General features: G+C 61.1%; 101 protein-coding genes, 1 tRNA gene and 1 riboswitch (1 of these 103 running past the window's edge). Of the genes, 56 read left to right on the forward strand and 46 right to left on the reverse strand.

The genetic code is table 11. The features are described 5' to 3' along the window. Nucleotides 1–219 (forward strand): hypothetical protein (locus tag LOM8899_RS23595; RefSeq protein ID WP_211096222.1); only part of this gene is annotated, 219 nt, incomplete at its 5' end. 76 nt (nucleotides 220–295) lie between these two features. Here the strand turns inward: LOM8899_RS23595 and LOM8899_RS17325 are convergent. From LOM8899_RS17325 to LOM8899_RS17345, 5 genes are read right to left on the reverse strand one after another with little or no spacing between them, the layout of a single operon-like run. Beyond that, complete coding sequence (locus tag LOM8899_RS17325) at nucleotides 296–820, reverse strand: TRAP transporter small permease (protein ID WP_245820588.1); 525 nt, start codon at nucleotides 818–820, stop codon at nucleotides 296–298. Between the two features lie 10 nt (nucleotides 821–830). After that, on the reverse strand, nucleotides 831–1,805 hold the full coding sequence (locus LOM8899_RS17330) for a TRAP transporter substrate-binding protein (RefSeq protein ID WP_093993517.1): 975 nt from the start codon (nucleotides 1,803–1,805) through the stop codon (nucleotides 831–833). A 26-nt stretch (nucleotides 1,806–1,831) separates the two neighbouring features. After that, nucleotides 1,832–3,112, reverse strand: a complete 1,281-nt coding sequence (locus LOM8899_RS17335) for a TRAP transporter large permease (protein WP_093993518.1) — start codon at nucleotides 3,110–3,112, stop codon at nucleotides 1,832–1,834. A 4-nt stretch (nucleotides 3,113–3,116) separates the two neighbouring features. After that, a complete protein-coding gene (locus tag LOM8899_RS17340) occupies nucleotides 3,117–4,046 on the reverse strand; it encodes an MBL fold metallo-hydrolase (protein ID WP_093993519.1) in 930 nt (309 codons plus the stop codon). Next, nucleotides 4,043–5,530, reverse strand: a complete 1,488-nt coding sequence (locus LOM8899_RS17345; protein WP_093993520.1) for an FAD-binding oxidoreductase — start codon at nucleotides 5,528–5,530, stop codon at nucleotides 4,043–4,045. Before LOM8899_RS17345 ends, LOM8899_RS17340 begins: the two co-directional genes overlap by 4 nt. Nucleotides 5,531–5,662: 132 nt before the next feature. Between LOM8899_RS17345 and LOM8899_RS17350 the strand changes: the two genes are divergently transcribed. After that, entirely contained in the window at nucleotides 5,663–6,346 is a 684-nt protein-coding gene (locus tag LOM8899_RS17350; RefSeq protein WP_093993521.1) for a GntR family transcriptional regulator, read from the forward strand. Between the two features lie 44 nt (nucleotides 6,347–6,390). Here LOM8899_RS17350 and hpaR read toward each other — a convergent pair whose 3' ends face one another. Continuing rightward, entirely contained in the window at nucleotides 6,391–6,834 is a 444-nt protein-coding gene (gene hpaR, locus LOM8899_RS17355; RefSeq protein WP_093993522.1) for a homoprotocatechuate degradation operon regulator HpaR, read from the reverse strand. 120 nt (nucleotides 6,835–6,954) lie between these two features. On the opposite strand from hpaR, the gene LOM8899_RS17360 reads away from it, so the two are divergent. From LOM8899_RS17360 to LOM8899_RS17405, 10 genes are all read left to right on the forward strand, one after another. Then, nucleotides 6,955–7,335 carry a 5-carboxymethyl-2-hydroxymuconate Delta-isomerase gene (locus LOM8899_RS17360; RefSeq protein ID WP_093993523.1) on the forward strand — a complete coding sequence of 127 codons (381 nt, stop codon included), beginning with the start codon at nucleotides 6,955–6,957 and terminating at the stop codon, nucleotides 7,333–7,335. Nucleotides 7,336–7,339: 4 nt separating this feature from the next. Continuing rightward, nucleotides 7,340–8,848: a 5-carboxymethyl-2-hydroxymuconate semialdehyde dehydrogenase gene (gene hpaE / locus LOM8899_RS17365; protein ID WP_093993524.1), complete on the forward strand. Its 1,509-nt coding sequence runs from the start codon at nucleotides 7,340–7,342 to the stop codon at nucleotides 8,846–8,848. A 41-nt stretch (nucleotides 8,849–8,889) separates the two neighbouring features. After that, on the forward strand, nucleotides 8,890–9,744 hold the full coding sequence (gene hpaD / locus LOM8899_RS17370) for a 3,4-dihydroxyphenylacetate 2,3-dioxygenase (protein ID WP_093993525.1): 855 nt from the start codon (nucleotides 8,890–8,892) through the stop codon (nucleotides 9,742–9,744). A gap of 9 nt (nucleotides 9,745–9,753) precedes the next feature. Then, nucleotides 9,754–10,737: a 3,4-dihydroxyphenylacetate 2,3-dioxygenase gene (gene hpaD, locus LOM8899_RS17375; protein WP_093993526.1), complete on the forward strand. Its 984-nt coding sequence runs from the start codon at nucleotides 9,754–9,756 to the stop codon at nucleotides 10,735–10,737. Between the two features lie 13 nt (nucleotides 10,738–10,750). Further along, entirely contained in the window at nucleotides 10,751–12,223 is a 1,473-nt protein-coding gene (locus LOM8899_RS17380; protein WP_093993527.1) for an NAD-dependent succinate-semialdehyde dehydrogenase, read from the forward strand. A 3-nt stretch (nucleotides 12,224–12,226) separates the two neighbouring features. Beyond that, nucleotides 12,227–13,081, forward strand: coding sequence for a fumarylacetoacetate hydrolase family protein (locus LOM8899_RS17385; protein ID WP_093993528.1), 855 nt, complete (start codon nucleotides 12,227–12,229; stop codon nucleotides 13,079–13,081). Further along, nucleotides 13,078–13,878, forward strand: a complete 801-nt coding sequence (hpaH, locus tag LOM8899_RS17390) for a 2-oxo-hept-4-ene-1,7-dioate hydratase (RefSeq protein ID WP_093993529.1) — start codon at nucleotides 13,078–13,080, stop codon at nucleotides 13,876–13,878. Before LOM8899_RS17385 ends, hpaH begins: the two co-directional genes overlap by 4 nt. Nucleotides 13,879–13,889: 11 nt before the next feature. After that, nucleotides 13,890–14,948 (forward strand): aldolase/citrate lyase family protein, encoded by a 1,059-nt coding sequence (locus LOM8899_RS17395; RefSeq protein ID WP_093993530.1) that lies wholly within the window; start codon nucleotides 13,890–13,892, stop codon nucleotides 14,946–14,948. A gap of 95 nt (nucleotides 14,949–15,043) precedes the next feature. Continuing rightward, complete coding sequence (locus tag LOM8899_RS17400; RefSeq protein WP_093993531.1) at nucleotides 15,044–16,459, forward strand: aldehyde dehydrogenase family protein; 1,416 nt, start codon at nucleotides 15,044–15,046, stop codon at nucleotides 16,457–16,459. A gap of 22 nt (nucleotides 16,460–16,481) precedes the next feature. Then, complete coding sequence (locus LOM8899_RS17405) at nucleotides 16,482–18,110, forward strand: thiamine pyrophosphate-dependent enzyme (RefSeq protein WP_093993532.1); 1,629 nt, start codon at nucleotides 16,482–16,484, stop codon at nucleotides 18,108–18,110. 201 nt (nucleotides 18,111–18,311) lie between these two features. Here LOM8899_RS17405 and LOM8899_RS17410 read toward each other — a convergent pair whose 3' ends face one another. The 6 genes from LOM8899_RS17410 to LOM8899_RS17435 form a co-directional block, all read right to left on the reverse strand. Continuing rightward, nucleotides 18,312–19,277, reverse strand: coding sequence for a fumarylacetoacetate hydrolase family protein (locus LOM8899_RS17410; protein ID WP_093993533.1), 966 nt, complete (start codon nucleotides 19,275–19,277; stop codon nucleotides 18,312–18,314). After that, nucleotides 19,274–20,173 carry an NAD-dependent epimerase/dehydratase family protein gene (locus LOM8899_RS17415; protein WP_093993534.1) on the reverse strand — a complete coding sequence of 300 codons (900 nt, stop codon included), beginning with the start codon at nucleotides 20,171–20,173 and terminating at the stop codon, nucleotides 19,274–19,276. Before LOM8899_RS17415 ends, LOM8899_RS17410 begins: the two co-directional genes overlap by 4 nt. Next, entirely contained in the window at nucleotides 20,170–20,766 is a 597-nt protein-coding gene (locus LOM8899_RS17420) for a cupin domain-containing protein (RefSeq protein ID WP_093993535.1), read from the reverse strand. Before LOM8899_RS17420 ends, LOM8899_RS17415 begins: the two co-directional genes overlap by 4 nt. Beyond that, a complete protein-coding gene (locus LOM8899_RS17425; RefSeq protein ID WP_093993536.1) occupies nucleotides 20,766–21,926 on the reverse strand; it encodes an alpha/beta hydrolase family protein in 1,161 nt (386 codons plus the stop codon). Before LOM8899_RS17425 ends, LOM8899_RS17420 begins: the two co-directional genes overlap by 1 nt. 34 nt (nucleotides 21,927–21,960) lie before the next feature. Continuing rightward, nucleotides 21,961–23,082: an FAD-dependent oxidoreductase gene (locus LOM8899_RS17430; RefSeq protein ID WP_093993627.1), complete on the reverse strand. Its 1,122-nt coding sequence runs from the start codon at nucleotides 23,080–23,082 to the stop codon at nucleotides 21,961–21,963. Between the two features lie 91 nt (nucleotides 23,083–23,173). Further along, a complete protein-coding gene (locus LOM8899_RS17435) occupies nucleotides 23,174–24,079 on the reverse strand; it encodes a LysR family transcriptional regulator (RefSeq protein ID WP_093993537.1) in 906 nt (301 codons plus the stop codon). 146 nt (nucleotides 24,080–24,225) lie between these two features. Here LOM8899_RS17435 and LOM8899_RS17440 point away from each other — a divergent pair, with 146 nt between their 5' ends. From LOM8899_RS17440 to LOM8899_RS17455, 4 genes are read left to right on the forward strand one after another with little or no spacing between them, the layout of a single operon-like run. Further along, the gene (locus tag LOM8899_RS17440) at nucleotides 24,226–25,155 is read left to right on the forward strand and encodes a VOC family protein (RefSeq protein ID WP_093993628.1); all 930 of its coding nucleotides are present in this window, start codon (nucleotides 24,226–24,228) and stop codon (nucleotides 25,153–25,155) included. A gap of 11 nt (nucleotides 25,156–25,166) precedes the next feature. Beyond that, entirely contained in the window at nucleotides 25,167–25,523 is a 357-nt protein-coding gene (locus LOM8899_RS17445) for a Rieske (2Fe-2S) protein (RefSeq protein WP_093993629.1), read from the forward strand. A gap of 30 nt (nucleotides 25,524–25,553) precedes the next feature. Next, on the forward strand, nucleotides 25,554–26,327 hold the full coding sequence (locus LOM8899_RS17450) for a cyclase family protein (RefSeq protein ID WP_093993538.1): 774 nt from the start codon (nucleotides 25,554–25,556) through the stop codon (nucleotides 26,325–26,327). Between the two features lie 28 nt (nucleotides 26,328–26,355). Next, complete coding sequence (locus tag LOM8899_RS17455; protein ID WP_093993539.1) at nucleotides 26,356–28,281, forward strand: TRAP transporter large permease; 1,926 nt, start codon at nucleotides 26,356–26,358, stop codon at nucleotides 28,279–28,281. A 78-nt stretch (nucleotides 28,282–28,359) separates the two neighbouring features. On the opposite strand, the gene LOM8899_RS17460 is transcribed toward LOM8899_RS17455, so the two are convergent. Beyond that, nucleotides 28,360–29,382, reverse strand: coding sequence for a TRAP transporter substrate-binding protein (locus LOM8899_RS17460; protein ID WP_093993540.1), 1,023 nt, complete (start codon nucleotides 29,380–29,382; stop codon nucleotides 28,360–28,362). A gap of 301 nt (nucleotides 29,383–29,683) precedes the next feature. Here LOM8899_RS17460 and LOM8899_RS17465 point away from each other — a divergent pair, with 301 nt between their 5' ends. After that, a complete protein-coding gene (locus tag LOM8899_RS17465; RefSeq protein WP_133065063.1) occupies nucleotides 29,684–30,208 on the forward strand; it encodes a hypothetical protein in 525 nt (174 codons plus the stop codon). 92 nt (nucleotides 30,209–30,300) lie between these two features. Here LOM8899_RS17465 and LOM8899_RS17470 read toward each other — a convergent pair whose 3' ends face one another. From LOM8899_RS17470 to iolG, 11 genes are all read right to left on the reverse strand, one after another. After that, complete coding sequence (locus tag LOM8899_RS17470) at nucleotides 30,301–31,293, reverse strand: MBL fold metallo-hydrolase (protein WP_245820589.1); 993 nt, start codon at nucleotides 31,291–31,293, stop codon at nucleotides 30,301–30,303. Nucleotides 31,294–31,446: 153 nt separating this feature from the next. Further along, a complete protein-coding gene (locus LOM8899_RS17475) occupies nucleotides 31,447–32,226 on the reverse strand; it encodes a TIM barrel protein (protein WP_093993542.1) in 780 nt (259 codons plus the stop codon). Nucleotides 32,227–32,266: 40 nt separating this feature from the next. Next, a complete protein-coding gene (locus LOM8899_RS17480; RefSeq protein ID WP_211096224.1) occupies nucleotides 32,267–33,022 on the reverse strand; it encodes an SDR family NAD(P)-dependent oxidoreductase in 756 nt (251 codons plus the stop codon). Then, the gene (gene iolB / locus LOM8899_RS17485) at nucleotides 33,019–33,828 is read right to left on the reverse strand and encodes a 5-deoxy-glucuronate isomerase (RefSeq protein WP_093993544.1); all 810 of its coding nucleotides are present in this window, start codon (nucleotides 33,826–33,828) and stop codon (nucleotides 33,019–33,021) included. The genes LOM8899_RS17480 and iolB overlap by 4 nt, the downstream gene beginning before the upstream one ends. 11 nt (nucleotides 33,829–33,839) lie before the next feature. Further along, complete coding sequence (gene iolE / locus LOM8899_RS17490) at nucleotides 33,840–34,742, reverse strand: myo-inosose-2 dehydratase (RefSeq protein WP_093993545.1); 903 nt, start codon at nucleotides 34,740–34,742, stop codon at nucleotides 33,840–33,842. Next, nucleotides 34,742–36,574 carry a 3D-(3,5/4)-trihydroxycyclohexane-1,2-dione acylhydrolase (decyclizing) gene (gene iolD / locus LOM8899_RS17495; RefSeq protein WP_093993546.1) on the reverse strand — a complete coding sequence of 611 codons (1,833 nt, stop codon included), beginning with the start codon at nucleotides 36,572–36,574 and terminating at the stop codon, nucleotides 34,742–34,744. Before iolD ends, iolE begins: the two co-directional genes overlap by 1 nt. Next, nucleotides 36,571–38,490 carry a bifunctional 5-dehydro-2-deoxygluconokinase/5-dehydro-2-deoxyphosphogluconate aldolase gene (locus tag LOM8899_RS17500; protein ID WP_093993547.1) on the reverse strand — a complete coding sequence of 640 codons (1,920 nt, stop codon included), beginning with the start codon at nucleotides 38,488–38,490 and terminating at the stop codon, nucleotides 36,571–36,573. Before LOM8899_RS17500 ends, iolD begins: the two co-directional genes overlap by 4 nt. A 115-nt stretch (nucleotides 38,491–38,605) precedes the next feature. After that, a complete protein-coding gene (locus tag LOM8899_RS17505; protein ID WP_093993548.1) occupies nucleotides 38,606–39,427 on the reverse strand; it encodes an ATP-binding cassette domain-containing protein in 822 nt (273 codons plus the stop codon). 1 nt (nucleotide 39,428) lies between these two features. Further along, the gene (locus tag LOM8899_RS17510) at nucleotides 39,429–40,538 is read right to left on the reverse strand and encodes an ABC transporter permease (RefSeq protein ID WP_093993549.1); all 1,110 of its coding nucleotides are present in this window, start codon (nucleotides 40,536–40,538) and stop codon (nucleotides 39,429–39,431) included. 68 nt (nucleotides 40,539–40,606) lie between these two features. Beyond that, entirely contained in the window at nucleotides 40,607–41,527 is a 921-nt protein-coding gene (locus tag LOM8899_RS17515) for a sugar ABC transporter substrate-binding protein (RefSeq protein WP_093993550.1), read from the reverse strand. A gap of 107 nt (nucleotides 41,528–41,634) precedes the next feature. Then, complete coding sequence (gene iolG / locus LOM8899_RS17520) at nucleotides 41,635–42,657, reverse strand: inositol 2-dehydrogenase (RefSeq protein WP_093993551.1); 1,023 nt, start codon at nucleotides 42,655–42,657, stop codon at nucleotides 41,635–41,637. Nucleotides 42,658–42,843: 186 nt separating this feature from the next. On the opposite strand from iolG, the gene LOM8899_RS17525 reads away from it, so the two are divergent. Further along, nucleotides 42,844–43,851, forward strand: a complete 1,008-nt coding sequence (locus LOM8899_RS17525; protein ID WP_093993552.1) for a LacI family DNA-binding transcriptional regulator — start codon at nucleotides 42,844–42,846, stop codon at nucleotides 43,849–43,851. A 254-nt stretch (nucleotides 43,852–44,105) separates the two neighbouring features. Here the strand turns inward: LOM8899_RS17525 and LOM8899_RS17530 are convergent. Then, a tRNA-Leu gene (locus LOM8899_RS17530) sits at nucleotides 44,106–44,192 on the reverse strand. A gap of 211 nt (nucleotides 44,193–44,403) precedes the next feature. Here LOM8899_RS17530 and LOM8899_RS17535 point away from each other — a divergent pair. After that, complete coding sequence (locus LOM8899_RS17535; RefSeq protein ID WP_093993553.1) at nucleotides 44,404–45,384, forward strand: complex I NDUFA9 subunit family protein; 981 nt, start codon at nucleotides 44,404–44,406, stop codon at nucleotides 45,382–45,384. Here the strand turns inward: LOM8899_RS17535 and LOM8899_RS17540 are convergent. Beyond that, nucleotides 45,381–46,184: an undecaprenyl-diphosphate phosphatase gene (locus tag LOM8899_RS17540; RefSeq protein WP_093993554.1), complete on the reverse strand. Its 804-nt coding sequence runs from the start codon at nucleotides 46,182–46,184 to the stop codon at nucleotides 45,381–45,383. The two genes, LOM8899_RS17535 and LOM8899_RS17540, sit on opposite strands and share 4 nt — an antisense overlap. A 218-nt stretch (nucleotides 46,185–46,402) precedes the next feature. Between LOM8899_RS17540 and LOM8899_RS17545 the strand changes: the two genes are divergently transcribed. From LOM8899_RS17545 to LOM8899_RS17595, 12 genes are all read left to right on the forward strand, one after another. Further along, nucleotides 46,403–47,836, forward strand: coding sequence for an NAD(P)-dependent oxidoreductase (locus LOM8899_RS17545; RefSeq protein ID WP_093993555.1), 1,434 nt, complete (start codon nucleotides 46,403–46,405; stop codon nucleotides 47,834–47,836). A gap of 81 nt (nucleotides 47,837–47,917) precedes the next feature. Then, complete coding sequence (locus LOM8899_RS17550) at nucleotides 47,918–48,622, forward strand: hypothetical protein (protein WP_245820590.1); 705 nt, start codon at nucleotides 47,918–47,920, stop codon at nucleotides 48,620–48,622. Next, complete coding sequence (locus LOM8899_RS17555; protein WP_093993556.1) at nucleotides 48,619–49,296, forward strand: hypothetical protein; 678 nt, start codon at nucleotides 48,619–48,621, stop codon at nucleotides 49,294–49,296. The genes LOM8899_RS17550 and LOM8899_RS17555 overlap by 4 nt, the downstream gene beginning before the upstream one ends. Continuing rightward, nucleotides 49,293–49,979 (forward strand): hypothetical protein, encoded by a 687-nt coding sequence (locus LOM8899_RS17560; protein WP_093993557.1) that lies wholly within the window; start codon nucleotides 49,293–49,295, stop codon nucleotides 49,977–49,979. Before LOM8899_RS17555 ends, LOM8899_RS17560 begins: the two co-directional genes overlap by 4 nt. Further along, nucleotides 49,976–50,848 carry an alpha/beta hydrolase family protein gene (locus LOM8899_RS17565; protein ID WP_133065064.1) on the forward strand — a complete coding sequence of 291 codons (873 nt, stop codon included), beginning with the start codon at nucleotides 49,976–49,978 and terminating at the stop codon, nucleotides 50,846–50,848. The genes LOM8899_RS17560 and LOM8899_RS17565 overlap by 4 nt, the downstream gene beginning before the upstream one ends. A gap of 11 nt (nucleotides 50,849–50,859) precedes the next feature. Next, nucleotides 50,860–55,401, forward strand: coding sequence for a glutamate synthase large subunit (gltB, locus tag LOM8899_RS17570; RefSeq protein ID WP_093993559.1), 4,542 nt, complete (start codon nucleotides 50,860–50,862; stop codon nucleotides 55,399–55,401). 268 nt (nucleotides 55,402–55,669) lie between these two features. Continuing rightward, entirely contained in the window at nucleotides 55,670–56,395 is a 726-nt protein-coding gene (mtgA, locus tag LOM8899_RS17575; RefSeq protein WP_093993560.1) for a monofunctional biosynthetic peptidoglycan transglycosylase, read from the forward strand. Nucleotides 56,396–56,436: 41 nt separating this feature from the next. Beyond that, nucleotides 56,437–57,129: an FtsZ-binding protein FzlA gene (gene fzlA, locus LOM8899_RS17580; RefSeq protein ID WP_093993561.1), complete on the forward strand. Its 693-nt coding sequence runs from the start codon at nucleotides 56,437–56,439 to the stop codon at nucleotides 57,127–57,129. A gap of 75 nt (nucleotides 57,130–57,204) precedes the next feature. Then, nucleotides 57,205–58,242: a tRNA epoxyqueuosine(34) reductase QueG gene (queG, locus tag LOM8899_RS17585; RefSeq protein ID WP_093993562.1), complete on the forward strand. Its 1,038-nt coding sequence runs from the start codon at nucleotides 57,205–57,207 to the stop codon at nucleotides 58,240–58,242. Between the two features lie 3 nt (nucleotides 58,243–58,245). Continuing rightward, nucleotides 58,246–59,415 carry a PQQ-dependent sugar dehydrogenase gene (locus tag LOM8899_RS17590; protein WP_093993563.1) on the forward strand — a complete coding sequence of 390 codons (1,170 nt, stop codon included), beginning with the start codon at nucleotides 58,246–58,248 and terminating at the stop codon, nucleotides 59,413–59,415. A gap of 54 nt (nucleotides 59,416–59,469) precedes the next feature. Further along, nucleotides 59,470–59,640, forward strand: a complete 171-nt coding sequence (locus tag LOM8899_RS23470) for a hypothetical protein (RefSeq protein ID WP_168770591.1) — start codon at nucleotides 59,470–59,472, stop codon at nucleotides 59,638–59,640. Between the two features lie 63 nt (nucleotides 59,641–59,703). Continuing rightward, nucleotides 59,704–60,633 (forward strand): DMT family transporter, encoded by a 930-nt coding sequence (locus LOM8899_RS17595; RefSeq protein WP_093993632.1) that lies wholly within the window; start codon nucleotides 59,704–59,706, stop codon nucleotides 60,631–60,633. Nucleotides 60,634–60,687: 54 nt separating this feature from the next. On the opposite strand, the gene aroC is transcribed toward LOM8899_RS17595, so the two are convergent. Beyond that, on the reverse strand, nucleotides 60,688–61,800 hold the full coding sequence (gene aroC / locus LOM8899_RS17600; RefSeq protein ID WP_093993564.1) for a chorismate synthase: 1,113 nt from the start codon (nucleotides 61,798–61,800) through the stop codon (nucleotides 60,688–60,690). A gap of 113 nt (nucleotides 61,801–61,913) precedes the next feature. Beyond that, nucleotides 61,914–62,017, forward strand: a riboswitch (TPP riboswitch). A gap of 44 nt (nucleotides 62,018–62,061) precedes the next feature. Here aroC and thiB point away from each other — a divergent pair. The 3 genes from thiB to LOM8899_RS17615 are packed head-to-tail and all read left to right on the forward strand — an operon-like array spanning nucleotide 62,062 to nucleotide 65,271. Beyond that, nucleotides 62,062–63,054, forward strand: coding sequence for a thiamine ABC transporter substrate binding subunit (gene thiB, locus LOM8899_RS17605; protein ID WP_093993565.1), 993 nt, complete (start codon nucleotides 62,062–62,064; stop codon nucleotides 63,052–63,054). Between the two features lie 8 nt (nucleotides 63,055–63,062). After that, on the forward strand, nucleotides 63,063–64,571 hold the full coding sequence (locus LOM8899_RS17610; protein ID WP_168770592.1) for an ABC transporter permease family protein: 1,509 nt from the start codon (nucleotides 63,063–63,065) through the stop codon (nucleotides 64,569–64,571). Then, nucleotides 64,564–65,271, forward strand: coding sequence for a thiamine ABC transporter ATP-binding protein (locus tag LOM8899_RS17615; protein ID WP_093993633.1), 708 nt, complete (start codon nucleotides 64,564–64,566; stop codon nucleotides 65,269–65,271). The genes LOM8899_RS17610 and LOM8899_RS17615 overlap by 8 nt, the downstream gene beginning before the upstream one ends. A gap of 64 nt (nucleotides 65,272–65,335) precedes the next feature. Here the strand turns inward: LOM8899_RS17615 and LOM8899_RS17620 are convergent, their stop codons facing one another. The 9 genes from LOM8899_RS17620 to arsH form a co-directional block, all read right to left on the reverse strand. Next, nucleotides 65,336–66,208, reverse strand: coding sequence for a cytochrome c1 (locus tag LOM8899_RS17620; RefSeq protein ID WP_093993567.1), 873 nt, complete (start codon nucleotides 66,206–66,208; stop codon nucleotides 65,336–65,338). A 14-nt stretch (nucleotides 66,209–66,222) separates the two neighbouring features. Beyond that, nucleotides 66,223–67,572, reverse strand: coding sequence for a cytochrome b (locus LOM8899_RS17625; RefSeq protein WP_093993568.1), 1,350 nt, complete (start codon nucleotides 67,570–67,572; stop codon nucleotides 66,223–66,225). A gap of 12 nt (nucleotides 67,573–67,584) precedes the next feature. Then, complete coding sequence (gene petA / locus LOM8899_RS17630; RefSeq protein ID WP_093993634.1) at nucleotides 67,585–68,145, reverse strand: ubiquinol-cytochrome c reductase iron-sulfur subunit; 561 nt, start codon at nucleotides 68,143–68,145, stop codon at nucleotides 67,585–67,587. Between the two features lie 236 nt (nucleotides 68,146–68,381). After that, nucleotides 68,382–69,584 (reverse strand): MFS transporter, encoded by a 1,203-nt coding sequence (locus tag LOM8899_RS17635; protein WP_093993569.1) that lies wholly within the window; start codon nucleotides 69,582–69,584, stop codon nucleotides 68,382–68,384. A gap of 132 nt (nucleotides 69,585–69,716) precedes the next feature. Continuing rightward, nucleotides 69,717–70,739, reverse strand: a complete 1,023-nt coding sequence (locus LOM8899_RS17640) for an ABC transporter ATP-binding protein (RefSeq protein ID WP_245820591.1) — start codon at nucleotides 70,737–70,739, stop codon at nucleotides 69,717–69,719. 11 nt (nucleotides 70,740–70,750) lie between these two features. Further along, a complete protein-coding gene (locus LOM8899_RS17645; protein WP_093993571.1) occupies nucleotides 70,751–71,575 on the reverse strand; it encodes an ABC transporter permease in 825 nt (274 codons plus the stop codon). Continuing rightward, nucleotides 71,572–72,429: an ABC transporter permease gene (locus LOM8899_RS17650; protein ID WP_093993572.1), complete on the reverse strand. Its 858-nt coding sequence runs from the start codon at nucleotides 72,427–72,429 to the stop codon at nucleotides 71,572–71,574. The genes LOM8899_RS17645 and LOM8899_RS17650 overlap by 4 nt, the downstream gene beginning before the upstream one ends. 44 nt (nucleotides 72,430–72,473) lie before the next feature. Beyond that, on the reverse strand, nucleotides 72,474–73,706 hold the full coding sequence (locus tag LOM8899_RS17655) for an ABC transporter substrate-binding protein (protein WP_093993573.1): 1,233 nt from the start codon (nucleotides 73,704–73,706) through the stop codon (nucleotides 72,474–72,476). Nucleotides 73,707–73,857: 151 nt separating this feature from the next. Beyond that, nucleotides 73,858–74,514, reverse strand: a complete 657-nt coding sequence (arsH, locus tag LOM8899_RS17660) for an arsenical resistance protein ArsH (protein ID WP_245820597.1) — start codon at nucleotides 74,512–74,514, stop codon at nucleotides 73,858–73,860. Here arsH and LOM8899_RS23860 point away from each other — a divergent pair. The 9 genes from LOM8899_RS23860 to maiA all read left to right on the forward strand — a co-directional run bounded on the left by LOM8899_RS23860 (nucleotide 74,488) and on the right by maiA (nucleotide 82,057). Then, a complete protein-coding gene (locus tag LOM8899_RS23860; RefSeq protein ID WP_281253246.1) occupies nucleotides 74,488–74,613 on the forward strand; it encodes a hypothetical protein in 126 nt (41 codons plus the stop codon). The genes arsH and LOM8899_RS23860 overlap by 27 nt on opposite strands. Before the next feature lie 146 nt (nucleotides 74,614–74,759). Next, on the forward strand, nucleotides 74,760–75,701 hold the full coding sequence (locus LOM8899_RS17665) for a 2-hydroxyacid dehydrogenase (RefSeq protein ID WP_093993574.1): 942 nt from the start codon (nucleotides 74,760–74,762) through the stop codon (nucleotides 75,699–75,701). 118 nt (nucleotides 75,702–75,819) lie between these two features. Further along, a complete protein-coding gene (gnd, locus tag LOM8899_RS17670; RefSeq protein ID WP_093993575.1) occupies nucleotides 75,820–77,226 on the forward strand; it encodes an NADP-dependent phosphogluconate dehydrogenase in 1,407 nt (468 codons plus the stop codon). Then, the gene (locus tag LOM8899_RS17675; protein WP_211096225.1) at nucleotides 77,189–78,121 is read left to right on the forward strand and encodes a TolB family protein; all 933 of its coding nucleotides are present in this window, start codon (nucleotides 77,189–77,191) and stop codon (nucleotides 78,119–78,121) included. The genes gnd and LOM8899_RS17675 overlap by 38 nt, the downstream gene beginning before the upstream one ends. Before the next feature lie 41 nt (nucleotides 78,122–78,162). Beyond that, a complete protein-coding gene (locus tag LOM8899_RS17680; RefSeq protein WP_093993576.1) occupies nucleotides 78,163–78,519 on the forward strand; it encodes an iron chaperone in 357 nt (118 codons plus the stop codon). Nucleotides 78,520–78,681: 162 nt separating this feature from the next. Continuing rightward, nucleotides 78,682–79,632: an MBL fold metallo-hydrolase gene (locus LOM8899_RS17685; RefSeq protein ID WP_093993577.1), complete on the forward strand. Its 951-nt coding sequence runs from the start codon at nucleotides 78,682–78,684 to the stop codon at nucleotides 79,630–79,632. A 3-nt stretch (nucleotides 79,633–79,635) separates the two neighbouring features. Then, on the forward strand, nucleotides 79,636–81,249 hold the full coding sequence (locus LOM8899_RS17690; RefSeq protein ID WP_093993578.1) for an FAD-dependent oxidoreductase: 1,614 nt from the start codon (nucleotides 79,636–79,638) through the stop codon (nucleotides 81,247–81,249). Continuing rightward, entirely contained in the window at nucleotides 81,246–81,437 is a 192-nt protein-coding gene (locus LOM8899_RS17695; RefSeq protein WP_093993579.1) for a DUF2783 domain-containing protein, read from the forward strand. Before LOM8899_RS17690 ends, LOM8899_RS17695 begins: the two co-directional genes overlap by 4 nt. Further along, on the forward strand, nucleotides 81,434–82,057 hold the full coding sequence (gene maiA, locus LOM8899_RS17700; RefSeq protein WP_093993580.1) for a maleylacetoacetate isomerase: 624 nt from the start codon (nucleotides 81,434–81,436) through the stop codon (nucleotides 82,055–82,057). The genes LOM8899_RS17695 and maiA overlap by 4 nt, the downstream gene beginning before the upstream one ends. Here the strand turns inward: maiA and urtE are convergent. The 5 genes from urtE to urtA form a co-directional block, all read right to left on the reverse strand. Beyond that, nucleotides 82,054–82,749, reverse strand: a complete 696-nt coding sequence (urtE, locus tag LOM8899_RS17705) for an urea ABC transporter ATP-binding subunit UrtE (protein ID WP_093993581.1) — start codon at nucleotides 82,747–82,749, stop codon at nucleotides 82,054–82,056. The two genes, maiA and urtE, sit on opposite strands and share 4 nt — an antisense overlap. A 3-nt stretch (nucleotides 82,750–82,752) precedes the next feature. After that, complete coding sequence (urtD, locus tag LOM8899_RS17710; RefSeq protein ID WP_093993582.1) at nucleotides 82,753–83,493, reverse strand: urea ABC transporter ATP-binding protein UrtD; 741 nt, start codon at nucleotides 83,491–83,493, stop codon at nucleotides 82,753–82,755. Beyond that, entirely contained in the window at nucleotides 83,490–84,719 is a 1,230-nt protein-coding gene (gene urtC / locus LOM8899_RS17715) for an urea ABC transporter permease subunit UrtC (RefSeq protein ID WP_093993637.1), read from the reverse strand. The genes urtD and urtC overlap by 4 nt, the downstream gene beginning before the upstream one ends. A 135-nt stretch (nucleotides 84,720–84,854) precedes the next feature. Further along, nucleotides 84,855–86,795, reverse strand: coding sequence for an urea ABC transporter permease subunit UrtB (urtB, locus tag LOM8899_RS17720; RefSeq protein WP_093993583.1), 1,941 nt, complete (start codon nucleotides 86,793–86,795; stop codon nucleotides 84,855–84,857). A gap of 79 nt (nucleotides 86,796–86,874) precedes the next feature. Next, nucleotides 86,875–88,155 carry an urea ABC transporter substrate-binding protein gene (urtA, locus tag LOM8899_RS17725; RefSeq protein ID WP_370739385.1) on the reverse strand — a complete coding sequence of 427 codons (1,281 nt, stop codon included), beginning with the start codon at nucleotides 88,153–88,155 and terminating at the stop codon, nucleotides 86,875–86,877. A gap of 464 nt (nucleotides 88,156–88,619) precedes the next feature. On the opposite strand from urtA, the gene LOM8899_RS17730 reads away from it, so the two are divergent. The 3 genes from LOM8899_RS17730 (at nucleotide 88,620) to LOM8899_RS17740 (ending at nucleotide 92,812) form a co-directional block, all read left to right on the forward strand. Continuing rightward, nucleotides 88,620–89,285, forward strand: a complete 666-nt coding sequence (locus LOM8899_RS17730; RefSeq protein WP_093993585.1) for an outer membrane protein — start codon at nucleotides 88,620–88,622, stop codon at nucleotides 89,283–89,285. A 110-nt stretch (nucleotides 89,286–89,395) separates the two neighbouring features. Further along, nucleotides 89,396–91,360 (forward strand): putative bifunctional diguanylate cyclase/phosphodiesterase, encoded by a 1,965-nt coding sequence (locus LOM8899_RS17735; RefSeq protein ID WP_168770593.1) that lies wholly within the window; start codon nucleotides 89,396–89,398, stop codon nucleotides 91,358–91,360. A 57-nt stretch (nucleotides 91,361–91,417) separates the two neighbouring features. Then, a complete protein-coding gene (locus LOM8899_RS17740) occupies nucleotides 91,418–92,812 on the forward strand; it encodes an MATE family efflux transporter (RefSeq protein ID WP_245820592.1) in 1,395 nt (464 codons plus the stop codon). Here the strand turns inward: LOM8899_RS17740 and LOM8899_RS17745 are convergent. Further along, complete coding sequence (locus tag LOM8899_RS17745; RefSeq protein ID WP_093993587.1) at nucleotides 92,809–94,716, reverse strand: cation:proton antiporter domain-containing protein; 1,908 nt, start codon at nucleotides 94,714–94,716, stop codon at nucleotides 92,809–92,811. The two genes, LOM8899_RS17740 and LOM8899_RS17745, sit on opposite strands and share 4 nt — an antisense overlap. Nucleotides 94,717–94,891: 175 nt before the next feature. On the opposite strand from LOM8899_RS17745, the gene LOM8899_RS17750 reads away from it, so the two are divergent. Further along, a complete protein-coding gene (locus LOM8899_RS17750) occupies nucleotides 94,892–95,986 on the forward strand; it encodes a fatty acid desaturase family protein (protein ID WP_093993588.1) in 1,095 nt (364 codons plus the stop codon). 3 nt (nucleotides 95,987–95,989) lie between these two features. Here the strand turns inward: LOM8899_RS17750 and LOM8899_RS17755 are convergent, their stop codons facing one another. Further along, nucleotides 95,990–96,718, reverse strand: a complete 729-nt coding sequence (locus LOM8899_RS17755; RefSeq protein ID WP_093993589.1) for an SDR family oxidoreductase — start codon at nucleotides 96,716–96,718, stop codon at nucleotides 95,990–95,992. A gap of 174 nt (nucleotides 96,719–96,892) precedes the next feature. Between LOM8899_RS17755 and xylB the strand changes: the two genes are divergently transcribed. From xylB to LOM8899_RS17780, 5 genes are all read left to right on the forward strand, one after another. Beyond that, nucleotides 96,893–98,344, forward strand: a complete 1,452-nt coding sequence (xylB, locus tag LOM8899_RS17760; protein WP_093993590.1) for a xylulokinase — start codon at nucleotides 96,893–96,895, stop codon at nucleotides 98,342–98,344. 61 nt (nucleotides 98,345–98,405) lie between these two features. Next, nucleotides 98,406–99,368 (forward strand): zinc transporter ZntB, encoded by a 963-nt coding sequence (locus tag LOM8899_RS17765; protein WP_093993591.1) that lies wholly within the window; start codon nucleotides 98,406–98,408, stop codon nucleotides 99,366–99,368. A gap of 158 nt (nucleotides 99,369–99,526) precedes the next feature. Continuing rightward, nucleotides 99,527–102,856 (forward strand): transglutaminase family protein, encoded by a 3,330-nt coding sequence (locus LOM8899_RS17770; protein ID WP_093993592.1) that lies wholly within the window; start codon nucleotides 99,527–99,529, stop codon nucleotides 102,854–102,856. 3 nt (nucleotides 102,857–102,859) lie between these two features. Further along, on the forward strand, nucleotides 102,860–105,268 hold the full coding sequence (locus LOM8899_RS17775) for a circularly permuted type 2 ATP-grasp protein (protein ID WP_093993593.1): 2,409 nt from the start codon (nucleotides 102,860–102,862) through the stop codon (nucleotides 105,266–105,268). A gap of 3 nt (nucleotides 105,269–105,271) precedes the next feature. Continuing rightward, a complete protein-coding gene (locus LOM8899_RS17780) occupies nucleotides 105,272–106,150 on the forward strand; it encodes a transglutaminase family protein (protein ID WP_093993594.1) in 879 nt (292 codons plus the stop codon). A gap of 502 nt (nucleotides 106,151–106,652) precedes the next feature. On the opposite strand, the gene LOM8899_RS17785 is transcribed toward LOM8899_RS17780, so the two are convergent. Beyond that, nucleotides 106,653–109,694, reverse strand: coding sequence for an efflux RND transporter permease subunit (locus LOM8899_RS17785; RefSeq protein WP_093993595.1), 3,042 nt, complete (start codon nucleotides 109,692–109,694; stop codon nucleotides 106,653–106,655). Further along, nucleotides 109,691–110,908, reverse strand: a complete 1,218-nt coding sequence (locus LOM8899_RS17790; RefSeq protein ID WP_245820593.1) for an efflux RND transporter periplasmic adaptor subunit — start codon at nucleotides 110,906–110,908, stop codon at nucleotides 109,691–109,693. Before LOM8899_RS17790 ends, LOM8899_RS17785 begins: the two co-directional genes overlap by 4 nt. A 223-nt stretch (nucleotides 110,909–111,131) precedes the next feature. On the opposite strand from LOM8899_RS17790, the gene LOM8899_RS17795 reads away from it, so the two are divergent. From LOM8899_RS17795 to LOM8899_RS17805, 3 genes are read left to right on the forward strand one after another with little or no spacing between them, the layout of a single operon-like run. Continuing rightward, complete coding sequence (locus tag LOM8899_RS17795; protein ID WP_093993597.1) at nucleotides 111,132–112,226, forward strand: Gfo/Idh/MocA family protein; 1,095 nt, start codon at nucleotides 111,132–111,134, stop codon at nucleotides 112,224–112,226. Nucleotides 112,227–112,265: 39 nt separating this feature from the next. Beyond that, entirely contained in the window at nucleotides 112,266–113,402 is a 1,137-nt protein-coding gene (locus LOM8899_RS17800; protein WP_093993598.1) for an amidohydrolase/deacetylase family metallohydrolase, read from the forward strand. After that, entirely contained in the window at nucleotides 113,399–114,565 is a 1,167-nt protein-coding gene (locus LOM8899_RS17805) for a hypothetical protein (protein WP_093993599.1), read from the forward strand. The genes LOM8899_RS17800 and LOM8899_RS17805 overlap by 4 nt, the downstream gene beginning before the upstream one ends. A gap of 20 nt (nucleotides 114,566–114,585) precedes the next feature. Here LOM8899_RS17805 and LOM8899_RS17810 read toward each other — a convergent pair whose 3' ends face one another. After that, nucleotides 114,586–114,861, reverse strand: coding sequence for a DUF6522 family protein (locus tag LOM8899_RS17810; RefSeq protein WP_245820594.1), 276 nt, complete (start codon nucleotides 114,859–114,861; stop codon nucleotides 114,586–114,588). Between the two features lie 322 nt (nucleotides 114,862–115,183). Here LOM8899_RS17810 and LOM8899_RS17815 point away from each other — a divergent pair, with 322 nt between their 5' ends. Next, nucleotides 115,184–115,343, forward strand: the beginning of a protein-coding gene (locus LOM8899_RS17815) for a metallophosphoesterase family protein (protein WP_093993600.1). The gene runs 1,019 nt beyond the window's last position; 160 of the gene's 1,179 nt are visible here — the first part of the coding sequence; the start codon lies at nucleotides 115,184–115,186; the stop codon falls past the right edge of the window.

Consider the following 115,343-nt stretch of genomic DNA (forward strand, 5'->3'; position numbering starts at 1 on the left):
CCGAGCGACAATGGCGAATGTCGCCCACTCAGCTCCTTCGTCACCGCCAGACGGGTCAGCGACGACATCCGCGCGACGGCCAAGTTGAGCAGCCGGCAAAGGGTCGACTGGCGGCTCGGGGATCGCGACAGGCTAGATCAGACCCACCAAAAGACAAAAACAGACATCGAAGCGCAGCGACCCGCACTGTCGAGCCAATTGCGGGTGAACCCTCTGTGAATGCGGAAGAGCCGGACAGGAGCTCGCTCAATTGCGGAACGACTTTTGCCGCCGACAAAGCGTCGGAGCAGCCGACCTAGCCGTCCTTCTCTTGATCGGTAGCGGCCGCCCGCCCGGCAATGTCCGCAATGGAATGGATCAGGATCAGCACAAATGCCGTGGGAATGGCTATTGCGAACCAGATCATCGGCACGCCGGTCATTTCTGCCGTTCGCGCGATCGACCGCGAGATGAAGCCGCGCGTGAAGCCTCCGTTTGGCCCGATGAAGCTGAACCAAATGACCGGCGCCGCGAAGATCAGAACGCCAATACCGCGCAAGACCGCGAACTCGAGGCCGCGACGGCCGGTTATGCTGCGCGCGCCGGGGAAGAGGTTCGGATCGGAATGTTCGTAGAAGGCGCAGGAGGCCCCCAACATGCCCGCCCAGACCATGGCGTAGCGTGCGAGCTCCTCTGTCCAGATAGGGGGTGACGCGAACACGTATCGCGCCACCACTTGCCACATGATCGAAAAGACCATGACGCCAACTGCGCCCACGGCCCCCCAAAGCGCCACAGCGTTCAGGCGACTGGACAACACCATGAGGGACCGTGCGAGCATTGGCATGGCCTTAGTTGACGCCGGCGGCTTCGAGCCAGACAGCGATGTCTTCGGGACTGGCGAGTCCGCCCTCATAAAGCGGGCGGGACGCCTCGGCGAAGCGGTCACGTTCTTCGTCGCTGAGGTGAACCACGGCGATCCCTGCGGCTTCGAGTTGCTCCAGAACCTTGTCCTGACCGGTGACCCATTCGCGGTTGGCCGCTGTCGATACGGCGACGCCTTCGGCCACGATCGCCCGCTCTTCGTCGCTCAGGCTCTGATACCAGTCCTCTGACGCGAGGGCGACCCGGACGGGCGCAGAGAACCTCACGTCCGTGAAGTGTTTCAGGAACCCGTCATGGCCGAACATCAGCGGCACGACCGGTGCGTTCAGATAGCCATCGGCCACCCCGGTCTGCAGGGCGCTCGGCACTTCGGGCCATGCGACGATGGTGCCGGTGCTGCCCCACGCCTCGTACATACGGATCTGGGTTTCATCGAGTGCCCGCATCCGCAGGTCAGCCAGATCGTCGATGGTGTTCACGGCGGTCTTGGTATTGAAGATGCCGGCAGGCGACCCGTTGGCCACAAGCGCCAGAACCCGCACACCATTCGGGGTCAGACCCTCGTTGATGCTTTCCATGAGGTTTCCCCGCTCGACAGCTTCATCGAGTTCGGCGTGCGAGGCGAACAGGAACGGGAGGTTCATGCCGTAGATGAACGGTGCGAGGGAGCCCGCAGAGCGCAAATCGGACATGGAGACCTCAAGAAGCCCCGAGGAGACCTGATCCAGAAGCTCTGCTTCGTCGCCAAGGGCGCCGCGCTCGAATTCTTCGGTCTCGATGCCGTTTTCTGCGAGGTATTCGGCAAAGGTGTGCGCCCAGACATAGGTGCCGCATGTTTCGGGGTCGGGCGGGCAATCCTGAGCGATCTTGACCTGGGCACTTGCGTTGCCTGCCATTATCGCCAGCGCGGCGACCGCGGACAGTAGTTTGAGATGGGTCATGTTTGGTTCCTCCTCTGTAAACCGTGTTAATTCACCAGCCCCATCGCGCGAGGGATGGCGAGCGTGATTTCAGGCACGAGGATCAGCAATCCAAGCACGAGAATCTCGACGATGACGAAGGGCAGAACGGCCCTCGCCAGTTTCCAGTAATTGGTGCCTGTCACCGTGGAGACGACCAAAAGGCATCCCCCGAGCGGTGGCGTCACCAGACCGATGCTGAGGTTGAAACAGATGATGATCCCGAGATGGGTCGGATCGGCTCCCTGCGCGATGGCCACTGGCGCAAGAAGCGGCACCAGGAGGGCCAAGGCCACCGGAATATCCATCAACATGCCAACCAGGATCAGCAGGACGTTCAGCACTAAGAGGTATTGCAGCGGCCCAAGGCCGAGGTCCGTGACCAGCGTCGCAATCGCTTGGGGCAGGCGTTCCAGCGAGGCGATGTGCCCGAGCGTGGCCACCGCCGCGAGGATCATGAAAATTGAGCCGGACAGCATGGCCGTGCGACGCAACGATTCCAGAATGGCAAGCGGGCTCAGCGCACCGTAATACCATCCCGCCAGACTAGCCGCGACCACCGCGACACCGGCGGCCTCTGTCGGAGTCATCAGGCCAAACACGATCCCTCCGACGATGATGATCGGCAACGACATTGCGGGAAGCCCATGAAAGAACGCTTCTTTGAATGGCGTGATCTCGGCGCGTTCGAGCCGGGGGTGATTGCCCGCGTATGCGGCAACGCCGTTCGCAGCGAAGAGCGCGCAGGCCAATACCAGTCCGGGCAGGATCCCGGCCATGAAGAGCGCCGTGACCGAGGTCTGCATGACGGCCCCGTAGAAGATCAAAATGATCGAGGGCGGCACAATCGGCCCGATGATCGAAGAAGCGGCCGTAATCGCGGCCGCGTATGTATCGCTGTAGCCGCGTCGCTTCATTTCGGGAACGAGCGTGTTCGAAAGGGCAGCAGCGTCGGCAATCGCGGAGCCGGAGATCCCGGCAAAGAAGACGCTCGTCAGGATATTGACGTGTCCGAGGCCACCCCGCATCCGCCCGACCAGCGCCATCGACAGATCAAGGAGCGCCTTGGTGACGCCGCCGCGGTTCATGATCTCGCCGGCGAGGATGAACAGCGGCATCGCCATCAGGGAGAAGACGTCAATCTGGCTGAAGATCTTTTGCGGCAGCACTGCGAGGTATCGCGTGTTGTCGAGAAAGACGAAAGACAAGACCGCGGCGCCGCCGATGACATAGGCCAGTGCCGTGCCAGCGGCCAGCAAGACTGCCACGATGATGGGGACGAGCCACATCGGCCTAGCCCTGACCGTTTTGTGTTGCTGCCGCCTTCTTCCGCTCGATCTCGAGCCGACGGGCGGCTCCGTCGCGGAGGAATGCCACCTCTTTCAGAACGGCTTCGGGGTTGAGAAACACGTTCGGGTCGCCAGCTTTGCGCTCTGCGTGAATCTGACGGTTTTCCTCCAGATTGGCCGAGAAGCCGTGCATCGTCAGATGCACCATGACCGGCGCCTCGGAATCCCGGACCAGCCCCTCGATCCGATCCAGACTGCTCAGGAACGCTTCGACCTGCGAAGGACCGTCGATGGCATTCAAACCGAGCCCGCCGACCGTAATCGCCCGGTGCCGTTTACCGCGGTCGAAAACATCGTAGAGGTATGACGCGGTGCCCCATGTGTGACCTGGCGTCTCGATGACGGTGAACTGCGCGTCACCGCATGTTATGCTTTCGCCATCCGCCAGCACGAGTTCCGGGGCGAGCATTTCGTATTCGTTCGGCGTGCCCCGCCAGTTGGCGACGTCATCGACCGTTTCGTCCCAGCCCTTTTGTGTCATCGCAAACCGGGCATTTGGCAGAATTGCACGCAATTGAGCCGCGCCGCCGACGTGGTCGAAATGCCCGTGCGTCATCAGCACATACTTGATGTCGGCGAAGTCGATGCCGGTGCTTCGGATGTTCTCGATCAACGGATCGACGTGCGGGCCGTACATCGTGTCGATCAGAACCGCGCCGTCGGATGTTTCGATCAACCACGCCGAGACCCAGCAGACCCCGACGAAATGCACGTTATCGAAAGGCTTCCACGGTTCGATATACTGCGCCTTCGGATCGTCCAGCCACTTTGACAGATCCTTGGGCATGGTTCCTGTTTTGCCAAACTCGACGAACTTCTGAAGAATTTCGGCAGAGCAGCAACCGTGGATCGCTGTCGATGTGTGTTCTGTCATGGTCGTGCCTCAACACCCGGGATCAGTTTCCCCGGGTTCATTAAATTTTGCGGATCGAGCGCTTGCTTTATTCGGCGCATGGCTGCGAGCTGCGCCGGTTCCTTCATCCCGTCCATCAACCCCAGTTTGGATTGCCCGATCCCGTGTTCGGCGCTGAAAGAGCCATGCAGGTCCGCTAGCAGGTCGAAGGCTGCGGCTTTGGCGGCATCCAGCGAAAGATCGTGGAAATCGACGCCCTCTGCCGCGGAAAGCGCATAGTGCAGATTTCCGTCACCCAGATGACCGATCACCAGCGGCGCGAAGCCGAGATCCTTTGCGGCAACGTCCATTTTGGCCACGAATTCGGCGACCCGGCCCAGCGGCAGCGACAAGTCGAAGGTGTAATAGGGGCCAGCGTGCTGGATCGATTCCAGTACCGATTCGCGCATCCGCCAGAGATCGTCCCGCTGACGCTCCGAGCTTGCGATGACGGCATCAAGCACGGCACCGTTTTCCATCTGCGCCTCAAGCTCGGCCAAGAGCTCGGATTCCAGCCGCGTGCCGCCTTCGTCCATCATCTCGGCATCGCTTGGCCGCGTCGACGCGACCTCGAACAGGATGCCGGTGCCGACATCGCCTGTCAGAGGCAGGCTTGTCTGCGGGAATGCCCGGCATATGGCATCCAGCATCGGCTGCGGCATGTACTCGTATGCCTCGACCGCGCCGCCTGTCCGGTCCTGGATGGCGTTCAATGTGTCCAGAGCTTCGTCGAGCGACCCCAGCGCCAGAAAGCCTGTCGCGCGTGCGGTTGGGCGCGGCGCGAGCTTCAAAACGGCGGCGGTGATGATCCCCAGCGTGCCTTCGGCACCTACGAGCAGGTCCTTGAGGTCTAGCCCGGTGTTGTCCTTGCGCAGCCCGGTCATCCCGTTGATGACACTTCCGTCAGGCAGGACCGCCTCGATCCCGAGACAAAGCTCGCGCGTGGTGCCGTATTTCACGACGTTGGAACCGCCTGCATTGGTGGCGAGCGCGCCGCCGATCATGCAGCTTCCCTTTGCGCCAAAGGTCAACGGAAAGACGAGATCGTGCTTGAGAACGGCGTCGTGCAGAACCTCGAGGATCACACCAGCTTCGACGACCGCGGTCCGGCTTGAGGAATCGATGGAGCGGATCGCGTTCATGCGCTCCAGCGATATGACCAGACTTGGCCCCGACCCGATCGGAATGGCACCGCCCGCCAGCCCCGTCCGACCGGACTGCGGCACGATCTGCACGCCATATTCGACGCAAAGCTTTACCAGCGCGGCGACCTCTTCGGTCCGGCGCGGACGGGCGATGGCGATGGCATCTCCGGTGAATTCACCTGTCCAGTCAGTCAGGTAGGGCTGCTTGTCCACCGCGCCCGTTACAAAGCGATCGGCACCCAAAGCATCAACGCACGCCTTGAGAAAGCGCGTTTCCAACTCCTGCACCGATGCCAGGCTGGCACTCCCCCCTGATGTCACGCTGAATCCCTCCCTTGATTTCGGCGCATCCTGTATCTACCATGTTACATACATCATCGCCAAGTCAAGAGGCTTGCGAAACGGTGGAGGGCGCTGCAAGACGGACGAGACAGTTCTGAGCGAAGGCGAGACATGCAACCTATCGAACCAGCCCAGTCACTTATGAAGGTCACGACCGACCGCATTCGATTGGCGATCATTGCCGGCGAGTTGCCTCTGGGATCGAAGCTCTCCGAACAGGGCCTGGCCGACGTCCTACAGATCAGCCGATCGCCCGTGCGGGAGGCGCTGGCGATGTTGCAGCAGGAGGGCTTGGTCGAGGTCGTGCCGAAGGTGGGCTCTTTCGTATTCACACCCGATATCCAGAGCGCCCTCGACCTTGGCGACCACCGGTCCATCCTTGAAGCCGCCTGTCTCGAGATGGCGATCGAGCGCAATAACAAGACGCTCGTCGCCGAACTGCAATCGGGGATGAAACAGATGGAGGATGCCGTCGCGCAGAACGACCCGGTCGGGTATACGCAGGCCGATATGCTCTTTCACAATGCAATCGTCACGTGCAGCGGCAATCGGTCCATCAAGCGGGTCTACCCCAACACCATCGGCCCACTCATGGCGCTTCGAACCCATCTCTTCACAGTTATGAACGCCCATCTCTCCGATTCGATGTCGGAACATGCGGCGCTGATCGAGCTATGCCAGAACGAGGATATCGAGGGTGCCAAAAAACTTATCCGTGCGCACGTCTTCAAGCTGATCGGACTGTACCAATCGTCGATAGATGCCCAGAACGCAGAGGCGGCCAAAACCGCGTGAGCTGGACGATCTGTTGATGGCCCCACGGGACCGCGCGTCATGCGTTAGGATTTTCGCTCCGGCGGGTCCGAGAAAAGCTCTAGCAAGTCGAGCAACTGCTCGTACTTGTCTTCCCCCAGACGAGCCTTGAATCCCTCCACGACCCTCAGCCCCTGCTCGTAGTTGTCGTCGATGATCCTTTGTCCGGCATCCGTAATCGCAAGCATCTGACGGCGCCTGTCGGATTGGTCCTGCTCGCGGGTGATCAGGCCCTTTTCCGCCATGCTTCGCACCATTCGGGTCAGACTTGGCAGCAACAAGCAGGCTCGCTCCGAGAGCTCCGTCGCATCTTGCGGGCCAAATTCCGACAATACGCGCAACACCCGCCACTGCTGTTCCGTCAGCCCTGTCTTGGCCAGCATTTCCCGAATCGGCAACATCGCGTTCTCTCGCGCACGGATAAGCGCGATGGGAAGCGACCGGCGCGTCGATGGCAGAGAATTATTCAAAGGCTTGTCCCTTGATCCGGGGGTCACATCCAGAAATTACTTTTCATGTTAAGGAAATTTGTTGACATGGCAAGGCGGAAGTCATTAACAACGCAACTGTTAACATGTGTAGGAAATGAAATGCCGCATTTTCAGATCGACTATTCAGGTAACCTTGAAGACGTCGTCGACATGTCCGGTCTGTGCGAGCATATCCGCGCGACTGCCGCCGAGATCGACACGTTCCCGATGGCCGGCATTCGAGTGCGCGCTGTTCGGGTGGATCATTATGCGATTGCAGACGGCAATCCCAAGCACGGGTTCATCGATATCTCGATACGCCTACGTGGCGGTCGGGCCGCCGAGGTCAAGCAGAACGCCACACAGCGTATTTTCGACGCCGTGCACGCCTATATGACACCACAACTGGCAAGCCATTCCATCGCCCTCTCTCTGGAGATGCGCGACATCGACCCCAATCTTTCGCCCAAGACAGGCACCATCCGCGATCATCTGGAGTAACGACATGACCGTTCTGGATCAAAACATCGAGAAACTTGCAGGCTTTCTGGCTCGTTTCAAAGAAACCGGCATTCACAACCGTATCGCCGGCGAAGATGTCGTGGGATCGGGAGGCGTGTTCCAATCGGTCTCACCGGTCGACAAAAGCGTAATCTGCGACGTGGCCCGCAGCACCGAAGCCGACGTCGACACGGCGGCAAAGGCCGCAGCCGACGCCTTTCCGGCATGGCGCGATATGCCGGCAACCGAGCGTCGCCAAATCCTGTTGAACGTGGCGGATGCCATCGAGGCGCGGGCTCAGGAAATCGCCCTTTGCGAATGCTGGGACACGGGTCAGACCTTACGTTTCATGTCCAAGGCCGCCCTGCGTGGCGCCGAGAATTTTCGGTTCTTTGCCGATCAGGTCGAGCAGGCCCGCGATGGCCAGCACCTGAAGTCACCGACGTTGATGAACATCACCACACGTAACCCGATTGGACCTGTCGGTGTCATCACGCCCTGGAACACCCCCTTCATGCTCTCGACATGGAAGATTGCGCCGGCTCTGGCCGCCGGATGCACGGTGGTTCACAAGCCTGCCGAGGATTCGCCGCTCTCCGCCCGACTGCTGGTGGAGATTGCCGAGGAAGCTGGCCTGCCACCCGGTGTCCTGAACACCGTCAACGGCTATGGTCATGACGCAGGCAAGCGCCTCACTGAGCATCCTGCTATCAAGGCGATCGCGTTTGTTGGTGAAAGCCGCACCGGCTCGATCATTACCAAACAGGGCGCAGATACGCTGAAGCGGATGCACCTCGAATTGGGCGGAAAGAACCCTGTCATCGTGTTTGACGACGCGGATCTGGAGCGCGCCCTTGATGCCGTGATCTTCATGATCTTTTCCATCAACGGCGAACGCTGCACCTCTTCCAGCCGCTTGCTGGTGCAGGACACGATCCGTGAGGAATTCGAGGCCAAGCTTGTCGAGCGGATCAACAACATCAAGGTTGGCCATCCGCTGGACCCTGCCACCGAAATCGGCCCTCTTGTGACCGAAGAGCATTACAACAAGGTGACGTCCTACTTCGACATTGCGAAGGAAGACGGTGCGACCGTTGCCGCAGGTGGCGTGAAGCTGGGCGACGAGGGCTACTTCATTCGCCCTACCCTTTTCACATGCGCCACCAACAAGATGCGCATTGCGCAGGAAGAGATCTTTGGCCCGGTCCTGACCTCGATCCCGTTTTCGACGGAAGAAGAGGCCCTCGAGATCGCCAACGACACACAATACGGCCTGACCGGCTATGTCTGGACCAATGACCTGACCCGTGCACTCCGCTTCACCGACAAGCTGGAAGCCGGCATGATCTGGGTCAACTCCGAGAACGTCCGCCACTTGCCCACACCCTTCGGCGGGGTCAAGGCCAGCGGCATCGGCCGCGATGGCGGTGACTGGAGCTTTGAATTCTACATGGAGCAGAAGCACATCGGCTTCGCGACGGGCCAACACAAGATCATGCGCCTCGGCGCCTGATAGACTCAGCGCAGCCGCGTAGGACCATTGGGAGGAAGTCCATGGGAGAAATCGTTCTAGCCGCCAAGATGACCCACGTGCCGACATTGCTGATGTCGGAACAGGACGGGCCCGTCAAAGGCAGGCGTCAGCCCGCAATCGACGGTCATCGCGAGATCGCCCGTCGCGCCAAGGCGCTGGGTGCCGATACCGTTGTGATTTGCGATACCCACTGGGTCATCAATGCGGGATTCCATATCAATGCCAACGCCCGTTTCGAAGGGCTGTTCACGTCGAATGAATTCCCACAGTTCATTCAGGATCTGCCATACGGCTACGACGGCAACCCGGAGCTTGGCGATGCGATCGCCAAGGCCGCAACCGACAAAGGTGCATACACATTGGCCCATCATCTGGACAGTCTGGAGCTTGAGTATGGCACGCTTGTTCCGATGCGGTTCATGAGCCGCGAGCACGACATGAAGGTCGTCTCGGTTGCAGCCTGGGCCACGGTCCACGGCCATGACGAGAGCCGTGTCGTTGGCGAGGCCATACGCGAAGCGGTGGAGGCATCCGACAGCAAAGTGCTGCTGGTGGCGTCCGGTTCCTTGTCTCACAAGATTTGGGCCAACAAGGACTATGCCGCCAACGACGGCACCTTTACCATCAGCTCCGAATTCAATCGTCAGATGGATCTGCACGTATTGGAGATGTGGAAGAACGGCGATCACGCCACCTTTCTGAAGATGTTGGGCGATTACGCGCAGTTCTGCTGCGGCGAAGGCTCGATGCACGACACGGCCATGCTGTATGGCGCGTTGGGCTGGGACACTTACGACGCAAAGTGCGAAGTGGTCACGCCTTACTTCCCGTCGTCCGGCACAGGCCAGACCAACGTCATCTTTCCTGTTCAGTAGGAGGCATTGATGCCTGTTCCCGCACCAAATCTCTACCCCGACTTCAACACCATCCGGTTGAGCCATGTCTGCCTGAACGTCTCGGACCTCGCGGCATCCAAGACATTTTATACCGACATTCTCGGACTTCAGGTGACCGATGAAAGCGAGACGCATGTCTATCTTCGGGCGATGGAGGAACGCGGCCATCATTGCGTGATCCTGCAGAAATCCGACCTTCCCGGCACCGTCGAGGTGATGGGGTTCAAGACCTTTGACGAGGCCGATCTCAACAAGGCCGAAACCTATTTCCAATCGAAGGGCCGCCCGACGTCTTGGGTTGAGCGTCCCTATCAGGGCCGCACGCTGCTGACCTCGGACAATATGGGCATTCCGCTGGAGTTCTATCACAAGATGGATCGGCTGCCGCCCATCCATCAGCAATACGCGCTCTATCGCGGGGTCAAACCGCTGCGCATTGATCACTTCAACTGCTTTACCCCAAGCGTGGATGAGAGTGTCGCGTTCTACAGCGACTTTGGCTTTCGCGTCACCGAATACACCGAGGATGAACAGAGCAAGCACCTGTGGGCAGCCTGGATGCATCGCAAGGGCGGCGTGCACGATATGGCCTTCACTAATGGCAAGGGCCCACGGATGCATCATGTCGCATTTTGGGTGCCAACACCCTTGAACATCATCGACCTCCTCGATCTGATGGCGACCTCTGGATATGTGAGCAACATCGAACGCGGCCCCGGGCGACATGGGATCTCGAACGCGTTCTTTCTCTATATCCTCGATCCTGAAGGACATCGCATCGAGATCTATTGCTCGGATTATCAGACCGTCGATCCTGATCTGGAGCCGATCAAGTGGGATCTGACCGACCCGCAGCGCCAGACTCTTTGGGGCGCACCTGCCCCGCGGAGCTGGTTCGAGCATGGCACCGAATTCGTCGGCGCCGAGACCCGAGAATCTGAACTCAAAGCCTCGCCCATTATTGCCCCCTGATCCGGAGACCGGAATGCTTGCCCTGAATGACCCCACCCTTTTGCGCGAGGCCGCGCTCGTAGGCACGCGTTGGATTGACGCAGACCCTGCAACCGGCATTGCCGTCAAGAATCCGGCGACCGGTGAGGTCATCGGCCATGTGCCCAAGCTGGGCGCCGCCGAAACCCGCGAAGCGATCGAGGCTGCCGAAGCCGCCCGCCATGGCTGGGCGGCCCGCACAGCCAAGGAGCGCAGCCAAATCCTGCGCCGTTGGTTCGAGTTGATGATGGAGCACCAGGACGATCTGGGTGCCATCCTGACCGCAGAGCAGGGCAAGCCCTTGGCCGAGGCCAAAGGCGAGATCGCCTACGGTGCCTCCTTCATCGAGTGGTTTGCCGAGGAAGCCCGCCGCGCCTACGGTGACGTGACCCCAGGCCATGCACCGGACAAGCGCATCATCACCATCAAACAGCCGGTCGGCGTCGTCGCGGCGATCACGCCTTGGAACTTTCCCAATGCGATGATCACCCGCAAGGCCGGCCCTGCTTTTGCAGCGGGCTGCTCGATGGTTCTGAAGCCAGCCTCGCAAACGCCTTTTTCGGCCATTGCCCTCGCGGTTCTGGCGGAACGTGCCGGGATCCCGGAGGGTTTGTTCTCTGTCCTGACCGGTTCGGCTGGCGACATTGGCGGCGAGATGACCTCGAGCCCCATCGTCAAGAAGCTGACGTTCACAGGCTCGACCGAAATTGGCGCGATGCTTTACGCGCAATGCGCGCCGACGATCAAAAAGCTGGGGCTGGAATTGGGCGGCAATGCGCCCTTCATCGTCTTTGACGACGCCGACCTGGACGCTGCGGTCGATGGTGCCGTGATCGCAAAGTTTCGCAACAACGGCCAGACCTGTGTGTGCGCCAACCGCATTTACGTTCAGTCGGGTGTCTACGATGCCTTCGCCGAGAAGCTTGCGGCCAAGGTCGCCACTTTGCCGACCGGCAATGGTTTTGACGAAGGCATCGTCTTTGGCCCGTTGATCGATCAGGCGGCTGTCGAGAAGGTGCGAGAGCACGTGAATGATGCGACCTCAAAGGGTGCCGAGATCACGTTGGGTGGCAAGGTCCACGCACTTGGCGGCACATTCTTTGAGCCGACCATTCTCACCGGCGTCACATCCGACATGGCTGTCGCTACCGAAGAGACGTTTGGCCCTGTCGCGCCACTCTTTAAATTCGAGACCGAGGCAGAGGTCGTTGCCGCCGCTAATGACACCGAATTTGGTCTGGCCTCGTATTTCTATTCCCGCGACCACGCCCGCGTCTGGCGCGTTTCCGAGGCGCTGGATTACGGCATGGTCGGCGTGAACACCGGGCTGATCTCGACTGCAGAAGCACCCTTTGGCGGGGTCAAGATGTCTGGGCTCGGACGCGAGGGATCCCGCCACGGCCTCGATGACTTCATGGAGCTGAAATACATCTGCATGGGCGGCATCGATGCCGCGGAAGGGGCCTGAACGATGCGTTTTGCAACTTACACCGCCGAAGACGAAACCTACTATGGCGCGATCACCGACGCGGGCGCAGTGGCCCTATCGCCGGACTTCCCCCAGTGGCCCACCCTCTTGGATGTGGTTCAAGCCGGAGAGCTCGGCGCGTTGACCGCCGCCGCAGAGGGACGTGCGGTCACGCATACCGATTTCCGCTATGAGATGGTCTTGCCCAACGCCCAGCGCATCCTCTGCGTGGGCGTGAATTTTCCCGACCGCAATGCCGAATACAAAGATGGCAGCGCTCAGCCAAAGTACATGTCGTTGTTTCCCCGCTTTGCCAGCGGATTCACCGGCCATGACCGGCCACTGATCCGCCCGCCTGAGAACCATACGCTCGATTACGAAGGCGAGGTTGCCATCGTGATCGGCAAAGGCGGCCGTCGCATCAAGGCCGAAGATGCCTATGATCACATCGCCGCATTGACCATCTGCAACGAAGGCACAATCCGCGATTGGGTGCGCCACGCGAAGTTCAACGTCACCCAAGGCAAGAATTGGGACAAGTCCGGGTCGATCGGGCCATGGATCGTGCCCTTTACCGATGCCAGCCAATTGGACGACGCGCGCATCGTAACCCGCGTGAATGGAGAGGTTCGTCAGGACGATACCCTCAACCGTATGATGTTTCCGATCCGCGAGGAGATCGCCTACATCTCGACCTTTATGACCCTCCAGCCCGGCGACGTGATCGTCACCGGTACGCCCACAGGCTCTGGTGCCCGCTTTGATCCACCGATCTATCTCAAGCCCGGCGATGTGGTTGAGATCGAAGTCAACGGTATTGGCACCCTGCGCAATGGCATTGAGGACGAAGTTGTATGACTCCGCAGGATCATGCACGCGCTGCGGCCGACCTACTTCAAGCCGAAGCGACCGGAGAGCAGATTGGTCTGCTGACCAAGCGCCATCCAGACATGGGCATGGATGATGCCTATGCGGTGCAGAAGGCGATCTACGAGCAGAAGCTGGCTCAGGGCCGAAAAGTGATCGGCTGGAAAATCGGCCTGACGTCGAAAGCGATGCAATACGCGCTCAACATCGATATCCCCGACAGTGGCATCCTGTTCGACGATATGGCGTTCGACAGCGGCGACACGGTGCCAAAAGGCCGCTTCATCCAGCCTCGGATCGAGGCCGAGATCGCCTTTGTGATGAAGGCACCGGTCGGGGGCGACAACGTCACCCGTGATGACGTGCTTGCCGCGACCGACTTTGTCGCGCCTTCTCTCGAAATCCTCGACACCCGAATTCTGCGCGTTGATCCAGAGACCGGAAAGACCCGCACGGTATTTGATACGATCAGCGACAACGCTGCCAACGCCGGCATCGTTCTAGGTGCCCAGCGCCACGCTCCAGACGCGTTTGACCTGCGCTGGGTCGGCGCTTTGACGTTCCGCAACGGCGAAATCGAGGAGACCGGCCTTGGCGCTGGTGTTCTCAACGATCCGGTCGAAAGCGTTGTCTGGCTGGCCCGCCGCATGGCGCAGTATGGTCAGAGCATTGAAGCCGGTCAGGTGATCTTGTCGGGCAGCTTCATCAGACCTGTCGAGTGCCCATCGGGCAGCGCCATTCACGCCGACTTCGGTGCCTTCGGCTCGGTCGATATTCAGTTCGCGTAAGGAGATTTTCCATGCCCGCCCCGCATAACCCATTCAAGGCCGCGTTGAAGGCCGGTGACCCGCAAATGGGCTGCTGGCTCGGGCTCGCCGATCCCTATGTTGCCGAGATCAGCGCAGGGGCCGGATTTGACTGGCTCTTGATTGATGCCGAGCACGCGCCGAACGATCTGCGTTCGATCATCGCCCAATTGCAGGTGATCGCCGGATTTGGCAGCCACGCTGTAATTCGGCCCACTGTGGGCGAGACATGGATGATCAAGCAATTGCTGGATGCCGGAGCCCAGACCCTGCTGGTACCGATGGTGGAAAGCGCGGAACAGGCTCGCGAACTGGTCAAAGCCGTGACCTATCCACCTCACGGCATTCGCGGAGTCGGCTCCGCTCTTGCCCGCGCCTCCAACTTTTCGGCCATCCCCGACTATCTGAAGACCGCCCGCGAAGAGATTTGCCTGCTGGTGCAGGTTGAAAACCGCAAGGGCATGGAGGCCCTGGACGAGATCCTGCAGATCGAGGGCATTGACGGTGTCTTTATCGGACCATCCGACCTTGCCGCTGACATGGGCCATATCGGGAACGCCGCCGCCCCCGAAGTGGAAGCGGCTGTTCTGGACGGGATGCGCAAGATCGTGGCTGCGGGAAAGGCCGGTGGCATCCTGACGTTGTCGCCCAAAATGCAGCGGGAGTGCCTGGACATCGGCGCAACATTTGTGGCTACGGATATCGACGTCACTTTGTTTGCTTCGGCCATCCGCGACAGCGCGAAGGCGGCGCTGTCTTTGCTGCCCGACCAGTCGGCGCATGGCACGGCCGAGACATCGAACGCGAGCAGGTATTTGCAGCAATTGTGTAAGCACTGGTCCCACAAGGCGGCTGTCGAGTTCGACCCGAACGCCGGAACGATCCGATTTGACGGTGGCAATCAAGTGCAGATGTCCGCCACAGCCACGCAACTGGCTGTGACCGCGACGACCGGCCCTCGCGGTGATCTGGAGCGCTGGAAGGGCGTCGTGTCTCGCCACTTGGAACGCTTTGCCTTCCGCGAGGAATTCTCGCTGGTGTGGCAGGACTGACCCTCGTTGCCGCCAAGTATGGGCAATTCATTCACGACCCGCTTTCGAGGAAGCGGCCACGATCAAACCGATAGGTCAGAAGCAGGAGAGATCTCATGTCATATTCGCTGACAATCAACGGCAAGCCGGTTCAAACCGGAAAGACGTTTGACGTCATCAACCCCGCGACTGGCGAGGTGGCAGCCGAATGCCCGCTTGGGTCAGCGGCCGAAGTGGACGCCGCAGTTGCAGCAGCGCGCGCGGCATTTCCCGGTTGGGCCGCGACGCCCGACGACGAACGTGTAACCGCATTGAACAAGATTGCCGATCTGATCGAGGCAAATGCGGAAGATTTGGCCGCTTTGATTACCCAAGAGCAAGGGAAACCCCAGAGTGGCCCCGGCGCGAATTTTGAAGTGGGCGGCGCGGTTGGCTGGACCCGTGTGACAGCGGGCTTATCGCTGGCCCCTGAAGTCCTGATCGACAATGATGAGGAGCGCGTGGAGATCCACCGTGAGCCTGTCGGCGTCGTCGCCTCGATCACCCCATGGAATTGGCCCCTGATGATTGCGATCTGGCACATCATGCCGGCCATTCGTATCGGCTGCACCGTCGTTCTCAAGCCGTCACCATTCACACCCCTTGCGACCCTGAAGCTGGTCGAACTGATCAACGAGGCTGGCATCCTGCCACCCGGCGTTCTGAATGTTGTGACAGGCGATGCGGAGGTCGGTGACCGGATTTCTTCTCATCCGGATATCGACAAGATCACCTTTACAGGCTCGATCCCGACCGGGCGCCGCATCATGGAGCGAGCAGGCCCGACACTGAAGAAACTGACGTTGGAACTGGGCGGTAACGACGCCGGGATCATTCTGCCTGGCACCGACATGTCGGCCCTGATCGAGCCGCTTTTCTGGGGCACTTTCATCAACGCTGGCCAGACATGTTCCTGCCTAAAACGGCTGTATGTTCATGAGGATGACGTGAATGCCGTTGCAGAGGCACTTGCCAAATTCGTCGGCGGAATTCCGGTCGGAAATGGCGTGGACGAAACCACCCTGATCGGGCCGTTGTCCAACAAGATGCAGTTCGAAAAGGTCTCGGCCATGGTAGAGGATGCCAAGGCCAAGGGCGCGCGCGTCTTGGCCGGGGGCGAGGCGACTAGCGGCCCGGGCTATTTCTATCCGCTGACGGTTCTGGCGGATTGCACAGCCGAGATGGATGTCGTGCGCAAAGAGCAGTTCGGCCCCGTTGTGCCGATCATCTCCTACAAGACACTCGATGAGGCCGTCGAAGCAGCAAACAGCCTTGAAGTTGGCTTGGGCGCATCGGCTTGGGGCAACGACACCGCCGCAGCAGCCGAGGTGGCAAAGCGTTTGCAGGCCGGCACCCGCTGGGTCAACCGCCACGCCGTGCTGAACCCGATGGTCCCTATGGGCGGGGTCAAGCAATCCGGCTTTGGTGTGGAATTCTCGGAAGAGGGCCTGCGCGAATACACCACTGTCCAAGTCCTTTCGATCGCGAAGTAATCGCTCAATAACAGGAGCCGACATGGCCAAGCTGACCACTGGCGAAGTGATCGCCAAATCCTTGACCGCCAACGGCGTGGATACCGTTTTCGGCATCCCCGGCGCTCATATGTACGATTTCAACGATGCATTGGCCCGCGAAGAGGGGATACGGTTCATCCATACCCGCCACGAGCAGGGTGCTGCCTATATGGCCTATGGCTATGCGCGCACGTCGAACAAGGCCGGGGTCTACACTGTCGTGCCCGGCCCCGGACTGTTGAACTCCGGTGCCGCACTTTGCACGGCATACGGGGCGAACGCGCCAGTCATGTGCATCACCGGCAACATCATGTCTCACCTGATCGGTCAGGGGCGCGGCCAGCTCCATGAATTGCCCGACCACTTGGGCACGCTCAAGGGGCTGACCAAGTGGGCAGACCGCATCAACCATCCGACAGAAGCGGGCGAGACGATGGCGGAGGCGTTTCGTCAGATGAATTCGCAGCGGCGGGGTCCGGTCGGGATCGAAGCACCTTGGGATGTTTTTGGCATGTCGGCGGAGGTCTCGGACCCCGTCAAGACCACCGCCCTGCCCCCCCCGACACCAGACCCCGAAAGCATCGCAGCGGCTGCCGAGTTGATCGCCGCGGCGAAGAACCCGATGATCATGGTCGGCGGCGGCGCTTGGGGTGCGACAGCCGAAGTTGGGGAACTGGCCCGGCTTTTGCAGGCCCCTGTTACGGCTCACCGCCAAGGCAAAGGCGTCATGCCAGAAGATGACGATCTGGCCCTTCTGCCTCCTGCGGCATGGAAATTCTGGCCCGAATGCGATCTGCTGATCGGCATCGGTTCGCGGCTTGAGCTTCAGCATTTCCGCTGGCGCTGGTTCCCCGAGGGCATCAAGACGCTGCGGATCGATATTGATCCGACGGAATTCGTTCGCCTCAAGCCCGATCAGGGTGTCGTTGCGGATGCCGCCCAAGGGACACGTGCATTGATCGAAGCGCTGAAGGGCAAGATCGACCCACCCGCCGACCGTTCCGCCGAATACCGTGCGCTGTCTAAGGCGGCGTCAGAGGCGCTGACGTCCGTGCAGCCTCAGCAGGGCTATCTGGAAGTGATCCGAGACGTCCTGCCCCGCGACGGGTTCTTCGTCGAAGAGGTCAGCCAGGTCGGATTCACGGCGCGGATGTGCTTTGAGGTCTATGAACCGGGCCAGTACGTGACCTGTGCCTATCAGGACAACCTCGGATTTGGGTTCAATACCGCGCTCGGCGTCAAGGTCGCGAATCCCGACAAGGCGGTCATATCGATATCGGGCGATGGCGGGTTCATGTTCGGCGTGCAGGAACTGGCAACGGCCAAGCAGCACGGAATCAACGTCGTTGCGGTTGTTTTCAACAACTCCGCTTATGGCAATGTCCGCCGGGACCAACAGACCGTCTATGACAGCCGTCTGATTGGCGCCGATCTCGAGAATCCTGACTTTGTGGCTTTGGCCGAGAGCTTCGGTGTCAAGGGCATCAAGGCCACCGACCCAGCCGAACTAAGGGCCGCGCTCGAGGAGGCGCTTGCCGCGAATGCCCCAGTCGTGATCGAGGTGCCGGTGGAACGCGGCAGCGACGGCTCGCCCTGGCCCTTCATTCATCCTGCTCCGCCGAGCCAATAGCCGTTCGAACGAAGCGCTTCTGACGGGTGTCCTGATCCGTTGATCAGGACACCTTCACGTCGCTCGTGGCGCGGCCGGGCAATGCCGGCAAGGGCACTGCGATTGCCGACCGCTCAAGCTTAACGGCCGCGCAATCCTACGTGGTCCTGATGGCTGGCTATGTTGGACGCGCCCAACGAAACCGGCTGACCAGCATTATCATCAGGTGCTCGCGATGACCTTCTGGTCAATTGCGCCGAAGATTGGAGCTCCATCCCGTGTGGTACATTCCATCCGGACCCGATCTCCGAAGCTCATGTAGCTGGTTTCCGGCGCGCCGTTGTCGAGGATTTCGATGCCGCGGCGTTCCGCGATACAAGAAGACCCGATCTCGCGAAAATTCTCGTTCGAAACCGTCCCAGAGCCTATGATCGTTCCCGCGACAAGGTTCCGGGTCCGCGCCGCATGTGCGATCAGATCATGGAATCCAAACGTCATGTGGTAGCCTTCGGCTGCCCCGAAATGCTTTCCGTTCCAGTTCACGATCAACGGCAGGTCGACGCGACCGTCGCGCCACGCACCCTCCAATTCGTCAGGCGTCACCGCGACAGGTGCGACGGAACAGGCCGGTTTGGCCTGCACCCACCCAAAACCGGTCTTCATCTCGACCGGGGCGACAGCCCGCAGAGACCAGTCGTTGATCTGCACGATCAGGCGAATGTGGCTCATGGCGGATTTCGTATCGGTTCCCATGGGAACCGCATCGCAAATCACGCCGAACTCTCCTTCGAAGTCGATTCCATCTTCTTCGGATGGCAGAGGAACATCGGCAGTTGCGGGCAGGAACTCGTGGGACATGCCCTGATACATCAACGGCCGCCCCTTTGGCACGGGATCCATTTTGAAGACCTTTTGCATCAGATCGCCGTGGCTCTCGTAGGCCGAACCATCAAGCCATTGCCATGCCCTTGGCAGAGGTGCGAGCGCCTTGTCGATGTCGAACGTCTGCCCTTCGCCCTCGTTCAGCGCAGCATATTGCGCTTCGAGTTGCGGCGCGTGCGTTGACCAGTTTTCCATGAGAGCCTGCATCGTCTCTACACCTTCGGCGGGCGCTGCGCGACTCAGGTCACGGCTCACGACATGCAGGCGACCATCGGTGGTGCCATTGTCCAAGGTAGCGAGTTTCATCGTATTTCTCCGAATTGCAGGGCGTCATGAATGAGAGAGGGTAGGTCTTTGTCCGCTTTGAAACCGGCCGTAATCGCATCCTTGAACGACAGGTCTTGGGCTTGGCCGAACAGCCGCATGATATCAGCTTGCGGCGCATACTTGACTGAAATGTTTGATTGCGGATGTGACTCGCGCAAAGCCGCAACGAGGTGATCGAACCGGCAGCGGATCATCGGCAGTGTCACGCTCCGGCAGCCCCCCAGATCCGACGCTGTTGCGCCATGTATGAAATTGGTCGCGACATTCCGAACCGAAGCAAGCCACGTCTGAGCATTTGGCGCGACAGGAAGTGTGATGTCCGTTCCATCTGCGAAGGCCCAGAACAATCGCGACAGGAAGGCCGACTTCAACGAAGCATCCGTTACGGCCCGAGCGACGATCCCGCCCGGGCGCAGAGAGATGCCGTCGATCTCACCGCGGCGGGTTGCCGATTCAATGGCAAGCTCGACCATCGCCTTATGTGCACCATAGACCATTACAGGCGCACGATCATCGGTCGAGTTGCCGAGGGCCGCGAGTGACGAAGCAAAGACAAATCTGGTGCCGGGCCTGCAAGCATCGATCAATGCGAGCGTTGCATCGAGGTTGACGCGACGTGCTGTTGTCTGGTCGGCTTCGGCGGCACCGCCGAGCATCGCTGCCAAGTGAATAATGACGTCGACGTCAGTTGCTGCGTCGCGCAAAGCCGGTTCGTCAATTCCACAGACGATCTGTGATAACTTGGGGTCCGTTCTGCTACTGTGCACGCGATCGCAAGCAATGACATGCGAAAATCGTTTGTCCGCGAGGGCTTGCTCCACGATCACTTGGCCGAGAAAGCCCGAGGCACCGGTGACAAGAAGCCGGCCGGTCATTGCCCGGCCGCATCCCAGGACTGTTGCGCCGATTTGAGATCCTCATCGAATTTCGCGTCGGTGAGCACAAAGAGCATCCGACAAACCTGGTTCGAGCGGTTGGCCCACGCATGGATCGTGCCGCGCTGGACAACGACATCGCCGGGGCGCAACAGCACCTCGTCCTCGTCCAGAACCAAGACGATCTCGCCCGCAATCACGACTCCGTAGTCCACGCTTTCCGTGCGATGCATAAGGGGGTGGCGGCCTTCGGAGACGTGCCGGGCATTCTCGCCAAGCCCGACAGCCTCGAAGAGCGCCTTGGCCTGATCCTTGTTGAACTCTGGGCCATTCTGCCCCTCGGGCGGGATATCCACGATGCGGATGACTGTCCCGTTGTCGGGTGGCGCGGTTTCGCGATGCCGATCTGTGGGATCGCTCTCCGTGAAGCCAATCGGGTACGGCATCGCGTCGGTGCTCCAAATCTCATGGAACGCCAGTCCCGGCTGGTTGGCCGGACGGGTGACATGCGGCAAGGGGCCAATGGCTGTGGCGATAGCCTTGCCGGACGGATCATGTCCGGTGACAATGCGCCTGATCGCCGGCAATTCCATCAGGAGAGTCGTCCGCCGAGCGTCTCTGCGAACCAATCGGCAATATAGCTGCGGCCAAAGCTCATATTGTCGGCACCGACATGTTCCACCCCACCCTCACGGTCCGTGAAGATCTTGAGTTCACGCCGAGGCGAGTTGACCAGCTGGTCATAGCTTTGATGGGCGTATTCCAGAGCGATCTGACGGTCGCCTGCCCCGTGGGTGACGAGGAACGGCACCTTGATCTTCTCCATTTGCCCGTTGAGGTGCATCCCGGCTGCTTTCTCGAGGAAGTCATCCATATCCTTCGCACCGAAGACCCAATGGACGTGCTGCCAGTAGTGCGGCACGGGGTTTTCACCTTCGCGCTTGAGCCGCTTTTGCTGCACTTCGGCCCAATTGTGGTTGGCCCCCCAAACGGCACCGGCGGCAAAGCGCGGCTCGTTGGCACAGACGCGAGGCGCATAGTAGCCGCCGAGTGAAATGCCGGTGATGCCGATACGGTCGGCGTCCACGTCGTCTCGCGCGGCGAGCCATTCATAGACGGGCGTGCCCCAGTCCTCGGACGTAGAAATCGCAGGCATGCCTTGAAGGCGCAGGCTTTCACCGGTTCCCGGCTGGTCGACACAGAGCGTCGAGATGCCTCGTTTGGCCAGTTCTTGAGGAAGGCGCGACCAGTAAAGCAGCTCCTTGTTGCTATCCAGACCATTGAGGTAGACGACCGCCGGGGCCGGACCTTCGACACCGATCGCGCGGGTGTAGAGCACCGGGATCGTATGCTCCCCGTATGGAATTTCCATGCGGGTGACGTCTTCGCCGGCGTACTCGGTGCCCTTGAGGAAGTTGGCGATACCTTTCTTGAAGGTTTCCAGTCGATTCTCGCTTCCATGGGCCTGCATCCGCTCTGCGGTCAGGTAATAGAGGGCCGCGCGTTGTAGCTTCGGGCCCGCTGAAAGCAGGCGCCCCTTTGCCTCGTCCTCTGCCGCGAGATTGACGAGTTTGTCGGCAACCTTCATCCATTCGCGCATGAAATCCGGCGTGCCGGCATCCTCGCCGGCTTCGGCTTTGGCCAGCAGAGGCTGGCACATGTCCATGATCTCTCCCAATTCCGCGCCGCTGGCCATTGCGATCGAAACCGACAGGTTCCAGACGTAGTTGGGAAAATAGTCAAACATGGCCATGAGCGGCGTTCCTTATTGAGAATGGACTTTTAGATTAGATGGGTTGGCACATCATGCCGATGGTTTGACCCGTCAGCTCGCCGACATTGAATGGAGGTATTTTCCCCATCTGCATGTCACCGATCCGCACCGAATTTTTGGCCACATGCGTCACCCTTGGTGTCCGACGGGTTTGAAATGCAGCGAAGGCTTCTTCGGGGGAGGCGGCTTTTGTCAGCTCATCCGCGAGGACGAGGCCATCTTCGATAGCCATGCCGGCCCCTTGGGCCAGATGCGGTGTGGAGGCGTGAACGGCGTCGCCGATCAACACGATGCGCCCCTTGTGCCACTTGTCTTCGAGCAGGATGGTTTCCAGCGGACGCGCGACGACACCGGCATCATTGGTGATTTGATCAAGGATGCTCGCCACTTGCGGCGGCGGCATCTTGGCCCGTTCCCGCATAGCGGCGGCAGCCCCCTCGACGGGCAGGAATTCGGTGCCGGGTTCCTCGCTGAGCAGGAAGACATACATCAAGTCTTCGGTCATCGGGACGAAGCCACCATTGAACGGCCCCGCGAAGATATGGATCCCGTCGACATGTGCCGGCCGAGGCAGGTTGTAGCGCCAGACCCACTGTCCGGTATAGGTTGGCTGCGGAGCATCCGGAAAGATCGACTTTCGGGTGCTGGAAAACACGCCATCGGCGCCGACGACGATGTCATATCGACCGGTCGTCCCGTCCGAAAACGTGACGTCTACGCCGGAGCCGTCGTCGTTGAAGTCTGTCACGGTCAATCCGAGACGAACCTTCGCCCCGGCCTTCGTCGCGCCTTCGCCCAATACCTTTTGCAGATCCGTCCGGCGGATACCCGCATTCGATGGATAGTCCGGGCCGGCCAACTTCGGGGTATCGAACTTGGCGTCCTGTGCGCCGCCGGGGCCCACAAAGAGCGTCGTGCTGTCAAAACCGTAGGCCCGAGAGAGATAGCTTTCCAAAACGCCGAGTTCGTTCATTGCGCGAATGACGTTCATCTGCTGAATGATACCGACGCCATAGACCGTCCAGTCCGGGTCACGCTCGATAATATCGACAGCGATACCCTTTTGGCGAAGTGCGATGCCCGCTGTGAGCCCACCAATACCGCCGCCAACGACCAATGCAGTTTTCACGTTCATGCTGAATTCCTCCCGTTTGGCCGAAAATAGGCGGTGCGGAGGCATTTTGAAAATTGAAAGGCGCAATCGGGCCCATCACTTTGGTGAATATCTACGGAAGCTCTTGCGCGGCCTGCGACATCAGTTCGCGCATCCAGATGATACCGGGATCATTATCCCGATAGGCATGCCATTGGAGCATCTGCCGGAGCGGCGGAAGTTGGGCCGGCATTGGATAAGTCACCAGTTCCGCCTGCGGCGCCAGCAACTTTGCCAAACGGGCATGCACCGTCGCGATCCGGTCCGTTCCCGTGATCAGGTGTGGCAAGTTGGTAAAGGAAAAGGTCTGCACTTCAATATGCCGCTCGATCCCGCATTGGGTCAGAAGCGAAGTCTCCAGCGATTTCGCGGCATTTGGCGGTACCATGACCGCATGCGACGCGCTTTGATAGGTCGCCTGGTCCATGGTGACATCGGCAAACTTACCTTTTGCCCAAGCAACCACGACGTATCTGTCTTCGTACAACAGAGCGGTCGGGTGGTCGTTTGAGACAAAATGCTCTGGCGTAATCAGAAGATCAATTTCACCCCGCTCCAACAGAACTTGGGGCAAGTCCGTCTGAGCATGCAAGTTGAGCCGGATTGAGGACTTGTACCGATCCAGCAACCGAAAGACCGTCGGCATGAGCACTCGAAGGCTATAATCGGACAATAGTATGTTGAAGACTCGCGTCGAATCCTCGGGGCGAAACTCGGGCTTTGAGTCGATTGTCGCTTCGATCCGCACTAAGATGTCGCGGATCGCCGGACGCATGGCCTCGGCGCGCGGGGTTACTTCCATCCGACGACCAACCTGCACTAGCAGGGGATCGTCGAAGTAGTCCCTCAATCGTGTGAGAGCATTCGACATAGCCGATTGGCTCATGAACATCTTGTCGGCGGCCGCCGAAACCGAGCGCGTCTCGATCATATGGTCCAAAGCCACGAGCAGGTTCAGGTCCAGCTTCTTGAAACGCATCCTCTATCTCCCCCACGCGCCCAAATTATGAGCGCTATGCAAACCCTAGCTCATTTCGATAATCAATGCATACCATTCAATCTTACAATTTTCTGGATGGGTCGGCTTTGTCTAAACCTTGGATCTGGATAGCGGAGGAGTTCACGATGCGCATCATTGGCCCAGATGAATTGGTTTTCGGCGTCGACAACATCGATGCCTGCACGTCTTTTTTGACCGACTATGGTTTGACAGATGCTGGCGAGGGTCGGTTTGAGGCGCTGGACAAAACCGCTATTACGGTCCGTCCGGTCGACGATCCGGAACTGCCTGCGGCCCTGCCGACGGCAAGCCTTCTTCGCCTGACGATCTGGGGCGTGGAAGATCAATCCGCGCTCGACGCAATCGAGGCCGAACTCTCCAAGGATCGCGATGTCGTGCGGACAGAAGACGGGATGTTGCGCACCAAGGATGACGCGGGCTTCGAGATCGGGTTCCGGATTTCCCGCCGCATTCAGCTCGATTTGCCGGCCGAGCTTATCAATTCGCCAGGCGCAAAGCCGGGCCGTGGTCTCAATGAGGTTGCGGCAAATCAAGATGCGGAAGCCAAGCCGCGCACGCTGAGCCATATCGTCTATTTCGTGCCCGATATGGACGTAATGGCGAATTTCTACATCAAACGCCTCGGTTTCGTGATCACCGATAAATTCACCAACACCGGCCCCTTCCTGCGCCCACAGGCTAACCACGATCACCACGTGCTCTTCATGATCCAGACCCCGCCCTATATGCAGGGGATCGAGCATCTGGCATTCCACATGCAGGGCCCGACCGAGTTGATGCTCGCCGGTTCACGCATGGTGAAGAAGGGCTATGAAAGCTTTTGGGGCCCCGGCCGCCACAAGTTTGGCTCGAACTGGTTCTGGTATTTCAACTCGCCGCTTGGCACTCACATCGAGTATGATGCCGATATGGATCTCCACGATGGCGAATGGGTCGAGCGGGAGGTTCCGATGGACAAGGAGGCCGCGCAGCTCTTCCTGTTCGAGAATATCGAAAAATGGGCGCCCGGTGGCCCGCCTCCGGGCAAGGGGTAACGACGCCGGGAATGGCGACGCATCTTTGCGCCTTGGCCGACATTCCTGATGGAGGGAGCAAGGGCGTTCTCCCCAACCAGCGTGGCCGCGATCAGGCCTTGCTGGTCAGGCGAGGCGGGCAGGTATTTGGATACATCAACAACTGCCCCCATTACGACCGCGCCCCTTTGGGGTGGAAGAAAGACGAATTTCTGAACGGATCAAGAGATCGCATCATGTGCTCGGCCCATGGTGCCTTGTTTCGAATTGAAGATGGAGAGTGTGTGATCGGCCCTTGTCTGGGTCAATCTCTGCAGTCTCTTCCGCTTACTGTGGACGACGGCCAGGTCTTTGCCCAGATTGAGATCGAGGGGTTGGGACGGGCGTAGTCCGAGACTACGGAACCAGGGGGAGGCACCATGCCACGCAAGATCATCGACCTCGCGGTCAGTTTGACCGACAAAGTTCAGTCCGACCCTCCGGGTCTGGGACCTCAGATCACCTATGTTGATCACACCGCGGGAGCGAAAGAATTCTCCTCCATGTTCGACTTGCCCGAAGGCGCTTTGCGCGACAACGCCGGCGCTGCGGTAGAGCGTTGTGAAATCACCACTCACAACGGGACGCATATGGACGCCCCGTGGCACTACCATCCGACCATGAATGGCGGCGAACGGGCGATCACGATTGATGAGATTCCGCTCGAATGGTGTTTTGGGCCGGGCGTCAAACTCGACTTCAGAGATCGCCCGAATGGACACACGATTTCGGCCGCGGAAGTCGAGGCGGAGCTGCAACGGATCGGACATAGCTTGCAGCCGGGCGATATCGTGCTGGTGAACACAGCCGCTGGTGCCCGATACGGCCAGCCCGATTACGTTGGCACAGGATGCGGAATGGGTCGGGAGGCCACCTTGTATCTTACGGAGCGTGGTGTCCGCGTCTGCGGCACCGACGGTTGGAGTTGGGATCCACCGTTGATGACCCAAGCCGCCCGCGCCCGGGAAACCGGGGACTGGTCGATCTTTTGGGAGGGCCACAAGGCCGGGGCCGACAGCGTCTACTGTCACATGGAGAAGCTGGCCAATCTCGACCAGCTTCCCGGTAGCGGCTTCGAGGTCATCGCATTGCCGGTCAAAGTTGCAAATGGCTCCGCGGGCTGGTGCAGGCCTGTGGCGATTCTGAGCACCTAACGACATTTCAACGGGGGGAGACATCGACATGGAGCAGGCAAAGGGACTTGGATCAGGGCGATTCGTCTGGGTCAAACATATCACCGGGGTGATCTCTATCATTTCGATCAGCGCGGCTCTTCTCGGAGCTCTAACCATCGTCGTCGATGTGCTGGGACGATGGCTCTTTGGGGTTTCCGTTTTTGCCCTGAACGAAATCATGTCGACTATTTTCGCCATCGCGATTGCGTTGACGCTCCCCGCCGGAGCGGCAAATCGTGTCAATCTCAAGATCGATCTCTTGGCCCATCACACCGGCCCCCGCCTGACGGCGTGGCTGAAGGTGGCTGGTTCCATCATGCTCTTTGTGTTCTTCGCAATGCTTGCATGGCGTTTGTGGGGATTGGCGATACGGTATCAGGGTCAGGGGAGGGCGTCGGCGCTGTTGCAACTCCCACTGGCCCCGACTTACTTTGCCATTGCTCTGGCTATGGCTGCCGCCGCGATCGTCCAGATATTCAACACGATCGACGATCTGCTCGATGCCCTTGATGAGCGGGGAGCAGAGCGTTCACATCCAATCGTATGGTTATTGGTTGCTGCGTTTGTCGTGCTTGTCGGGGCTATCGCGCTCTGGTCCTTGTTGGATTTCGACAGCTATTCGACCTATGTGATGCTGCACCCCGGCACAGCGGCGCTTGTCGGCTTTGCGCTGCTTTGGTTGGCAGTGTTGATCCAACTCCCTCTTGCCACCGTTACTGCCTTGATCGGCGTGGGCGGCACGATTGCCTTTGTCGGATCGAATGCGTCAATGAACACCTTCGCGGGGGATGCTGCCGATTTCCTGCGCAACGATCAGGTGGCCACCTTGCCCATGTTCCTCATCATGGGAGCATTCTCGGTCGCGGCGGGAGTTTCGGACGATCTGTTCCGGCTTGGTCAGGCACTGTTGGGTCGTTTTCGCGGTGGTCTTGCATATGCGACCATCGCGGGATGCGCCGGCTTTGGAGCCGTGTCCGGCAATTCTATCGCGACTTCTGCCACATTCGGCCGGATGGCTCTGCCAGCAATGAAACAGGCGGGCTACGCGCCCACCCTTTCAACTGCGAGTGTCGCAGCCGGCGGCACCTTGGGTGCCTTGGTGCCGCCATCTGGTGTCATCATTCTGTTTGCGCTGCTCACGGAAACCTCCATCGGTGACTTGTTCGTGGCCGCGATGATTCCAGCCGTGCTGGCGATTCTACTCTACTTTGGTGCGGTTTTTGCCGTTGTGCGGATGACGCCGAGTGCCGTTCCCGAGGCTGACCATGCGAGCCTCGCCGATTTTGGCCCAGCGCTTCGCGGTTCTTTTCCCGTCGTGCTCATGTTTACCATCGTCATTGGCGGGCTCTACGGCGGCTTGTTCACCGCCACGGAGAGTGCCGCCGTAGGTGCAATCAGCGCCTTCGTTCTTGCGTGGATGCGCGGACGGCTCACTCGGGCCACCATCCTACAGGTGTTCGCAGAGACCACGGCAACCACGGCAATGATCTATGCACTGATCTTTGGCGGGTTGATGTTTGCCTTCTTCATCAACCTAGGCGGTGCGCCCGATATGGTCAGCGCTTGGATCGCGAGCATTGATGCACGCCCGCTCTTCATCCTCGCGCTCTTGATCGTGATCTATCTTTTGCTTGGGTCCATCATGGACAGCTTTGGCGTGATGATCATCACGCTGCCCGTCGTTACGCCGATCATCCTGGACCTCGGCTATGACATGCTGTTTTGGGGCATTCTGATGTTGGTTGTCGTTGAGATCGGCATGATTACCCCACCCTTCGGAATGAACCTGTTCATCATCAAGAGTATTGATCCGGAGGTCCGTCTGGGAACGGTCATGCGGGGGGTCGTGCCCTTTATCATCGCCGACTTCGCCAAGATCATCATTCTCGTAGCATTTCCTGCGCTCGCCCTTTGGTTACCCTCGACGATGTAGACAGGGTTGGAGACGAGCCAAAAAGAAAGCCGACCGGACGATGTCCGGTCGGCTTTTTGTTGTTGGATCGAGTGCGCGTTATTCGATTTCGCCGATCTCCCGACGGGCGGCGTCGAGTGCTTCGCGCCATTGTTCGAGAAGGGCCACTCCGTCGGGTGCGCGCTCGCCGAAAGCTGCGAAGATGCTCTCGCCAATGTCGTTTCGCATTGCCTCGAGCTCGGCCGGATCGATGGCGTTGATCGTATGGCCGCCGCTCGCCTCGACGTATGCGGCTGATTCGGCCTCCCACTGATCGACGGTAGCGCCCACTTCCCGAGTGAGGTCGCAGCCGGAGTTCGCTTCCAGAACGGCGCGTGCATCATCGGGAAGCGCGTCGTAGCGGGCACGATCCATGAACACCATGCCTGTGGCACCGCCGAGAGGCACTGTCATGTGGTCGGTCGTGACCTCGTCCAGCCGGAATGCCGGGAACGCAGTAAAGGTCATGAAATTGCCATCGGCAGTGCCGCGCTGAAGCGCTTGGTACTGTTCCGGCAGAATGATCGACAGAGGCGTGCCACCGAAAGCCGAGACCACGTCTGATGCAATCGGGCTCCCGACCATGATCTTCTTGCCTTCGAGGTCCGACATCGTGGTGATCGCAGACTCGTTCAAATGTGCAGACGACTGGGGGAACGGTACGAAGAACAGGGGCTGGAATTCAGCCAGCTCTTCATCGAATGCGCCGGCTTCGTACAGTGTGCAGAAGGCCATTGCATTGGCTTCGGCCGACCCTTCCAGGAATGGGACAGTGGACACCAGCGAGCGCGGGAAGCGACCCGGGTTGAACACCAACATACCGAATGCGATCTGAACCACGTCGTCCTGAACCCGGTCGACGAAGTTGCCGGCATTCACCAGCATCTGACCATGGCGCACTGTGATTTCCACGGCGCCATTCGCTTCCGCGTTCACCTTTTCGGCCCACGGCGTCATGATACGCTCGTTGATCGGGTGAATCACCACGTTGCCGGTACCGAAGACGAGGTTTTCGGCCGAGGCCCCAAGTGGCGTCAGAGCAGTCGCGCTCGCGAGACACAGGGCAGTTAACTTGTTGCGCATTATTTCCTCCCAAAAATGACAATGAGGCCACCGGTGGCCTGTTGACTAAGCGCAATGTACGTGCGGATCATCCGTTTCGGTATTGAATTGATTGAATGCCTCGGATCGGTCTCGTCAATACGAGCTGCAACCTAGCGCCGATTAACCTCCAACCTACATTCACGGCTTCAATGAAAGGTATTGCTGAATTCCGTTTTTGGAATACCCCGCACCACCCTATTGTTCACGGACGAAATGGGAGGGAGGCGCCCGTGCCGGCATGATTTCGGCAATCGCATTCCCGACAGTGGAGGAGATCAGAATGAAGACTTTCTATGCGGCGACAATGATGGCGGTGCTCGGCGCCGCGCCGGCGTTTGCGCAAGACTACAACGTGACGGTGACGAACAACATGCCCGAGGGTCAGGTGATGGCGCCCTTGATCGTGTTGGACGCCGTGGCCGCCGCGCCGTTCCTCTTCAACGAGGACGGCTCGTTTACAGAGGATTACCTCAATACAATCCTGGAGGGCGATCCGCGCCCGTTGAACGGAAAGATTGGCGACGGCGTTGCCGGACCCGTTCTTGGAACCTCTGGTCCTCCGGGTGTTTTGATTGCTGGTGGTGAAACAGCGTCTGCAGACATGTTCATCTTTGGCAACACCCTGCGCTTTTATGCCAAGGGCGACTACACCGAAGGCGATACGGTCATCTCCGGCGTGTTCGATATCTCGACCGGCGGCGGCACTGTGCTGCTGAACCGCTACGATATCGGACATACCGAGGGAACCAACGAGATCACCCTCATCGACGAGGGAATCGTAGAAGTCGTGATCACGCCAAACTAAAGTCGGCACCAGAGAAACGAAAAACACCCGCCGATTTGGCGGGTGTTTTTTTGTGTGTTGCCCGCCCAATACTCTTCGGACGGGCTTTCGGATCAGTATTCTGCGAGGTCTTGGCCGATGGAGAATTTGCCCGAAAAGATCGCGCCAACACGTTCGACGTAGCCTGAAGCCTTATCTGGCGTTGCAATTCCCGGAGGGAAATGGACCGCAACGACCTCGCTTGCACCCGCGGCTTTGGCCAATTGCGCCAAGTCTTCAGCGTTGATGTGATGCTTCGAGAGATGATCCTTGATCATTGAGAGGCGCTCTTCCGGCATCTGTGGGTTCAGCGCCCGAACACGACCCATCGTGATGTCCAGATCCATCATTTCGCCAACGATCAGATCTGCGTCCTTCGCCAATACTTCAACAGCCTTGCAGGGCCCTGTGTCCCCCGTGAACACAACCGACCTGTCTGGCAAATCGAAGCGCAAGGAGAGCGAAAGGTATCCCTCCTGACCGAATTCGTCCTCGGACCGATAGTGGGTGTTCTCACAGCAGGTCATTTTGAGATCGCCAATGTTGATCTCGTCTCCGGGGGAGATCTCGGTGACCGCCACGAAGTCTCTTGGGTGCGGCAGTTGTTGCCCGGGTACACCGAACCCGATGGCATTGGGCACGTCGCAAGCGGCACAGAGACCGTCGACGATGGATTTGGTACCGGGGGGGCCGTAGATCGTCAGTGGCGAGCGGCGCTGCGTCATCATGTTCAAGCCGAGGCACGCATACAGGCTTCCGATATGATCAAAATGGTGATGCGTCAGAAAGATGTGATGCACATCGCGAAATTCGATCCCGGCCCGTTTGAGCTGCCCCATGGCGCCTTCACCACAATCGATGAGAATGGGATTTTCGCCGTTCATCAACACATGTGCCGGCTGCGCCCGTTGCGGGTTTTGCATCGGCCCACCGGCTGTTCCAAGTGTTATCACGCTTGAGGGAGATGCCATATCGAGATCCTTTCGGCGCAGTCGCCATTCATTGAGTGGTGCTAATGTAGGAATTTGCCCTACATCATGGAAATTGATTAAGACAATGGCGCACATGGACTACGCGAATACGAGTCTGGTGGAGCCACCTTGCTCCTGCGCGAAGGAACGGCGAAATGTGGCGGGGACATATGACGTTTGAGGAGCGAAACACCGCCCTTCCGTGCCAACATCCGAATCCGGTTGCCGATCGGGGCACGGGCGCCCGCTCTAAAGGGTAAAAGCAGCGCGGAAGGCTTCCAACGCGGCGTCTTCGTTGCCTTTTGCGAAGGCTTCCATGGCGACGGGTCCCGAATAGCCCATATCGGACAACGCTCGTGCGATGGCAGGATAGTTGATCTCGCCTGTTCCCGGCTCGAACCGGCCCGGATTATCGGCCACCTGAACCTCACCAATCCATGGCAGGCAGGCTTCGCACCAGCGGATCAGATCACCTTCGCCAATCTGTGTGTGATACAGGTCCAAATTGATCTTTAGCTGCGGTCGATTGATTGCATAGACCAGCGACAACACCGCCTGCGTGGAACCGAAAGGGCAGCCCGGATGATCCAGCGGATTGAGGTTCTCCAAACTGAAGATCACGCCTTCCTGTTCGGCCAGGTCACAAATCCGGTTCAATGTGTCGCGCGCCCGCATTTCCATACCGGGTGCAAAGGTCCCGTGATGGGGGATTGGCAGTCCGCCGTCGCCTAGGCCGGTGCCATGCAGGTTCAATCTGTCGACGCCGAGCCGTTTCCCAATCTGGGCAGTCTCACGAGCCGACCTCAGAAGCATGTCCGCCCCTTGCTCATCGCAGAGTCGGCCTTCCAGGTATCCGTTCATGATCGTGAAATTCGCACCTGTTTTCTCAAGCGCATCCAGATCCCATTCGGGCCAGTTCCAGAGTCCGACGCCAAAGCCCATCTCGTGCAGTTTCGCCGCGCGCCAAGCAATTGGTTTGTCCCGCCAAAGCATTTCGGCGCAGGCGGCGAGTGTGAAGGCAGGTGCCATGCGTTCTGGTCCTCGATTGAGAAAGTATGGTCTGCTGGCCTCAGATTGACCCGGCCTCGACCATGTAATTGTTGGCGGTACACATTGCTGCGTCGTCGGAGGCCAGAAACAAGATCATGCGAGCGACATAGACGGGATCGACGAGATCGGGCAGACATTGCCGGTCCAGCTGTTTGGCGAGTGCTTCGGGCGTCACCCAGAGCCTTTTCTGCCGCTCGGTCATGACCCACCCCGGCACGACCGTGTTGACGCGAATACGATGCGCTCCGAGATCGCGGGCCATCGTGCGGGTCAGACCGTGAACCGCCGATTTCGCTGTTGCATAGGCCGGGAAACCTCCCGCCGCTTCCCACCACGAATTCGAGCCGATGTTGATGATCGATCCGCGCCCCGCCTCGATCATCGCGGGCGCGACGGACTGTATCGCAAAGAACATGTGCCACATGTTCGTGGCCATGCGGTCATCCCAGTACTCGGCGGTGACGTCCTGCCAATTATGGCGATCGTCAACGGCCGCATTGTTCACCAGAATGTCGGCTGCGCCGATACGAGACTTCAACGCAGCAAACGCCGATTGCAGCGCGGCAATGTCCCGCAGATCACAGTGTTCAAAGGCGTGTGCGTCGCCGATCTCGTCTATCAGAGCCCGTCCGGCGACCTCATCGACATCGACAAACCCGACGTTGGCACCCTGCTCGGCAAATGCGCGGACGGTCTCCGCCCCGATCCCCGCAGCGCCGCCAGTCAGATAAACCGTCTTGCCGCGCAGGCTGGGATAGGAGGCGTAGCCGGTCACTTCGCGTCTCTTTCCATGATCCATTCGACCTCGGGCGCGGCGACGAAGCGCCATTTGCGTAAGGGACCGGCCATCACATTGAGGTAATACATCTCGAACCCATATGGCGCACCGCAAGGGTGGTGCCCTCGGGGGACAAGGACAACGTCGCCATCGGAAACGGCCATCGTTTCGTCCAACAGGCCGTCATCGGTGTAGACCCGTTGGATACCGAAACCGTCGGCAGGGTTCAGACGGTGGTAATATGTCTCTTCGAGATAGGTGATGCGCGGGAAATCGTCCTCGTCGTGACGATGGCTGGGATAGCTTGACCAATGGCCGGCGGGAGTGAAGACCTCGGTCACCAGAAGGCTGTCGGCGTAGTCCTCGTTTTCCATAGCTATGTTATTGATGTGGCGCGTGTTGGTGCCCTTGCCGCGTTCTGTCAGGGTGATGCCGTCCGGGCCGATGCGTCGCGCCTCGTGCCCGCCCTGCCCCGGAGCGGAACACACTGCAACGACGCAGTCGGTTTCTGCTGTGGCCTTCCATTCAGTTCCGTTCGGCAGATACAGACAATGCGGCGGGGTCTTCTCGAACACGTTCATCCGTTCACCGAGAACGCCCCATTCCTGTCCTGCGCCGGTGATCTTGGCTTTGCCTTCGACCATGACCAAGATCACTTCCCGATCACCGGTCGCTTCGGCCGCGCTGTCGCCGGCCTTCAGATGGTACAGCGAGAAACCGACGTATCGCCAACCGGCGCTTTCCGGAGTGATCTGGTGAACCTTGCCCCGTTTTCCGAAGGGCTTGCGAAGAAGTTCGGGCATGGCGGGACTCCCTATCCTGTGGTCAGGCCGGACCGGCCGCAGATTTCAATGATGTGATCGTATCCGAGTTTGGAATAGTCGAAGGGCGGTGCCTTGGCCGGGTCCTGTTCGGCCTCGACAACGATCCAGCCATCATAGTCGATGGCCTTCAGCCGATCGGTAATGGCTTGGAAGTCGATGCAGCCGTCAGGGTCGCCGGGAACTGAATAGACCCCAGCGGCGACGCCATCGAGAAAGCTCTTGTCCTCTGCACGCACCCAATCCAGCACCGGCTGCCGCACATCCTTGAAATGAACGTGGTGGACGCGGTGGCCCCATTTGTCGAGCACGGCCAAGGGATCGGCATCGGCGAAGTGCAGGTGGCCTGTGTCATAGAGAAGCGTCAGGTCTTCGGTGGAGCCTTCCATCAACCAATCGATGTCTTCGGCGTCCTGCACCATGGCCCCCATGTGATGATGGTAGCTCAACACAACGCCCTGATCGGCGGACCACTTGGCCAGCTCGGACAGCTTTGCGCCATAGGCCATGACCTTGTCACGGGTCAGCTTGGGGCGGCGGCTGACGGGGGTGTTGATCATGCCCTGAATGGTATTGGAACATTCGGCATAGACGATACAGGGCGCATTCAGCGCGGCGAACTGCTCCACTTGCTGGCGGATCGCGGCCTGTTCTTCTTCGACCGGGCTGACCATCAGGTTGCCCGAACACCACCCGCCGCAAAGCGACACGCCATAGCGGTCGAGATAGGCGCGCAAGCCCGCCGTATCTGCAGGCATCCGACGCCCGCGTTCGACGCCGGAGTAGCCGATCTTAGACGCGTCCTCCATGGCCCCTTCGGTCGTGAAGTCTTTGGTCAGCTCTGGCAGGTCGTCGTTTTGCCAGGCGATCAGGGAGATACCGATCTTTACACTCATCAATTTGCCCGTTGGTTCTGCTTGTTTTTGATGTAGTTGGCGTGGGCGGCATTCACCTCGGACCGCTCCGAGACTTCGGGCACACCGACGTCCCACCACGTCCCGCCGGGCTCCGTCGACGGATAAGGATCTGTGTCGATGACGACCACATAGGGGCCCTTGATACCGTCGCGCTTCGCCAGCGCCTCTTGGAGTTCGGCAATCGAGGTCACCTTGAGAGACGTCGCGCCCATTGCTTCGGCATGTTTGGCGAAATCGATGTTGGAATTCTCACCACCGATCGCGTGATCCAGCAGGTTGTTGAACTCCGCCCCGCCGGTGCCCATCTGCAGCCGGTTGATGCAGCCATAGCCGCGATTGTCGGTGACGACCACGGTGAAGGAAATGCCCATCATCGCCGCTGTCGCCATCTCGGAATTGGCCATCATGTAGGTGCCGTCGCCGGTGAAGCAGATGACGTCCCGCTCTGGTTCGGCCATCTTGATCCCCATGGCGCCGGCGATCTCATACCCCATACACGAGAAACCGTATTCCATATGATAGGAGCCGGGGCGCCCGGCCTTCCACAATTTGTGCAATTCGCCCGGCATGGTCCCCGCGGCGCACATGGCAACGGTGTTTTCGTTCGCCGCACGCTGAACCGCGCCGACCACCTGCATGTCGGTCGGCAAGGCATTGCCTTCGGCTGGGGCGTCGGTCAGCGGGTCTACTTTGCCGAACCAGTCGGCTTTCATCGCCTTGGCATCGCCATCGAAACGTTTTGCTTCGAGTGCTGTGCCCAATTCCTCGAGCCCTACCCGGGCATCCGCCAACAACGGCATCGCGCCGTGTTTTGCCGCGTCGTAGGCCGCTACGTTCAGGCTGATGATCCGCCGGTCGGCGTTGGCAAAGAGCCCCCATGACCCGGTCGTGAAATCCTGAAACCGGGTTCCCACCCCAAGGATCACATCGGCTTCGGCGCAAACATCGTTCGCGGGCTCGCCGCCGGTGACGCCGATAGGGCCAAGGTTCAGCGGGTGGTCCCACGGCAACGCCGATTTGCCAGCCTGCGTTTCGGCCACGGGGATATTGTGTGCCTCGGCAAACGTCTTCAGCGCCTGAGTCGCCTCGGCATAATGCACGCCGCCGCCGGCCACGATCACCGGGCGTTTGGCGCTCTTCAGAAGGTCCGCCACGCGCCCCAATTCGCCCGTATCCGGCCGGATGCGGCGGGTGTACCAAATCGTCGGCTCAAAGAAGCTGACGGGGTAGTCGAAGGCTTCAGCCTGCACGTCCTGACAGAACGACAGTGTCACCGGGCCGCAATCGGCCGGGTCGGTCATGGTCCGGAAGGCGCGCGGCAGGGCCGTCAGAAGCTGTTCGGGCCGCGTGATCCGGTCGAAGTAGCGGCTGACGGGTTTGAACGCATCGTTGACCGACACGGTCCCGTCACCGAAATCCTCGACCTGCTGCAGCACCGGGTCAGGACCACGATTGGCAAAGACATCGCCCGGCACCAGAAGGACAGGCAGGCGATTGACATGCGCAAGCCCTGCTGCCGTCACCATATTGAGTGCCCCCGGCCCGATCGACGAGGTAACCATCATGGCACGATTGCGACGCAATTGTTTGGAATAGGCAATGGCGGCGTGAGCCATCGTCTGTTCGTTATGACCACGGTAGGTCGTCAGGCTATCCCGCGAGGCGTGCAGCGCCTCACCGATGCCGGCCACGTTGCCGTGGCCGAAAATGGCCCAGCAGCACGCGATGAAAGGCTGATTGTCCTCGGTCAGCTGAGCCGCGACATAGCGCACCATCGCCTGAGCGGCGGTCAGTCGGATCGTCTTGGTCATACGGCGTTCTCCGAATTCAGCCGCGCCTCGGCGCGGGCCTTGTCCCAAATCTCGCAAAGGCGCTGGAAGTTGTCCGCCATCTCGGTGACAGCCTCCCCGCCTGTGATATTGCCGGCCAGCCAGTTGCGGGCGGCATTGCCAAAGATCGTCCGGCCGACGGCGAAACCTTTGACCAGCGGCTGCTTGGCGGCAAGAGCAAAACTCGCCGCCAGTTCTTCTTCTGGCGCGTCGAGGCCCAGCACGACGATACCGCGGGTCCGCGGATCGTTGCGTTTGATCGCGGCGACGGCGTTTGCCCAAGCGGCGTCGGTCTTGAACGGCTCCAGTTTCCACCAATCCGGATAGACCCCGGCATCGTAGAACGCCTGGATCAGAGTGGCAGAGGTATCATCGTCGACGGGACCAACCTTGGATGGAATGATCTCCAACAAAAATTCGAGATTGTTGCGCCGCGCCGCGGTGAACAGCCGCTTGACCCGCGCGACCTGCATTTTCGCCGTCTTTTCGTCATCGTCCGGGTGACAGAATACGAGCAGTTTTACGACATTTTCCCGAGCCCATTCGCGCAGCCCGCCGAGGTCGTCGCCCAGTTCGGGTTCGAATTCGATCGGCCGCGATCCCGGCAATTCCGTCGGCCGGCCGATCCAGAGCCCGGAACCCGTCGCCTTGTGCAGAGCCGAGCGTCCGATCCGATTGTCGCAAAGAATGCCGAAACCGGGCTGACCGCCTTGGATCCTGAGCGCCGCCTCAAGGCACAGCTCCTTGAAGTCGGACCCTTTTTCCAGCGTGTAACCCGGCATCTCCTCTAGCTGGAGGCGGTGATCGAAGGCAAAAGTCTTTACCGAAGACCAGTCACCGGCGCGATTGGTGGCCCAATGCACTTGCTCCAACTCGGGGTCATTGCGCAGATCAGGGCGTTTGATCCCACGTTCGAAGAAGAACTGGAGTTCTTCCCAGCTGGGATATGCGGGCGTGCAGCCGTGGCGCGATACCGCGAAAGCGCCGCAAGCGTTGGCGTATTTAAGCGCCGTGGGCCAATCCTCGCCGTCGAGCCATCCCTTGAGCAGGCCGGACATGAACCCATCCCCCGCGCCCAGCACGTTGAACACCTCGATCGGGAATCCTGGGCCTGCTTCGCCCTCGTCGAGGCTGTCGGGCACATCGCCCGTAAACGCCACAGCCCCGTCTGCGCCGCGCTTGCAGACCAGCGTCGCCTTCGACACGGCGCGCACCGCACGCAACGCGGCAATGGTGTCCGTCGAACCGCCGGCGATGTGAAACTCTTCTTCTGTTCCCACGATGAGGTCGAACAGGTGCAGCGTCGATTGCAGCTTGGCCGTCACGGCCTCGCTTTCCACGAAACGGCTTTCGCCGTCGCCGTGCCCTGCCACACCCCAAAGGTTCGGCCGGTAGTCGATGTCGAGCGCGGTCTGAAGGCCCGCCTCGCGTGCGATTTGGAGCGCCTTAAGCGTGGCTGCCTCGACTTGTGGATGGCTCAGATGGGTGCCTGTCGCCACGACGGCACGCGCCTGACGGATGAAGTCCGGGTCGATGTCGTCCTCGGTCAACCCCATATCGGCGCAGTTTTCGCGATAGAAAATCAGCGGGAACTGCTCCTGATCGCGGATCCCGAGCAGGACAAGGGCCGTCAGTCGATCGGGATCGGTTTTGACACCATCCGTGTTGACGCCCTCACGCTCCAGTTGCTCGCGGATGAACCGGCCCATGTGTTCATCACCGACGCCGGTGATGACCGCCGACTTCAGCCCAAGTCGCGCCGTGCCGCAGGCGATGTTTGTCGGAGAGCCGCCGATATACTTGTCGAACGCCCCCATGTCCTCCAGTCGCCCGCCAATCTGGGCACCATAGAGATCGACCGAGGACCGGCCAATCGTGATCAGATCGAGTTTAGCCATAACAGCGCCTATCCATTTCTTTTCCAAATTCGTGGGACTGCCAGATGTTGATCCGCCAGTCCCACCACCATTCACGTCTACAGGGAGGTTAGTGAATGGTGTAGCAAGTTGCTCGTCAGACGGTGCCTTCGAGCGATCCTTCGAGTTGGGCAAGCTCTTGCCCCCCGGCCATCAGGTCCTGCAATTCTTCAGGGCTGATCTCACCGCGTTTGGCGGTTCCGAGGGTCTTGCCCCGGTTGAGGACCGTGAAGCGATCCCCGACTGCGAGCGCATGGCGCACGTTGTGGCTGATGAAGACCACACCCACGCCCTGACTGCGGACCTTGTCGATCGTGGCCAGAACGTTCGACGTCTGTCGCACACCAAGGGCCGATGTCGGCTCATCGAGGATCAGGACTTTCGCACCGAAATAGACCGCACGAGCGATGGCAACCGTTTGACGTTCGCCACCCGACAGTGTCCCGACCGCCTGATCCGGCCCGCGCAGATTGATCCCCATCTTGCGCATCTCGGTCATGGTGATCTCGTTGGCCTGTTCCACGTCGAAGCGTTTGGTCAAGCCGCGGCCTTTGGTCGGTTCGCGTCCCATGAAGAAGTTGCGTGCGACCGACATCAGCGGGATCATCGCCAGATCCTGGAACACGGTCGCAATGCCAGCCTCCATCGAATCGCGCGGCGTGGCAAAACTCATCGGCTTGCCTTCGAACAGGATTTCCCCGTGCGTCGGCTGATGAACCCCTGACATCGTCTTGATGAAGGTCGATTTGCCGGCGCCATTGTCGCCCAGCAGGCAGTGGCATTCGCCGGGCCGAATGTCGAAGCTGACACCGGCAAGTGCGATGATATTGCCGAAGTGCTTCTCGATATTCTTCATCTGGACGATCGGGGGAACACTGTCCTTCACTTCGCCATGGTGGAATTTGCTGTCTTCTGACATATCAACGCTCCCCCGTTACGCGCTTGCGAATGGCATTGTTGAACAGAACCGCGATAAGAAGCATCCCGCCAAGGAAGACTTGGAACCAGTCCTGATCGAAGCCGGTGTAGGTCAATCCGATCACCACCATCCCGAAGATGATGGAGCCGAAGAAAGCCCCGATGGCCGACCCATAGCCGCCGGTCAGGAGGCATCCGCCGATAACCGCCGCGATGATCGCCTCGAATTCTTTCTGGAACCCGCGCCGCGCATCTGTGGAACCTGCGTCTATCACCGTGATGATTGCGACGAGGGCTGCACAACATGCCGTGACCATGAACAAAGTGACCTTCACCTTCCGCACCGGCACGCCGGAGTTGGTCGCCGCGTTGGCATCACCGCCCGCTGCAAAGATCCAGTTCCCGATTGGAGTGCGCAACAGAACGTAGGTGGCGACAAGCGCAATGGCGATGAACCAAAGAATCTCGACCGGCATTCCCGGCACTTTGGGAGTGCCGTTCTGGAAGGTCTCGATCAGACCTGCTTCGGCCAGCCAGGCGAAAAAGCCCGGAAAGGCGTCGCCGGAGAAGAAAGGAGCGAGCCAGTCGTTCTCTGTCGCATCGCGGACGCCGCGAAGCTGGGTGGAACCACCGGAGGCCCACTTGAGGCCGACGAGCGAAAGCCCACGCAGAATGAACAGGAAGGCCAGTGTCACAATAAAGGAAGGCAACCCGGACCGGATCACGATAAAGCCGTTGATCGCGCCGACACAGGCAGAAAAAACGAAAGTCAGTGGGATCGCGACAATCAGGGGAAGCCCCCAGACCATGACACAAACCCCGAAGAACAGGCCGGAAAACGCGACCATGGACCCGATCGAGAGGTCGAATTCGCCGCCGATCATCAGCAGGGCAGCGCCGATGGCGAGGATTCCGAGCTGCGCCGCGGGCGTCATGAAGTTGATAATGCCCGAGGCCGTGAACATCGCGGAGTCCGCGGTGATCAGAAAGAATATTGTCACCAGCAAAACGCCTGCAATGGCGCCGAGTTCTGGTCGCTTCATCAGGCGAGAGATCAGGGGCTCTGCCTTGATACGTTCGTCTGCTTCGAAATTTGGAGCTGAATCGCTCATCGTCCTCTCTCCCTTTTGGGTCTGAGTGGCGCCTTATGGCGCCACTCGACTTCCACAGCCAAAAAGGCTTAGCGAATGCCCTGTGCGGACAGTTCGATAACCTGACCGGCCTTGTCGGCGGTGATCAGGTTCGGACCGGACGCCACATCGCCGCCGGGCATCAAGCCGAACTTGGCCTGAAGGGCCATGACGGAGACTGCGAGGTATCCTTGCAGATACTGCTGCTGGTCCAGAGCGAAGGCGGCATCGCCGTCGACGACGGACTGTAGGAAGCCTGCCGACAGATCGAAGGTGGCAACGTTGACATCGCGACCGGAAGCCTTGACCGCAGCAACCGAAGGCTCACCGGCGGTGGACGCGCCCAGCGCCATCACGGTGTCGATGCTTTCGTCGGAAGCCAGAGCAGCAGCGACCTTGGACTCGATCTCGGCCGGGTCGTTGGTGGTCGGCAGTACTGTTACGGTGCCGCCAAAGCCTTCCTCGAAACCGGCGCAACGCTGGTCGAGAGAGATGTTGCCGACTTCCTGGTTGACGCAGATCGCGTTGGTGCCGCCCATCGCCGCGAGTTCCTCACCGGCAGCGACGCCAGCATCGTACTCATCCTGACCGACGTGCATTGCAGCACCGAGCTCAGCAGCCTGTGCGCCACCGGCGTTGATCGTGATGACGGGAATACCTGCGGAGATCGCACGCTCGACCGACGGTCCGAGCGCGTCAGGATCGGGGAATGAAATGATGAGGCCATCGGGCTCTTCGTTCACTGCAGCGTCGATCAGCTGCGACATCAGAACCATGTCGAAGGTTTCAGGCGAGTTGTAGGACACATTTGCGCCGGTATCGGCAGCCGCCTGGTCAACGCCGGCTTTCACGACAGACCAGAAGGCATCGTTGGCTTGTCCGTGAACGACGACCGAGATGTCCTGGGCAACTGCGGGCGCCGCAATGGCGATCGCGGCAGCAGAAACTGCGCCTTTGAAAAAGGTTTTCATGTGGGTTCCTCCCATTGGTTGGCTTTTGTGCCGGCCAGACCGGCATTTACGCTACGCGGCGAACCGCGCACTCCACATCGCCCCCATAAGAGGACGAATGCCTCCGATCAGGCCGCCGCGCCGCGGCCTGAAATCCCTGGAATCTCTGTCATGGCGACGGGCCGCCCGGATTTGACAGACCGCGTCGCGGCCTCGGCCATTGCGAGCGCGGCGACACCGTCATGCAAGTTGACCGGCATGTCCGACTTGGCTTGGGCTGCCCGGACGAAAGCCGCCCATTCGGCTTTGTAGGCAGGCATGTAACGCTCAAGGAAGAAGTAGGTGGGCTTGGCACTGACCACCCCGGCAGCGGTCGATTTGACCACTGTGTTTTCCAACATGTTTTGCGCTTGAAGCAGCCCCTCTGAACCCAACACTTCGACCCGCTGATCGTAGCCGTAGACGGCCCGCCGGGAGTTCTTGATCACTGCGATGCGACCGTCCGCGTAGGTCAATGTCACTGCCGCGGTGTCAACGTCACCGGCTTCGCCGATGGCTGGATCGACGACGGAGGTTCCGACAGCGCTGACGGAGACCGGCGTTTCCCCCATGATGAAGTTCGCCATATCGAAGTCGTGGATCATCATATCCCGGAAAAGGCCGCCCGAGACCTTGATGTATTCGACTGGCGGCGGAGCGGGGTCGAAGGACGTGATCGACAAGAGTTCGGTCTTGCCGATTTCGCCAGCGTCGATGGCGGCCTTAAGCGCACCGAAGCTAGGATCGAACCGGCGATTGAAGCCGATCATGATGCCGGAAGCCTTGTCACCCACTGCGCTCAGGCAAGCGGTCGCACGCTCGAGGCTAAGGTCCACAGGCTTTTCACACAACACGGCTTTGCCTGCCGCCGCGGCGGCTTCGATCAGGTCAGAGTGCGTGTCCGTGGATGTCGCGATGAGAACAGCATCGATGGAGCTGTCCGCGATGATTTGATCCGAGGAACGAACCTCACAACCATAGGTCTTTGCCAGTGCCTGCGCGTTCTTCTCGAACGCATCGGACACAGCGACAAGCTCGCTGTCCGGATGCGCCGAAATCGCCTGAGCATGAACGTTTCCGATGCGGCCCGCGCCAAGCAATCCAACACGCATTTTGAGATCCTCCCGATTCTCGTTTGATCACGAACATTCACATTTTTGCACGCGCGTGCAAGATATTTTTGCACCCGCGTGCAAGAAAGTTTTGCTCGCGGGTGCAAATATGATGTAATCTTGTTTCCGTGACGCTTTGGCGACCGTATCGGTTGCGCCAGACAAGATGCAGAGACGGGTAGGTTTGTGAAGGATCAGGATGGGTCAATTACGGCAGATGATGTTGCCGTGCTTGCAGGGGTTTCCCGGTGGACAGTGAATCGCGCCTATAAGAAAGAGGCATCCATTTCTGTCAAATCCCGCGAAAAGGTCATGAAGGCCGCAGAAACGCTGGGATATGTTCCTGACCTACTCGCGACCAGCCTCGCCACCGATCGCACCAACCTCGTAGCCCTTCTGGTCGACGATTTTGCCAATCCGCACAAGCTGGTCATGATGGAGCGTCTCACACGCATCTTGCGCAAGAGCGGGTATGATACCTTGCTGGTCAACACCAGCGATGAAGAGGATGCATCGGCGGCTCTTCTCAACGCGAGCCAGCGACGTGTAGACGCGGCAGTTCTCATCGGCGTCAGCTTCAATGACCAAAGCCTCGAAGCCGCGCTTGGTGCGAAACGGGTCAAGAAGTTGATCGTTTTTGCCCGGATGTCCGGCAACGACAACACCATTTCGATCTGCTGCGACGACAGCGCGTCCATGACGGCGCTGACCCAATATGTCTTCTCTGCCGGCTATCGCAATCCAGTGTTTATTGCTGGCCCACAGACGCAATCTGCCCACCTCCAACGTAAGGAAGTCTTCCTCTCGCAATGGGAGCGGACGGCCGGAAAGCGCCCGGATTTCTTGCCTGTTGGCAGTTATGATCCAAAGATGGCCTACGATCTGATTGCCAAGACCTTTAGGGGTTTGGCCAAGTCCGAGCTTCCGGATGTGCTTGTTTGCGAGAACGACGCGCTGGCAATGGGTGCGATTGATGCGATCCGATATGAGCTCGGCTTGCAGGTGCCCGGCGATATCGCGGTCACCGGTTTCGACGACGTTCCTCAGGCCGCCAGCCCTCATTACGAACTGACGACCTATCGACAGCCACTGACGGACATGGCGAAAGCCCTTGTCGATGTTTTGGAAGGCAAGTCGAACTCAAAAGACCTGAACACCTTTTTGGGCCGGTTAGTCACCCGAGAAAGCGCTTAGTGACGGTTCGGCCAAGCAAACACCGCAATGGCCTTATTTGGCGGTGCAGGCCGTGGCTTTCGACTGACCCCGGCTTCGCGGCACGCGGTTTCTGACCAAACTTCTTCGTCAGCGCGATTTGGCGAACGCGATCTCTCATTACGACGAACTTGCCTGACCTCGACAGTGTTCAACACACGGCGTTCCAAACCCCGATAGGCGACGACGATCTTCCCGTCCGCTACCGCGTAAATTCACTGATTTTTGGAGAACTTTGGTGCCCAGGAGAGGACTCGAACCTCCACGTCCTTTCGGACACTGGCACCTGAAGCCAGCGCGTCTACCAATTCCACCACCTGGGCAGGTCGTGTGAGGGCGGGATTTAAGGCTGCTTTGCGGGGCTGTCAACGCGATTCCTTTGTTAGTTCCAAATTGTATCGACGTTCTAACGATCCTGCGCTCTGTGTGAGGCAAATTTCCAAACCGACTTGCCCTTGCCCGCCAATTCTGCCTTGTCTGGAAAGGGTCAGGGCGCTAAACGCGAAGCGCTGCCATTGATCGGAGAGAACCAAGATGTCCAAGCTCGTTACAATCTATGGTGGCTCAGGTTTCGTGGGCAAATACATAACGCGACGACTGGCGAAAGACGGTTGGCGTATTCGTGTTGCCGTTCGAAACCCGAACGAAGCGATGTTCGTCCGCCCGTACGGTGCCGTTGGGCAGGTAGAGCCGATCTTCTGCAATATCCGCGATGACGACAGCGTCCGGGCTGCGTTGAAAGGTGCCGAGGCTGTGATCAACTGCGTGGGCGTGCTGGACGAGGTCGGCAAGAACACGTTCGACGCCGTGCAGGCGGAGGGACCGGAGCGCATCGCCCGCATCGCCGCTTCCGAAGGCATTTCGACCATGGTTCATATCTCGGCCATCGGCGCCAATGAAGACAGCGACAGCGAATATGCCCGCACCAAGGCGAAGGGCGAGTCTGGCGTTTTGGCGCATATGCCCAGCGCTGTCATTCTTCGCCCCTCGATTGTTTTTGGTGCTGAAGACCAGTTCTTCAATCGATTTGCTCAGATGGCTCAGTTCGGACCAATCCTGCCGGTTGTCGGCGCATCGACCCGTTTTCAGCCGGTTTATGTGGATGATGTTGCGGCCGCGGCCGTCGTTGCGGTCGATGGCAATGCTTCGGCCGGTGTCTATGAATTGGGCGGCCCCGACGTGAACACATTCCGTGAATTGATGCAGCAGATGCTCGAGACAATTCGCCGTCGCCGGATGATCGTAAATATCCCATTCCCAGTAGCCCGGCTCATGGCTGGCGTTTTCGGTGTGGTCCGCTTCCTGAGTGCGGGCTTGGTCCGCCCTCCGATCACGAAAGATCAGGTAGCCAATCTGGCTGTCGATAACGTGGTGGCCGACGACGCACGCGGATTTGCCGACTTGGGAATCGAGCCTGTCGCAATGGAAGCGGTCCTGCCCAGCTATCTCTGGCGCTTCCGGCAATCCGGTCAGTATGTTGCAATCAAGGAATCGGCAGAGAACCTCAAGGGTTAGCTATAACCGATCACCAGCAACACGCCTCCAAGGACGACCCGATAGACCACATAAGGTGTGAAGCTCACCGAGCGCAGCAGGCGCATCATCAGCGTGAGCGCGACGAGCGCGGACGCAAAGCTGAGCACTGCAACGATAGCACCGTCGCGCGCGACCTCGATATCCGCGGTCCGCGCGACATCAAGCCCAAGCAGTATTCCTGAAGCCGCGATTGTCGGAATCGACATCAACATGGCGAGACGCGCTGCATCAGGCCGATCGTAGCCCAACAGGCGGCCAGCCGTGATCGTGATGCCGGATCGTGAGGTGCCCGGTATCAAAGCGACTGCCTGCCATAGACCCATGATGAGCGCGTGCTTCAGTGTCCAGCCCTCTGCCTTGCGCTCTGTTCCGCCGGTTTGATCTGCCCAGAAAAGCACAATACCAAAGACCAGCATTGTCCATCCGATCACTGTTATTGAACGCATTGCGTCGTCGAGTCCGGTCAGTTTGAGGATCAAGCCGGCGATCACGACCGGCACGGTCGCGATTACTAGACATAAGGCGAGAAACGCGCCCGCCGTATCGACTTTGCCCCTTAGCAACCGCCCGGTTCCCAGAATCGCTAGCCTGACGTCCCGCCAGAAGTAGAGGATCACCGCGAGCAATGTTCCCACGTGCGCCGCAACATCTATGACTTGCCCTTGGTCGGCCATTCCGGACAGACTTGGCAAAAGGATCAAGTGTCCGGACGATGAAACCGGCAAAAATTCAGTAACGCCCTGTATCAAAGCGATAAGGACGAGGTGAAAAAACGTCATTTGAAAGGTCCGCCTGATTCGGTGGCGACACCCTAAACCTTTGTGACTCGGGGGGAAGAGCGATGATAGGTATCGATCCGGATCTAATTTTCTCCGAAATCCTGCTCCTAGCCACTTCTTGCCGGACGTTTTCTTACATATAGGTCATACATGCTGACTTTTCTTTCCGGACTGCACGCAGTAGAAAGCGGGCCTGAACCAGATGAGGGGGCTGACTGTTGGCCAAGGAAAAGATGCTCAAGTTTGTGGATGTCGCCCGGGATATGCCGGAGAAGCGCCCCCCGAACCTTCGCAAGCAGGACTTCGGCGAGATCTATGCCGAATATGCCGCCGCCAAGGCGGAGGAGCAGGCGAGCCGTTGCAGCCAATGCGGCGTGCCCTACTGTCAGACCCATTGCCCGCTGCACAACAACATCCCCGATTGGCTTCGGCTGACGGCGGAGGGCCGTCTGCAGGAAGCCTACGAGGTGTCGCAGGCCACCAACACGTTCCCCGAGATCTGTGGCCGTATCTGTCCGCAGGATCGGCTGTGTGAAGGCAATTGCGTGATCGAGCAGTCCGGCCACGGAACAGTGACCATCGGCTCGGTCGAAAAATATATCACCGACACGGCCTGGGAGAATGGCTGGGTAAAGCCGATCCGCCCCAGCCGCGAACGGCCGGAAAGCGTCGGCATCATAGGTGCGGGCCCCGGTGGACTGGCGGCAGCCGATGTTCTGAGACGCGCTGGCGTGCAAGTCACGATCTATGATCGTTACGATCGCGCCGGTGGCTTGCTCACCTACGGCATCCCCGGTTTCAAGCTGGAAAAAGATGTCGTGATGAAGCGGATCGCGCAGTTGGAACAGGGCGGCGTTCAATTCGTATTGAACTGCAACGTCGGTGAGGACCTGTCCTTCGACGCCATTCGCGGCAAGCATGATGCAGTGATCATCGCGACGGGCGTCTACAAGACCCGCGATCTGGTTGCGCCCGGTTCGGACGCTTCGGGTATCGTGCGCGCGATCGATTTCCTGACCGCAAGCAACCGCAAGAGCTTTGGCGACGATGTGCCCGAGTTCGACACCGGAGAGCTGAACGCCGCCGGAAAGCGAGTCGTCGTTATCGGGGGTGGCGACACCGCGATGGACTGTGTGCGCACGTCGATCAGACAAGGGGCCGAAAGCGTGAAGTGCCTGTATCGTCGGGACCGGGCCAATATGCCCGGCAGCTTGCGCGAGGTGGCAAATGCCGAGGAAGAGGGCGTTGAATTCGTGTGGCTTTCGGCTCCGAACGCCTTTGACGGCGATGCCGTGACGGGCGTCCGCGTCGACAAGATGCGTCTTGGATTGCCGGATGCGTCCGGCCGGCGCGCGCCGGAACTGATCGAAGGTTCGGAATATGTCGAAGGCGCGGATCTCGTGATCAAGGCACTTGGTTTCGAGCCGGAGGATCTTCCCAAGCTCTGGGGCGTCGATGGTCTGGAAGTGACCCGTTGGGGCACGGTGAAAGCCGAGTTCACCACGGGCAAGACCAGCCTCGATGGCGTGTTTGCCGTGGGCGACATCGTGCGCGGCGCGTCACTTGTCGTCTGGGCCATTCGGGACGGCCGCGACTCTGCGGGCGCGGTATTGGAATACCTTGGGCAAAACGCGATGGTCGCTGCGGAGTGACGATTTCGGTCCGCGGCAACACGTCGGTGTGCCGTCGGTATCCCGACGGTGTCGTTTGTCTGAACGAGGAGTGAATAGGGCATGTATGTTGACCTAGCAGGCAAAACCCTGAGCGCAGCCGCTTTCGCGGCTTGCGTGTGTTTTGCCGCGCCCGGGGCAGCACAGACCTTTGACCCTCCACAGGGCTGTGACGGTGTTCTGACCGTCCAGAGCCGATCCTGCCTCGTGATCCACACCTGGACCTGCGAGGCCGATGCACCGGGCGAACAATGGATGGCGCTGTTTACCGACCGCGGCCCCTATAACGTTCGCAAGATAGATGCCGAGTTCCAATGGCTGGAGACGCATTTCGCCGATCCCCCCGCGATCGAGCAAATGCAGGTTCCTGCGCCCGACCCGGAAAGCATCAGCGTGCTGCTGGCCGAGGACCATGACACCTACGACTTCACCATCACCAACGATCGTGGCACGCCGGACGAGCGGGTCCGGGGCTATGACAGCCTGACCGGCGAGAGCGTCGTCATCGACGGCGAGCCGCTTCTGCGCACCGAGTTTGCCTACGAAGTCACTTTGCCCGACGGCACTGTTCAATACCGCGGCGCCGGAGCGCAGTTCCTGTCGGAGCGTCACCGACTGTTCCTTTTGGGGCTGTCCTGGTCGCAGGACACGCCGGACGAGGTCAATGACGCGAGCCCGGTGGAATTCATCTATCCGGGCGAACCGGGGTTCTTCTCTGCCCGACCCAAGTATGACTGCGGCGGCGTTCTGTCGAAGGCGGCCCGATGATCCGTTATCTCGCCCCTTTGATGCTGTTCGCATCACCGGTCGCCGCCCAGAGCGTTTCTCTGCCCGGTGGCTGCGAAGCCTATGTCACCGTCCAGAAGCGCGGCTGCACCGTCAGCACCCTGTTCCGCTGCGAGGCCGATCCGGAAGGCCATCAGCGCCGCATGGATTTCAACGAAGACGGGCTGACCTATGCGGGGATGATCGATTTCGAAACCCGTTGGATCGAGAGTTTCTATGCCGAGGGCGCATACACGGACCGGCTTGCGCCGAATCCGGTCGATCCGGCGTCGTTCTCCGATCTGATCGAGACCGGCTATGACGACTGGGATTTCGGCACGATTTCGGACCCTTTCGCGGAGACCGTCTATCGTGGTTATGACCGCCTGACGGGTGTCGTCGTGGTCGTCGATGGCGTGACCCTCGAGCAGACAGAATTCGACGTCGTGGCGTATGACACCAACGGCAATGAGCTGTGGCAGACCGTGGGCAACGAGTTCATCCACCGCGATTGGCGCACGTTTCTGTCCGGCACCCGCACCATCACCACCCCGACCGAGGTGTTCGAGACGGATGGCCGCCCGGTTGAGTTCGCCTTTCCGGGCGAGGACGGTTTTCAGAGCAGCGAGCCACGCTATGACTGCGGCGTGATGCTCTCGAAAGGGGGCACGCCGTGAGGATCGCTCTCGCCTTGGCCCTGCTCCCCGGTGCCGCGTTTGCGCAGGTGCCACTTGCGTTGCCGCAAGGGTGCGATGCCTATGTGACGATCCAGATGGCGTCCTGCACGGTCAGCCACAGCTTTACCTGTGCCGACGATCCCGAAGGGGTGCAGCGCCGTGTCGATCTGGATGAAGAGGGCGTGACCTATTTCGGCGCGATCGACGCCGAAACCCAATGGCTTGAAAGCACCCACATCCGGTCAGGCCATTCCGAGCGTCTGGCCCCGGATCCCGCCGATCCGGCGTCTTTTACCGCCCTGCTGAGCACTGGTGTCGATAATTTCGATTTCGTCACCTTGTCAGAAGAGGTCGGCCCAACCCGCTATGTAGGTGGCGACAGCCTCACCGGAGAGACCGTGCAGATCGACGGTGTCACCCTCGATCGCACCCGCTACTCGATCCGTGCGATCGACGCCGACGGGACCGAGATGTGGGCCAGCGAAGGCTATGAGTACATCCACCGCGACTGGCGGATGTTTCTGTCGGGCCTGAGCACCTTTACCGTTCCCGATGGCACATTCGAAGCCGACGACAGCCCGGTAGAGTTCATCTTTCCCGGAGAACCCGGTTTCCTGTCGCCCAGCCCCAAGCATGGTTGCGGCGTGGTCATGTCGTCTTATGCAGGGCCGGTGGCGCCATGACTTCGAAACCCACCATGGATCTGACCCGCTTGGTTGAGACGCCGGACATGATCGTCACGCGCGGCTCGATGCCCGATATGTCCGGCGTCCCGGTGGTGGTGTTCGCGTCCGCGGCCGAGGAGACTCGTCAGGCGATCACCCTAGAGTTCGTCCAACAGCTGGCCATGATCGGCCGTCCGGCGATCTGGATCGCGGATCCGAACGAAACCTGGTATGCCACTGAAGGCTTTGTCGATCGCGCCTGTGCGATCATCGAGACCGAGATGGCGCGGCTGGGAGCCACCCAGATCGACACGATCGGAGCCTCGATGGGCGCCTTTGGCGCGCTGGCTTTTGCGGAACGCCTCCCTGTGCGCACGGCCATCGCATTGGGCACCCGTTTCACCCCGGACCGCCGCATCGTGCCTGATCCGCGCCGGAAGAAGCTCTTGCGGCCCTACCTGTCGAAGTTCCCGTTCCGGACCATCGAGGCGGGAATGGCCGCAGCCGAGCATGCCGTCGTGGTGCATGGCGATCGCGGCTTTGACCAGCCACATGTGCTTCGGATCGAGCCGCCAGAGACGACGGAACATTGGGTGGTTCCCGAATGCGGCCACCTTGTTGGCAAGAAACTGCGCGAGCGAAACGCCTTTCAGCCGTTTGTCCGCTCCGCCTTGGCGCAGGACTGGGACAGGATGCGCGAGGCCTTGCGCTCTGCGGATGCCCGCCCTGCCATAGAGGCGCGACCGGTCGTTGAGAAATACTACACCGCGCGCCTGGCCCGTGAGGCTAAGGAAAACAGCAGATACAACACCCTTGTGAAGCCCGTTTTGCGACGCATCAAGACGGCCTTATTGACGACGACCCAGCCCTTTCAGCGGCAGAAATAGAGGAATAATCCATGTCCACTTCATACGATCAAGCTTGGGTTGCAGCCGAAGAAGCCAAGCGCCAGTGGATGGCTGAGAACAGCCTCTACTCTGAAGCCGAAGAGCATTCCTCTTGTGGTGTCGGCCTTGTGGTGGCCATCGACGGCAAGCCCTCGCGCGATGTCGTCGAAGGCGGGATCAACGCGCTCAAGGCCATCTGGCACCGCGGCGCCGTGGATGCAGACGGCAAGACCGGCGACGGTGCCGGTATCCATGTGCAGATCCCGGTCCCGTTCTTTGCCGATCAGATCGCCCGCACGGGTCACAAGATGACGCCGGACAAGCTGATTGCCGTGGGTCAGGTCTTTTTGCCGCGCACCGATTTCGGCGCCCAGGAGACCTGCCGGACCATCGTCGAAACCGAAGTCCTTCGGATGGGCCATTACATCTATGGTTGGCGCCATGTGCCGGTGGACATCACCTGTCTGGGCGAAAAGGCCAACGCCACCCGCCCGGAAATCGAACAGATCCTGATCCGCTGCGAGAAGGACATGAACGCCGAGGAATTCGAGCGCGAACTCTACATCATTCGCCGCCGGATCGAGAAAGCCGCCGCCGCCGCTGGTGTTGCGCAGCTTTACCTTGCGTCGCTGTCCTGCCGATCGATCATCTACAAGGGCATGATGCTGGCCGAGCAGGTTGCGGACTTCTACCCCGATCTTCAAGATCCTCGTTTCGAGTCCGCCTTTGCGATCTATCACCAGCGCTATTCCACCAACACTTTCCCTCAGTGGTGGCTGGCCCAGCCGTTCCGGATGCTTGCCCACAACGGCGAGATCAACACCCTAAAGGGCAACCTGAACTGGATGAAGAGCCACGAGATCCGCATGGCCTCAACCACATTCGGCGACATGGCCGAGGACATCAAACCGATCGTGCCGCAGGGATCGTCGGACTCTGCCGCGCTGGACGCGGTGTTCGAGGTCATGGTTCGTGCCGGGCGCAGCGCGCCGATGGCCAAGACGATGCTCGTTCCCGAAGCATGGTCGAAGTCCGCCGTCGAGATGCCGCAGGCTTGGCAGGACATGTACAACTATTGCAACGCCGTGATGGAGCCGTGGGACGGGCCTGCCGCCCTTGCCATGACCGACGGACGTTGGGTCTGCGGCGGGCTTGACCGGAACGGTTTGCGCCCGATGCGCTATGTCGTGACCGGCGATGGTCTGTTGATCGCGGGTTCGGAGGCCGGGATGGTCCCCATCGATGAGCGCAGCGTCGTGGAGAAGGGCGCACTTGGGCCGGGCCAGATGATCGCAGTCGATATGCAGGAAGGTGTTCTCTACCACGACACCGAAATGAAGGATCGGCTCGCCGCGTCGCAGCCATATGCGGAATGGACCGAGAAGGTCGTCGCCCTTAACGACATCCTGCGCGACGTGCCCGAGGCCCACATCTACGAAGGCCAGGAGCTTCGCCAGCGCCAGATTGCGGCCGGCTATTCGATGGAGGATCTCGAACAGGTTCTTGCGCCGATGGCCGAGGACGGCAAGGAAATGATCGCCAGCATGGGCGACGATACACCCTCGGCGGTCCTGTCGTCGAAATATCGCCCGCTGTCGCACTTCTTCCGCCAGAACTTCAGCCAAGTCACCAACCCGCCCATCGACAGCTTGCGTGAAGCTCGGGTGATGAGCCTCAAGACCCGTTTCGGCAACCTCAAGAACGTGCTGGACGAAGACAGCAGCCAGACCGAGATCCTCGTGCTGGAGAGCCCGTTCATCGCCAACGCCGAATTCGACGTGATGGTCGAACAGTTCGGTGACAGCGTCGCCTTTGTCGATTGCACCTTCCCCGTGAGCTCCGCCCCCGACGCCTTGCGTCTGGGACTGGAGCGGATTCGCGCCGAGGCAGAAGATGCCGTGCGGTCGGGAGCGGGACATATCGTCCTCACGGACCAGCATCAGAACGCCGATAAGGTGGCGATGCCGATGATCCTTGCTACCAGCGCCGTTCATTCGTGGCTGACCCGCAAGGGCCTGCGCACCTTCTGTTCGATCAACGTCCGGTCGGCAGAATGCATCGACCCGCATTATTTCGCGGTTTTGATTTCGAGCGGTGCGACGACCGTCAACGCCTATCTGGCACAGGATTCCATCGCCGATCGCCTTCGTCGCGGTCTGATCGATGGTACGCTGACCGACGCGATGCGCCGGTATCGTGCCGCTGTGGACGCGGGCCTGCTCAAGATCATGTCCAAGATGGGCATTTCCGTGATTTCGTCCTATCGCGGCGGACTGAATTTCGAGGCCGTCGGCCTGAGCCGTGCGATGTGTGCCGAGTATTTCCCGGGCATGCACAGCCGGATCAGCGGTATCGGCACCAGCGGCATTCAGAAGAAGCTCGAGGAGGTCCACGCAAACGGCTGGAAGAAGGGCACGGACGTGCTGCCGATCGGCGGTTTCTACAAAGCCCGTCGCTCCGGCGAAAAACACGCTTGGGAAGCCACGACGATGCACATGTTGCAGGCCGCCTGCGACCGTGCCTCTTATGAGTTGTGGACCCGCTTCAGTCAGGCGATGCAGTCGAACCCGCCGATCCATCTGCGCGATCTGCTTGCCATCAAGCCATTGGGCGAGCCGATCCCGATCGAGCAGGTCGAGAGCATCACCGCGATCCGCAAACGCTTTGTCACGCCCGGCATGTCCTTGGGTGCGCTCAGCCCGGAGGCCCACAAGACCCTGAACGTGGCCATGAACCGCATCGGTGCCAAGTCCGACAGCGGCGAGGGCGGCGAGGATCCGGCGCATTTCCTGCCCGAGCCGAACGGCGACAACCCCTCGGCCAAGATCAAGCAGGTGGCCTCGGGCCGCTTTGGTGTCACCGCCGAGTATCTCAACGCCTGCGAAGAGCTCGAGATCAAGGTCGCACAGGGTGCGAAGCCCGGCGAGGGTGGTCAGTTGCCCGGCATGAAGGTCACCGATCTGATCGCGCGGCTCCGCCATTCGACCAAGGGTGTCACTCTGATCAGCCCGCCGCCTCATCACGACATCTACTCGATCGAGGATCTGGCGCAGCTGATCTACGACCTCAAGCAGATCAACCCGCGCTGCAAGGTGACGGTCAAGCTGGTGTCCTCGTCGGGCGTTGGCACGATTGCCGCCGGTGTCGCCAAGGCCAAGGCCGACGTGATCCTGATTTCGGGTCACAACGGCGGCACGGGTGCCTCTCCGGGCACGTCGATCAAGTACGCCGGACTGCCGTGGGAAATGGGTCTGACCGAGGCTCACCAAGTGCTCGCCATGAACAACCTGCGCAGCCGGGTGACCTTGCGCACCGATGGCGGTTTGCGCACCGGACGCGACATCGTCATGGCTGCGATGCTCGGTGCCGAGGAATACGGCATCGGCACTGCCGCACTGATCGCGATGGGTTGCATCATGGTTCGCCAGTGTCAGAGCAATACCTGCCCGGTCGGCGTCTGCACACAGGACGAAGCTTTGCGCCAGAAGTTCACCGGCAATGCCGAGAAGGTGGTCAACCTGATCACCTTCTACGCCACCGAAGTTCGCGAGATCCTCGCCAGCATCGGAGCCCGGTCGCTCGACGACGTGATCGGCCGTGCCGATCTGCTGACGCAGGTCAGCCGTGGCTCTGCCCATCTGGACGATCTGGACCTGAACCCGTTGCTCATCACCGTCGATGGGGCGGCGGACATCAGCTATGACCGGACGAAGCCTCGCAACGAGGTGCCGGACACGCTGGACGCGGAGATCGTCAAGGATGCCGCACGGTTCCTGAACGAAGGCGAGAAGATGCAGCTGGAATACGCGGTGCAGAACACGCTGCGCACCATCGGCACGCGCACCTCGAGCCACATCATCAAGAACTTCGGCATGCGCAACTCTCTGCAGCCGGATCACCTGACGGTGAAGCTCAAGGGCTCTGCCGGGCAATCGCTCGGGGCCTTTGCGGCGCCGGGCCTGAAGCTGGAGGTTTCCGGCGATGCCAACGACTATGTCGGCAAGGGCCTGTCGGGTGGCACGATTGTGGTGCGCCCGCCGATGGCGAGCCCGCTGATTGCATCGGAGAACACGATCATCGGCAACACGGTGCTCTACGGCGCAACCGACGGCTATCTCTTTGCGGCCGGCCGCGCGGGCGAACGCTTTGCCGTGCGTAACTCGGGCGCAAAGGTGGTGATCGAAGGCTGTGGCTCCAACGGTTGCGAATACATGACCGGCGGCGTCGCTGTGATCCTTGGGTCGATCGGGGCCAACTTTGGCGCCGGCATGACGGGTGGCATGGCATATCTCTATGATCCCGACGGCCTGTCCGAACCGTTGTTGAACATGGAGACGCTGGTCACCTGCCCCGTCACCGTCGACCATTGGGACGAACAGTTGCACGCATTGGTCACGGCCCATGCCAAGGAGACCGGGAGCGTCAAGGCAACCGAGATCCTGCAGCACTGGGATCTGGAGCGGAGCAACTTCGTGCAGATTTGTCCAAAGGAGATGCTGCCTCATCTGGCGCATCCGCTGACCAGCGAACCGCAGGCCATGCCTGCCGAGTAGGGCCGGCCGTCGCTTGAACTGATCGGAAAGCCGGGGCTCGTCGTCCCGGCTTTTCAATTTCCGGATAGCGCCACGGTGCGTCGCCGCAGCGGTCAGAGCGATCCGGGTTTCGCGAAAAGCCCAAGTTTCGGTCAGCCGACCGTTCGGCCCCGGAATACCCACCTGACTGACGCCCGATCATTGCTTAGAGGCCCCGACGCTGAAGAGTTGGACGATCTGGTGCCTTCTGCGACTTGACCCCTTTGGCCCATGAGTGGCTTATGACCCCATGGCAAAGAAGAACTCCAAATCCACCAAGAAGGACGCGCCAAAGCGACCGTTTCGCCCGTTTCGCTGGCTGTCCCGCTGGATCGTGCGCGGTTGTCTGCTGGTGGTGGCATTCGTTTTCCTTGCTGTGGGGTTGTTTGCGGTGCTGAATCCTCCGATCACCCCCTACATGATGGGCGAATCGCGGCGCCTGGGCGGGCTGGACCGCGACTGGGTGCCGATGGAGCAGATCGCGCCGGTGATGGCCCGTTCGGCGGTGGCAGCCGAGGACGCGAACTATTGCCTGCATTGGGGGCTCGACCTCGCGGCGATACAGGCCGCACTGGATGCCGGAGGATCCAGAGGCGCCTCGACGATCAGTCAACAGGTCGTGAAGAACGTGTATCTGTGGCACGGCAGATCGTGGGTCCGCAAAGCGATTGAGGCGGTTCTGACCCCCGTTGTCGAATTGGTCTGGTCCAAACGCCGAATCCTCGAAGTCTATCTGAACGTGGCCGAATTCGATGAGGGGGTCTTTGGCGTCCAAGCCGCTTCCCGGCACTATTTCGGCGTGGATGCGGCCGATCTAAGCCAACGGCAGGCCGCCCGGCTGGCGGTCTTGTTGCCGAACCCGAAGGAGCGTGATCCGAATGCGCTGAGCCAGAGCCTGCGCAACCGTGCCGCGGGTATCGCAGACGGGGCCGCCACCATCCTTGCCGATGGACGCGCCGCCTGCTTTGAAGATTGAACGGGATTGAAAGCGCCGCGTGGCAGTGGCATTGAAGTGTCATGAGCACAGATCGCCCCGCACCCCCGGCCAATGCCCTTTATCACTATCCGCTGAGCCCGTTCAGCCGGAAGGTCCGCCTGACGCTGGCCGAGAAGAAGATCGAGGTGAAGCTGATTGAAGAGCGGTATTGGGAGCAAGACCCCGATTTCATCCGCCGCAATCCAGCGGGCAAGGTTCCGATCCTGAAGCTCGGCAGCCGCGTTCTGGCCGACAGCGTCGCGATTTGCGAATACCTCGAAGAGGCGCACCCGACCCCGGCGCTGATGCCGAATACCCCGGAGGGCCGTTACGAAGTGCGCCGTTTGATCGCGTGGTTCGATGACAAGTTCTATCACGAAGTGACCACAAAGCTGGTCGGGGAGCGCGTGTTTCGCAAGGTGATGGGCACCGGCTATCCGGACAGCGGCAATGTCAAATCCGGCTCCCGCGCGATCAAGTATCATCTGGATTACATGGCCCAACTCCTGGAGAGCCGCCGATGGCTCGCCGGCAACGAGATGTCATTGGCCGATTTCGCGGCGGCCGCCCATCTGAGTTGCCTCGACTACATCTCGGATGTGGACTGGAACCGGTCCGACGTGGTCAAGGACTGGTATGCCAAGATCAAGTCCCGTCCAGCATTCCGGTCGTTGCTCGCCGACCAGGTCTCAGGGTTTCCGCAGCCACAGCATTATGCTGATCTGGATTTCTGATCCCAAGCTCGCTGGGGGGCTGTCTGCCCCCCGTCCTGCGGACTCCCCCCGAGGATATTTTGGACCCAAAGAAGCATGGGCCTGAAGCAAGAGCTGTTCTCCTTTGCGCTTGACGCGGGGTTTTCGAAGGCTGGCGTGTGTCGTCCCGATGCCGCACCGGAGCTGGCCGGGAGGCTGGCTGCCTTTGTCGACGCTGGTCGACATGGCCAGATGGGCTGGATGGCGGAGCGGATGGCGTGGCGTGGCGACCCCACAGCACTCTGGCCCGAGGCCCGATCCGTCATCATGTTGGCAGAAGCTTATTCGCCCGAGCATGATCCTCTGGCGGTCTTGGAGCAGACCGATCTGGCGGCCGTCAGCGTCTATGCCCATGGCCGCGACTACCATGATCTGGTGAAGAAGCGCCTCAAGCGCGTGGCCCGTTGGTTGATCGAGCAAAGCCCCGGCGCGGAAGTGAAGGTCTTTGTGGATACTGCGCCGGTGATGGAGAAGCCGCTGGCCCAAGCCGCTGGGTTGGGGTGGCAAGGCAAGCATACGAACCTGCTGGGTCGCGATATCGGCAACTGGGTGTTTCTGGGCGCGATCTTCACGACCGTGGAGCTGGAGCCTGATCCACCGGAGCGCAGCCATTGCGGAAGCTGCACGGCCTGCCTCGATATCTGCTCGACGAACGCTTTTCCAGCGCCCTACCAGCTGGATGCGCGGCGCTGCATCTCTTACCTCACGATCGAACACAAGGGGCCCGTCCCCCATGAATTACGGGCGCTGATGGGCAATCGGATATACGGCTGTGATGACTGCCTGGCCGTCTGCCCCTGGAATAAATTCGCGGTGGCGGCGAAGGAAATGCGATATCTTCGCGATGGCCCCGCCCCCGAACTTGCCGATCTGGTGTCCCTCGACGATGCGGCGTTTCGCGCGATGTTTTCGGGAAGCCCCATCAAACGGATTGGTCGCAACCGATTCGTGCGAAATGTCTTGTATGCGATCGGCAATTCCGGACGGGGCGCTCTTGCGGACGCCGCGCGCCCGCTGTCGAAGGACCCTGACCCGGTGGTGGCAGAGGCGGCGAACTGGGCTATCTCGACTCTCGAAACCAACTCGGGAGCCTGAGACATGAGATTTGGACTGATCGCCGCCGCTTTGTGGCCCTACGCCGTCATCGCGCAGCCGGTTGAGCAGGGCCCGCCCAATGCGGATTTCGCCCCGGCATTCGAGGCGCAGACTAGAGCGCCTGCATTGCCGCAGACGCCCGTCACCGTGGAGCGATTCGTCGAAGGGCTGGCAAACCCATGGGGTATTGCGCCGCTTCCCGATGGTGGTTGGCTGGTGACGGAACGACCCGGAACCTTGCGCGTGGTTTCTGCCGACGGCTCTGTGTCCATGCCCTTGGTCGGCGTGCCGGAGGTCGACAATCGCAGACAAGGAGGCCTGCTCGACGTCACCGTAAGCCCCGAATTCGCCACGGACAGAATGGTCTATCTGACCTATGCCAAAGCAGTGGATGGCGGAGTTGTTACCGCTGCGGCGCGGGGCGTTCTGGCCGAGGATATGGCCGCATTGACCGACGTTTCGGATATTTTCGTCCAAACACCGCCATCCAGCACCCCGATGCACTATGGCTCCCGCATCATAGTCGATGGCGACTATGTCTGGATCACCACGGGTGAGCACTCCTCGGAGAGCGATCGCGTACTGGCCCAGGATGTTACCTCGACCTACGGCAAGGTGGTTCGGCTCTTTCGTGACGGGTCCGTGCCCGACGACAATCCCTTTGTCGGGACCGAAGCGGATCCGGCGATCTGGTCTTTGGGCCATCGCAACGTACAAGGTGCCGCCCTGGGGCCGGACGGCGCGCTTTGGACCGTGGAACACGGTCCGGCCGGTGGCGACGAACTGAACCGGCCGGCGCCGGGTGCAAACTACGGCTGGCCCGTGGTCAGCTATGGCATCAACTACAACGGTTCCGAGGTTGGCAGCGGTGCGGCCCGCGCACCGGGTTTCGAGGAACCGATCTACTACTGGGATCCGGTCATCGCCCCTGGTGGCATGGGATTCTACGACGGCGACTATGCGCCTTGGCAAGGCGATCTCTTGATCGGGTCGCTGAACCCGGGTGCATTGGTGCGATTGTCATTCTCCGACGGCCTCGTGGCAGGCGAGGAGCGCGTGATTACCGATCAGGGCCGAATCCGCGATGTCGAGATCACGCCCGACGGCTCTGTTCTGCTGCTGATCGACGCACCGATGCCCTATGGCGGAATCGTGCGAGTGACACCGGGGTGATTCCACGGCCGATCTGTGGTATCGTTGTTCTCCATCAGACGAAGGAGAAGCACAATGCAACGCCATATCGTTGATCGACCACGCGCCCCGTCGACGTCACGACGGCTTGCCCAGTTCCTGCGGCTGGACCTGCAGAAATCCCAGAGAATGCTGCAATCCGACAGGACACGCGGACAATCGCGACTGCGGCACTATTTGCGGATCGCCCGCGGCTACTCCGCCTGATTTCGCGGTTTTATCTGGAATTTGGCAGGCTTAGAGTGCCCTTGAAAGGACACTCCTATGGCTATGGCAACTTCCCAACCCCTACGGGGCATCGCCTATAAGGTGACGTCCGTTTGCGTCTTTGTCGCGATGGCATCGCTGATCAAGGCCAGCTCGGGCCATGTACCGCCGGGCGAGGCCGTGTTCTTCAGGTGCTTTTTTGCGATTCCTGTCATTATCGTCTGGCTGATGTGGCGTGGAGAATTGCGCGATGGCCTGAAGACCCAGAATCCGATGGCCCACCTCTGGCGCGGCTTGATCGGAACCATGGGCATGGGGCTCGGCTTTGCGGGTCTCGGCCTATTGCCGCTGCCCGAGGTGACGGCGATCGGCTATGCCTCGCCGCTGCTGGTGGTGGTCTTTGCCGCGATGTTCCTGAACGAACGGGTGCGCCTCGTGCGTTTATCGGCCGTCGCCCTGGGGCTGATCGGCGTGATGATCGTGCTGTCGCCGCGCCTGTCTATCGGCGCAGAGATCGACACGAGCGAGACATTGGGTGCAGTCGTCGTACTCGGAAGCGCCTTTTTCGCAGCGCTGGCTCAGGTTTTCATCCGCAAACTCGTGCAAACGGAAACGACGGCGTCGATCGTCTTTTGGTTTTTTGTCACCGCCTCTCTTCTTTCGCTAATCACCATCTACTGGGGCTGGGTCTGGCCCAATCTGTCGGAACTGATCATGTTGGTCATGGCCGGTATTCTGGGCGGAATCGGCCAGATTCTGGTGACGTCGAGCTATCGCTATGCCGATGCCTCGCTGATCGCTCCGTTCGACTACACGTCGATGCTGCTGGCAATTGCGGTCGGCTTCTTTGTCTTTGGTGAAGTCCCTACCCTGACGATGATCACCGGCGCCGCCATCATCATCGCAGCCGGCGTCCTCATCATCCTGCGTGAGGCGCAACTGGGCATGGAACGAAACCGCCAACGCCGCGCAACGTCACCGGGAGGGAACTGACCCCCCCCTTCATCTTGGCCAAAAAACTCAAATCCTGACCGAAGTCAGGGAGGTTCAGGCTGGGCCGATATGCCCGCGCTGGCCACCTGTCTGGCCCCGATCCAGTAGCAGGTGGTCCAAGATCACACAGGCCATCATCGCCTCGCCCACGGGCACGGCCCGGATGCCGACGCAGGGGTCGTGGCGCCCCTTGGTCACCACCTCGGCGGGCGTGCCGTCGATCCGGATGGACTGACGTGCCGACAAGATCGAAGACGTCGGCTTTACCGCAAAGCGGACCACCACGTCCTGACCGGTCGAGATTCCGCCCAGTATTCCACCGGCATGGTTCGAGGTGTAGACGGGCTGACCATCGTTCCCCATGAAGATCTCGTCGGCATTGTCCCGTCCAGTGAGGGAGGCCGCCGCCATGCCTTCGCCGATCTCCACGCCCTTGACGGCATTGATGCTCATCATTGCGGCCGCCAAATCGGTGTCGAGCTTGCCATAGACAGGCGCGCCAAGCCCGGCCGGAACGCCGCGTGCGACCACTTCGACGATGGCGCCGACGGAGTTGTGATCCTTGCGCCGCAGAAAATCGAGGTAGTCCTCCCATTCCGCCGCAACGGCGGCATCCGGGCACCAGAAGTCGTTCTGGTCGATCGCATCCCAGTCAAACCTGTTCCGGTCGATGACCTTGGGCCCCATCTGGACCATATAGCCCTTGATCTCGACCTTTGGCGCCAGTTGAGCCAGCGCGGCCCTCGCGACGCCGCTTGCCGCCACCCGTGCGGCCGTCTCCCGCGCGGAGGAGCGTCCGCCGCCTCGGTAGTCCCGCAACCCGTATTTCTGATGATACGTGATATCCGCATGTCCGGGCCGGAAGGTCTGGGCAATGTCGCCATAATCCTTGGACCGCTGGTCGGTGTTCTCGATCATCAGCTGGATCGGTGTGCCCGTCGTCCTGCCCTCGAACACGCCAGAGAGGATTTTCACTTCGTCCGGCTCTTTGCGTTGAGTCGTGTTCTTGTTCTGGCCCGGCTTTCGCTTGTCCAGCCAGGTCTGGATCATCGCCTCGTCAAGAGCCACGCCGGGAGGGCAGCCATCGACCGTCGCCCCAAGGGCGGGACCATGGCTTTCACCCCAAGTGGTCACTCGAAACAGGTGGCCGAACGTGTTGTAGGACATGGCGTGCACTCCGTTAGGTCGCGGTCTCTGCCATAGGGGATTGCGCCCCAAGCGCCAAGATTTTTCGGCAAGATTCTTGGCCCCTTGCAGTTCGAGAATGTTCCGCTAAGTTCACCAACACCTCGGGGTGCCTTGGAAACAGGGCTGAGATGCACGATGCGAACCCGTTGAACCTGAACCGGTTAGAACCGGCGGAGGGAAGGTTTGGCGCATCGGCGCTCATGCCCCCATCCGTTCGGCAGCATGAGAGAGGATGACCGAATGAAGACCCATCTGACCCATGTCGCAGGACTGCTGTTTGCCGCCACCGCGGCGCAAGCAGAGAGCCACGCGACACCTGTATTGACGATCTACACCTACGACAGCTTTGTCACCGATTGGGGTCCAGGCCCGCTGGTAGAGGCCGGATTCGAAGAGACATGTGCCTGTGATCTCGAATTCGTCGGACACGGCGACGGCGCAGCCCTGCTGGCCCGCTTGATGCTGGAAGGCCCGCGCACCGAGGCCGACATCGTCCTCGGCCTTGATACCAACCTGACTGCGGCGGCGGCCGAGACGGGCATGTTCACCTCGCACGGGGTGACTGCCGCGCTAGACCTGCCCATCGCTTGGGACGACCAGACATTCCTTCCCTATGACTGGGGCTATTTCGCATTCGTCGGAAACGCCGGAGAGCCCGCCCCCGCCAATTTCGAGGATCTCGCCGCGTCGGACGTGTCCATCGTAATTCAGGATCCACGGTCTTCCACCCCCGGCCTCGGATTGCTCTTGTGGATCGAGGCGGCTTACGGCGAACGTGCCCCCGAGATCTGGGAAGCCCTCGCCGACAATATCGTCACCGTTACTCCCGGCTGGTCCGAGGCTTATGGCCTGTTCCTAGAGGGAGAGGCCGATGCGGTGCTGTCCTATACCACCTCGCCCGCCTATCATCTGATTGCCGAAGAGGACGACAGCAAAGTGGCCTGGGCCTTCGACGAAGGGCACTATTTGCAGGTCGAGGTTGCCGGCATTCTCGAGGGGACGGATCAGCCTGATCTGGCGGCGGCTTTCATGGCGTTCATGGTCTCTCCCGGATTTCAGGACGTCATTGCGACGGCGAACTGGATGTATCCGGCCGTGACCCCGGAAGCCGGCCTGCCCGGCGGTTTCGAGACCTTGATCACGCCTGATCTTGCGTTGCTCATGTCATCCGAAGATGCCGCTGCCGCTCGCGGCCCGGCGATTGATGCATGGCAAGCAGCCCTAACGCAGTAACCCCATCCGTGCCCCGCTGGCCCGGCGCGATTGCCGCCGGGCTGGTGTTGTGCTTGACACTCGGCACGCTTGCTGCGGTCTCTTTCCGCGCGGAATGGAGCGGCGGGCTGAGTGCGTCGGACTGGGCGGCGGTGCGGTTTACCGTGCTTCAGGCTGCGGCATCCGCGGCCTTGTCGATCATCGCGGCGATCCCTGTTGCACGTGCCTTGGCCCGGCGACGCTTTCGGGGCCGAGGCGTCTTGATCACGCTGATGGGCGCGCCCTTCATTCTGCCCGTCATCGTGGCGATCATCGGCCTTCTTGCGGTGTTCGGCAGGGGTGGGCTGCTCAACAGCGCGTTGTCGGCTCTTGGGCTTCCGCTGGTCAGCATCTATGGATTTCAGGGTGTCGTTCTGGCCCATGTCTTCTTCAACCTGCCATTGGCGGTGCGATTGATCCTGCATGGCTGGCTCGCGATACCGGCAGAGCAGTTTCGCGTGGCCGCATCCTTAAATATGCCCGTTGGCCGTTATCTGGAATGGCCGATGCTGCGCGCCGTCGTCCCGGGCGTGGCCCTCGCCATTTTTCTCATATGCCTGACCAGCTTTGCGGTGGCTCTCACGCTCGGAGGAGGTCCGAAAGCGACGACCGTCGAGTTGGCCATTTATCAAGCGCTCCGCTTTGAATTCGACATGGCGACCGCGGCTCGGCTGGCAATGATCCAATTCGTCATTTGCGCAACTGCGGCGGGCCTGGCGTGGCTGGTGACGCTGCCGCAGGACGCCGGAGCCGGCTTTGACCGGGTCGTGCAGCGTTGGGACGGTGCAGGTCTGGCACTGGTCTGGGACGTTCTCGCATTGGCAGGCGCGATGGTGCTCTTGTTGTTGCCGCTCGGTATGGTGGTGCAACGAGGGATCGCGGGTCTGACCCTCATCCCGGAGGATATCTGGAGCGCGGCTCTCCGGTCCTTGGCCGTGGCGGTGGTTTCGGCGCTCTTGTGCAGCAGCCTTGCCCTCGCGCTGGCGCTGAGGCGCGGTGGCGTTCTGGCGGGGATAAGCGCGGTGCTACCTTTGGCTGCATCGGGGCTGATGATGGGCACCGGGCTGTTCATCATGGTCTGGCCCTTCGTAGATCCCGCCAAGCTCGCCCTGCCGGTTACCGCGATGGTGAACGCAGCGATGGCGCTGCCTTTCGCCTATCGGGCGCTGGCCCCGGCATTGGAGCAAATCGAAGCCGGCTTTGGACGCACCGCCGACAGCCTTGGCATGACGGGCGCTGCCCGGCTCCGTTGGTTGATCCTGCCGCGCATGCGTCGCCCACTTGGATTTGCGACCGGGCTGGCCGCGGCGATGAGCATGGGAGATCTGGGGGTGATCGCGCTGTTTGCGCGTTCGGATCAAGAGACGTTGCCCTTGGCGATGTTTCAGCTGATGGGCGCCTACCAGATGGAGGCCGCGGCCGGGGTCGCGCTTATCCTACTGACTTTGAGTGTTGGCCTGTTCTGGCTGTTTGACCGTGGAGGACGTGCCGATGCCTGACGCATTGCAGCTGGAGCAACTGCTGATCCGGCAGGGGTCTTTTACCCTTGCTGCCGATCTGGCCGTTCAAAGTGGGAGCGTCACCGCCATCATGGGACCATCCGGCGGCGGCAAGTCCACGCTTCTGGGTGCGGTGGCGGGCTTTGTTCCGCTAGAGCGGGGGCGCGTGTTCTGGTACGGTGACGACATCACGCAATCGCCGCCGGGACAGCGCCCGCTGAGCATCCTGTTTCAGGACAACAACCTGTTTCCGCACCTCACCATCGCCCAGAACATCGGCTTGGGCCGGAGCCCCCGGCTGAAGCTCGGCACGCCGGAATGGTCGGAAATCGATACGATACTGGAACGGCTCGGATTGGCGGGAATGGGCAAGCGAAAGCCCTCGGAACTGTCCGGTGGGCAGCAGAGCCGTGCTGCACTCGGACGGGTCTTGATGGCCCGTCGACCCTTGGTTCTGCTGGATGAACCCTTCGCGGCGCTGGGGCCCGGCCTCAAGCAGGAGATGCTTGATCTGGCCATTTCCAGCCTGTCGGAAGCGGGACAAACTCTGGTGATGGTGACCCATGATCCGGATGACGCTCGGCGCGTGGCCGGAAACGTCATCGTCGTCGCGGAGGGCAAGGCGCATGCGCCCCTGCCGACCGGGCAGGCGCTGGATGGTGCGACCGGCCCGCTTCGGGGCTATCTCGCTCAGCCCTGATCCTGGAACGAGTAAGGCGCGCTTGTTTCCAAGCGCGCCCTTCATTCGGAACAAGTCTATTGGATCAGTGATCTTCCGGATGCTTGACCGGCGCCCAGAGACGCTTGTTTGTCAGGTAGAGCAATACTGACAGGAGTGCCAAGAAGATCACGCCGGTCAGGCCGGCCTGCTTGCGCGCCACCAGCTTGGGCTCGGCGGTCCACATCAGGAATGCGGAAACGTCCTCGGCCACATGTTCCAATTCGGTGGAATGCCCATCTGCGTAGTCGACATCATCGCCGTAGAGCGGAGGTGCCATCGCGATCCAGCTGCCCGGAACCTTGTGGGTGCCGTCTTCGTATTTGCAGCTGTCCGGGAAACCGCCGGCAGCGAATGCCGTGTTGTAGTAGCCATCCATCGGATCGCCTTCGAGCGCACATTCCGGCTCTTCCTCGTATCCGGTGAGGATCGAAGCGATATACTCCGCTCCGCCCATACCCTTGAAGAACTGGGCAAGACCTGTGCCGTAGGGCCCGCTGAACCCTGCGCGCGCCTTTGCCATCAAGGTGAGGTCGGGAGCGTTGGACAGGTTGGACATCGGGAAACGGTCAGCCGGCGTCGCAGGGCGGAAGTCGCCTTCGCCGTCGAACAGGGTCGGATCCCAGACTTCGTTCTGTGCCGCGTAGGCCCGGACCTGATCTTCTGGCAGCGCGGGGCCGCCTTCGTCATGCAGGTTGCGATACGACAGGAATTGCAGGCCGTGGCAGGCCGAACAGATCTCGGTATAGACCTGCAGGCCACGCTGAAGCTGCATCTGATCGTAGCTGCCAAACGGGCCTTCGAAGGAGAAGTCGAAGTCCTCGACGTGGTTGTCGCCGGCGGCCAGTGCCGGAGCGACACCACCAGCGGCCAGAAGGCCGAGCCCAAGTGCGGTGGAGAGTGTCAGAGTTCTGAACATCGAATGGTCCTTTCTCACTCGGCCGGTGTCGGGTTTGCAGACGAACCGCTGGTATCGCCCGATGTGCCGTAGTGGTCGTCGAAGTCTGCCTCGATGGTCGAAGGCGGTGCATCCGGCTTCTCGAGCACGCCCAGAAGCGGCAGCACGACGAGGAAGTAGCCGAAGTAGTAGGTTGCGCCGATCAGAGCGATGTAGGGATAGATCCCCTCGGCGGGCATCGCGCCAACCCACATCAGAACGATGAAGTTGACGACGAACAGCCAGAACCACCACTTGAACATGGGCCGGTAGCGACCGGACCGCACGGAAGAGGTGTCGAGCCACGGTGCCAATGCGATGACGACCAGAGCGCCGAACATCGCGATCACACCAAAGAACTTGGCGTCGATGATCCCGAAGCTGATCCAGTCAACCAGCATCACAAGCCAAACGTCGGCAGTGAAGGCCCGCAGGATGGCGTAGAACGGCAGCAGATACCATTCTGGCACGATGTGCGCAGGCGTCGCCAGCGGGTTGGCCATGACGTAGTTGTCCGGGTGGCCGAGATAGTTGGGCATGAAGCCGACGACCGCCATGAACAGCGTCATGATGACGGCAAGGGCGAAGAGGTCCTTGATCACGAAGTAGGGCCAGAACGGCAATGTGTCCTTGGCGGCTTCTTCTTTCGACGTTCGGCGGACCTCAACACCTGTTGGGTTGTTGTTGCCCGTGGTGTGGAACGCCCAGATGTGCACCAGCGTCAGGCCCAGCAGGATGAAGGGCAGCAGGTAGTGCAGCGAGAAGAACCGGTTGAGCGCAGGCTGACCGACCGCGGATGCGCCGAGCAGCAGCGTCTGCACCGATTCGCCGACGAACGGGATGGCGCCGAACAGGCCGGTGATAACTGCGGTGCCGTGGAAGGACATCTGACCCCAAGGCAGCACGTAGCCCATGAAGGCGATGGCCATCATCAGCACCAGCATCAGCACGCCGATGATCCATGTCACCTCGCGCGGGGCCTTGTACGAGCCGTAATACAGCGACCGGAACAGGTGCATGTAGACAGCAAAGAACATCAGCGATGCGCCGTTCATGTGGAAGTAGCGGATCATGTGTCCGCCATTCACGTCACGCATGATGTGTTCGATACTGGCAAAGGCCATATCGACGTGCGGTGTGTAATGCATCACCAGCACGACGCCGGTGACGATCTGCATGACAAGCGCAAAGGTCAGGACGATGCCCCAGATCCACATCCAGTTCAGGTTCTTGGGTGTGGGAATCATCAGGGTGTCATAGATCAGCCCGACAACCGGCAGCCGGCTGTAGAGCCACTTTTCGCCGCCAGACTTTGGTTCGTAATGGTCGTGGGGAATACCACCCATGGCTGTCTCTCCTTAACCGAGCTGGATCGTCGTCTCGTCCACGAAGGACGCGAGCGGAATGGGAAGGTTGCGCGGGGCCGGCCCTTTGCGGATGCGCCCGGCCGTATCGTAGTGCGAACCGTGGCAGGGGCAGAACCAACCGCCAAAGTCACCCGATTCGCCCAGCGGCACACAACCGAGGTGAGTGCAGACGCCCATTTGAACGAGCCAGATGCCTTCTTCGTCAAGGCTCCGGTTCATGTCGGACGCATCGGCCTCGTCGCCCAGATTGGCGTTTTCGGCTCCTTGATCGGGCAATTCGGAAACGCTGACAGAGCGGGCCGCTTCGATTTCTTCCGGGGTGCGGTAGCGAATGAAGACCGGCTTGCCTTGCCACAGGACCGTCAACTGCGTGCCTTCGCTGACGCCTGACAGATCGACCTGGATCGAGGCCAGAGCCAAAACGTCGGCGGATGGGTTCATCTGATTGACCAAAGGCCAAACCGCGGCACCGGCTGCGACAGCCCCTGCGCCTGCAGTGGCGTAGTAGATGAAATCGCGGCGAGTGCCCTGGGAATCGTCTGCATGTGACATGGGCCGTGCATCTCCGTTTGTACTGTGGCCCTCGGCGAGAGCCATGCGGCAAGCTATAGCCGAGGCAAACCCCGGTCATTTTGGCGTTGTTTAGCGGTCCTTTTTACCAGCGTCCAGCGGACAATAGGGCGCAGGCACCGTCACGTTAGAATTGATTGTCTGCATGAATCCAGAAAAGAATTGATGACCAACACTCCAATCCGTCGCCGGCGTCCGGGTATATTGCCTCGACAGGCTCACGCTACGTCGTCGATCTCGGCTTGTCTGGGCAGCAGAATGGTCAGCAAACCAAGGAATGGCAGGTAGGAACTGATCTGGTAGACGAAGGCGATCCCCTTGTAATCCGCAAGAACGCCCAGCACTGCCGCCGCGACCCCGGCCATCCCGAAGGCAAAGCCGAAGAACATCCCGTTCATCAACCCGATCCGGCCCGGCACCAACTCGTGCACATAAACGAGTATGGCCGGAAAGCTCGCCGAGATCAGGACGCCGATCACCACGGACAGGGCAATCGTCGTGGGCAGATTCGCATAGGGCAACCAGAGCGAGAACGGCAGGACCCCGAGCACCGAGATCCAGATCACGAAGAGCGGGCCGAAGCGGTCTCCGACCGGGCCGCCCAGCATCACGCCCAGCGCCATTGCAGCAAGGAAGGCAAACAGCATCAACTGCGACTGCTGAGCCGACAGGCCGAACCGCTCGATCACAAAGAAGGTGTAGTAGCTGGTGAAACCTGCGGTGTAGATATTCTTGGTGAACGTCAGGAGGATCAGCACGAAGATCGCGATCGAAACCCGCCGCCGGGTGAGCGTGTGGGTCTTGATGCTGAGTTTTCGTCCTGCGCTGGCCCGACGGTAGCGGTCATACCAACGCCCGACCTGCCAGAGGATCGCCATCCCGAGCAGAGCCAGTGCCGAAAACCACAAGACGCTGGGGCGCCCCAGTGGCACGACGATAAATGCCGCCAGCAGCGGCCCAATCGCGCTGCCCGTATTTCCACCGGTCTGGAACAGGGATTGAGCCATCCCGAAACGCCCGCCGGACGCCAGCCGCGCGACACGGCTCGCCTCGGGGTGAAATACGGCCGAGCCGATACCGATCAGCATCGCCCCGGTCAGGAGCATCGGGTAGCTGCCACCCAAAGCCAGAAACACCAGTCCGATCAATGTCGACCCCATCCCTATGGTCAGGGATTGGGGCAACGGCCGCTTGTCCGTATAGACCCCCACCACCGGCTGAAGCAGGGAGGCCGTCACCTGAAACGCAAAGGTCAGAAGCCCGATCTGCCAGAAATCCAGAGCGAATTCCGCCTGCAAGAGCGGGTAGATCGACGAAATCAGGGACTGCATCACATCGTTCAACAGATGGCACAGGCTGATCGCCAAAATCACCAGATATGCGGTGTTCGGCTTGTCGACAGCGGTTGAGGCGTTGGTCATGGGCGCTCCGGCGCGGGAATGGCCGGACTGTTTCACAGGATTTTGGAAAGGCCAAGCGCCCGACCGATGTTTCGTCTCTGAGGCTGATGTGGCGTCGTGAGTTTTCTTGCCAAGATGAAGATGCGGCGGCGCTCAAGCCGTCAGCATCCAGAGCGTGTCCGGTGGCAGGCTGATCGTGATGTGATCGCCAACCCTCACGCCGTCGAATTGGGCCGGATTTCCTGTCATTTCGATCGACGTGCCGCCGGTGTTGAGGATCAAGCGAGTTTGAGTGCCGAGGAAGGTCTTTTGCGCCACAAGACAGGCCAGTTGGTTGGGGCCGCATCCGCCAAGAACGACGTTTTCCGGCCTGAAGGTCAACTCCCCCCGCCCGGCCATCGCATCCGGGGGGAGTTTGACACTCCCGAAAGGGCCTTCGAAGGATGCACCGTCGGACGTGCCGGGAATGAAGTTCCTGCCCCCGAAGAAGCGGGCCACCGCGCCGTCGGCGGGACGCCGGTAGAACATGTCCGCCTTGTCGTATTGTCGCATCTCTCCGTCGAGGATCAGGGCGACCTTGTCGGCGAGGATCACGGCCTCTTCTTGATCGTGCGTGACAAAGATCGTGGTGATGGACATTTCCTGTTGCAGGGTCCGGATCAGGTCTCGCATTTCAAGCCGCAGGTGCGCGTCTAGGTTGGAGAGCGGTTCGTCCAGAAGCAGAACCTTTGGCTGCACGATGAGAGCCCGCGCGAGGGCCACCCTTTGCTGTTGCCCGCCCGAAAGCTCGGAAGGCTTGCGCCCACCGAGGCCGGGCAGCCTTACCTGCTCGAGCATTCGATCGACGCGCTGCGCAATCTGCACCGGATCTACGCCCCGCATCTTGAGCCCGAACCCGACATTTGCGGCAACCGTCATATACGGGAACAGAAGGTGGTTTTGAAAAACCATGACCGAGCCGCGTTCGTTCGGCTTGTCCTTCAGGACACTCCGCCCATCGAACAGGATGTTACCGGCCGAAGGTGAGAGGAGCCCTGCGACCATTTTCATCGCCGTGGTCTTGCCGCAGCCTGAAGGGCCGAGGATCGCGACCAGATCGCCGGACGCGATTTCGAGGCTGAGCCTGTCGAGCGCCGGGGACGCGGCGCCCGGATAGACCTTTGTCAGATCTTGCAACGAAACGTGCGTCATAGCCGCCCATAGCCTCCGACGGCGCTGCTGCGTCCCGAGAGGTGCCGTGCGGTCAGGCAAAGGATGATCACGCCGGGCAGGATGTAGATCATCCCGATCGCCCCCGCGATATCGTTTCTGCCGGAGGTCGCGAAGTTGAACAGCAAGAGCGGCAGCGTGACGACCCGTCCACCGCCGATGAGCAGCGTCAGGATATACTGGCTCCACGAAACGAGGAACGCGAACAACCCTCCCACCACGATCCCCGGCAGGATCGCCGGGAGCGTCACATACCAGAAGGTCTTGAGCGGAGTTGCCCCGAGGCTGCGGGCCTGTTGTTCGAACGCCGGGTCGTGATTGGCGAAGACCCCCGCCATGACCAGCGTCATGTAGGGGATCGTGGGGATCAGGTGGACGAGGATCACGCCGTTCACCGTGTTTGCCAGTCCGAGCCAGATGAAGACGCTGTGAATACCCAGCGCCACAGCGATCCCGGGCACGATGGTGGGAGCGAGAATGGCCAGCTCGACCGCCGCCTTGCCCCGGAACCGATACATGCCCAGCGCCCTCCCGGCCGGCACACCGACGAGTATCGACAGGGCCGTGGCACAGACCGAGATGTAGATCGTCAGCCCGAGGCTATCCATCACGCCCGCGGTATCGGACAGGGCATACTCCCAAGCATCGAGCGTCCAGACACGCGGCAGCAGATCGGGAAAGAACCAGCCCTTGGCAAAGGACCAAATCCCCAGCGGGATCAATGGCAGCACCAGCCAGACGATCAGCACCAATGCGGTGATCACCCGGAACGACCGCGTGAAGACGCCGTCCGCACCGCTCATCGCCCCATCCCCCGCCGCGAAAGCCGGATGTAGGCACAGAGCATCGCCGCGCTCAGCAGGGCGATGAGGATCGCGATGGCCATCGCCTCGGGCCGGGACGCCAAATCGACGTCGGTATAGCTTCGGTAAGCCAGAACCGGCAATGCGGCAGGGTAGTTGGCCCCAAGCAGCGCCGGGATCTCATAGGCTCCGAAGGTAAAGGCAAAGACGATGACGCTCGCCGACGACAGGCCCGGCGCGATCAGCGGTAGCAGCACATGCCGGAAGCTCTGCCATTTCGAGGCCCCGAGGCTGCGCGCGACGCTTTCGTAGTCTTCGCCGATGGTTTGCATGTTGGCGAGGATGATCACTCCGATGAAGGGCACCTCTTTCCAGACGTATTGCAGGATGATGCCGATGGCATAGGGGTCATAGACCAGTGCCGGAAACTCAGCGGGGCGGGCGATTAGTTCCCACTCCGCCGCCAGCCGGGCGAAACTGCCCGATTGGGAAAAGAGGTAGAGGATCCCGATGGCACCGACCAGGTGCGGAACGGTGAGATTCAATTGGAACAGGAAGTTGATGATCACCCGGCCTATGAAGGCGCGCCGCAACAACAGAGCCGCCCCTACGGCCAGCACGCAGGAGATCACCGTGGAGGTGAAGGCGATGTGGAACGTCAGCGCGAAGGAGAGATAGAATTCGCGGTCGCTGAAGATCGCGACATAGGCGGCGAGGTTTGGCTCGGTCAGCCCGATGACGGGCATGTAGTTGAAGCTGCGCATCAGCCCGATCGCCAGACCGCCGAAGAACAGAAGGCCGATCACCGAGAGGGCGGGCAGGAGCAGCAGGATGATCTTGGTGCGGTCCGACATCGTTTTGAAAAGGTCCCCGTGGCGGGTGCCACGGGAATTCCTTATCAGTTGCTGCCGACGTTTTCGATCCATCCTTGTTCGATGGCCGCTGTCCAGCTTGCCTGCAGTTCCGGCAGGGCCACGGCGGCCAGCTCTTCGGGATCGACGACGTTGGGGTGCCGCTCGATGCTGGCAAAGAGGGCGGCGTCATCTTCGGGCAGGCGGGTGATGTCGATGGCGGGCTGTGCGCCCCAGACATCGGGGAGCGCCTTTTGCGCCTGTGCCGCAGGCGACAGGAGCAGGTTTTGCAGGACCAGCGCCGCCGCCTTGTTGGGCGAGTTGAACGGGATGATCGTGTAGTTGGTGTTGCCGATGGTGCCATCGGTCAGAGCATAGCCTTGGGTCGTAGGCGGGTAGGTGCCGTTCTCGATATTGACCCCGACGGTGGCCGGTTCGTAATCAAAGATCAGATCGACCTCTTGGTTGGCATAAAGCTGCTGGAGCGTGACGATCGAGTTCGGATAGGTCGCCCCTTCGCGCCAGAGATATGGCTCGATGTCGTTGAGGATATCCCATGTCTTGGCGGCGACCTCGTCATAGACCGCCTGATCGAATGGGCCGAGCAGGTTCTCGACCCCGCCCGCCGCGTGATAGAAGACGTGCCGCACAAAGACGGCGCCGTTGAAATCAGGCAGCGCGGGGTAGGTGAACTGACCGGGATTCGCCTTGATCCAGTCGAGCAACACCGGGATCGAACGGGGCGGATCGTCGAAGCGGGCGGTGTCGTAGGCAAAAGCGAATTGCGCGGTCGACCACGGCACTTCGCAACCATCGACGGGCACGCCGAAGTCGTTGGCGATAGAGGGATTCTCCCAGTTCACATAGGCGTTGTTGGGCAGAAGATCGGTATAGCCGCAATAGGCCAGACCGCCTTGTTTCATGGTGCGGAAGTTCTCGCCGTTGATCCAGATCATGTCGACCGCTCCGGCGTCCGTCACTCCGGCTTCCTTCTCGCCCAACACGAGGTTGACCGCCTCGGAGGTGTCGCTCAGGCCGACCCTGTTGAGGGTGATGTCATACTCGTCGGCCAGAATGCCGCCGATGTACTCGCTGACATACCGGTTGATGCCGTCGGACCCTCCCCAAAGGAAGAAGTTGACCTCGCCACCGCGCGCCAGTTCGACCACCTCGTCCCATGCCATCGCATTGAGCGCGTCGCCGTCGGCGGTGTCGGCCAGAGATGGCATAGCGAGCGCAGTGGTTGCGGCCAAAGCGGCGCAAAAGAGATGATTTCTCATTACCTTACCTTCTAATCCCGTGGTCCTGCCCGCCCGCCAGGGCCGGTCGGCTTGGTGCGCATCATCCTCTAACTCTGCCTCCAGAGCGAGGGCCAATGCATACACAATGTCGTTGGCAACTGTGTCAATCGTCGGCGCACCGGTCGCTTGATCAGGTATTCTTCTGATTGACCCGCTTTGATAGTTCTTCGGCCGTTTCCTTGCGTTCGGAGTAACGGTCGACCAGATACCCGGCGCTGTCGCGGGTGAGCAGGGTGAATTTCACCAGCTCTTCCATCACGTCGACGATGCGATCGTAGTAGGGTGAAGGCTTCATTCGGCCATCGCTGTCGAACTCCAGAAATGCCTTTGGAACGGAGGATTGATTGGGGATGGTCAGCATCCGCATCCAGCGCCCCAGTATCCGTAACTGATTGACAGAGTTGAAGGATTGACTGCCACCAGAGACCTGCATGACGGCGAGGGTCTTGCCCTGAGTGGGCCGCACCGCGCCCAGCGACAGAGGGATCCAATCGATCTGGGCTTTCATGATGCCGGTCATGGCGCCGTGTCTTTCGGGAGAGCACCAGACCATGCCTTCGCTCCATGTCACCAGATCGCGCAGTTCGGCGACCTTGGGGTGGCTTGCGTCGGTGTCGTCGTCGGGCAGCGGCATTCCGGCGGGCGAATAGGTGCGGCATTCGGCACCAAGCCGGGTGAGGATACGCGCGGCCTCTTCGGTCATTTTTCTGCTGTAAGATTGAGGCCTTAGAGACCCATAGAGCAACAGGATGCGCGGCGCATGACTGCTGTGTTCGGCTGGAAACAGCTTTTTCGTATCGGCTTGGTGGAGAAGATCGTCTTGGAGTTGCGGGGTGTCGGTCACTGTCTGGCCTTCGTTTCGGCGGGCGAAAACCCGTTTGGATAAAGCGTCGTTCTGCCGTCGGTATCGCGTCGGTATCGTTTTCGGTAACATCGCGGCCATGCATCGGCCCAAGCGGGTCCGAACGACGGTTGGCCCGGTTATGTGGACCGCCTCGTTCGACGTCAAGTAATCGGCAACAAGGGACAGCCATGACGCGGATAGAGATATTGCAGATGGGGCCGTTTCCCGAGTGGGATCAGACCCCGTTGGATGCAGCATACCGGATGCACCGCTATTTCGAGGCCGCAGACCCGGCGGCGCTTTTGGCTGAGGTCGGGCCTCGTGTGCAGGCGATCGCAACCCGCGGCTCGATCGGAGCCGGTGCCGACGTCATCGCCGCGTGTCCAGACCTGCGTCTCGTCGCGGTTTACGGTGTCGGCTATGACGCGGTCGATCTGTCGGCCTGCCGCGACCGCGGGATCCGACTGACGAACACGCCGGACGTTCTGACCGGCGATGTGGCCGATCTCGGCGTGGCCATGATGCTGGCGCAGGCGCGCGGGATCGTGGCGGCGGATGGCTTTGTCCGGTCGGGGGAATGGACGCGCACTGCCGCTCCGCTGACCCGTCGCGTGCACGGAGGCCGGGCCGGCATTCTGGGAATGGGCCGCATCGGTCGGGCCGTGGCCGAGCGCCTTGCCGGTTTTCAGATGCAGATCGCCTATTCCGATCTGGCCCCTGTCGACCTGCCGGGCGCGACGTTCATCGCCGACCCCGTGGACCTCGCCAAGACCGTGGACGTCTTGTTCGTCACCCTCGCCGCCTCGGCGGCGACACGCGGCATCGTGGGCGCGGACGTCCTGGCCGCTCTGGGGCCCGATGGATTGCTCGTCAACATCAGCCGGGCATCGAACGTGGACGAACCCGCCCTGCTGGCCGCGCTTGAGAGCGGAACGCTGGGGGCCGCCGCGCTGGATGTCTTTGACGGGGAACCGCGGATCGATCCGCGGTTTCTGGCCTTGGACAATGTCTTGTTGCAGCCGCACCACGCCTCTGCCACCCATCAGACCCGCCGCGACATGGGCCAGCTGATGCGCGACAATATCGACGCTTTCTTTGCCGGACGTCCGCTTCCGAGTATGGTCATTTGACCGGTGCTTGCCCTTCCTGCGCCTAAATGGCACGAATGCGGCAGTGAATGGCTATGGCCGAGCGCCGCCCTGATCGGGCCGCTCGCGCCCGTGTCTGAAGGAAAAGGATCACCACCACATGAGCACCGCAGAGATTGGCCTGATCGGGCTTGGCACCATGGGCGCGGCTCTCGCGCTGAATATCGCGGAGAAGGGTTTCGACATCGCCGTCTGGAACCGAACGGGTTCGGTAACCAAGGAATTCGCCGCGGGCGCCGGTGATCTGGCCGACAAGATCACCGCCACCGACAGCCTCGAGGATCTGGTCAACGCGATTGCCAAGCCCCGCAGCATCATCCTGATGGTCCCCGCCGGAAAGCCGGTCGACGATCAGATCGCCGCGCTGCGCCCGCTGCTCGACAAGGGTGACATGATCATCGACGCGGGCAACGCCAATTTCCACGACACCAACCGCCGTGATGCTGACACTGGCGATCTGGCGTTTCTGGGCATGGGCGTTTCGGGCGGCGAAGACGGCGCCCGCCACGGTCCGTCGATCATGGGCGGCGGCCCCAAGTCTGCATGGGACCGGGTCTCCCACATCATGGAGGCGATCAGCGCCAAGCATGAGGGCATCCCCTGCGCCACCTGGATGGGCGAGGCCGGTGCCGGCCATTTCGTCAAAGCCGTGCACAACGGCATCGAATATGCCGACATGCAGATGATCGCAGAGGTCTATGGCGTGATGCGCGATGGCATGGGCAAGACCCCCGCCGAGATCGCCGCCGTGTTCGACCGCTGGAACGAGGGTCCGCTGCAGTCTTATCTGACCGAGATTTCCGCCAAGGTTTCCGCCGCTGTTGATCCCGCCACCGGAACGCCGATGCTCGACGTCATCCTCGACGCCGCGGGCCAGAAGGGCACCGGCCGCTGGACGGTCATCGAGGCACAGCATCTTGCGGCCCCCGTCCCTGCGATGGAAGCTGCGGTGATGGCCCGCAACCTGTCCTCGCGCGTGGCCGAGCGCGCGGCGGGCGAGGCGCTGTTCAGCGCCGCCCCCCGGATGTTGCCCGAGGGTGTGATGAACATCGACGAGCTGGAGAACGCGCTGATCGCGGGCAAGATCGTTTGCTATGCTCAGGGCTTTGGCCTGATCAGCGCCGCCTCGGACGAGTTCGGCTGGAAGCTGCCTTTGCCCGAGATCGCCAAGGTCTGGCGCGCCGGCTGTATCATCCGCTCCACGATGCTGAACGACATGGCCGAGGCTCTGGCCGAGGACGGTTCCCGCAATCTGATGCATGCTCCGTATTTCGCAGAGCTGCTCAAGGACAGCCATTGGGGCCTGCGCGCCACCGTGGCCGAGGCCGCCCGCTACGGCTTGCCCGCTCCGGCACTCGCCTCTGGCCTCGCCTATTTCGACATGATGCGCACCGGTCGCTCCACCGCCAACATGATCCAGGCCCAGCGCGATTTCTTTGGCGCTCACGGCTTTGACCGGATTGATGGCCATGACGGTCATCATGGCCCTTGGGGCAGTCATGGCTGACAGCCAGCGACCGTGGTCCAGCCGCAGGCTGGGCCCGAAGCAGGTGTCTGAACTGGTCATCGCCAGCCGGGACGGCGAACGGATCACCGTCGTCTTCGAGACCGGCGATCTGATCGAGGCGCCGAACTGGACGCCGGATGGCGCGTCGTTGATCTACAACGCCGATGGTCGTTTGTGGCGTATCTCGGTCGATGGCCGTATCGGGCCGGAGCGGATTGACACGACCCCGGTCGAGAACCTGAACAACGATCACGTGCTGTCTCCGGACGGCACGCTGATCTATGTCACCTCCAACGACGGCCACATCTATGTGCTCCCCATTGCCGGCGGTGTTCCCGAGCGCGTCACCAACGAACATCCGGAGGGGTATCGCCACTACCTGCACGGCGTGTCGCCGGATGGGAAGACACTGGCCTATGTCCGCCTGCGTCGGTCCGGGGATGGCGTGCAGACTTGGATCGCCACCATCCCGGCGGCGGGCGGCGAGGATACCATCCTGACCGACGGCGCTTGCCCCGTGGACGGGCCGGAGTTTTCGGCGGACGGCGCGTCGGTCTATTTCAATTCCGAGGCTGCGGCGACGCGCCCCGGACATGCCCAGATCTTCCGTTGTCGCCCGGATGGGGCGGGGTTGGAGCAATTGACCCATGACGACCGGGTGAACTGGTTTCCGCACGCCGCCCCGGATGGCACGATCTTCAGCTATATCAGCTTTCCCCCCGGCACCGAGGGGCATCCGCCGGACCGCGATGTGATCTTGCGGACCATGGCACCGGACGGGTCGGACATCCGCGATCTGGACGTGTTCAACGGCGGGCAAGGGACGATCAACGTGCCAAGCTGGTCGCCGGGTTCGGATCGGCTGGCCTATGTGCGGTATCCGCAGCGAGACTAGTGCCGGGTTGCGCCGTGGCTGGGTATTGCTGATGGTGGGGCATGTCAAAGTATGCCGATCACGAGGCCTATATCGCCGCGGCCGCAGAGGACCTGCAGCCGCTCTTGGTGCAACTGCGGGCGCGTCTTGCCGACGTGCTGCCGGACGCCGAGGAACTCATAGCCTATGACATGCCCGGGTTTGGTTTCGACAAAACCATCATTGCCGGATATGCCGCGTTCTCCAAACAATGCGGCCTGTATGTCTCGAAGGGCGCGATTGCCGCCCACGCAGCGGACATTGCCGCCGCCGGCCTGAAGTCGACCAAGACCGGCGTTACCTTTTCCCCGCGCAAACCGATCCCCGAAGATCTGATCGACAAACTCGCTCTCGCGTCGCGGCGCGAGCTGGGCGTTTAGGCGTCCATCCAGCCTGAAACCCAATAAATCGTAGGTGCACCGTCGCCGCAGCTTTCGTCCTGACGCACCCCTGGGCGCGGCTTGGGGCGTATGTTCTTCCTTGTTAGTTACAAAAACAACCAATATCCGCAGTGCAACGGGATTACTCAGAGGATTTGACCCATGGCCAAAGCATTCGCCTCGCAAGGTGACATGACGGAAAAGAAGATCACCTTTGACGAGGTTGGCCGCGACCTTTGGGCCTTTACCGCCGAGGGCGATCCGAATTCCGGCATCATCATCGGCGATGAGAGCGTGATGATCGTCGAGGCTCAGGCGACCCCCCGGCTCGCCGCCAAGGTGATCGAAAAGGTCCGCTCGGTGACCGACAAGCCGATCAGCCATGTGGTGCTGACCCATTACCACGCCGTCCGCGTGCTGGGCGCCAGCGCCTATGGTGCCGATCAGATCATCATGTCGGATACCGCCCGCGCCATGGTCGCCGAAAGGGGGCAGGAGGACTGGGACAGCGAGTTCCAACGCTTTCCCCGCCTGTTCGAGGGCCATGAGAGCATCCCCGGTTTGACGTGGCCCACCACCACTTTCAGCGACATGATGACCGTCTATCTGGGCAATCGCCGGGTCGATCTGATGCATCTGGGCCGCGCCCATACGGCGGGCGATATCGTCATCCATGTGCCCGATGAGAACGTCATGTTCACCGGCGATATCGTCGAGGACCATTCGGCCTGCTATTGCGGCGACGGCCATTTCGCGGATTGGGGCGATACACTCGATAACATCGCCTCGTTCGATGTGGACGCAATCGCACCGGGGCGCGGCGGCGCCCTGATCGGCAAGGATGCCGTCAACCGCGCCATCGAAAGCGCCCGTGATTTCGTGGACAGCACCTACGCCCCTGCTGCGCGGGTTGCCGCGCGGGGCGGGACGCTGAAGGAAGCATGGGACGCCGTCCGCGCCTCCTGCGATCCGAAGTTTGCCGATTATGCCATCTATGAGCACTGTCTGCCCTTCAACGTGGCCCGCGCCTATGACGAAGCCCGCGGCATGGACCACCCGCGCATCTGGACCGCCGAACGCGATCTGGCGATGTGGGCGGATTTGCAGGGCTAGGGCATGGGCAAGTCGTTCCACACGCCGCTTTACCCCTATGCCCGTCACCCGGATCAGGATGCCTCTGCCCCGGTGCGCCATCCGGTGATCGTGATCGGCGCCGGGCCTGTCGGCCTTGCCTGTGCGATCGATCTGGCGCAGCGCGGCGTGCCTGTCGTGGTTCTGGACGACAACGACAAGGTCAGCGAAGGCTCACGTGCGATTTGCTTTTCCAAGCGCACATTGGAGATCTGCGACCGATTGGGTTTGGGCGATCCGCTGGTCGACAAGGGCGTGGTGTGGAACACCGGGAAGGTGTTTTTCGGCGATCGCAAGGTCTATGATTTCAACCTGCTTCCAGAAGAGGGGCATAAGCGCCCGGCCTTCATCAACCTTCAACAGTACTATCTGGAGCAGGGCCTCGTTGCGCGCCTGATGGCGCTGTCTGCCGAGGGTGCCGAGGTGTCGATCCGCGGCCGCAATCGTGTGACGTCGGTGACAAGCCATGCCGACCACGTCGCGCTGAGTGTCGAGACCCCGGAAGGTGCGTATCCGTTGGAGGCCGATTGGCTGATTGCCTGCGACGGAGCCAGCAGCCCGACCCGCACCATGATGAACCTCGAGTTCGACGGCCGGGTGTTCGAGGACAACTTCCTGATTGCTGACGTGACCATGCAGGCCGATTTCCCGACCGAGCGCTGGTTCTGGTTTGATCCGCCGTTCAACCGCGGCCAGTCGGCCCTGTTGCACAAGCAGCCGGACGGAGTCTGGCGCATTGATCTGCAACTGGGTCGCGGCATTGACAAGGCTGAGGAAAAGCGCCCGGAGAATGTCATTCCCCGGCTGAAGGCGATGCTTGGCCCGGATGTCCCCTTCGAGTTGGAATGGGTGTCGATCTACACGTTCCAGTGCCGCAGGATGGAGCGGTTCCGCCACGGCCGTGTGGTCTTTGCCGGCGACAGCGCCCATCAGGTCTCGCCCTTCGGGGCGCGCGGAGCCAATTCGGGGATACAGGATGCCGACAACCTGTGCTGGAAGCTCGCCATGGTGCTGGACGGTGCCGCGCCGGAGACCCTGATCGACAGCTACGAAGCCGAGCGCGGCTTTGCCGCTGACGAGAACATCTGGCATTCGACCCGCTCGACTGATTTCATCACCCCCAAATCCGAGACGAGCCGCATCTTCCGCGACGCGGTGCTCGACCTGTCAGAGCGTCATGCTTTTGCCCGTCCCTTGGTAAACTCCGGCCGCCTGAGCGTGGTCAGCAGCTATGCCGGGATCGCGTTGACCGGCCCGGACGAGGGTGGCCCTGTGGCTGGGCAGCCGGGGCGCGTCTGTCCCGATGCTCCCCTGACGAGCGGGCCGCTGCTCGACCGGCTGTTCTCCGGGTTTACCCTGCTGACCATAGACGCCGACGCGCCCGATCAGGTGACCGACGGCGCCTTGAGTGCTGCGCGATTGGCGCTGAGCGTCTCGGACGATCCGACCGGAGCCTTGGCCGAACGCCTGCTCGGAGACGCGCCGTCGGCTGTGTATCTGATCCGCCCCGATCAGCACATTGCGGCTCGCTTCGCCGTCTTTGACGATGCAAAGGTCCGCGCGGCTCTGCGCCAAGCGACCGGACAGGAGGCTGCATGACGGACTTGACCCTTGCCCCCAATATGGCTGCTCCGGATCGATCCTACGCCGATCTGATCGCCGCTCACGAGGGCCTGACCAAAGAGCAGAGCGACGCGCTGAACGCCCGCCTGATCCTGATCCTGATGAACCACGTGGGCGATGAATCGGTGATCCGGGCCGCCATCGACGCGGCCAGACTGGAATGACCGAGGTCGTCCTTTACGACTATCCGCTGTCATCGGCCAGCTATCGGGTCCGGATCGCCCTGAACCTTGCGGGCGTGCCCTATCGGGCCGTGGGCGTGAACCTCCTGGACGGGTCACAGAGGGCTCCTGCGCATCTGGCCCGAAATCCGCAAGGATTTGTGCCGGCCCTCGACATCGACGGGCTTCGGCTGACGCAGTCGCTGGCGATCGTCGAGTATCTCGACGAGACCCGCGGGCTGGGCCTGCTGCCTGCCGACCCCGAGCAACGGGCCAAGGTTCGGGCGCTTGCATACAGTCTGGCGGTGGATGTGCATCCGGTCTGCAACGTGTCGGTGGCCGCCTATGCGACGGGCGGCGTAGACCCGGAGCGCACCGAGTGGATGCGCCACTTCATCGAACCCGGATTGGCAGCATTCGAGGCGCTGCTGTCGGGTTTTGACGACGCCGACTACGCCTGCGGACCGCGTCCCGGACTGGCTGACATTTGCCTGATGCCCCAGCTGTTCAACGCTGACCGATGGGGTGCGGATTACGCCGCGTGCACAAGGATCAATACCGTGAAATCAGCCTGTGCGGCGCACCCGGCCTTTGCCGAGGCGCATCCGAACGCCGTTGCCTAGACTGAGACGTGCGAAAGCAGCAGCTCTCGTTCGACCTCCGAAGCCGGCTTGTTCAGCACCACCTCGCCCCGGTTCATGGCCACGAATTGATCTCCGAGTTCGTGGGCGAAATCGAAGAATTGCTCGACCAGAATGATCGCCATGTCGCCGCGGTCGCGCAGGGTGCGGATCACGTCACCGATCTGCTTGATGATGTTGGGCTGAATACCCTCGGTCGGCTCATCCAGTAGCAAGACCTTGGGCTGCGTGATCAGGGCGCGGGCGATGGCGAGCTGCTGTTGCTGCCCGCCCGAGAGGTCGCCGCCGCGCCGGCCGGTCATGTCCCGCAGGACGGGGAAAAGGTCATAGATGTGGTCCGGCACCTTGTGATCGGTCTTGTCGAGGCAGGCGAAACCGGATTGCAGATTTTCCAGCACCGTCATCATCGGAAAGATTTCCCGCCCCTGCGGAACGTAGGCGATGCCCGCCCGCGCCGCGCCAAAGGCGGTGAGGTGGTCGAGCGGTTGCCCGTCGAGCGTGATCTGCCCCTGCGCATAGGTGTGACGGCCGGCGATCGCCTTGAGGAGGCTGGTCTTGCCGACCCCGTTGGTGCCCATGACCGCGGTCACTTGCCCCGGATGGGCCTCGAGGCTGACCCCGTTGAGGATTTGGCTTTGCCCGTATTTCAGGGTGAGATCTGTAATCGTCAGCATCCTTCAGCGCCCCAGGTAGACGTCGACGACGTCCTTGTTCTTGGTGACGTGATCGAGGCTGCCTTCGGCGAGCACCGAGCCTTCGTGCAACACCGTCACCTTGCAATTCAGCCGTCGCACGAATTCCATATCGTGTTCGACCACCACGACAGCGCGGGTTCGGGCGGCGCGGACGAGCAGGTCGGTGGTATGTTCGCGCTCTTGCGGGGTCATGCCTGCCGCCGGCTCATCGACCAGAAGGAGGCGCGGATCCTGAGCAAGCAGCATCCCGATCTCGAGCCATTGCTTTTGCCCGTGGCTGAGCGCACCGGAGGTCTGATCCAGCGCCTCGGTCAGGCCAATCTCATCGCTGATCTCGCGCACCCGTTCCTCGCGGGCGTCGGCGCGGCGCTTGAACAACACGTCGAACGGCCCGCGCGGGTTCTTGAGCGCCATGACGATGTTTTCGCGCACGGTTTGCGCCTCAAACACGGTCGGCTTCTGGAACTTGCGGCCGATGCCCGCTTGGGCGATCTGGCTTTCGCTCATGCCGAGCAGGTTGACCGATTTCTCGCCAAAGATGACGCGGCCTTCGTCGGGCTTTGTCTTGCCGGTGATGATGTCCATGAAGGTGGTCTTGCCTGCGCCGTTGGGGCCGATCACGGCGCGCAGTTCCGGCTCTGCGATCTGGATCGACAGATTGTTGATGGCCCGAAAACCGTCAAAGGTGACCGAGACGCCCGACACTTCGAGAAGGGTGCTCATTCGACGCCCTCCTGCTGCCGAAGGGCACCCTTGTCAGGACCGTAGTCGCCCTGGCGGTCCGGGAGCCGCTTGCGCTCGAAGTAGTCGAAGATGCCGCCGATCCCCTTGGGGAAGAACAGCGTGACCGCGACGAAGGACAGCCCGAGAAGAACGAGCCACCATTCTGTCCATTTCACGACATAGAAGCCGAGGTTGATCGGTGGTGCCGAGCCGCCGGTGAACCACGACGACAGCAGCGAGACGAGCGCCGCCCCGATCACCGCCCCGTAGAGCCTGCCCCGCCCGCCGATGGCCACCCAGACCGCAAGATAGATCGAGGCGATCGGCGCGATCTCTGCCGGGTTGATGATCCCGGCCTGCGGATAGTAGAGCGCCCCGGCGATCCCTGCGACCATGGCGGTGAGGGTGAAGACGAAGAGCTTGTAGCTTTCCACGTGGTAGCCGAGGAACCGCACCCGCGCCTCATTATCGCGGATCGCCCGGATCACCGAGCCGAGTTTGCCCGAGACCACCCAGGCGAAGAGGATATAACCGAGCGCCAGTGCCACGGCTGAGGCCCAGAAGAACCAGAGCGAGATCGTCGCCTGTGGCACCGCCTCCAGCCCCGGGATGTTTTGCAGCCCCGACAGGCCATTGTTGCCCCTGAGCCCCGTGTCGTTCTGGAAGAAGTAGAGCGAGAGGGCCAGCGTCATCGCCTGCGTCAGGATCGAGAGGTAGACGCCCGTGACCCGGCTGCGGAAGGCCAGCCAGCCGAAGACGAGTGCGAGCAGGCCGGGGACGGCGACCACCGCGAGGAGTTGCAGCGGGAGGCTATGGGAGAACGCCCAGAGCGCCGGGAATTCGGACGAGCCGACCACGCCGAAAATCTGGGTGCCGATGGCGTCTGTGACCTCCTGCGGCGTGGGCGGCAAGGCGGAGCCGCTGAGCGAGCCAGTCACGATCCCCTCTGTCCGGGCATACATCAGCCACATGCCGATCGCATAGCCGCCGATCCCGAAGAAGGCGAAATGCCCGAGGCTGAGGATGCCGCAATAGCCCCAGACCACGTCCATCGCGATGGCCACGAGACAGAGGCAGAGCGTCTTGCCCAATGTCTTGAGAAAGGATGTGGAGATGAGCCCCGTGCCGGTGGCCTCGCTGAGCAACGTGACGCCGATGGTGAAGACCGAAAGCGCCAGAAGGAACCAGAGGATCGAGGGGTTGCGACCTATGAAGCTATTGGACATGGCGCGCTCCGATCCGGGGTTGCGCCGTGCTGCACCCGTCGCGCCGTTGGGGGGCCACCCCCCCAAACCCCCCGCCGTATTTGGGGCCAAAAGAAGCAGAGCCGCTGCGCAATGGTGGTGTTTGGTGAAGCATGATCAGTCTCCTGCCGCCCTGCCCTTGAGGGCGACGATCCCTTTGGGCCGGAATTGGATGAACAGGATGACGAAGAGGATCATGAAGGTTTGTGCCGCCAGGGTGTTGGACGGGTTGAACCATTCGATTCCTTTTTGAGTGAATCCGATGAGTGAGGCCCCCGCAAGCGTGCCCCAGACGTTTCCGACCCCGCCGACGACCACGGTCATGAAGCTTTGCACGATGTAGTCGGAGCCCATTTCGGAGGTGACTTTGGCGTAGAGGCCGATGGCGACTCCGGCGATACCGGCGATACCGGACCCAAGCCCGAAGGTGAGCATGTTGATCCTGTCGGGGTTGATCCCCATGGAGGCTGCCATGCCCGGATTTTGCGTCACCGCCCGCACTTCCAGCCCGAGCCGAGTCCGTTTGAGGATGAACAGGATCAACGCGAGGAAGATCAGGGCGAGGACGAAGATGGCAATCCGGATGTAGCTGATCTGGACGACGTCGTTGAGCACCCATGCCCCGGCCAGCCAATCGGGCGAGGTGAGTGGCCGCGCCTGGGTTCCGAAGATGTTCTTGGCCAACTGCTGCAGCGCGATGGAGATGCCGAAGGTGGCCAGAAGCGTTTCCAGCGGTCGGTGGTAGAGCCACCGGATCACAAGCCGCTCCATCGCCACCCCTGCCCCGAAGGTCACAGCGAAGGCCAGTGGCAGGGCCACAATGATCGAGAGCGTGTAATCGGGGATGAAGAGTTGCACGACGTAGCCGGTATAGGCCCCCATCATGATGAACTCGCCATGGGCCATGTTGATGACCCCCATGACGCCGAAGGTGATCGCAAGCCCGATGGCGGCGAGGAAGTAGATCGACGCCAGCGAGAGCGCGTCGAGCGTGAGATCGGTCGCCTGCCCGACGCCTAGGCGGACGGCGATGGCGCGTTCGGCCTCTTCGGCGGCGGCGGTGATGTCGCTGTTTGGCTCGGTATACGAAACATAGAAGACGTGCGCCGCGGCGGCGGCGGCCCGTTCTTCGGGCGTGATGAAGGGCGCCGCTTCGCCCGCGTCGACCAAGGACTGGTACGCGGCGATCCGGGCGGCGTCCGTGTTCAGAGTGGCCACGGGTATGCCGTTGACCTGTCCGTCTTCGATCCGTTCGGTCAGGGCGGTCTTGATGTCACCGGGACTCACGGTGGAAGGCGCGAGGTCCGCATCGACCAAGAGCGCATAGGCCTCGTCGATGGTCATGTCTTCGCCCGGCTCGAGAATGCGGGCCACGTTGGTATCTTGGGGCAGCTCGGGCGCGACGCCCTGCCGGGCGTTGAGGATCTGGCTGAGAACGCCACGCACCTCGACGCTGAGATCTCCGGAGAGGTATTCGATGGCCTCGATACGCTCTGCCGCCGTGTCGCCGAACTGGGCGGTGAGTTGCCGCTCAAGCTGCACTTTGCGCGCGAGGATGTCGGTGTCGGGCTCATCTTCGATCGAGGCGCGCAGGGGGGCCAATTGATCGGCAGAGGGATCGCGACTGATCGATGTGAGCGCCGCTTCGCGTCGGCCGATATCAGGATCGGAGAGCAGGAATTGCACGAGGGCGGAGCCCACCACGCGGCGCACGCCCGCGTTGGGGCGCAATTGATCGAAGCCCGCGTCATCGTCGATGGTTTGCTCTGCGCCGGTGTCGATGTCTGTCAGCACAAGGCCGTCGCCCTGTTCGACCGCGTAAAAGAACATGCCGTCGCTTTCGCGCATCCAGACGTTGCGGTCGCGCCATTGTTCTAGAAATTCGGGAACGCCGGGGGGCGGGTTTGCCGACAGTGCCTCGATAAGGCTGTCCACGGTGCCACGCGAAGGGCTAGAAACCGCGCCGGAATTGGCTTGCAGCACCTCTTGCAGGGTCTGCGAAAACGCTGCCGGGGCCGAGAACAGGATCGCAATGCAGATCAGCAGGGCGCGCAGCATAGGGGAGGCTTTCACTTGGGTATTCTGGCAAGGACGGTTGGGGTGAGCGGGGGCTCGGAAGGCCCCCGCTCGTCATTGCTTAGTAGTTCGAGGTCAGCTGAACGCAGGTCTCGGTCTCGGTGTTGTACATGCCGCATTCCAGCGTTTCCCAATCCGATTCCAAGACGGCGGATTCGGGCAGGTAGTCCGTCCACGCATCACCGGCGACAGGCTCTGTCTGGCTGATGATGTCGAATTGACCGTCGGCGCGGATTTCACCGATCAGGACCGGCTTGGTCAGGTGGTGGTTCGGCAACATCGTGGCCATACCGCCGGTCAGGTTCGGGAAGGTCTGGCCATACATCTCGGCACGAACCAGATCGACGTCGGTGGAGCCGGCCTCGGTGGCGGCGTTCACCCACATGTTGAAGCCGATGTAGTGGGCTTCCATCGGGTCGTTGGTCACGCGGGCCTCGTCACCGATATAGGCGTGCCACTGGGCGATGAAGGCTTCGTTTTCGGGGGTGTCGGCGGACATGAAGTAGTTCCATGCAGCCAGGTGCCCGACCAGTTCGGAAGTGTCGAAGCCCGAAAGCTCTTCTTCACCGACGGAGAAGGCCACGACGGGGATGTCGTCAGCAGAGACACCGGCCGCGGCGAGTTCCTTGTAGAAGCCAACGTTGGCGTCGCCGTTGATCGTGGAGATCACGCCGACCTGCTGGCCGTCTGCGCCCAGCGCCACGACGTCGGCCACGATGGTGGCCCAGTCAGACTGACCGAAGGGCGTGTAGTTGACGAAGATGTCCTCGGCCGGGATGCCTTTGGATTGCAGGTATGATTCGAGGATGTTGTTCGTGGTCCGCGGATAGACGTAGTCCGTTCCCAAGAGCGCGAATTGCTCGACGCCAAGCTCTTCGAGGAAGTAATCCACTGCAGGGATCGCCTGCTGGTTTGGAGCGGCACCGGTGTAGAACACGTTGCGCGAGGATTCTTCGCCCTCGTACTGGACCGGGTAGAACAGAAGGCCGTTCAGCTCTTCGATCACGGGCAGCACGGATTTGCGCGACACCGATGTCCAGTTTCCGAAGATCACGTCGACTTCGTGCACGGTGAGCAGCTCGCGTGCCTTTTCGGCGAAGAGCGGCCAGTCGGACGCGGGGTCGACGACGACAGCTTCGAGTTCACAGCCCAGAAGGCCGCCGGCTTCGTTCTGGGCGGCGACGAGCATTTGCATCGTGTCGGCCAGAGTGGTTTCGGAAATCGCCATGGTGCCGGACAAGGAGTGCAGGACGCCTACTTTGATCGGGCAATCCTGCGCCGCAGCGGCAGAGGCCAACGCCGTCAGAGACACGGCGGATAGGGTGAGCAGAGAAGTGCGAATGGTCAAGTTTCAGTCCCCATTTATGGACTGCTGCAAATGACGCACCTGTCTATCTCTACTTGGAGCGGACAGCGTGCTAGAAGCGAAGCGCAGCAGCGTTTTTGTTGCAGCCATGCGGGGGCGAGATCTGCCAGGATGGAGCCCCCGTGTGGCAATCGTTCATCTCGTGACGAGACTTGGAGACGGTTGCGTTGCCGTCGCGGAAATACAAATGAAACGTCAATTTGCTCTGACGACTGGCCGAGATCGATTAACTTTTGAACATGTGCTGTCGTTTTGCACAAAAATGAGCCGCTCCGGTAACGGATGATCGGATGGGACGCCGCCGATTCGTGCCTTTGTCTAGGTTTTCAGCAGATGGCGCATCTTGGCCAATTCCCCCCAGATCACGGGATCGTCGCTTGCCCCATGCAGCGCCGCGGCGTATTGGATATAGGGAGCTCTATCCGAAGGCCCGTTCTGCAATGCCCCGCTTCGCTTTGATCCGCTCTGTCGCGCTGACCTTGACGCTGGCTTTTGCCGGCTCTTCCGTCGTGGCCGAAGTCGAGTTGAGCGTTTACGGCGGGTATCAGACCTCTCCGCACTCCGAGGTTTCGGTGTTTGGCGACGCCGTGGCGCCGGATTCGGAATTCACCGCAGGCTGGGAGGGCCGCCCCTTTACCGCACCTCCCTACTATGGGTTGCGTGCTACGTGGTGGCCGTCTGAAACGCTTGGCTTTGGCTTGGATATGAACCACGCCAAGGTCTATGCCGACGATGAGACACTGGCCGAGACGGGCTATGAGCATTTCGAGTTTTCAGACGGGCTGAACATCATCACGGTGAATGCCTATCGCTCTTGGGAAGACGGTTTTGGCGCGTTCACGCCCTATGTCGGCGGCGGTTTGGGGGTTTCCTTTCCTCACGTCGAGCTGACCGATGGCGGCTCCGAGACGACCGGCTATCAGCTCACCGGCCCGGCCGTCGCATGGATTGCGGGTGCCAGCCTGCCGATCAACGACCGTTGGTCGGTATTCGGTGAGTACAAAGGCACCTATTCCATCAATTCGGCCGATCTCGATGGCGGCGGCACATTGGAAACGAACATCATCACCAATGCCGTCAACGTCGGTGTCAGTTTCAATTTCTGACTTGCACGGCCACCGCAATTTCCTTCTATTATCGCCGTGTATTGCGGGGATAACTGAGCCTTAAGCTTCTGCGCTTAGATACTCTTCGAATGGGTTATCTTGGTGCGCGTATGAGACAACGACGACAGATTCTCGCACGCTACGGAAAAGCCCTCGCAATCCCAGCGGCCATTGTCTGCATTCTCGCCTTGTCCATCATGTTCGTGGCGGACGTCTATCTGCACCACGCGCTCGAAAAGACCATTGCCTACGACGCGGAAAACCGCGCGCGGAACTGGAGCGAGGATATAATCTCGCGCACCCCGGAGCTCGAACTGATCGCAATTGGCCGATCACCCGACCGGGGCGGGCTTGATGGGCTGCGCGGCAGTGCCGAGAAGAACGGGATATACTGGATCCGTCTGTATTCGCCCAAAGGGCTCTTGCTTCTCGATCTGGACGATAGCGGATTCCACCCGGCATCGGACCGGCATTCCGGCGACGCCATCGCGCGCGAAGCGTTTCGCAGCGGCGAGGGTCAGACCACCCTGCGCGAGACGACCGATTCCGATGGTTTGTCGCGCGTCCTTGTCGAGACTTACATTCCTGTCGACAGCCACGACGGCCGTCGTTTCGGAGTTATGAAAGTCACCGTCGATCAAACCGGCTTTGCGCAAAGCCTCAATGGCGTATTTCACAATCTCAACATTCTGCTGATCTTTGGATCGGCTGTCGTCTATCTCATTCCGTCCCTCGTCTTGATTTTCAAGGCAGAGCAGCTTCGCGGAAAAGACAAGGCACTCCTGGAATTATCCCAATTCGATCCTTTGACCGGCCTCTTGAACAGGCGTGAGTTCAACAATCGCTGCGCCGCACTATTCGACCGGCGCAGGTTTCAACTCATCGGGATCTTGTTCGTCGATGTTGACCGGTTCAAGAACGTGAACGACGATCTGGGGCACGAATTCGGAGATGCTCTGCTCAAGCACATTTCGACACGGATCGTTTCGGCTCTGGGTCCGACGGATCTGATCGGCCGCATCGGTGGCGACGAATTCATGATCGTCTCATCCTTCACCACCCGAAGCGATCTCGCCGACCTAGGGAATGCTATCCAAGCTGCAATTGACGCCCCGTTCAGTCACAACGGCACCACGATCACCCCGAGCCTGAGCCTCGGCGGTCATGTTTCCCGGCCGGGCGAGACGCTGGAGGCCGCGATCCATGCCGCCGATCTGGCCACCTATCAGGCAAAGGCGAACGGGCGGGCGCAACTCGTCATGTATTCCCCGGAGATGGGCAGCGCCCAAGACCGCCGCCGCGCGATTGAAGCCATGCTGCGCGATGCACTGGCGTCGGACAGTGGCCTCTTTGTCGAGTATCAACCCATCTTCGGCAACAAGGCTGCCGAAATCGTCGGCTTCGAGGCGCTGCTCCGACTGCGAAGCCAGCGGGGCAATCCGATTTCACCCGCCGAGTTCATTCCAATCGCAGAAGACAGCGGCTTGATCGTGCAGATTGGCGAATGGACGCTGACCAAGGTTCTGAAAACCGCGCGGGACTGGCCTGAAGATCTGTTTGTCGCCGTGAACCTTTCGGCTGTGCAATTCAAGGACGGCAATATCGTCGAAATGGTGCGCGACCGCCTGTTTGAAGCGGCGTTTGATCCAGCCCGTCTGGAGCTGGAAGTGACCGAGAGCCTGATCCTCGAATCCGACGAGGACGTGAAGGAGCAACTGGCGGCCCTCAAGGCGATGGGGGTGTCCATTGCACTTGACGATTTTGGCACCGGGTATTCCAGCTTGGGATATCTCTGGAAGTATCAGTTCGACAAACTCAAGCTCGACCGCGCCTTCCTCGAGGGGTTCAACTTCGCGTCGGACAAGTATCGGCAGGTGATCTCCACCATTGTCGAACTTGGTCAGAACCTCGGGATGGAGCTTACGGCCGAAGGCGTGGAAACGCCGCAGCAGTTGTCGATGCTTGCCGAGATCGGGTTCGATCAGTTCCAAGGCTTTCTGCTGGGCCGCCCGATGTCGGCGGATGCCGCAGCGGCCCTGTTGACGACCGAGCCCCACCGCAAAGCGGCGGGCTAGCGATTGTTCCGCCGCAGAAATTGCGTCAGGCTGTGTGCAAGCAATTAAGGGCGCCACATGGCCGACACGGATGCAAAGTTCACCACGGGCAGCCTGATGGGTCACGTGACCGCCATGTCCTTTACCGCCTCGATCGGGTTGATGGCGATCTTCGCGGTCGATCTGGTGGACATGGTCTTTATCTCGATGTTGGGCAATGTCGCGCTCGCCGCGGCGATTGGCTATGCCGGATCGATCCTGTTCTTCACGAACTCGATCAATATCGGCCTGTCGATTGCTGCCGGAGCTCTGGTCTCGCGCGCGATCGGTCGCGGCGACACCAGGGCCGCCCGAGAGTTTGCCACGAGCGTCGCGGTCTATGCCGCTCTAACAGGCCTGCTCTTTCCCGTTGTCCTGTTCATCTATCTACAGCCGATCCTTGGTCTGATCGGCGCCGAAGGCGAGGCTGCCGCCCTGGCCACGACCTACCTGACGATCCTGTTGCCCACGATGAGCCTGATGGGGCTGGCGATGGGCGCGATGGCTGTTCTGCGCGCCTATGGTGACGCGAAGCGGTCGATGTATTCGACGTTGTTCGGAGGCATCACCAATGCAGTTCTCGATCCGATCTTTATTTTTGCGTTGGGCATGGGGTTGTCGGGCGCTGCGATTGCTTCGGTGATTGCCAGATTGGTCACGCTTTATTTCGCGATGGCACCCGCGATCCGCCATCATGCTGCCTATGCCCGGCCGCGGCCCGGCTTCGTTCTCAGCCATGGTCGGGACGTCACGAGCCTCGCCGCGCCCGCTGTTCTGGCCAATGTCGCGACCCCGGTGGGCAGCGCCTTTGTCACCCGCGAGATGGCAAAGTACGGCACCGATGCCGTGGCAGGCATGGCGATCATCGGCCGGTTGATCCCGGTGTCCTTCTCCGTGGTCTTTGCCCTGTCCGGGGCGATTGGCCCGATCCTTGGCCAGAATTTCGGCGCCGGGCGGCATGACAGGGTGCGCACCGGCTATCTCGCGGGGCTCAAGTTCGCGCTGGTCTATGTGGTCGTCGTTGCCGTGATCCTCTTTGCGCTGCGCAACCTGCTGGTGGATTTCTTCGATGCGAGCGGGCTGACGGCCTCGCTGTTGCTCCTGTTCTGTGGGCCGCTGGCGTTGGCCTATATCTTCAACGGTGGAATCTTCGTCTCGAATGCCGCCTTCAACAACCTGGGTCACCCGGCGTATTCCGCCGGCATCAACTGGGCCAACTGCACGCTTGGCACGTTTCCCTTCGTGCTTGCCGGGTCGGCATTGTTCGGGGCCTACGGGGTGCTGATCGGGCAGGCGATCGGCACCACGATTTTCTGCATCGTTGCGGTATGGCTGGCGCTGCGCGTGATCGAGAACCCGCCGGACGCACCCAAGACGCGGGCATTCCAGCCGCACCGCAGGCTTCATACCCTATACACCCAACGCGGGCATTAGCCGGCTTTCAGGATCTCTTCGATATCGGCCTGAAGCTCGGCCTGCCATTTCTCGCCGAGCTCTCGGACCCGCGCGATATAGGCCGCGTTTTCATCGGCGGGAGTGTCTGGATCGTGATGCTCGGCCAGCGCGACGATGGAACGCCGGTCCATCGCGTCAAAGGCGTCGCGGATCTTGTTGGCCTGATCGCGGTTGGCGCCCAGTGCTTCGAAGGCAGAGCGCCCCATTCGCAACGAGCTGTCGTAGGTCTCGCGGATGATATCGCGGCATCCGGCGGCGTAGAGATCATAGACATGCTCGCGCGTTCTGGCGCGCGCGATCACATGCACATCGGGATAAGTGCTGCGCACATAGCGGACCAATTCGGTCGTCTTGTCCTTGTCGTCGATGGCGACGACAAAGAGCTTTGCCTCCGCGATCCCGGCGGAATTGAGCAGATCGGGCCGGGTTGCGTCGCCATAGTAGGCGCGAAAGCCGAACTTCTGCAGCATTTCGAGTTGCTTGGCGCTAAAGTCGATCACCGTAGGCGCGTGCCCTGCCGCCTGCAGCATCCGGTTCACGATCCCCCCGACGCGCCCGTGCCCTGCGATCAGGATGTGGCTGTGCCGGTCAATCTCGTCGGCCTCGCGCACCTGTTCCTGTGTGGTCCGCGGCACGATCACCCGATCATACAGGATGAAGAGCGCCGGCGTCAGAAGCATCGACATCGCCACGACCAGCAGCAATTGATCCGCGATAGCCGCCGGAATAACCGCATTCGCCACGGTGAAGGACAGCAACACAAAGCCGAACTCACCGGCCTGCGCCAGCCCCAATGAAAAGAGCCATTTGTCCCCGGTTTCGAGCTTGAAGATCTGGCCGAGCCCAAACAACACCGCCGCCTTGAGCGCGATGAGCCCGAGCGTCAGCCCGACAATCAGCAGAAGGTTTTCCCCGAGCAACCCGAAATTGATGCCGGCCCCGACAGTCATGAAGAACAGGCCCAAGAGCAGCCCCTTGAACGGGTCGATGTCGGATTCCAGCTCGTGCCGGTATTCGCTGTTGGCCAGAACCACGCCTGCCAGAAACGTGCCCAGCGCGGGCGACAGCCCCACCAGCGACATCAGCAGAGCAATCCCGATCACGATCATCAGCGCCGTCGCCGTGAACAACTCGCGCAGTTGAGCCGCCGCGATGAACCGAAAGATCGGACCGGTCAGGTAGCCGCCGCCCAGCACCACGGCCGCGATTGCGGCGATGTTGACGAGGGCGGTCTGCCAGCCGTTCAGTCCATCGACGAGGCTCATTCCACCGCCATGATCTCCTTGCGTATCTTCGGCGTGGGTCGCGGCCTCGGCCACATGCGCTGCGTCTGCGTGGGCAGCGAGATCCTCGGTGGTTCCGATCAATTCGGGCAGCGCCAGGAGCGGGATCAACGCCAGCATGGGGATGACCGCAATGTCCTGAAACAGCAGCACCGAAAAGCTCGCCTGCCCACCGTCGCTTTTCATCAGCCCTTTTTCGTTCAGCGTTTGCAGGACGATGGCCGTCGATGACAGCGCCAGCACGAGGCCGATGGCCAGCGCGATTGTCCACGCGATGCCAAAGAGCATGGCGATCCCCATCACGAGACCTGCTGTAATCACCACCTGACCGCCACCCAAACCGATCAGACGCGACCGCATCGACCAGAGCATATTCGGTTCGAGTTCGAGCCCGACGAGGAACAGCATCATCACCACGCCGAATTCGGCAAAGTGCTGGATCGAGACCACGTCGACATGCAAGAGCGCCAGAACCGGGCTGATCACGATGCCCGCGATCAGATAGCCCAACACAGACCCCAGACCCAACCGAGAGGCGATGGGAACCGACAGGACACCGGCGATCAGAAAGACGAAGGCGAGTAACAGGAAATCGGTCATCTGGCGCACTCCTGTCGGGAAATAGACGTGTCGTGGAAGCATCGCGGGTCGACGGGCATTTGGCAATGCGGCGCCGATCTAGAAATAAATTGACTTGGCAGGCCCCAAACGTTGATCTTGTGCGCAAAGACATCGCCTCGGAGGGGAGGCGCATGCAGCCTTGAGGAGATCACCCATGTCCGCAGTTGGCGGCGCGACTGTCGCGCGTGACTATAGCCTGTCCGGCCCGGAGAATGCCCGCGCTGTGGCAGCGGGCCTTGCCTCTGCGGAATGGTATCACTCGGACATCCCGCGCAAGGAGATGAAGGCGCTGATGAAGCGCTCGGACGAGCCTGCCACGCGGGACACCCTCATCTGGATCGGACTCTTGATCGTGACTGCGGTCGGCGGCGTGGCCTTTTGGGGAAGTTGGCTGGCTGTGCCGTTCTTTGTCGTCTACGGCGTGCTTTACGGATCGGCTTGCGACAGCCGCTGGCACGAATGCGGCCACGGCACGGCCTTTCGCACACAATGGAAGAACGATGTTGTTTATCACATCGCCTCGTTCATGGTCATGCGCAATCCGACGACCTGGCGCTGGAGCCACGCCCGCCATCACACCGACACGATCATCGTCGGCCGCGATCCGGAGATCGCGTTCATGCGCCCCACGGCCATCGCCAAGCTGGTGCTCAAATTCTTTGGCATGCCGGATGTCTTCTACGAGCTTCGCGCGCTTGCGCGGCAGGCGACAGGCCAGATTTCGTCTGACGAAAAGGACTACATCCCCGAGGAGAAATGGCCCGAGGTCATTTTCTGGGCGCGGGTTCACATGGCGATCTATGCGGCAGCCGTGCTTGTCGCCCTTGCGACATGGTCGATCATCCCCCTGCTTTTGATCGGTGGTCCGCGCATCTACGGTTGCTGGCACATGATCATGATGGGACTGCTCCAGCATGGCGGCCTGGCCGAAGATGTTCTCGATCACCGCCTGAACAGCCGCACCGTCTATATCAATCCGGTCAGTGCCTTTATCTATTGGAACATGCACTATCACGTGGAACATCACATGTTCCCGATGGTGCCCTACCATGCGTTGCCCAAGCTGCACGAGCTGATCAAGCACGATCTGCCAAGGCCCAATGCATCGATTTTCGAGGCCTATGCCGAACTGATCTACGCGCTGCGCAGGCAGCAGGTGGAGCCGGATTTCGCCATCCGCAAAGATCTTCCTCCGACGGCCGCTCCCTATCGAGCAGACCTGACCGACGCCGCGATGGCGGGCGAATAGCTCCTACATATCGAAGTTCGTCGGCAGCACGATCATGTCCCGGATCGTGACGGTCCGCTTGCGCGTCAGGGCAAAGATCAGTGCGTCCGCCACTTCCTCAGCCTCGATGATCGATCCGCTCTCTTTGGCTTTGCGCAGGTTTTCTTCCGGCCAATCCGACAGCAGCGCCGTGCTGACCGGCCCGGGCGAGACCTGCCCCATCCGGATGCCATGCGGCCGCAGCTGGCGACGCGTGGTCTGCACGAAACACGTCACCGCCCATTTCGAGGCCGCGTAGACCGGCTCCCAACCCACGGGGAAATGGCCCGCGACAGAGCTGGTCACCCAGATATCTCCGGTCCCCCGATCGGTCATATGGGGGATCACCGCATGGACGTTCTTCATCACAACGTTGACGTTGAGCGACATCATCCGGTCGATGCTGGCCGGGTCTGTTTCGGTCAGGTCGCCGCCGATATAGCTGCCGGCGTTGCAGTGCAGGATGTCGATATGGTCGACCTTTTGCAGGATTTCAGGGATCATCGCATCGCAACTGGCCGGGTTGAGCAAATCCGTCACCTGCCCGATGACCGAAGGCCCAAGTTGCTCTGTCAGCGCGGACAGCGCCGTTGCGTCACGGTCGACCATGACGACCGTTGCCCCCTCGGCCAACAGCGCCTTGGTTGTCGCAAGTCCGATGCCAGAGGCCGCCCCTGTGACCGCCGCGATCTTTCCTTCGAGTTTGTCAGCCATCCGCCGTCCCACCTTGATCGTACCAATTCCTGTCGCCACGCTAGAAGCGCCGCCCTGCCCCGTCGAGGCATCAATTGCGCTTGTCCGGATTGACACAAGCCTCGCAACTGGCTTTGTCACTGGAAACCGAGCCGCCGAAATGGCCGCGCTCGGACGCGCAAGGGAGGGCCGCGCATGGCATATCTGGGAATCGATCTGGGAACGTCCGGGCTGCGCGCCTTGCTGGTAGGGGACGACGGCACTCCTGTCGGCTCGACCGAGCGGCACTATGACGTGGCTCATCCGCACTCCGGCTGGTCGGAACAAGACCCTGCCGACTGGATCGCCGCCCTTGATGCGGCGATGGACGAATTGCGAGCAAGTCATCCGGAGTTTGCCGCCCTGAAGGGCATCGGCGTAGCGGGTCACATGCACGGCGCGACCTTGCTGGATGCGTCGGGCGATGTGCTGCGCCCGTGTATTCTGTGGAACGACACCCGGTCCCATGCTCAGGCGGCGAAGCTCGACGGCACCGATCAGGTGCGCGCCTTGTCGGGCAACATCGTGTTTCCGGGCTTTACCGCGCCAAAGCTGGAGTGGGTCCGTGAGAACGAACCGGAGGTCTTTGCCAAGGTTGCCAAGGTGTTGCTGCCGGCGGCCTATCTCAACTTCTATCTGACCGGCGAGTATGTCGCCGACATGTCCGACAGTGCGGGCACCTCGTGGCTGGACGTCGGGGCGCGCGAATGGTCGGATCATCTGTTGGATGTCAGCCACATGCGCCGCGATCAGATGCCAAGGCTGGTCGAAGGGTCGGAAGCGGCCGGCACCTTGCGCTCTGATCTTGCGGCCAAGTGGGGCTTGGCCGGTCCGGTCATCGTGGCGGGCGGAGCGGGCGACAATGCCGCCGCCGCCTGTGGCATCGGAGCGATGGCCGAGGGACAGGGGTTTGTCTCGCTCGGCACGTCGGGCGTGCTGCTCTCGGCGCGGGGCGGTTATCACCCGGCGCCTGACACCGCGCTGCACACCTTTTGCCACGCGGTGCCGGACCGCTGGTATCAGATGGGCGTGATGCTGTCGGCCACCGATAGCCTCAACTGGCTGTCGCGGATCACCGCAGCCAAGCCCGCCGAATTGACGGCAACTCTCGGCGACGATCCCAAGGCCCCGGGCCGGGTTCGGTTCTTGCCCTACCTTTCTGGCGAACGGACACCGCACAATGACGCGGAAATCCGTGGAGCCTTTACCGGTCTGGCTGCCGAGACGACGCGTGATGACCTGACCCGAGCCGTGCTGGAGGGCGTTGCCTTTGGCCTGCGCGACAGCTTCGAGGCGCTGAAGGCCACCGATGCCCAATTGGATGGGCTGATCGCGATTGGTGGCGGCACCGCCTCGCGCTATTGGCTCAAGCTCATCGCATCGGTGTTGGACGTGCCCTTGCACTTGCCCAAGGGCAGCGAGTTCGGGGCCGCTCTGGGCGCCGCACGATTGGGTATTGCGGCCGTGACCGGGGCGAACCCGGATCAGATCATGGCTCAACCCGAGATCCGCGAAACGGTGGCGCCTGTCGCCGATTTGCGTGCCGCCTGTGACGACGGTTATGCCCGGTTCAGGGCGGCCTATCCCGCAATACGGTCCGTTCAATAGCGACCCCTGTCGGCACGGCGTTGCCGTGCCCGGCCGGAACCGGAGGCAATAGACCAAGACGATGACCAGCAAGACCATCTCTCCCGTTGCCGCGTTCAATATCGACGAAGGCGTCGTCACGCCGCTGACGGAGCCTTGGCCCGACATCGACACCGCGTCCGGCTATCGTTGGCTGCACGTCGATCTGAACGATCCCGGCATCGCGCTGTGGGCAAAGGAACATCTGCCCGCAATCGCCGAACGCGCCTTGCAGCAAACCGAGACCCGGCCCCGCTGTGAAAAGCTGGCCGATGGGCTGATCCTCAATCTCAGAGCGGTCAACCTCAACCCGAACTCCAGCCCCGAGGACATGGTCTCGCTTCGGGTCTGGGCGACCAGGAATGCAGTGGTATCGGCCCGGCGGCGCAAGGTTTGGGCCGTCGACGACATCCGGCAAAGCGCCGAGGCGGGCAAAGCCCCCGAGACGGTCGGCCGGTTCCTGACGGAGCTTGTCCACGGCGTGATGATCCGGATCGAGAAGGTGTCTCTCGCGCTCGATGAAGAAACCGACGACATGGAGGAAGCCGTGTCGGACGGCGTTCGTCTGCCCCACGGCCAGCTGACCCAACTGCGCAGTGCCGTGATCAAGATGCGCCGTTTCGTGAACCCGCAACGTGAAGCCATCGCCACATTGGCCGCGATGGAAGACTGGATCCTCGCCCCCGAAGATCTCGCACTCTTGCGAGAAACGAGCAACCGGACCCGCCGCATCGTCGAGGAGTTGGATGCCACCCGCGACCGGTTGTTCGCGCTTCAGGATCATATCGACGCCGAACGATCTCATGCATTGAGCCGCAACAGCTACATCCTGTCGGTAGTGGCCGCGATATTCCTGCCGCTCGGCTTTTTGACCGGGCTTTTCGGGGTGAACATCGGCGGAATGCCCGGCATTGGCTCTCCCATGGCGTTCTGGGTCTTGTCCGGGGCTTCGGTGATCTGCGGCATCGCCCTGTTTCTGATCTTCAAGTTCGCCAAGTGGCTCTGAAATCGCGGCCGGGTGCGATTTCAAAACGCCGAATTGCGCATTCTGTGGTCGGTCCGCGCCGGAGCGCCCCGGAAACCCGCACAGACTGTTGATAATACCCCAAATCCGGTTGCTGCGTCGCAGCAGACGCGCGATGATAAGGTAAGGAGCACATCATCATGTCCATTACCGCAAGTATCTATCACCTGACGCACTACAAGTATGATCGGCCGGTCACTCTGGGCCCGCAGACCATCCGGCTGCGCCCCGCGCCGCACTCGCGCACAAGGGTGATATCGCATAGCTTGCGTGTCTCTCCCAGCGACCATTTCGTGAACCATCAGCAGGACCCTTACGGCAACTGGCTGGCCCGTTTCGTGTTTCCTGAACCCGTCCGCGAATTCAAGATCGAGGTCGATCTGGTGGCCGATATGTCGGTCTACAATCCCTTTGATTTCTTTGTCGAAGAAGACGCGACCAAGTTTCCGTTCACCTATGGTGAAGAGATCGCGCCGGATCTCAGCATCTATCTGAACAAGGAGCCGGTCGGCCCGCTGCTGGCAGACTACCTCAAGACAATCCCCCGCGACCCGATGATCACGGTCGATTTTCTGGTGATGCTGAACAGCAAGCTGGCGTCGGATATCAACTATGAAATCCGCATGGAGCCGGGGGTCCAGACTCCCGAGACGACGCTGGGCCGCGCCGCCGGGTCCTGCCGGGATTCTTCGTGGCTGTTGGTCCAGATCCTGCGCAATCTGGGCCTCGCCGCCCGGTTCGTGTCGGGCTATCTGATCCAGCTCAAGCCCGATCTGATCGCCATCGAGGGCCCCGCCGGGACAGATCACGACTTCACCGATCTGCATGCCTGGGTCGAGGTCTACCTGCCCGGCGCGGGCTGGGTCGGTCTCGATCCCACGTCGGGCTTGTTTGCCGGCGAAAGCCACGTGCCGCTGGCGGCCACCCCGCACTATCAGAACGCCGCGCCGATTGCGGGTGTGGCCAGCATGGCCGATGTCGAATTCTCGTTCGACATGCAGGTTCGCCGCACAGCCGAGCATCCCCGTATCACCAAGCCGTTCTCGGATGCAGCGTGGGACGCGCTGAACGCGCTCGGCCACGAGGTGGACAAGCGGCTCGAGGCCGGAGACGTTCGCCTGACAATGGGGGGTGAGCCGACCTTCGTGTCGATCGACGATTTCGAGGGCGCCGAGTGGAATTCGGACGCGGTCGGCCCGACCAAACGCGGCCTGGCCGACAAGCTGATCCGCCGCTTACAGGACAAATTCTCGACCGGCGGCCTGCTCCATTATGGTCAGGGCAAGTGGTATCCCGGTGAGACCCTGCCCCGGTGGACGTTTTCGCTGTTCTGGCGCAAGGACGGCAAGCCGATCTGGAAGGATCCGGACCTTCTGGCGCGCGAAGACAGCCGCGAGGATGTCGGTCCGGAGGATGCTCAGGCCCTTCTGGCCGCGATTGCCGAGACTTTGGCCGTGCCATCCGCCAATGTGCTTCCTGCCTTTGAAGATCCCGCGGAGTGGATCATCAAGGAGGGCAATCTGCCCGAAAACGTGACCCCGGAGAATTCAAAGCTCAAGGACCCCGAGGAGCGGGCCCGGATTGCCCGCGTGTTCGAGCGTGGGCTGACGACTCCTTCCGGATATGTCTTGCCAGTGCAACGCTGGCAGGCCCGTGCGGCCAAGGGCTGGATGTCTGAGGTGTGGAACCTGCGTCGGGGCAAGGTGTTCCTCGTGCCGGGGGACAGTCCGGTGGGCTATCGCCTGCCGCTGGGAACGCTGCCACATATTCCGGAGCCGGATTATCCGTTCATCAATCCGCAAGACCCCACAGTCCCACGCGATCCGCTGCCCGATTTCGGCCCGGAGCCAGCCTCCGAACCGCAAGAGCGCGAACAGGCGATTGCCAGCCGCACTTCTGCCCCGGCCGGGCAGGAGCAGGTCGAGCAGACGTTGGGTGATCTCTCTGGAAAGGTCCGCACAGCGATTTCCGTCGAGCCGCGCGATGGCAAACTCTGCGTATTCCTGCCCCCGGTCGAGACGCTCGAGGATTACCTCGAACTGATCGCAGCGACCGAGGCCGCCGCCAAGACGATTGGCCGCAAGGTCCTGATCGAAGGCTATAGCCCGCCGCACGATCCACGCATCGACGTGATCCGTGTGGCCCCTGATCCCGGTGTGCTGGAGGTGAACATCCACCCCGCTGCAAGCTGGGCCGACTGTGTGAACACCACCGAAACGGTTTATGAAGAAGCTCGCCAGACCCGGCTTGGCACCGACAAGTTCATGATCGACGGACGTCACACGGGCACCGGCGGTGGCAACCATGTGGTCGTCGGCGGTGCCACGGTGAACGACAGCCCGTTCCTGCGCCGCCCGGACCTGCTGAAAAGCCTCGTGCTGTTTTGGCAGCGGCATCCGAGCCTGTCCTACCTGTTCTCCGGCACTTTCGTTGGCCCGACCAGTCAGGCCCCGCGCATCGACGAGGCCCGGCATGACGGGCTCTATGAGCTTGAGATCGCGCTGGATCAGATCTGGCCGCCCGGCGAGGGCGAGACCCCGCCGCCGTGGCTGACCGACCGTTTGCTGCGCAACAGCCTCATGGACGTGACCGGCAACACTCACCGGACCGAGATTTGCATCGACAAGCTGTTCTCGCCCGACGGGCCGACGGGGCGCTTGGGCCTCGTGGAATTCCGTGGATTCGAGATGCCCCCGAACCCGCGCATGAGCCTTGCACAGCAGGTGTTGCTGCGCGCGATCATCGCCCGCTGCTGGGAAGATCCGATCAGTGGCAATCTGACCCGGTGGGGCACGACGCTGCATGACCGGTTCATGTTGCCGGCCTTCATCTGGGACGATTTCCTCGATGTGATCGCGGATCTGCGCGCCCATGACATCGTGCTTGATCCGAAATGGTTCGAGGCGCAGGCCGAATTCCGGTTCCCGTTCTGCGGCGAGGTCACCTATGAGGGCGTTACGCTGGAACTGCGGCAGGCGCTGGAGCCTTGGCATGTGATGGGCGAAACCGGTGCCATCGGCGGCACGGTGCGTTACACCGACAGCTCGGTCGAGCGGCTACAGGTCAAGCTGTCGGGCGCCAATCCCGATCGCTACAAGGTAACTGCCAACCAACGACTGGTGCCGCTGAACCTGACCGGCAAGACCGGCGAACGGGTCGGCGGCGTGCGCTACAAGGCGTGGAAACCGGCCATGTCGATGCACCCGGTCTTGGAGGTTGACGCACCGCTGACCTTTGACATCTATGATACCTGGACAGGACGGTCTCTGGGCGGGTGTCGTTATCATGTCGCCCATCCGGGTGGACGAAACTTCGACACTTTCCCAGTCAACGGCAACGAAGCACAGGCGCGGCGATTGAGCCGTTTTGAGGCGATGGGACACACCACCGGGAGCTTTGATCCGCCAAGCGAAACCCCGCATCCAGAGCTTCCGATGACGCTCGACCTGCGCAGGCGACCCGGATTGTAGCGGATGGACAACGGACAGATCCAGGAACAGTCTCAACCGCTCCGCGAGCTTTTGCAGGGTTACGGTCTGCAAAGCGGGCATCGCGACGAGATGTTGAACGCGGATGGGTCTGTCAAACCGGTTTGGCAGCAATTCATCAATCACCTGAGCAACCTGAGCCCCGATCAGTTGTCAAAACGCTTTGCCCGCGGGGACCAATACCTGCGGGACGCAGGTGTGTTGTATCGCCAGTACGACGAGGCGGTCTCGGTCGAGCGGGAATGGCCGTTGAGCCACATCCCGGTGATGCTGAGCGAGGCGGAATGGAAGCACATTTCGGCGGGCCTGATCCAGCGAGCCGATCTTCTCGAACAGGTCGTCAGGGATCTCTATGGCCCGAATGATCTGGTTGCCTCCGGACATCTGCCGCCGACTCTGCTGGGGCAGAACCCTGCATGGCTTCGCCCCATGGTCGGCGTAAAGCCCGCCACCGAGAACTACCTCAACCTGCTGTCCTTTGAGATCGGACGCGGCCCCGACGGGAAATGGTGGGTCATCACGGATCTGGTCGAGGCACCGTCGACAGCTGGTTTCGCGATCGAGAACCGCGTCGCGATGAGCCGGGTCTTTCCAAATTTCTTTGCAGATTCGAACATCCACCGGCTGGGCGGCTTCTTTCAGAACTTCCAGCAGAAGCTCTTTGATCTGCGCGGCAAGTCCGACGGTCAGATCGCGCTCCTGTCGTCGGGACCCGCCAATCCGAACTATGCAGAACACGCATATATCGCCCGGTATCTGGGTCTGTTGCTCGTTGAAGGCGAGGATCTGATCGTTCACGACGGGCAAGCCATGGTGCGCACCGTCGACGGCCCAAAACCGCTGAGCCTCTTGTGGAACCGCGTGCCCGGCGCGATGTGCGATCCGTTGGAGTTGGACCCGTCGTCGGACATTGGTGCACCGGGGCTATTGCAGGCGCTGCGTCTGCAAAAACTCGATACGGTCAACGCTATCGGTACTGGTGTCCTCGAGACCCGCGCCTTGATGGCATTTCTGCCCAAGATTGCCCGCGAGTATTACCGCCAGCCCTTGATGATGTCGAATATCGCCACATGGTGGTGCGGCCACGAGGCCGAGCGAAATCACGTCATCGCAAACCGCGACAAGATGATGCTCGGCTCTGCGTTCTCGACGGTGCCACTCATGTCTGACGTGGACACGACGATCCTGTCGTCGGACGACGACCGGGACAAGGCCCGCAAGGCGACCGAACTGCTCACCCGATCTGGCCGCGAATACGTGGGGCAGGAGGCGATCACCCTGTCCACAACTCCGACCTATGAGGATGGCGCACTGGTTGCGCGTCCGATGTGCGTTCGCTTGTTTCTCGGGCGGATGCGCGATGGATGGCAGGTGATGCCCGGCGGCTATGCTCGGGTCAGCGCGGGCGACGATGCCAAGGCATTTGCCATGCAGCGCGGCGGACGGGTTGCCGATGTCTGGGTCGCCAGCGAAAAACCTGTCCAGAAGACAAGCCTGCTACAGCCGCAGCAGACGCCGGCCTTCTCCCGGGCATACACTAGCGCCCTGCCGAGCCGTGCGGCGGACAATCTCTTCTGGCTCGGGCGCTACGTCGAACGGGCAGAGCAGAATATCCGGCTGTTTCGGGCCTATTTCGCTCGGATCAACGATGGCGCGACCCACAATACCCCCCTGCTGGCACATATGCGGGCCAATCTCATGGCCAATGTCGCACCCAACACGGTGGCGATGTCGGCGCGTTTTGGCGGGCCGCTGGAACTCGGCCTGCAGTCGGCATCCAAGATCAGCGACCGGTTCTCGCCGGATGGTATGATGGCGTTGCGGGCGCTCGTGGCGTCGAGCCGCGACATCGATCACCGGACGCTTCAGATCGAAGAGATCCCGCGCGAGATCAGCACCCTGCTCCGGCAGATCACCGGATTTGCCGGTCTCGTTCACGAGAACATGTATCGCTCGGATGGCTGGCGCTTCCTCAGCCTCGGGCTTTCGCTCGAACGGGCGGCCAATATGGCGCAGGTACTCGCTCACCTGTTGGGGTCCAATGCGCCGGACGGCGCGCTCGATCTGGCGCTGGAAATCGGCGACAGCGTGGTTGCGCACAGATCGCAGTTCTCGATCATCGCGACCCCCGGTTCGATCATGGAGATTCTCGGCATCGACAGCCAGAACCCTCGCGCGATACGGTATCACATCTCTCGCGCACGCAAGCATATCGCCGAGCTGCCCGGCCAGAAAGGCGGTCGTGTCCTGACCGAAGCCGCGCGCAAGGTCCTGCTTCTCGAAACGCTCCTCGCCACGACGTCGGTCGATGCCCTGACCTCGGACATGCTCCTGCAGGTGCAGCGCGATATATGGGACATCGCAGAAGCGCTCTCGGTAGCGCATCTGGTATAGCGCATGCAGTACGATATTCGGCTCACGATTTCGCACAAATACGCGCAACCGGCCGACAACGGTCGGCACATGCTGCGGGTTCTGCCCCGCCACACACCGGACCGACAGCGGTTGACCGCCCATCTCGTCGAGGTTCTGCCCGACCCGGACGATCGCCGCGACGGCGTCGATTTCTTTGGAAATGCGATGACCTCCGTCGCCCATTTCGAGCCACATGACGAGATGATCATTCGCATGGCCTGCCGGGTCGAAATGGCGCCACCCGGTCGCTGGATCGACTCTGGCCTCGGCTATGACGGTCTGCGCGCCGAACTCGCCGGATGCCGCGATCTGTCCGCTGCTTCGCCACTGCATTTCCTCGGACCGTCCCCCCGACTTCAGCCCAATGACGACATCGCCGCATTTGCCCGTGGCTGCGCAAAGCCCGGCGAGAGCATTGCGCAAAACGTCATCAGTGTAGGCAAAGCCCTTCACGACGCCATCACGTTCGACGCCACGGCCACGACGGTCGACACCGATCCCGCCGATGCGTTCCGGCAGAAGCGCGGTGTCTGTCAGGACATGACCCACATCATGATCCTCGGGCTTCAGGCGCTGGGCATACCGGCCGGCTACGTCAGCGGCTTTCTGCGGACATTGCCGCCCCCAGGCGGTGTACGGCTCGAAGGGGTCGACGCGATGCATGCCTGGGTCCGCGCATGGTGTGGGGCAGAGCAGGGGTGGATCGAATACGATCCGACGAACGCCACGCTTGTCGGGACGGATCATGTCGTTGTGGCCTATGGGCGCGACTACTCGGACGTCAGCCCCGTCATCGGGCACCTTCGCTCGTCAGGCCCTCAGATCAACTCGCAATCGGTCGACGTGGCTCCTGTCGAATAGCGTTCGGAAACGTGGCGCACCTGCGGCAGGGTTCCGTGTGGAATAGAGTTAGGTGGAGCGGCGGACCTTGGATGAGATCAACGCAAGCATCTATCGCCAGCCGCCCCCTGTCGGTAACGGCTGGACTCGCCATGAACCTTGGTCAAGCCGCGCGGTAGCCCCCCAAAGCACCGAGGCCCACTCGCCCCTCGACACCAGCCGGACGTTTGCGAGACATCGGGTGCAACTCACGGCGCGCTTATGCGCAGTCATTCCAAGATTGCTGCGCCAACCGGTAGCGGTATCGGCGCTGAAATGCGCCTGCGGCAAATGTCATCTCCGACACGCCCGGCTCTGCCTTTGTGTGTTTCGGTACAGCGTCCGTAGCCGTCTTTCATCTTGGCCCAAAAACTCCCGCCGGAGGCTCCCGAAATCCGGCCCTCAGCCGCCGTCCGACTGAGAGCCCGCCGTCACCACGACGATGCAAGTAGCACCTTGCGCCCGCTCAGGACCGCGACGGCAGCTAGACCTCGCGCGGTTGATTGGCGCCCAATACCGTGACCAAACCCCGACGCACCCGCCTCTTCAGCCCTTCGACAACGCTAAAGAGAGACGGCACGAACAACAGCGACAGCAACGTCGACAACAGCAACCCGCCGATCACGGCAATCGCCATCGGCGCCCGGAACTCACCGCCTTCGCCGACCGCCAAGGCGCTTGGCACCATGCCAGCCGTCATCGCGATCGTCGTCATGATGATGGGGCGGGCACGCTTATGTCCCGCGTCGATCATCGCGGCATGCTTGTCCCAGCCGTTACTCATGGCGGTCAGCGCAAATTCGGTGAGCATGATCGCGTTCTTGGTGACGATACCCATCAGCATCAGGAATCCGATCACGACCGACAAACCAATGCCCGAGCCGTTCAGATAGAGCGCAAAGATCGCGCCGCCGATGGCCAGCGGCAAGGACATGAGGATCGTCACGGGTGTCAGGAAGCTGGAGAACAGCAACACCAAAACCACGTAGACGAGCAGGATTCCCGCCCCCATCGCCAGCCCGAATTGCGTGAAGATATCGGCCATGACCTCGGCGTCGCCGGCGGCTTGAATCTGGGTTCCTTCCGGCATGTTTCGGGCAATTTCCAGATCGTTGACGGCCGCTGTCGCGGGTCCGAGCAGGTAACCGTCGGTGACATCGGCCTCGACCGTCGTGCGGTATTGGCGATCGTATCGCTCAATAGTGCTCGGCCCGGTGGACAGAACGACATCCGCTACGACACCCAATGGAACCGGGGTTCCGGTGTTGCTCGCGATCCGCAGATTGGCGAGGCGAAACAGGTCTTCGCGCACGTCCTGCTCCAGCCGCACAATGATCGGAATCTGCCGATCGCCATTGTTGAATTTGGCGACGTTGCTGCCCGATTCACCGATTGTCGCGATCCGCAGGGTGGATGCCAGCGCCGCGGAGGTGACGCCAAGTTCGGAGGCCAACTCGGGGTGCGGCGTGAGCTGAATCTCGGGGCGCAGCAGCGACGCCGAGCTCGATGCCCGAGAGACAGCGGGCAAGTCGTTCATCGCATCGGTCAGTTCGTCAGCGGCCGCCGAAGTGCTTTCAACGGTGTCGCCAAGAACGCTGATTGTCAGGTCGCGCGAGCCGTTCTCGGACAGAACGAACAGCCGGACGTCCGGGATCTGCACAAGCAAGGCTTCGATATCGTCGATGATATCAAATGAGCTCCGCTCGCGATCCGATTTCGAACCGAACCCGATATTAATCGTAGCCGAGGTGCCGTCGCCATCCACGAACACGGTTTCGACTTCTGGCACGGTTTGGATCCGCTCGGTCACTTCGCGTGCGACGGCCCGCGTTTCGTTCAGCAACGACCCAGGTGGCAGTTCGACGGAGACGCTGGCCCGGCCGGTATCGGAGGCTGGCACGAATTCGGTGGGCAATAGCGTGGCCGAATAGATCGATCCGGCGAAGATACCGACGCCGATCAGCAGCGTGATCGTCCGGTTGCGCAAGGTCCAGGCCAGAATCCGCATGTAGCTCCGCATGATCGGACCGTCGGTTTCGTCTTCTTCGAGGATACCGTCGCGCAGGAAATACGCGGCCATCATTGGCGTGATGAGCCGGGCAACCAGCAGCGAGAACAGAACGGCCACAGCGACCGTCAGCCCGAATTGCTTGAAATACTGGCCGGCGATGCCGGACATGAAACTGACCGGCGCAAATACTGCCACGATAGTGAAGCTGATCGCGATGACGGTCATCCCGATTTCTGAAGCCGCCTCTTCCGAGGCCTCATAGGCCGGCTTTCCCATCTGAATGTGTCGGACGATATTCTCGATCTCGACAATCGCGTCGTCCACCAGAATCCCCGTCACAAGCGTGATCCCGAGCAAGGACACCGTGTTCAACGAGAACCCGAGATAGTTCATTACGATGAACGTCGGAATGATCGACAGCGGCAACGCGACCGCTGTGATGATCGTCGCCCGCCAATTCTTGAGGAACAGGAACACCACGATGATCGCGAGCGCCGCGCCCTCGTAGAGGGTGTCCATCGCCGAATGATAGTTTCCTTCGGTATAGACGGTGGCGTCGTCGATCAGCGAAAACGTCGCGTTTGGATAGGTCTCGCTCAGTTCCGCCAGCCGGTGCTTGGCATTGTCGCCGGCCGTCAGGTCGCTGGCCCCGGTCGCCCGAAACACGCCGAAGGCGACGACCGGCTGACCGTTGAACATCGCGAACGAGCTCACCTCGGTGGATCCGAACGACACGGTGCCGAGCTGATCCAGCCTGACGTTGTGGCCCGTCCCCAGCGTAATCGGCGTCGCGCCCAGTTCCTCGACGGTCTCGGCGCTGCCAAGCGCCCGGATCGAATACTCTTGCCCCGCCAGATCACCGGAGCCGCCCCCAAGATCGATGTTGTTCTGCAAGAGCTGGTTGTTCACATCCGACGCGGTCAGACCGAATGCAAGCAGCCTGTCTGGATCAAGCTCGACCTGGATCGCCTCATCGGCGCCGCCGATCCGGCTTACCTTGCCGACGCCGGCTTGGCTCGTCAGTTCGCGGGCCACGACCTCGTCGACGAAGTAGGAGAGATCCTCGATCGTCCGACTGGGGTCGGAGACGGCATAGGTCAGAATTGCGGCGCCGGTGACGTCCAGTCTTTGGATTGTAGGTTCTGTGATCGTATCGGGAAGATCGCCCTGAACACCGGCAACCGCGTCCTTGATGTCGTTGAGCGCCCGGTCCGTATCGACTTCGAGATCGAATTCGATAGTGACGATGGCGATCCCATCCGCCGCAATAGCCGTGACATGGTTGACGCCGGTCACGTCAGACACGGCCGTCTCGACAGGTTTAACGATCTGGTTGGCGATCTCGGAAGGTGCCGCGCCAGCCTGCCCAATCGTCACCGTCACGATCGGAAAATCGACATTTGGAAACTGCGTGACCGGCAGACGAAAGAACCCGACAAGACCGACGATCACCAGCACGAGGAACAATGCGACGGTCGGCACCGGCTGCCGAATGGCCCATGTGGACATGTTCATTGGGCTGCCCCGTCCGCAATCGCGATGTCGGGATGAATCGGGTTGATCGCGTCGCCGTCACCGTAGAATGCTCCGGCCTTGGCGACGACAACTTCGCCCGCCGCCAATCCCGCTACCACTTCGCGCCGATCCTGCCAGATCAGGCCAGCCGTCACCGGGCGCTTTTCGAGGATGGTGTCGTTCACCACCAGAGCATAGGTGCCGGCACTGTCGGTCAGGATCGCAGTCGTCGGAACGGTCAACGCCACCCGGTCGGTTACCGTAATCAGGCCGCTGGCAAAGACGCCGGATCGCAGGCCGCTGGGATCGCTCGTTTCGATCCGAATGGTGCCAAGCCTGCTGACCGGATCCACCGTCGGAGAAATGCGCCGAACCGTCCCGGACATTTCACCGACGCCTGCCACCGACAATTGAGCACTGTCACCGACGGTGATCTGGCCAAGCGCGGTTTCGATCACATCGGCTTCCATCTCGACCACTCCGCCGGAGATAATCCGGAAGATCGGCTCGCCGCCGGAAGCGGCAATGGCTCCGATCTGACCGTTGCGGGCGGAGATCAGTCCGTCGACCGGTGCACGTAAGGTCGCCCGTTCCAGGTTCAGCTCTGCGATATCGAGTTGCGCCTGTGCCTGCTGCAATTGCGCCTGTGCGACAGCCAGCCCGTCTTGCGCCGAGGCAACGGCGGCCTCGGCTGTTTGCGCATCGGCAAGAGCCTGATCCAAGGTCGCCTGTGTCGTGGTGCCTGCTTCCTGCAAACGCTCCGCCCGGTTCAAGGCAGACGCGGTCCGCGTCGCAGAGGCATTCGCGGATGTGATCTGGCTTTGCGCTTGCCTGACGCTTGCCTCGGCCCGGGCGTATTCCGCCTGCGCCTGCGCAAGCTGCGCGGTGAGGGTGTCGGCGTTGAGCGTGGCCAGCACGTCGCCCGCCTCCACCTGATCACCGACATCGACGCCCAGCTCTTCAATCGTGTATCCGTTGACTTGCGGATAGATCAGCACCTCGTCCCGCGGGACCAATGTCCCCGAGACAGGCACCTGTGCAATCACCTGCGCCTCGACGGCCGAAGCAACCGTGACCGACGCAATCGTTGGGCCTGTCGCTGCTGCTTGCTCTTGTGCGAGAGCGGGTCCAAAGGTCAAACTGCCGGCCAGAACTGCGCCGAAAAGCCAGTTGATGCGGCCCGCGCCGAGCATGTCGTCAAGTGTAATAGGCATTGCTTGTCCAATCAAAGTGCACCGGAGAGGCTTGAATCCGCACGGGCATAGAACGTTCAGTTTGCATATCGTTGCTTATCCAATTCATTGTAACTCTGCAAAAACGAACACAACGCACCGGGACATGCGCGTTTTTTTTGCGGTTGTCTGCCTGCCCGGTGTGCAGGACAAAGCCTTGTGCCTCTCTGAATGCCGGACCAAGATACCAGCGGGAGGGCCGTAAATGTCAGACAAGGTTCGGGTTCTGGTGGTTGGATTGGGCAACATGGGTGCGTCCCACGCCAGCGCCTATCACCGCAACGACGGTTTCGAGATCGTCGGGCTGATGAGCCGGTCGATCAAGGACCGCGACATCCCCGAGGCGCTGTGCGGATATCCTCTATTCGACGATTTTGACGCCGCCATGGCCGAGGCAAAGCCGGACGCCGTGTCGATCAACTCTTGGCCCAACAGCCATGCCGATTACGCGCTCAAGGCCTTCGCCGCCGGATGCCATGTGTTCATGGAAAAGCCGATTGCCACGAATATCGAGGATGCCCGCCGGGTCGTCGATGCCGCGAAAGCCGCCAACCGAAAGCTGGTGCTTGGCTACATCCTGCGCGTTCATCCCAGTTGGATGACCTTTATCGAAAAGGCGCAAACCTTGGGAAAGCCGTTGGTTATGCGGATGAACCTCAATCAGCAGAGCTCCGGTCCCGCATGGTTCGGACACAAGAACCTGATCGACAGCCTGATCCCCATCGTCGATTGCGGCGTCCATTATGTGGATGTCATGTGCCAGATGACCGGGGCGAAGCCCGTGCGCGTGCATGGGATTGGCGCCAGCCTCTGGGCCGACGTCCGGCAACAGAACTACGGCCACCTTCACGTCACTTTCGACGATGGATCGATCGGCTGGTATGAGGCGGGCTGGGGTCCGATGATGTCCGAAGAGGCGTTCTTCGTGAAGGACGTGATCGGACCGAATGGCGCTGTGAGCATCACGGCAAAGCAGGGCGCCCGGGACGAGAGCCTCGACCTGTCCGACAGCGCCGATATCGACAAGCACACCAAGACCGATGCCATCCGCATTCACCACGCTGCCGTTGGCCCGGACAAGGAGTTTCTCAAACCCGACGAGATCCTCTCGATGGAGGACGAGCCCGACCACCAAAAGCTTTGCGACCGCGAGCAAGCCTTGTTCCTGCGGGCGATCCGCGAAGATCTCGATCTGACCGACGCGACGGATGCCGCCGTCAATTCGCTGCGTATCGTGCTGGCCGCCGAGCAGAGCATCAAGGAGGAGCGGGCGATCACGCTTGATGACAGCCATGAATGACACAGCAGACCTACGCCACACATGCCGGACGTCTCCCACATGAGCGCCGATCTGATCCTGCGCGGAGGTCGGGTGATCGACCCGGCCAACCAACGAGACGCGGTCGGCGACGTCTTTGTGACCAACGGAGCGGTGTCGGCCGACCCCGCCCCCGGCGCGACAGAAATTAATGCGACGGGCTGTATCGTCACGCCGGGCCTGATTGATCTTCACACTCACGTCTATTGGGGCGGCACCTCGCTTGGCGTTGATCCGGCGACCTACGCGGCCAAATCCGCCACCCCGACTCTTGTCGATGCGGGCAGCGCCGGGCCGGGCAACTTTGCGGGGTTCGCCGCCCATGTGATTGCCCCGGCCGTGCCGCGGGTTTTGGCCTATCTGCACGTCAGCTTTGCGGGCATCTATGCCTTTGCCTCGCGGGTGATGGTCGGTGAGAGCCACGACATGCGCCTGATGGCCGCACGCGAAGCCGCCGAAGTCGCCCGTGCCCATCCGGGGTTGATCGTCGGGATCAAGGTCAGACTCGGAGCACATGCCAGCGGGGATTCACGGGCTGCACCTCTTGATGTGGCGCTCGACGTGGCGGATGCGACGGGTCTGCCCCTGATGGTTCATATCGATGAGCCGCCGCCGACCTATGGTGCCGTCGTGTCCCGGCTGCGCAAGGGCGACGTGCTGACCCATTGCTTTCGACCCTTCCCGAATGCGCCGATGAACGGGCAGGGAAAGGTCCGCCCGGAAGTGCTCGAAGCGCGCGAGCGGGGCGTCTTGTTCGATATCGGGCACGGCATGGGCTCGTTCTCTTGGCGTTCGGCGCGGGCCATGCTGGCAGAGGGATTTCGCCCCGACGTGATCTCTTCGGACATCCACGCGCTTTGCCTCGATGGGCCGGCGCACGATCTGCCGCATGTGATGACCAAGTTCCTCGCCTTGGGTTTGCCCTTGGCGGACATTGTCGCAATGACGACGACCGCTCCGGCTAGCGCCCTGTCGCGGACCGACCTTGGCCACCTCACCCCCGGCGCACCCGGCGACGTCAGCGTTCTGCGGCTGACGCCGGGCAACGTCACTCTGACCGATGTGGAGGGAGAGACCGTGATACACGGCGAAAGGCTCGCCGCTGTCGGTTATGCCCGCGACGGCGTCTGGCACGACAGTCCGCAGGCAACGCCTTGAATTCGATCTGGGCCTACCCGTGGGATCTGCACGACGTGCCGGACGCGCTTGCCAAGATCGCGGCGACCGGGGCCGACACGGTGAGCCTTGCTACGTCTTACCACGCCGGTCGGTTCCTTCAGCCCGGCAACCCACGGCGGCGCGTGGTATTTCCCGAGGACGGGACGGTCTACTATCCCCCCGATCCGGCGCGCTGGGCGGATGCCGAGATCGTTCCACGTGCGGCGAGCGTCGTGGCGGATGAGGGCGATTGGCTGGCCAAGGTCGCGGCGGAGCAATCTGAGGGCAGGTTGAATCTATCGTGCTGGACGGTCTGCCTGCACAATCTTCGCCTCGGAACGGCGCATCCCGGCCATGCGCTGCGCACGGCGTTTGGCGACCCGGTCCCGTACGGACTGTGCCCATCCTCGCCGGCAGCGCAGGCGTATGTCGCGGGCATCGTGGCCGAGATTACGGAAACCTATCGACCAGCGCGGATCGAGTTGGAAAGCCCCTCTTTTATGGGGTTCGACCACGGCTTTCACCACGAGAAGGACGGATTGGGCTTGCTTCCCGAGGATCGGTTCCTGCTTGGTCTTTGCTTTTGCGATCACTGTCTTACCGGGGCAAAGCGGGCAGGTGTTGACGCGATTGCCGCCCGCCGTCTCGTCTCGCGCCTGCTTACCGATGCCTTCGAGCGCGAATTGCCTGCCGCGCAGTTCCCCGATTTTACCGAAATCGGCTTGCGGGCCTTTGACGGAATGCCCGCGCTATCCGACTTTCTGGCGTGGCGCTGCAAACCGGTCACGGCACTTGTCGCCCGCTGCCGCGCTGTGGCGCACCCCGATACGCAAGTGGTGCTGATCGACTCCGCGATGAGTTGGTGGGAGGGCGTTGACCGGGCAAGTGCGGCCGCCGCCTGCGACGGGCTGCTTTATTGCGCCTACGACACCCCGGCGGAGAGGGTGGCAGACGAACTCAAGGCGGCTCGCGCGGTCATCGGGTCGGAAGCGACACTGATCGCGGGGTTGGCGCTGTTTCATCCGATGGTAAGGGACAGCGCAGATTTCACGGCCCGCGCCACAGCCGCGCAGCGCCATGCAGATGGGTTGACCGTCTACAACTTCGGCCTTGTGCCAGCGGCGCGATTGGACTGGGTGCGCATGGCGCTGTCACGCGGCTAGCGTCCGATCATCGACAGCACTTACGCCGGTCGTCGCGGCGGCACGACCGGCGTTTTGGAGATGAACAGTACCGTGCCATCGGAAGCGCAGGTCAGGCGAACCTGCTTTTGATTGTGAAAGAAATACAGCCGGAAGCGGCCTTCGTCCTCGCCAACCCCGATTTCCGAGCGGCTCGTGATATCGCCGCTCCGCATGCGTTCAGGCACCTCGGCCGGTTCGAGGCCAAGCAGCGGTCCGAGGTCTTTGGCGTCGATCGTGGTCTGGCCGTCCGTCACGTTGATCTTCATCTTCGCCATATCCGAAATCCTTCGTTCACCTTGCATCGCTGGCGACGCGTCGCCGTCTGGACCGCCATCGCCGATGTGGCAAAACATGAGCTGACAACGACCCGCTGTCGAGCCGCAGATAGCGGGGTGTCGCGGGACACTGGTCCATATTGCCCCGTCCAGCGCAAGATCGGGCGTATTCATCGGACAACCGCAGAAGAGATGCCCGCAGGCGCTCGCTCTCACGCACCACCGGCTTTGGCAGGCCATGCTTGGTTAGTTCTGGAAACAAAGATTGAACACTTGTATGAATTTCACACGCTTGGGTTCACAGGCGTCGTGATGGGGTAACATGCGCCTTCTAATCTCCGCGGACATTCATTTAGGTTCCCCGATCCGTTCTGCCGCGCTGCGAAACCCCGAATTGGGCGAACGGCTCAAGCAGGCAAGCCGCGATACATTCACCGGGCTGGTCGACCTCGCCATCGTCGAGCAAGTCGACGCTCTGGTTC

Source organism: Flavimaricola marinus (genome assembly GCF_900184895.1).
Taxonomy (GTDB): Bacteria; Pseudomonadota; Alphaproteobacteria; order Rhodobacterales; family Rhodobacteraceae; genus Flavimaricola; species Flavimaricola marinus.

Coding starts and splice junctions, on each gene's coding strand:
- LOM8899_RS17325 (WP_245820588.1), bottom strand. CDS start 820: ATGCTCGCACGGTCCCTCATGGTGTTGTCCAGTCGCCTGAACGCTGTG.
- LOM8899_RS17330 (WP_093993517.1), bottom strand. CDS start 1,805: ATGACCCATCTCAAACTACTGTCCGCGGTCGCCGCGCTGGCGATAATG.
- LOM8899_RS17335 (WP_093993518.1), bottom strand. CDS start 3,112: ATGTGGCTCGTCCCCATCATCGTGGCAGTCTTGCTGGCCGCTGGCACG.
- LOM8899_RS17340 (WP_093993519.1), bottom strand. CDS start 4,046: ATGACAGAACACACATCGACAGCGATCCACGGTTGCTGCTCTGCCGAA.
- LOM8899_RS17350 (WP_093993521.1), top strand. CDS start 5,663: ATGCAACCTATCGAACCAGCCCAGTCACTTATGAAGGTCACGACCGAC.
- LOM8899_RS17360 (WP_093993523.1), top strand. CDS start 6,955: ATGCCGCATTTTCAGATCGACTATTCAGGTAACCTTGAAGACGTCGTC.
- hpaE (WP_093993524.1), top strand. CDS start 7,340: ATGACCGTTCTGGATCAAAACATCGAGAAACTTGCAGGCTTTCTGGCT.
- hpaD (WP_093993525.1), top strand. CDS start 8,890: ATGGGAGAAATCGTTCTAGCCGCCAAGATGACCCACGTGCCGACATTG.
- hpaD (WP_093993526.1), top strand. CDS start 9,754: ATGCCTGTTCCCGCACCAAATCTCTACCCCGACTTCAACACCATCCGG.
- LOM8899_RS17380 (WP_093993527.1), top strand. CDS start 10,751: ATGCTTGCCCTGAATGACCCCACCCTTTTGCGCGAGGCCGCGCTCGTA.
- LOM8899_RS17385 (WP_093993528.1), top strand. CDS start 12,227: ATGCGTTTTGCAACTTACACCGCCGAAGACGAAACCTACTATGGCGCG.
- hpaH (WP_093993529.1), top strand. CDS start 13,078: ATGACTCCGCAGGATCATGCACGCGCTGCGGCCGACCTACTTCAAGCC.
- LOM8899_RS17395 (WP_093993530.1), top strand. CDS start 13,890: ATGCCCGCCCCGCATAACCCATTCAAGGCCGCGTTGAAGGCCGGTGAC.
- LOM8899_RS17400 (WP_093993531.1), top strand. CDS start 15,044: ATGTCATATTCGCTGACAATCAACGGCAAGCCGGTTCAAACCGGAAAG.
- LOM8899_RS17405 (WP_093993532.1), top strand. CDS start 16,482: ATGGCCAAGCTGACCACTGGCGAAGTGATCGCCAAATCCTTGACCGCC.
- LOM8899_RS17410 (WP_093993533.1), bottom strand. CDS start 19,277: ATGAAACTCGCTACCTTGGACAATGGCACCACCGATGGTCGCCTGCAT.
- LOM8899_RS17415 (WP_093993534.1), bottom strand. CDS start 20,173: ATGACCGGCCGGCTTCTTGTCACCGGTGCCTCGGGCTTTCTCGGCCAA.
- LOM8899_RS17420 (WP_093993535.1), bottom strand. CDS start 20,766: ATGGAATTGCCGGCGATCAGGCGCATTGTCACCGGACATGATCCGTCC.
- LOM8899_RS17425 (WP_093993536.1), bottom strand. CDS start 21,926: ATGGCCATGTTTGACTATTTTCCCAACTACGTCTGGAACCTGTCGGTT.
- LOM8899_RS17430 (WP_093993627.1), bottom strand. CDS start 23,082: ATGAACGTGAAAACTGCATTGGTCGTTGGCGGCGGTATTGGTGGGCTC.
- LOM8899_RS17435 (WP_093993537.1), bottom strand. CDS start 24,079: ATGCGTTTCAAGAAGCTGGACCTGAACCTGCTCGTGGCTTTGGACCAT.
- LOM8899_RS17440 (WP_093993628.1), top strand. CDS start 24,226: ATGCGCATCATTGGCCCAGATGAATTGGTTTTCGGCGTCGACAACATC.
- LOM8899_RS17445 (WP_093993629.1), top strand. CDS start 25,167: ATGGCGACGCATCTTTGCGCCTTGGCCGACATTCCTGATGGAGGGAGC.
- LOM8899_RS17450 (WP_093993538.1), top strand. CDS start 25,554: ATGCCACGCAAGATCATCGACCTCGCGGTCAGTTTGACCGACAAAGTT.
- LOM8899_RS17455 (WP_093993539.1), top strand. CDS start 26,356: ATGGAGCAGGCAAAGGGACTTGGATCAGGGCGATTCGTCTGGGTCAAA.
- LOM8899_RS17460 (WP_093993540.1), bottom strand. CDS start 29,382: ATGCGCAACAAGTTAACTGCCCTGTGTCTCGCGAGCGCGACTGCTCTG.
- LOM8899_RS17465 (WP_133065063.1), top strand. CDS start 29,684: ATGAAGACTTTCTATGCGGCGACAATGATGGCGGTGCTCGGCGCCGCG.
- LOM8899_RS17470 (WP_245820589.1), bottom strand. CDS start 31,293: ATGTGCGCCATTGTCTTAATCAATTTCCATGATGTAGGGCAAATTCCT.
- LOM8899_RS17475 (WP_093993542.1), bottom strand. CDS start 32,226: ATGGCACCTGCCTTCACACTCGCCGCCTGCGCCGAAATGCTTTGGCGG.
- iolB (WP_093993544.1), bottom strand. CDS start 33,828: ATGCCCGAACTTCTTCGCAAGCCCTTCGGAAAACGGGGCAAGGTTCAC.
- iolE (WP_093993545.1), bottom strand. CDS start 34,742: ATGAGTGTAAAGATCGGTATCTCCCTGATCGCCTGGCAAAACGACGAC.
- iolD (WP_093993546.1), bottom strand. CDS start 36,574: ATGACCAAGACGATCCGACTGACCGCCGCTCAGGCGATGGTGCGCTAT.
- LOM8899_RS17500 (WP_093993547.1), bottom strand. CDS start 38,490: ATGGCTAAACTCGATCTGATCACGATTGGCCGGTCCTCGGTCGATCTC.
- LOM8899_RS17505 (WP_093993548.1), bottom strand. CDS start 39,427: ATGTCAGAAGACAGCAAATTCCACCATGGCGAAGTGAAGGACAGTGTT.
- LOM8899_RS17510 (WP_093993549.1), bottom strand. CDS start 40,538: ATGAGCGATTCAGCTCCAAATTTCGAAGCAGACGAACGTATCAAGGCA.
- LOM8899_RS17515 (WP_093993550.1), bottom strand. CDS start 41,527: ATGAAAACCTTTTTCAAAGGCGCAGTTTCTGCTGCCGCGATCGCCATT.
- iolG (WP_093993551.1), bottom strand. CDS start 42,657: ATGCGTGTTGGATTGCTTGGCGCGGGCCGCATCGGAAACGTTCATGCT.
- LOM8899_RS17535 (WP_093993553.1), top strand. CDS start 44,404: ATGTCCAAGCTCGTTACAATCTATGGTGGCTCAGGTTTCGTGGGCAAA.
- LOM8899_RS17540 (WP_093993554.1), bottom strand. CDS start 46,184: ATGACGTTTTTTCACCTCGTCCTTATCGCTTTGATACAGGGCGTTACT.
- LOM8899_RS17550 (WP_245820590.1), top strand. CDS start 47,918: ATGTATGTTGACCTAGCAGGCAAAACCCTGAGCGCAGCCGCTTTCGCG.
- LOM8899_RS17555 (WP_093993556.1), top strand. CDS start 48,619: ATGATCCGTTATCTCGCCCCTTTGATGCTGTTCGCATCACCGGTCGCC.
- LOM8899_RS17565 (WP_133065064.1), top strand. CDS start 49,976: ATGACTTCGAAACCCACCATGGATCTGACCCGCTTGGTTGAGACGCCG.
- gltB (WP_093993559.1), top strand. CDS start 50,860: ATGTCCACTTCATACGATCAAGCTTGGGTTGCAGCCGAAGAAGCCAAG.
- mtgA (WP_093993560.1), top strand. CDS start 55,670: ATGGCAAAGAAGAACTCCAAATCCACCAAGAAGGACGCGCCAAAGCGA.
- fzlA (WP_093993561.1), top strand. CDS start 56,437: ATGAGCACAGATCGCCCCGCACCCCCGGCCAATGCCCTTTATCACTAT.
- queG (WP_093993562.1), top strand. CDS start 57,205: ATGGGCCTGAAGCAAGAGCTGTTCTCCTTTGCGCTTGACGCGGGGTTT.
- LOM8899_RS17590 (WP_093993563.1), top strand. CDS start 58,246: ATGAGATTTGGACTGATCGCCGCCGCTTTGTGGCCCTACGCCGTCATC.
- LOM8899_RS23470 (WP_168770591.1), top strand. CDS start 59,470: ATGCAACGCCATATCGTTGATCGACCACGCGCCCCGTCGACGTCACGA.
- LOM8899_RS17595 (WP_093993632.1), top strand. CDS start 59,704: ATGGCAACTTCCCAACCCCTACGGGGCATCGCCTATAAGGTGACGTCC.
- aroC (WP_093993564.1), bottom strand. CDS start 61,800: ATGTCCTACAACACGTTCGGCCACCTGTTTCGAGTGACCACTTGGGGT.
- thiB (WP_093993565.1), top strand. CDS start 62,062: ATGAAGACCCATCTGACCCATGTCGCAGGACTGCTGTTTGCCGCCACC.
- LOM8899_RS17615 (WP_093993633.1), top strand. CDS start 64,564: ATGCCTGACGCATTGCAGCTGGAGCAACTGCTGATCCGGCAGGGGTCT.
- LOM8899_RS17620 (WP_093993567.1), bottom strand. CDS start 66,208: ATGTTCAGAACTCTGACACTCTCCACCGCACTTGGGCTCGGCCTTCTG.
- LOM8899_RS17625 (WP_093993568.1), bottom strand. CDS start 67,572: ATGGGTGGTATTCCCCACGACCATTACGAACCAAAGTCTGGCGGCGAA.
- petA (WP_093993634.1), bottom strand. CDS start 68,145: ATGTCACATGCAGACGATTCCCAGGGCACTCGCCGCGATTTCATCTAC.
- LOM8899_RS17635 (WP_093993569.1), bottom strand. CDS start 69,584: ATGACCAACGCCTCAACCGCTGTCGACAAGCCGAACACCGCATATCTG.
- LOM8899_RS17645 (WP_093993571.1), bottom strand. CDS start 71,575: ATGAGCGGTGCGGACGGCGTCTTCACGCGGTCGTTCCGGGTGATCACC.
- LOM8899_RS17650 (WP_093993572.1), bottom strand. CDS start 72,429: ATGTCGGACCGCACCAAGATCATCCTGCTGCTCCTGCCCGCCCTCTCG.
- LOM8899_RS17655 (WP_093993573.1), bottom strand. CDS start 73,706: ATGAGAAATCATCTCTTTTGCGCCGCTTTGGCCGCAACCACTGCGCTC.
- LOM8899_RS23860 (WP_281253246.1), top strand. CDS start 74,488: ATGACTGCTGTGTTCGGCTGGAAACAGCTTTTTCGTATCGGCTTGGTG.
- LOM8899_RS17665 (WP_093993574.1), top strand. CDS start 74,760: ATGACGCGGATAGAGATATTGCAGATGGGGCCGTTTCCCGAGTGGGAT.
- gnd (WP_093993575.1), top strand. CDS start 75,820: ATGAGCACCGCAGAGATTGGCCTGATCGGGCTTGGCACCATGGGCGCG.
- LOM8899_RS17675 (WP_211096225.1), top strand. CDS start 77,189: ATGACGGTCATCATGGCCCTTGGGGCAGTCATGGCTGACAGCCAGCGA.
- LOM8899_RS17680 (WP_093993576.1), top strand. CDS start 78,163: ATGTCAAAGTATGCCGATCACGAGGCCTATATCGCCGCGGCCGCAGAG.
- LOM8899_RS17685 (WP_093993577.1), top strand. CDS start 78,682: ATGGCCAAAGCATTCGCCTCGCAAGGTGACATGACGGAAAAGAAGATC.
- LOM8899_RS17690 (WP_093993578.1), top strand. CDS start 79,636: ATGGGCAAGTCGTTCCACACGCCGCTTTACCCCTATGCCCGTCACCCG.
- LOM8899_RS17695 (WP_093993579.1), top strand. CDS start 81,246: ATGACGGACTTGACCCTTGCCCCCAATATGGCTGCTCCGGATCGATCC.
- maiA (WP_093993580.1), top strand. CDS start 81,434: ATGACCGAGGTCGTCCTTTACGACTATCCGCTGTCATCGGCCAGCTAT.
- urtE (WP_093993581.1), bottom strand. CDS start 82,749: ATGCTGACGATTACAGATCTCACCCTGAAATACGGGCAAAGCCAAATC.
- urtD (WP_093993582.1), bottom strand. CDS start 83,493: ATGAGCACCCTTCTCGAAGTGTCGGGCGTCTCGGTCACCTTTGACGGT.
- urtC (WP_093993637.1), bottom strand. CDS start 84,719: ATGTCCAATAGCTTCATAGGTCGCAACCCCTCGATCCTCTGGTTCCTT.
- urtB (WP_093993583.1), bottom strand. CDS start 86,795: ATGCTGCGCGCCCTGCTGATCTGCATTGCGATCCTGTTCTCGGCCCCG.
- LOM8899_RS17730 (WP_093993585.1), top strand. CDS start 88,620: ATGCCCCGCTTCGCTTTGATCCGCTCTGTCGCGCTGACCTTGACGCTG.
- LOM8899_RS17735 (WP_168770593.1), top strand. CDS start 89,396: ATGAGACAACGACGACAGATTCTCGCACGCTACGGAAAAGCCCTCGCA.
- LOM8899_RS17740 (WP_245820592.1), top strand. CDS start 91,418: ATGGCCGACACGGATGCAAAGTTCACCACGGGCAGCCTGATGGGTCAC.
- LOM8899_RS17745 (WP_093993587.1), bottom strand. CDS start 94,716: ATGACCGATTTCCTGTTACTCGCCTTCGTCTTTCTGATCGCCGGTGTC.
- LOM8899_RS17750 (WP_093993588.1), top strand. CDS start 94,892: ATGTCCGCAGTTGGCGGCGCGACTGTCGCGCGTGACTATAGCCTGTCC.
- LOM8899_RS17755 (WP_093993589.1), bottom strand. CDS start 96,718: ATGGCTGACAAACTCGAAGGAAAGATCGCGGCGGTCACAGGGGCGGCC.
- xylB (WP_093993590.1), top strand. CDS start 96,893: ATGGCATATCTGGGAATCGATCTGGGAACGTCCGGGCTGCGCGCCTTG.
- LOM8899_RS17765 (WP_093993591.1), top strand. CDS start 98,406: ATGACCAGCAAGACCATCTCTCCCGTTGCCGCGTTCAATATCGACGAA.
- LOM8899_RS17770 (WP_093993592.1), top strand. CDS start 99,527: ATGTCCATTACCGCAAGTATCTATCACCTGACGCACTACAAGTATGAT.
- LOM8899_RS17775 (WP_093993593.1), top strand. CDS start 102,860: ATGGACAACGGACAGATCCAGGAACAGTCTCAACCGCTCCGCGAGCTT.
- LOM8899_RS17780 (WP_093993594.1), top strand. CDS start 105,272: ATGCAGTACGATATTCGGCTCACGATTTCGCACAAATACGCGCAACCG.
- LOM8899_RS17785 (WP_093993595.1), bottom strand. CDS start 109,694: ATGAACATGTCCACATGGGCCATTCGGCAGCCGGTGCCGACCGTCGCA.
- LOM8899_RS17790 (WP_245820593.1), bottom strand. CDS start 110,908: ATGCCTATTACACTTGACGACATGCTCGGCGCGGGCCGCATCAACTGG.
- LOM8899_RS17795 (WP_093993597.1), top strand. CDS start 111,132: ATGTCAGACAAGGTTCGGGTTCTGGTGGTTGGATTGGGCAACATGGGT.
- LOM8899_RS17800 (WP_093993598.1), top strand. CDS start 112,266: ATGAGCGCCGATCTGATCCTGCGCGGAGGTCGGGTGATCGACCCGGCC.
- LOM8899_RS17810 (WP_245820594.1), bottom strand. CDS start 114,861: ATGGCGAAGATGAAGATCAACGTGACGGACGGCCAGACCACGATCGAC.